This is a genomic window from Halonotius pteroides, assembly GCF_003605635.1.
Taxonomy (GTDB): Archaea; Halobacteriota; Halobacteria; order Halobacteriales; family Haloferacaceae; genus Halonotius; species Halonotius pteroides.
This window is the reverse complement of the sequence record NZ_QMDW01000003.1, coordinates 109,357-213,909: the sequence shown is the minus strand read 5'-3', so window position 1 is coordinate 213,909 and position 104,553 is coordinate 109,357. Positions and strand designations below refer to the sequence as shown.

Sequence of the window (104,553 nt, the reverse complement as noted above, 5' to 3'; positions counted from 1 at the left end):
CGAGTGCATATCTTCTCCAAGCAGACACTCAAACTAACCCGATGTGATCGACTGATACTCGATATCTGCCCGTTGCATCGCGGCCACGATGATCGCGTCGGTCAACGAAAGCGACTCGTGCTGTCTGAAAAGCGAGCGACCGGTATCGAAATCCGATTTCGTCGCCTGCGTGAGGGTAAACCCGCTGCTCTCGATCACTGCATCCAGCGTTTCGGTGGCAGCATTGTGGCCGCTCTTGGCGTGAAGGTAGTTGATTATCTCCTCAAGCACATCGCCAAGGACGTAGCCGGTCGGAAGCGTCCCCGAGTCGATTCCCTGCAGAATTGCCGCCCCACGGTCGTGGTTTTGATCTCGCTGCAGTCTGGCAGCGATGATGACGTTTGCATCGACGGCGATCTGTGGCATCAGGAGTCACCAGCAATGCGGTCGTGATCTGCTGCAGCGTCGGTCTCTTCACCGATATCGACGGGCTCTAGATCGTCGAACACACCGTACTGCTGTTTGACGAGTTCGACCGAGAGCGTGCCGTCTTCGTCAACCTGCCACCGGAGTTTGTCACCAGCTTCGATGCGTGCCGCCCGCCGCACTGCGGCTGGAACAGTCACCGAGTAGCTCTCGTTGACCGTTGTTTCGTTTTCGATCTCAGGAGGCATGTGAGTACGTTAGACTGCCTAAATAAAGTAATTTGCCCCCAAATTTGCTCAACAGCTGCTCCATGATGTAGATGCCTGAAAATATCGCTGGCGGTGTGTTTGCGTATAGGCCGTTAGCCGCCGCGTTTTAGCCGCCGCCCGTCCCACAGCCGGTATGAGCGACGACGAGCCTCGGCAGGCGACGTTTGGTAGCGACGGCGATCTCGACACCGAGCGCGACCCCGACGCCGACACTGAGAACGACTTCGGCGAACCCAAGCAGGCCGACGAAACCGACGGCGGCTACAGTCGCTATACCGTCTCCAGTCTGCTACAAAAGGCGGTCCGCCGCTCCGACGAGGAGGTCGCCGCGTGGGCCGCGTGGGAGCTCCAGCGGTCGGGGTACGGCTGGAACCTCTGGGATCGCCTCAATCTATACGTCGTCGAAGACCTCCGCGCCGGCGACGATGTCGCGCCCACGATCCAGCGATACGAGGAGTTGGCAACTGACCGCTGGGACAACGACGACTGGCGGCGACGCCTCTGTGCGATCCACGCCGCCTTGGCCGCCGCGCGAGCGACATCGACGCGAGAGGCCGCCAACGCCGACGAATACTTTCGCAAGGTCGCCGACGAACGCGCCGCAGCCCGCGAGGCTGGCGAGGAACCATCGGTCGACTTCCCGGCTGGCGACCTCAAACCCGAGGGAAAATACGACGCGATCTTCGACGGCCACACCGGCGAGGGAGCCAAACGCGACCGTGGGGCGCGCTTTTTCAAAACCCGCGGCGCGAGAGTCGGCCCCGAGGGCGAGGACGAACAGAGCGCGCGCTGGCAGCGGCTGAGTATGGTGCTCGACGAGATCGACTACACCGAAAGCGATATCAGCCACGCCATCGACCCCGTCGATCCCGACGAGAGGTGGGACGAACCTGAGGAGACCGAATAAGCCCCGGATCGCAACCGAATAGTGGGTCGCCCGCCGATGAAATGGTATGTTATTCACGCCGGGGCCAACCGCCGTTGCACCCGAAGTTCGGGAGGCGATGGCCAAACCGCAGCCGAACTCCGCGGTTCAGTCCGAATTCACCGATCTGTACGATCAACTCTGTGAGAATCTGCAAGCCGTCTACGGCACCGACCACGATGTGATCGTTCCCGGTGGCGAGGGGATTCTCGGATTAGAAGCCGCCATCGCCTCGCTGGTCGCCCCCGGCGACCGGGTGCTCTGTATCTCAAACGGGATCTACGGCGACGGGTTCGCCGATTTCGTCGTCGACTACGGCGGCGAAGCGAACCTCGTCTCGGCTCCCTACGACGCGGGTTACGATCTCGACGCTATCGAGGACACACTCGCTGCGGCCGCAGAAGCCGGCGAGCCGCTTGGGCTGGCGACGCTGGTTCACTGTGAGACGCCGACCGGGACGCTCAACGACCTCTCGCCGGTATTGGATCTGCTTGAGGAGTACGACGTGCTGAGCGTCGTCGACGCCGTCTCTTCTCTTGGCGGAACACCGATCCCAACTGACCGGATTGATATCTGTCTCGGTGCCTCCCAGAAGTGTTTCAGCGCGCCGCCTGGCCTCACAACGGCAGCCGTCAGCGACCGCGCGTGGGAAGCGATGGAACACCGAGAGCCAACGTCGCTGTATACGAATCTCCTGCCGTGGCGCGACACCACCGATGGCTTCCCGTACACACATCTCAACGCCAACGTCGCCGCGCTTGCGGAGGCTGTCTCTCAGGTTCGTACGGAGGGGGTTGAGAACGCCTACGACCGCCACGAGCGCGCCGCCGAACGGTGTCGCCAGCGCGGGCGAGAACTCGGGCTGTCGACCTATCCCGATGAAAAACGGGCGTCGCCGACGGTGACGGCATTCCACGTGCCCGGCGAGGCCGAACGAATCCAACAGCGCGTCGAGAGCGACCACGACATCATACTGGCAACGAGTCTCGGCGATCTCGCTGACGATATCCTCCGGGTCGGCCACATGGGGTACAACGCGGATACCGAGAAGGTCGACCGCGTGATGGACGCGGTTGGCGACGTGATCGCGTAGCTACTCGCTAATTGTCGCTTCGCTGATCCGGACGCCCTTGCCGGCCAGATGCCGCATCTGTTGTTGAGCGAAATCTTCCTCACGGCTACCGCGGGTCGCCAACACGTATAACACCGCGTTGCCGACGGGCCGCATCGTTCGACCGGCTCGCTGGGTGCCCTGCCGCCGGGAGCCACCGAGCCCGGAGGCGACAACCGCAAGTTCGGCGTTCGGCAGGTCGATCCCTTCGTCGGCGATTCGGGAGACGACGAGTGTCTGTTCGCTGCCCTCACGAAAGGCGGCAAACTGCCGTTGGCGCTCGTGGTGGGCCGTCTCGCCACTGATGAACGGGACGTCGAGAGCGTCGGCGATCTCGGTGCCTTGATCGAGGTAGTCGACGAAGATCAGCGTCTTCGCGTCGGGATGTTGCCCGCGGAGCGTGCGGATCTCGTCGATCTTTGCGGGGTTTTGGGCCGCAATCCGGTGTCGATCCTGCGTCTCGGCACTCGAGTAGGCGTTTTTCGCGTCGTCGTCGCGCCACGGGACGTAGCGGATCTGCACCTCGGGTTCGGCGACAAAGCCGGCCTCAAACAACGCGGCCCAGTCGGTGCCGATCGGCGGGCCAATGAGGGTGAAAATCTCCTTTTCCTTGTCGTCTTCCCGAACTGGCGTGGCCGAGAGTCCCAGCCGGTGTGCGGCCTGTAGCTGGGTACTCCGCCGGAAGATCGGACTTGGGATATGTTGAACCTCATCGTAGATGATCAGCCCCCAGCCACGAGAGTCGAACAGCTGGCGGTGGCGATCCATGCCGGCGGTCTGATAGGTGGCGATGGTGACCGGACGGATGTCCTTCGTCCCACCGTGATACTCGCCGATGTCGGCGTCGGTCAGCGTCGAATGTGTCGTTAGTTCCTCGCGCCACTGGGCGGCGAGTTCGCGGCTTGGCACGAGGATCAGCGTCTCGCCGCCGACGGCGACGAGGGTGGCGATGGCGGCGATGGTCTTGCCGCTGCCGGGCGGGCCGACGAAGACACCGGCCTGCTGATCGAGGAAGGTATCAACCCACGCCTGTTGGTACGCTCTGAGCGTCGCCGTCAACTCAGCGGTGAGGGCGTCGCCGGTGTCAAGCTCGCGGTCGTCGGCGACCGGATACCCGGCCTCGTAGAGCGTCCGCTTGACTGTCGCAACCTCGTCACTGTTGACCCACGCCTCGGTATCCGAGATCGGCGCGCGGAGGGCATCCTCGGGGAGTTTCTGCTGGGCGACATTGCCCAGCAGGTTCTCGTTGGCTGCTTCTAAGACAGTGTAACCATCGTCGTGGGTTCGCAGGATGAACTGGCTAGCGCGTTCCCACTGGGCGGTCACCCACTCTTCGAGATGCGGCGATTGACGCGGCAGCACCGACCGCATCGACGCGAGCAGTTCGTCGAGATCATCGAACGGCGCGGCCCAGATGTCCTCTTGGCGAACCCGGTAGAGATACCCCCGCGTTCCTGGTTCGGTGCCGGTCGAATCGACCAAGTGGGCGAACTGGGTGAGTTGTGCGCGGGTGTACTGGGTCGGCTCGTCGACAACGATCTCACGGCGGGTTGGAAAGAGAACGACCCGCTCGCGACCCGCCAGATCGCCCACGGTTGCGGGGTACCAGACAACAGGATCGTGTTCAACATCGGCACGATCGAGCTTGCCGGCGGTTTCGAGCGCGTCAAGTCCCGATTTCGCTTCCTCACGGCTACAGTTGAGGCGGCGAGCGATTTGGCTGGCTGTGAGCACCGGCCGCTCCTCGGCGTCGACGACCTCGTAGAAATCATCCAGTGAGAGCGATGCTGTCGGGAGGTCAGTTGTGTCGGCGTCAGCCGGGAGCTCACCGTTATCGGCAGCGTCGACGGTTGTGTCGACATCGACGGCGGCGGTCGCGGAGTCACCGTCGAGAGACGACTCGCTGTCGTCGATATCGCGGTCGGAGTCGGTCATTAAATAACCAAGACTACCAAGCCACAAACCCGTTGTGACCGACGGTGGATAGCCGAAGAATCGACGACAGCCTACCGGTGGCAGTGTCGGCGTTGAAGTTCGGCTTTCGACCGAAACCGGCCGCCACAGTCGACACACTCCACCGATCCCGCGCCGGCCTCGGTGACGATACGGTGGCCGCAGATCTCGAAGGCCCGATCGACATCGCGGGGGCGAATACGATCGGGGATCTGTTCGTTCCGGTGGCTGCTGAGAGCCGCGCGAAGCCGGATCGTTTGCAGATCAGTCTCGTTCCATCTGGCGTCCGCGTGGGCGGTTTCCCAGTCGTCGATCGCCGTCCAGCCGGTGACGATGACCGGCGACTGGGTTTCAGTATCACTAACGACGACTACATACCGGATACCGTGTCTCACGAGTGCGAACCGCCAGCCATCGGTTGTGTTCCACCGAAGTTGCCCATGGTTGATCGCCTCGGCGACGATCGGTACCGACACGTACCGGCCCTGCTGGTGTAGTCGCTGCCGGAAGTGGTCTGTGTGGGCATACATCGCAGGTGTTCGTGGTGGGGGATCCTCGGGCGAACGGTGCCGGCTCGGCGGAGCGGCACTCGGTTCGGCGCGGCCAACCGCGTTGGCGTACGCCGTCGGTTCGGGAAGCGATCTACCGCCGGGCGTCTCCTCGACACCCGGACTGGGCTGTCTGGATGCCACTACGACAACGTATCACAGGGAGGAATATAAGTGTTCATGCGATTCCACGCTGACCGTCATCAGTGCCGCTGAATCGATCAGCCGAGCAGGCCCAGTTCATCGATTCGATCAACAATCAGCCCGACAGCCGCACTCGCATCATCGACTGTTTTGCCGCCGGTGATGACGACCTTCCCGCTGCCGAACAACAGGATCACGACCTCTGGATCGTCCATCCGGTATACAAGCCCGGGAAACTGCTCGGGTTCGTACTCGACGTCCTCAAGGCCGAGGCCGATCGCAAGCGCGTTGAGATTGAGGCTGTGTCCCAGATCCGCACTGGAAACGATATTTTGGACGGTCACCGCAGGCGCATCCTCGATCGGGATCCCCAGATCCCGAAGCTTGTCGAAGATGATATCGAGGGCCTCATGCACGTCATTGATACTTTTCGCGCCGGTACAGACGATCTTGCCCGAGCGGAAGATTAACGCGGCGGCCTTCGGCTCCTGGGTGCGGTACACCAACCCGGGGAAGTTATCCGGGTTGAAATCCGCCCCCGGCAGGTCGGTGGCGAGTGCTTCGAGGTCGAGTTCCTGCCCGATCCCCGTCGATGCGACAACGTTCTGGATCTCGATGGAGTCAGCCGGCGCGCTCATTGCTCTGTATGGAGTGGCCCAAGGGATAAAAGGCCCACTTATAAATGGTTTCGCTGACGGCGGCAGCGCGAGATTCGGTATTGACACCAAACACACCCAGACCACCGGAGACAGCAGAAACAGGACGGCAGCCACCGCTGGGGCGTCAAGGGTCTGAGTCCGGAAGCCGCGTTTTTCAAGTACGCGCGCTAACTAGCGAAGGGTAACTGATGAGCGAGGACTTCTATGATGTGCTGGGCGTCTCACGTGACGCCGCAGAAGACGAGATCAAGCAGGCCTACCGCGAGAAAGCCTCGAAATACCATCCGGACGTAAGCGACGAGCCCGACGCCGAGGAGAAATTCAAGAAGATCAAGACGGCCAAAGAGGTCTTGACCGACGAGGAGAAACGCCAAGCCTACGACCAGATGGGCCACGAGCGATTCGAGGAAGCAGAAAAACGCGGCGGCTTCGACGACGGCCGCGGTGGGGCCGGCGGAATGGGTGGTTTCGGCGGTGGCGGCGGTGGCGGCGGGTTCGAGGACATCTTCGAGCAGTTCTTCGGCGGCGGCCGTGGCGGTGGTGGCGGCGGTGGCAACCGCCCCCGGCAGGGCCGAAATCTCCGCACGTCGATGGAGATCTCCCTAGAGGAAGCCTACGAGGGCGTCGACAAGGAGTTCACCGTCACCCGCCCTGAGGAGTGTGACACCTGCGGCGGGGAGGGCCACCCGCCGGACGCAGAGGTCAACACCTGTCCGGAGTGTAACGGGGCCGGCGAGGTGCGACAGGTTCAACAGACACCGTTTGGCCGTGTCCAGCAGCGGTCGACCTGCCGACGCTGTGGCGGCGAGGGCGAGGTCGCCGACCAGACCTGCGGCACCTGTGGCGGCGACGGGATCGTCGAAAGCGAGGTCACGCTCACCGTTGAGGTGCCAGCTGGCATCAAAACCGGCCAGACCCTCCGGATGGATGGCGAGGGCGCGCCCGGCGAAAACGGCGGCCCAGCCGGTGACCTGCTGATCGATGTCGAGGTACAAGCACACGAGGCATTCGAGCGCGACGGCGACGACCTCCACTACAATCAGCCGATCTCGTTCCCGCAGGCCGTCTTCGGCGACACCATCGAGGTGCCGACGCTGGACGGGCCGAAGAAACTCGATATCCCCGACGGTACCCAAAGCGGCGAGCGGTTCCGCCTGAAGGGTCTCGGGATGCCGCGGCTCCGGAGCCGGCGCAACGGCCACCTCTATGTGACCGTTCAGGTCGTCACCCCCGACTCACTCAACGACGATCAGAAGGAGGCGCTTGAATCCTTCGCCGAGGCCGGCGGCGAGGAGGTCGATGTCTCCGAGGGCTTCTTCGAGAAGATCAAAAACAGCTTCTGAGCTGTTGATCGGCGGTAGGGCCTTACTGCCACGCAACATCCGACAGCGTGCGCTGGACTGCTTCCTCGCCAACCGCCGCCGCCAGTGATTCGAATCCCGCGCGCTCGGCGCGGTCAGTCGCGTTGGCGACGAGCCGTGAGACGATGAACTCCGGGGTCGATTTGCCGACGGTGCCAAACCGCGGCTGGTAGTCGACCTGCAGGTCAAGCTCGGGATCGAGCCCCTCGGCGAAGATGCCGTCGATCCGCGCGGTCTCGGGTAGAGGGTTCAGGTCGTCGGCGAGATGGGTCACGTAGACGCCGAGAGCCGACTGGTCGACGGTCAACGATACCAGCCCGTTGAGCAGGTCGGCCGCCCGGCCCGGTTCGGTGATCGCCTCAAACTCATCGACCAACATGAGCGTCCGGCCATCGCCCGTCAGCGGCGGCACAATGGATTTCAGCGTCGATTCAAGAACACCGGCGTTGAACGAGGCATGTCGGCGGTGGAAAACGATCGTTTCAAACTGTCCGACCTCAGCCTCGTCGGCCGGGACTGGCAGCCCCATCGCGGCCAAAAGTGCGACCTGGCTCAGCGTCTCCAGCAGCGTTGTTTTTCCGCCGGAGTTCGCCCCGGTCAACACCGCCACCCGATCACCGGTCGGCGGTGATAGCGGCCGGGCGGTGTCGGTGAGGCCGTGGTTCCCAACCGCGTAGGTGATCGGCTGCACGTCGCCGTCAAGCAAGAGATTGCGCGCGTTTCGCACCGCCAGCCCATCGTCGACGAGTTCGGGTCGCCGAAGGTCGAAGGCGGCGGCAAACCGACCCAAGGAGATCTCAAGGGCGATGTCGCCGATAGCGGTGACAGCGGCGGTCACGTCGGCGTCGGCCGCGCCGATGCGATCCTGTAGCTCGGCGGCGACGGTTTCCTCCCGCTCGTCGACCGCGCTTTCGAGGTCGCCGACCAGCGCGCGCAGTGTCTGGCTGACGAAGTCAGCAGCGTCGACGGCGTCGTCGGCCCCGGCCGACCGCACCCGCGGCGGTTCGATCCCGGTCTCGCTCGCGATATACTCGATGACACCTGCCTGCAGGGCGTCCATATCGCGGACGCCGTCGCTCCGCACCGTTTCGATGATATCGAAGGCCGCGTTGTTGAGATCGGCCGCCGCGTCGCGCTCGGCCCGGAGCGCGTCGAGTTTGTCGTCGGCTCCCTCGGCGACGACCACCCCATCGTCGGTCTCCTGGACGGCTCCGAGCGCGCCTTTCGCCTCCTGGAGCGCGTCGCTGTCGATCCCGGCTACGGCGTCGAACGGCTCACCCGCGAGTCCGACAGCATCGAGTTCGAGGGCGGCCTCGACGGCCGCGCTGTCGGTGCCGCCGGCGTCATCGTAGGCATCGAAGGCGTCGATCACGCGGTCGCGGTCGTTATCGTTGAGGTCGATCCAAGCGGCTTTTGCGGCCAACACGCGATCGAGGCGGTCGGCCATCGCCTCCCGTGTCGGCAGCGGCGTCAGCACACGGATTCGGTCGGCGGCGTGGTTTGTGAGGGCGTACTCGCTGGCGACCGAGAGCAACTCGTCGTACACATCGCGGGTGTCGCCGGTGCCGAGCACCCCGATGCCGTCGGTGCCGCTGGCCCGCCGGAGGATCCTGACCGCCCGCCCGCGGGGGACGCCGGCGGCGGCGAGCGTCCGGATATCAGCGCTCTCGATGGCGGCGATGGCGTCGGCTTCGCCGATCGACTCACGGAGCAGCGCGGCCGTTTTTGGCCCGATGCCCCAAAACTCCTCTACGCGCATATCGGAGGGTTTGGAGCCGGCGGCTTAGCGTTTGTTATGTGGCGACCCGTGGTGCTCCAATGCGAGCAAATGATCAGAGGGGTCTACCGGCCAACCAACTGCTGGCCTGGCGGACTGAAAGGGCGAGACGCGCTCGGCGAACCCGGACGACGCAAGCACCGCAGGAGTGAGCAACGCGAAAGACGAGGAGCGCAGCGAGTCCCGGGAGTCGAGCGTGTCGAGGGCTTTCGACACTTCTCCACCTCATGCAACTGCTTGTCCGAACACGCCGCATCCATCGCACAAAACGAGACCACTACGTATCGGGGCCGTTACACACCAGTATGGAGTTGGAACTCACCGCCCTCGATGACCACCTTGTCGACCACGATGTCGACGGTTATCTCATCGACGCCGACAGCACCGACCCGAACCAGCGGTACCTCTCGGGGTTCGACGCCCCGGATCCGTTTTTGACCTGTTATACGCCCGACGGCCTCGCCGTTCTCGTCTCCGGGCTGGAGTACAGCCGCGCGGTCACCGAGAGCCGCGCCGACACGGTGAAACGCCCAACCGACTACGACCGTCGCCGGCTTCTCTCTGAGTACGGCCCAACCGAAGCCACCCACCGGATCAACAGCGCGTTTCTGGCCGACTGCGGCGTCGACAGCGTGTTCGTCCCCGATCGGTTCCCGCTGTCGACGGCCGACGGGCTCCGCGAGCAGGGCCACACCGTCAGCGTCGACACCGATGACGTGTTGATGGACATTCGAGCGGTCAAACACGCCGATGAGATCGACCACATCCGCGCGGCCCAACGCGCCAACGAGACGGCGATGGCGGCCGCCGAGTCGCTGCTCGCGGCCGCAAGCATCGATAACGACCGACGACTCAGCCACGAGGGCAAGCCCCTCACCAGCGAGCGCGTCAAACACGAGATCGAGGCGACGCTGCTGGAAGATGGCTACGGGCTCGATTCGACAATCGTCGCCGGCGGGGCGCAGGCCGCCGACCCACACGACCGCGGCAGCGGCCCGCTGCAAGCCGATGAGGCGATTATCATCGACATCTTCCCGCAGGATAAGACGACTGGGTACCACGCAGATATGACCCGAACCTTCTGTGTCGGCGAGCCCAGCGAAACGATCAGTGAGTGGTACGCGCTGACCGAGCGCGCTCTCGATGCCGCCCTCGGTGCGGTCGAAGCCGGTGCCAGCGGGGCAGATGTTCACGCGGCCGCCTGCGAGGTCTACGAGGACGCAGGGCTCCCAACCTTTCGCACCGATCCGTCGACGGAGACCGGCTTTATCCATACGACCGGCCACGGCGTCGGGTTGGCGATCCACGAACAGCCGCGGCTCGGCACCGAGGGCGGCGAGCTTGAAGCGGGCCAGATCATCACGGTCGAACCCGGGCTCTACGATCCCGATGTCGGCGGTGTTCGCATCGAGGATATCATCGTCGTCACCGAAGCGGGCTACGAGAATCTAACCGACTACCCACGAGACGTTGTCGTTGATTGAGTCGGGTGAACCGAAACGCACAGGCCGTCCGCGGGCAACTACCTCCTATGAGCACCGACCAAACGACGGCCGCTGTGAGCGTCGTCATCACCGACACGCCGGCCGGCGTTCGGAAGTATACCGCCCGGGTGGGTTGTGATGCAGCCGGGGACGCGACCATCGACGCTGTCGAGCCAGGCGTGTTAGAACGCTACTTTGAGGTCGTTGACGGCGGTGTCGGGTCAGCGTTTGTCCGCACCCGAGCCGTCGATATGACCGGTGAGGCGGGCTCACTCACGGAGCCGACCGCGCTGTTTACCATCAGATTCAGCGAGGCTGTGCCGCCGGAGTCGATCACCCTCACGTTTGAAACACTGCAGGATCACGACGAGGAGACGATCCCCGATGAATCGGTTCGGTTCGATGTGGTCGGGTAGCTGATCGCCATCTCACAGGGGTCGCCCACCGAGGACGTAGCCGCCGGTCGGATCGTAGCTAACGGTCGCGTCAGCCGCAAGCGCTGGTTCGATCACCTTGTGCCACCAGACACCTGCCTTGGAGTCGGTTGCTGATGGCGGCGTATAGCCAAGTGACTGTTCGGGCATCACACGCATGACGATCTCACCATCTGTCGCCGGCCCAGCGGCGATGAGAAATGCTACCACCGCGTCGTACGCTGTCTGGGCTGCCGTCGGATCGACAGCGTCCGGGAGTTCGATTCGGTCGATCGGATGTGAGGGGACGGCCGTCAACGCGGTATCGGTCGCCTGTCCGCTGTGGCCGGCTGCATCGGCCCATTTTGCTGGTGGTGGCGTCGGTTCGGTTGCTGACGCAGCCGGCGTTGTGGTTTCCAATACGGCCTGAACGGTTTCGACGACGACCGCGAGATTTTCCGCGTCGCCATCGTCGTAATCCCCGTCTTTTACGTCGTTGACGAACGCTTTGAGCGCCTCCTCATCGGCAGTCTCCAGCCCGGCAGCAATGTGGCCGCTGTCGTACGATTCGTCGCACCCGGAACGTAGTAGTTGATCAGTCATTTATGAACAGCTATCAGCAGTTTATGTCGTTTGTGCAATTATATTAACCAACGATTGCTAAAAGAATTCGGATCAATGTGACTAGATACCTAATATAGATAAGCTAGCCAGTGTCGACAGTGCGGTGGAACGCAGACACAGGGGGTGAGTCGAACAGCGACGAGCCGGCGATCGGATCGGCGTCGCCCCCATCGAACCCCTTTTGAGACATCACACGGAAAGGCGGGTATGAAGCTACTCATCGTCGGCGCAGGCGAGATGGGGCGGTGGCTGGCCGACACCGTCGACGCCGACGTTGCGTTCACCGACGCTGACCCCGCCGTCGCCGAGGCGGCAGCCGGCCCCCGAGCGGCGCGGGCGGTGGAAAACGACATCAGGGAGTCATTCGATGCCGTTGGGATTGCGGTGCCGATGTCGGTCGTCGACGAGGCGATCGCCACCTACGCGCCGCTGGCCGAGGCGGCCGTCTTTGATCTCTCCGGGGTGATGGATCGGCCGCTGGCGGCGATGGCCGACCACGCCCCTGACCGTGAGCAGGCGAGTTTTCACCCACTGTTTGCACCGCCGCGAGTTCCCGGGAACATCGCTGTCGTCACCGCAACCGCGGGCCCGACGCTGGCGACGATCCGCGAACACATGAGCGAGGCCGGCAACACCGTCTTTGAGACAACAGCCGCCGAACACGACAGCGCGATGGAGACGATTCAGGCCGGTGCCCACACGGCCGTGTTGGCCTACGCGCTCGTCGCCGGCGACAGCCGCGAGGAGTTTGCCACCCCGGTGTCCGAACGGCTCGAATCGCTGGCAACGACAGTGACAGAGGGGAGCCCCGAGGTGTACGGCGAGATCCAAGCAGCCTTCGACGGGGCCGGCGACATCGCGGCGGCCGCCCAGCGGATCGCCGACGCCGACAGCGAGACCTTCGCCGACCTCTATGCGGAAGCCAAGCACAACGTCGACGCCGACAGCCGGGTGACCGACGAGTGATCGACCGAGAGGCTGTCCGCTCGAACGCGAAGTATCTCCAGCAAGTGCGGCCGATCGATCCCGACGAGATCGCTGACTACATTCAAGAGCAGCCCCACCCCGCCGTCGTCGCCCAAACGCTGCGGGAGGAGGCATTCGATCTTGGCCTCGTCGAGCGTGCGGATGGCACCTTCGTCCCGCTTGAGGCGGAAGCAGTCCCCCACCAGGAGTGGTCGCCGTCGGCGTTGCCTGCGGCGTATAGCCGTGCTGTCGAGGACTTCCTGGTTAAGCAGTACGGAGCCAACTGGCACCGCGGGGAATCGGGGGCAACGCTTCGGTCGACGATCCGCACGCTGAAAGCCGACTATCTCGCCGGCGACGACATCGCATACGACGCGGCAACGGCTGCGGCGTATGCGATCTATCACCTGCCGGCCTACTATGCGACTATCGGCTACGTGGTGGCGACGCTCACCGAACGGGGGCTGTTGCCGGCGTCGCTGCGCGTTCTCGACGTGGGTGCCGGCGTCGGTGGGCCGGCACTCGGACTCCACGATCTTCTCTTCGGCGATGCGGACAACCGCGAGCCGACAGCCGGTCTTGTCGACTACCACGCTGTCGAGCCAAGCGCGGCGGCTGACGTGTTGGAGCGTGTGCTGGGTGAGACCAGCCGGAACTTCCGATCGACGATCCACCGGTCGACGATCGAAGCGTTCGACTATGATGCGGTCGACACAGACGACGACCCGTTTGATCTGCTCATCTTCGGCAACGTCTGTAACGAGCTCGACGACCCGGTCGCCGTCGTCACCGACGCGCTGTCACACCTGGCCGACGACGGGACGGTGCTGCTGTTGGAGCCTGCCGACCGCAACACCGCAATCGAGCTCCGGGAGATCGAGCGAGCGGTCGCCGGCGGCGACACCGACGCGGCCGTCTACGCGCCAACGCTGCGGCTCTGGGGCGGCGTGGAACCCGACGACCGCGGCTGGTCGTTCGACGTGCAGCCGGAGATAACCGTGCCGGCGTTTCAGGATCGCCTTGCCGAGGCGGCCGCCGAAGCTGGCGAAGACGATCCGGACGCATTCCGCAACGTCGATGTCCAGTTCGCCTACAGCCTCCTTCGTCGGGACAATGAGCGACGCTACCCGTTCCGAGCAAGTCGGGATCGACACGCGAAGATGGCCGCGATGGATGACCACGTCACCGAACGGATCGACCTGCTGGCGGTCAAACTGAGCCATGACCTCAGCGACGGCGACAACGCGGTGTTCAAGATCGGCGATGGCAGCCAGACAACTGACCACTACGCCGTGGTGACAAAACAGTCCGGGCTGAATCGGGCGTTGGCGGATGCCGACTACGGCGCGGTGTTGGCCTTCGAGAACACACTCGTCTTGTGGAATGACGACGAGGACGCCTACAATCTCGTTGTCGACGGCGAAACTGTGGTCGATCGGCTGTCGGGGTAACCCTGTATTGGCCCGGTTGGTGGCTGATGCAATCCCGAACGGTTGCGGGGCCGACTCATTTTTGCGGGTGGGGGCCTACAACGGTAGGTGTGAGCGACGACGAGGAGAGTTTGGAGGCCAAAGGCGAGTACTGGGATTTCGAGGTCGACGCCGGCCTCCCGGATTCGATCACCGAAGACGACGAGGAAGACGACAGCTACCAGATCCGCCTCGAAGAGGCCGCCGGCACGGTCAACTGGTCGTACAGCACCGGCGGCCTCGGCGGCTCCGCGCCGACGGTCGTCGGCGGCACCGTCGTCGCCGGCGGTGACGGCGACAGCATCTACGCTGTCAACGCGAAGACAGGCGACGAGCAGTGGGTCTTCGAAACCGACGATTTTGTCGAATCCGCGCCGACCGTCGTCGACGGACGGGTTGTCATCGGCAGCGACGACGGCCATGTGTACGCGATTGACGCCGACACCGGCAGCCAACAGTGGGCGTTTCAAACCGCACGGTTCATCGAGTCGTCGCCAACGGTCGCCGGCAACGCGGTGTTTGTCGGTGGGGGTGACGGCTGCGTCTACTCGCTGCACGCCGGCATGGGCAAAAAGCGGTGGGCGGTCGGCACCGGTGGCCCGATCTACGCCTCACCAACCGTGACCAACAGCACCGTCTATATCGGCAGCGACGACGGCCACGTGTACGCACTAAGTGCGGCCTCTGGCGAGCAACGCTGGGCCTTCGAGACCGGCGGCCCGGTGCGCTCCTCGCCGACGGTCGCCGGCGGCACCGTCTTCATCGGCAGCGGCGACGGCAAGCTGTACGCACTGGACGCCAAATGGGGCGACAAACAGTGGGAGTTTGCCACCGGCGACGCGATCAACTCCTCGCCGACAGTCGCCGAGGGGAGCGTCTTCGTTGGCAGCGACGACGGCGCGCTGTATGCGATCGACGCCGCCAGCGGCGACCGCCAGTGGTCGTTTGAGACGGACAGCCGGGTGTGGTCGTCGCCAACAGTCGCCAGCGGTACCGTCTATGTCGGCAGCAACGACGGCTACCTCTATGCGATCAGTACGACAACCGGGCGGCGCGACTGGATGTTCGATGCCGGCGACTGGGTCGACACCGCGCCGGTCGTCGTCAACGAGACGGTGTATGTCACCAGCGACGACGGCACGATCTACGCGCTCGGCGCTGGCGTCCGCGGCTCCAGCACCGACTCGCGGGCAAACCTCGGGACGCTCAGCCACCACGGCGGCTGGGCTGGTGGCGGCTAGCTGTCGGTGTGAGACGTACGAGCCGTGGCTTCTTGTTGCTCCCGACCCAACAGCCAGTATGGCAAGCGCGACAGCGACATTCGGCGGCGGCTGTTTCTGGTGTATCGAAGCCCCGTTCAAGGAGCTTGCAGGCGTTTCGTCGGCCGTTTCCGGCTACGCTGGCGGGGATGTGGCCGACCCGAGCTACAAGGAAGTCTGTTCCGGGACGACCGGCCACGCCGAGGTCGTGCAAGTCGAGTACGACCCAGACAAGATCAGCTACGGCGACCTACTAGAAGTCTTCGTTACCGTGCATGATCCGACCCAACTCAACCGACAGGGGCCGGATGTCGGCACGCAGTACCGCTCGGCAATCTTCACCCACGACGACGACCAACAGGACGCCGCCGAGGCGTTTATCGCCGAACTCGACGCCAGCGACGCCTACGACGACGAGATCGTCACCGAGGTCGAGCCACTAGAGACCTTTTACCGCGCCGAGGAACACCACCAAGACTACTACGAGAAGAACCCCTCACAGGCCTACTGTTCGATGCATATCCCGCCGAAACTCGACAAGGTGCGCGAGCAGTTTGCTGATCGGCTCCGCGAGCAGTCGGTTCACTGAGTGACAGGTCGTCTGGGAGTGTGGCGGCCTGTTCAAACGATTACCCGCTACTCTGTGTGAATGCCAGACGCTCATAGTGCATCTCCGCGTTAGCAGCGAAGACCCCTCGTTAAGATCATGCAACACGTAACAAGTGGGTGAAAATGGATGGTGGTCGGTTATGTCTGTACTCAATGTACACATCAGGCTGGCTGCAATGTGTGAGATATGGTTATACAACAGTCAATCTCAATAACACCATTGGCTGGAGGTTCCGCATCTGAGTTGGGATTTTGGCCGACGCTGTTTGGTGGGATTATGGCGGCTCTGGCAGCACGAACGGCGATACATATCGGAATTAAGGAGGTGAAACTTCTCTGGAAGATAGTACGCACCGAGACACTGGCAGTTGATCAGGCCACCGCAACCGATGAACTGGTTCAGATTCAAGGGTGTGTACAGCCAACACAGCCTGATGACACGTTCACATCGCCGATACTAGATAACGAGTGTGTAGTCTATGAGTATCGCGTGGATCGATACGGGTTTGACATCAGACAATCGTTGCAAAATAGCGGTAGTGAACCCGTTGAATCTGGTAGTGCGTACACGTCATTTGTCCTTTCTGACGGGAACGGCGATATTGTTATCGACCCCAACGCGGATAGTTTAGTTCTGCAGACGACGACTGAGACACTCTCGACAAAAGCAGAGCAAATTGCTGATGAACGGGTTGAATTTGAACCGACAGCGTACAGATTGGCGTCAGGCGAGTCCACACAGCCTGTCGATTTAACTGAAAGAACAATCAACGTCGGCGAAAGAGTCATTGTTATTGGGCGAACTACAACGGTAGCAGAGCAAACAACCACCGGTGGGGATGCGGTTATTACACCTGAGGAAAGTGGTTTGACGGTGATGGATGGTGACCCACGGAACGTCGCGAAAACGAAAGCCCGTCGCGGGGTATTTGCGTTGATATGTGCACCAGTTTTCAGCTTTTTTGCGGTATTTATGCTACAAGATGCCATTTTTACCATATTGTAGCGATCCAATATCATAAACAGGTCTGAGAAACACCGGTTCATCTTAGATACCCTCAGTTTACAATCAGACACCAGATATACAAGCAGAATAGAATATCTTCCTATTGTCACAGGCCACCACACAATGCGCACAACCAGCCCTAATCACGCCACCGCAGTAACAGTATCCTCCCGCGTCAGCCGCCGCACCGCCGGCAACGCCAGCAGTGCGATACCGATCTCTAGCCCGCCGACAACAAGAAACGCAGTTAGATAGCCTGTCGCGTCGGCAACAACGCCGCCAAGTAGAAACCCAGCAAGGAAGCCGAGGCTGCCGAAGATATTGAACCCGCCCATCGCCACACCGCGCTCGGCGGGCCCACAAAGATCCGATACGAGTGCCATCGTTGCGGGGGCGACAAACGCACCGGCAACGCCGACCAGCGTCATCAGTGCCATCGCCGCCGCAGCGGTCGACGCCACGCCAACAGCGATAATCGCCAGTCCGTACCCGATCGAGCCGACAACGACAGGAATGAATCGACCGATCCGATCCGAGAGGCTCCCCAGCGGGTACTGCAGCAGCGCGAACGGCAGAAAAAACAACGCGAGCGCGACGCCAACGCCCGCCGCAGCAAGCCCGAATCTATCACCGAAATAGAAGACGCCGACCAGCGAAAAGAAGCCCGCCGTCAGCCGGTCAATAAATCCAAACGCGTAGGGGACAACGAGTGACGGCCGCGAGCGAAGCGTGGCGAGAGCACCCCCGAGCGACGGGGGTGTGGGATCGGCGTCGTTGTCTGTCATATCGGATGTCGTTTCAGCGACGGTGTCTCCCACGGTTGCCGCCACACCAGCGGCGACAGCGAGGACAACCGCGCCGGCGTAGACGGGCGCAAACGGATCGAGGGCGGCGAGTTGGCCACCAACGACCGAGCCGAGGGCGGCCCCCAGCCCGATAGCGATGCCGGCTGCACCCATGTTCCGCCCGTTGCCGCCGCCGAGATCCATCAGCATCGTGATCGACAGCGAGAACGCACCGATGGTGAACGCGCCGCCCACGGCTCGCAACAGGAGGATGCCGGCAAACCCAACGCCGAAGACGGGCAGTTGCGGCAAGAGGAGATAGCAGGTCGCGCCACCGAGGGCACCGGCGACGACCAGTGGTGTTCGCCGGCCGAGACTGTCGCTGGCAGCACCCCACACGACGGCAAACACCACGAATGCGGCGACCTCAGCGACAAGAAACCACATGCCGGCGCGGATGCCGCCGGGCGCGCCAAGGGCAGCGATCAGGCCATCGAGGCCAGGGTACAGTAGCACCTGCGAGACGAGCACCGCCCAGACGACGACCGCGAGTCGAATCCGCGGTCGCGGGAAGCGCCATCGCATTGATTCAACTGTGGGCGGTGTGCGGAATGAACTTGTTGTCGTGTGGTCGGAGTCGGCGGCCGGCTACGATAGATCGACGGTCGGTGTCTCGAAGAAGGCGGTCTCGTAGCCCTCATGGCGGGCAACCTGCGGCGGCGTTGTCACATCAACCGTAGCTGTCTCCTCACCGGTCGCACCGGGGACAGCCGCGCCGTAGTGGAAGCCGAGTTGGGGATCCAGTGACGGTGCTAAGGATGTGTCCGCAACAACGGTCTCACCGTTCGGGTCGGTGAGCGTCCCGGCCAGCCCCATACTCGGGATCACCAGCTCATTGTACCGCGTCGCCGCGGTGACCGCGAGATACGGCGCGTCGCCGAATCGGTCATCGGTCAGGACGGCGGCTGCATACCGAATGTCATCGGCGCGTCCCGTTCCGAGGGCGGTGCCGCCAAGATCGCGGACGCTGCCGGTCGGCATCGACATCCCGTTCATCTCCATATCCATAGGCGACAGCGCGCCCGGGTCGCCCTGTCGATTCTCGTAGGTTTCGTAGGCGAGTTCGTTGCGAGCGGCCTCGCTGTAATCAAGGTCGATCGTGACCGTCTGGGGCTCGCCGAATCGACCCGCAAACTCGCCGAACCGGCGGGCCGTCGTTGCGCCGACGGTTACGTTGACCGTATAGGTGTCGTCGCCGTCGAGATGGTAGTTGTCGCCGTAATGAAAGCCCATGCGCTGGGAGAGCATCGGGTACACCGTCTCGCGTTCGTCGACGTTGTTGCCGCCGCGGGCCGCGATGTCGACGCTAGAGACCGGTAACACGACACCGGTCTCGGCGTCCCAGATAGTCGCCATGATATGAACCGCGTCGTCGCCGTCGACGCTGAACCGGTCGGCTTCGTAGCGCCCCTCACGTTTGAACACCCGCCAGAACCGATGAGGGAAGGTGTAGGACAGCGAGACCGCCACCCCATCGTCGGTTTGTGCCATCCCGCCCATAGCCATCTCCTCGGTGTGGGTTGGATAGTAGATCGCCGCCGGGCGGTCGGCGACAAGTTCGGGTTCCCGCCCATAGCTTACGCCATCGAGAGAGGTAAACGAATCAACACAGCCGGCAGCACCGGCTGTCAGTCCGGCCGCTGTGGTGGCAAGAAACTGTCGTCGTTCCATACGCGGTCTAGCTGGGCGACGATCAAACGAGTTCTGGTGTGGGCGACGAAACCCATGGGAACGACTACCAGAACCCATATTTGGCGCAGTCGACTACAACAGGTATGGCACTGCCTGATACGTCTGCGTCCCGCCGGGACGTACTGAAGGCGGCGTTGGCGACCGGTGGCGCGGCCGCGCTGTCGGCCTGTCTGGAGGCCGTCGGCGACGAGCCGATCCCGAAAGGCGTTGACGATCCCAAGACCCTCCCCGATCGCCAGTTTGCCTGGAACGACAGCCTCGATCGCGACGAGGCAGGCAACGTTGTCCTCCCGGAGCACCACCTATTTTTGTATCTCACCTACGACGGCGAGGGTGGCAGCGATGGAACCCCCACCGACGCCGACCGCGAACGGCTAACCGCCGCCCTGCGAACGATCGAACGCGCCTACGAGCGGAGCAACCGCGGCGTTGTTTTCGATCTCGGCTACTCGCCGGCGTACTTCGACCGGTTTGAGGCGTCGCTACCGGCGTCAGTCGATCTCCCGCCGCCACAGGGACTCACCCCAGTCGATACACCGACGCTGGACGAACAGGACGCCCTCCTGCAGCTGGCGTCGGATCGCAGCGACGCCCTGCTGGCGGTCGAGGAAGCGCTGTTTGCGGACGGCGGCGACGGCCCAGAAACGCTCAACGGTGTTGCGGTGAGAGGGCGGCTGGGCGATGTGTTCCGGATCGACGATCGCCGAACGGGGTTCATCGGGCCGGGGCTGCCAGCCGCCAACCAGGGTGTCGGCGGGATTCCCGAGGATGGCCCGGTTCCTGAGGCTGCACCGCTGTTTATGGGGTTCAAAGCTGGGTTTGCGGCCAACCAGGCCAGCGAGGCGTCAGTAGCCGTCGAGGATGGCCCTTTCGCCGGCGGCACCACGAAACACGTCGCCCGGATCCGCCAGCAACTCGACAAGTGGTACACCGAAAACAGTCACAAGGAAATGGTAAAAAAGCTGTTTAGCCCACAGCTCGCCGAGTCTGGGGCGGTTGAAGGCGTCGGCAAAAATCTTGGCGATGACAGTGGGATCACAGGCGATATCTACGAGGCGACCGACGAAACCGCCGATGAGTTCGGGGTGGTCGGCCACGCAGAAAAGGCTGCCCGCGGCAACCGCGACAGCGAGGGTAACGTCCGCACGCTGCGTCGCCACGTCGAATCGACCGACAACGACAACGCCAGCCTGCATTTCCCCTCCTACCAACAGGCGATCAGCGAGTTCGAGGCAGTACAGGAAGCGATGAACGGAACGGACATCGTTGCCGACAACCCGGAGATCGATCCGCGGGTGAAAAACGGGATCTTCCGCTACATCTTCGTCGAAAACCGCGGCAACTTCCTTATTCCGCCGCGATCACTGCGGGCGTTTCCGACGCCAACAGGGGCGGACACGGCGTAACCCTACAGGTGCGACTCGATCTCGCTGCGCACCGGCTCATACCAGCTACCGCTTTCGGGCGGCTCGATCAGTGGGTCGTTGACGAAGATACCGGGGGTTGATTCGACCCCCCGATCGACGCCGGTCTGTCGGTTTGCGCTTACCACCTGCTCGTAGGTAGCGTTGCTGGCATCGCTCAACACGCGACAGGGATCGGCACCGACCGCCTCAGCGAGATCGCCGACAAGCTGCCACGAGTAGTCAGAATAGTTCTCATACGCCGCAAGACTAAACTCGAAGAATGCCGCGTCGTCCTGTGTCTGTTGAACGCTCCGGGCGGCGTTGGCGACTCGGTTCGACCACTCGGAGACCGGGATCGGGAAATCGAAATGGCGGAAGCGAACGGTCTCGCCGTTAAGATAGTCGGCTTTGAGTTGGCTGAGTCCGCCGGTGGCGAAATCCGCACAGTGCGAACAGGCAAAATCCTCGAACACATCCACGGTGACCGTGGCGTCGCTCGAACCATCGACAGGTTGAGACAGCGCTGCAACGGGATCGCGCTCGGTGAGTTCACACGCATACGACGTATCGATCGCCGTTGTGTCGGACGCTCCGCCGTCACCAGTACACCCGGCGAGGCCGACAGCGGCGACCGTCCCGACAGTCGTGAGATACGCGCGTCGCGTTGGTGGCATACAACGGTGTTGTCGTGGCGATATTTAGCTTCGTTGAGACCGAAAGACAGCAACAGCCTGTCGGTAAGCCTTTGAGGAGCCACCCCGTTGAGATGAGTATGCCGACTGTTCACTTCCGCGGTGAGAAGATCGAATGCCGAGAGGGTGCGACGCTCAGAGATGTGCTGTTGGATGCAGATCTGACCCCGCATAACGGCAAGGCGACGGTGCTCAACTGCCGCGGGTTCGGTAACTGCGGCACCTGCGCGGTCAAGGTCGACGGCGAGGTCAGCGACAAGGGCATCCGCGAGAGAGGTCGCCTGTTGGTGCCGCCACATCACCCAAACTACGACCTCCGCTTGGCCTGCCAGACAAAGGTCATGGGTGACGTGACTGTCGAAAAATACCCCGGCATGTGGGGGACACAGGTGGCCAAGGAGCCACTGCCCCCGCTCGCGGACGACGACGCCGAGGCAGCCGACGAGCCAACCGCCGCCGACGCGGCGGATGATCAAACCCCTGCCGACGCCGACTAACCACACGACGTGTCCCGCTCATTCACCGACTTTACCACGTATCTCGACGCCAAGCGGTCGGTCGATGACCGCTCGCTCCACCGACCAACCTTCGACCGCCTCATCAACGAACTGGACGCGCGAGCGATGGCCCGCGAGGAGAGGCCAGTTCGAATTCTTGAGGTCGGCTTTGGGATCGGCACAATGCTGGAACGACTCCGCGAATGGGACGGACTTCCCTCACCGGTTGAGTATGTCGGCGTCGACATCGACGACGCGAACATCGCGGCGGCAAGCGACCGCCTGACGGACGGCGATTTCGAGCAGACCGGTCGCCGAGAGTTCACGCTCACAACCGACGATGCAGAACTCACAGTCGAGCTCCACGCCGGCGACGCCTTTGAGCTCGCAGCCGACCGTCATGATCCGACAGCAGCCGATCCGCAGTTCGATCTGCTAATCGGGATGGCCTTTCTCGATATCGTCCCGTTTGCGCAGGTCGCCGAAACGTTGTTTCCGTTGGTTTCAGGCGGCGGGCTCGGCTATTTCCCGATCACCTTCGACGGCGTCACCGACGTTCGCCCGGTCGACGACCCAGAGTTGACAACGACCCTGCTGGATGGCTTTCATGCCGCGATGGATGCCCCCGACCGGCCGGGGGGCAGCCAGACCGGCCGCCGGCTGTGTACCGAGCTGCCGGCCGCCGGTGTCGACCATCTCGCAGTCGGCGGCTCCGACTGGGTTGTGACACCGAGCGATGATGGCTATCCAGCGGATGAGGCGATGTTTCTCCGCCATATCGTTGACACGATGGAAAACGCGTTGCTAACGGAGACACCTGCGGCCGCAATCGACACCGTCAGCGACGACGCGATCCGCGCGTGGACGCGACAACGACACGCCCAGATCGACCGCAGGGAGCTAACCTATCTGGCGCACAATATCGATCACCTGATCCGGGTGCCGTAGGCCGTCGGTGTCGACAGTCGCTGGTGTGACACAGCCGAGACGGAGCACCGAGGTAAAAAACAGTCCTAAACGAGTCGCTACGCCTGACCCGCGCCGACATAGAGGACGACAACGAGGAAGATCCAGACGGCGTCGACAAAGTGCCAGTACATCGACGCCGTTGACACCGAAAGATGTCGTTCAGCGGAGTACTGGCCGTACATCGCACGCGCGAAGACGATCCCCAGGATGGCCGCGCCGAGCCCGACGTGGAGCCCGTGGAGGCCGGTCAGCCCGAAGAACGCCGAGGAGTAAACCCCTTGTGTCCACGTGAAGCCGTATTCGCCGATGAACTCGAAGTATTCGAGTGCTTGCCCGCCAAGGAAGACGACCGCAAACAGGATCGTCAGCCCCATCCCACGCAGGAAATTCGTTCGATCACCGTCGCGTAGGGCAACGTGGGCCCAGTGGAGCGTAAACGAGGAGGCGATCAGGATCGCCGTGTTAGCGAGGATCAGCGAGCTGATCAGATCCGGCGTTGTCGACGGCAGCGTCCACTCCGCGCCCGCACGAAAGTAAAAGTAGTAGCTGAAGATCGCCCCAAAGGTGGCCAACTCAGAGCCGAGGAACGCGATCATTCCCCATCGCAGCGACGCATGGCCGTTTTCGCTCGTATCCCGGCTCCAGAACTTCGTAATAAACGCGTGATACAGCCAGCCGTAGATGCCAAGCAGAAACAGTCCGACGCTGCCGGCGATTGCCGCCGGCCCAAGCAGCGGGCTGATCGCATCCCCGATAATCCAGAGTGCCACACCAATGTAGACACCAGCCGCCCCGAGTGCGGTCACAAACGGCCACCAACTCGCCTCGCCGAAGCCGCGCGGCCAGTCTTCGACCGCCGGGAGGTGGTGGTCGTCGTGTCCGTCCTCCGTTTCGGTACTCATACTACCTCGTTGCGAGTGTGTGATTAAAAATCCTCTTACCCGCATGTGTGACACGAGACCGGGGGCCGTCGCGTCGCCACCGACGCGTTGCTTCCGCTGTTCCGCAAGCTACTCCTGCCGGCTGGCTCTACCCACGACAATGACTGAACGCGGTGGTAGACGACCGACCACAGACGCTGAGGGTCGCTGGCAACGAATGGCCCTGCGGGTGGGATGTCTCGCTGCGATTGGGGCTCCACTGATCGCACTCCTCTCGGAGCCAGCGATCGCCCATGCGGCCGCCCTCCGCGGGTCGACGAGCTCTGTCGAGGTGCCAACCTGGCTCTTCTTGACGACCGGCGGCGGCACGGTCGGCGCATCGTTTCTGCTGGCGTCGTTTGTCACCGATCGGGCGTTCATGCGGTCGGTTCACGACTGGGGATTCACACTCCCCGCACCGGGCCGGCTGGTCAGCCTCGGTGGCCAACTTGTCGGGATCGCGGTGGTGGCGGCCACCGTTGGGATCGGCTATCTCGGCCCGGAGACGGGGTATCGGAATCTGGCGATCCTCACCGTCTGGGTCGGCTGGTGGGGTGGCTATGTCGCCTCAACGTATCTCATCGGCAACACGTGGCCGGTGCTGAACCCCTTCCGTACGGTGGCATCGCTGCTGCCATCGCTGGATCGACCGTATCCCGACCGACTCGGCGCGTGGCCCAGTGTCGCCGGCTTACTCGCGCTCATCTGGGTCGAGGTGGTCAGTCCGCTGGCCGATGATCCACGACTGTTGGCGACGACGATTGTAGCGTATACGGCTGTCACCGCTGCCGGCAGCGTGGTTTACGGCACCGACACGTGGTTCGGCCGCGTCGATCCGATCTCACGGGTGTTCGCGCTGTTTGGTCAGTTCGCACCGCTCAAACGGACTGACGGCGGGCTGTCACTTCGGCTGCCCGGGGGCGCGCTGACCGCTCCCGACGCTCTGTCGGGTCGTGCGGAGACTGTTTTCGTCGTCGCGGTGCTCTATGTGACGACCTTCGATGGCTTCGTTGGCACCGGGCTCTGGGCCCGTCTTATCACCGCGGTCGTCGAGGTCGGTGTGCCGCCGCTGGTCGGCTATCTAGGCGCGTATCTCGCCGGTTTCGGGCTGTTTGTCGCCGCGTTCTGGTGGGCGATCGGCCTCGCCCGGCGGTTTGGCCGTACCTACATCACCCAGGCGGCGTTGGCCGAGCGGTTCGCGCCGTCGCTGGTGGCGATCGCCGCCGGCTACCACATCGCCCACAATCTCGGCTTCATCCTCGGATTGGCTCCCTCACTCGCCGTTGTCGCCGCGAGCCCGCTGTCGCCACCCCAGCAGCCGCCAGTGTTGACGACGCTGCCCGGCTGGATCTCGGGGCTTGAACTCGCCTTCGTGTTGCTCGGCCACTTCATTGCGGTGTGGATCGCCCACGCCGCGGCCTACGAACTCCTGCCCGGCCGACTGGAGGCGATCAAAAGCCAGTATGGGATCACGCTGGTGATGATCGCTTATACGATTATCAGCCTCTGGATCGTGACGACGCCGACGGTCTCACCACCGTTCCTCGGCGGAGGTGGGGTCTGATGGCGACCGGAATGGCTGACGGCGACGGCGGAGATAGCAGCGATAGCAGTCACACACAGGCCACCACCGAGCCACAACCGGAGACACACGTCCCCGACAGCGAGACGCCGCGACGATGTCCACACTGCGGATTCGAACTGCCGGCCGGCGACCAGTATCAGCTTCATCTCGGGCTCAACCATTACGAGCGGTTGGATGACGTTGACCAACAGGCGTTTCGTGACGCCTACCAACAGGAGGAAGCAGCACTCACACGGTTTCGGATTATCGCCCTCGGCGGGCTCGTGTTGCTCTATTTTGGGTTCTTACTCGTGTACGCGGTGTTGGCTGTGTGACAGCAACGATGCCGGCGTAGCGGAAGTATAAAGATCGTAGCTCCCCGCTTTGGGCATGACCAAGGCACTCGATACTCATGTCTGCTAGCTCTACCGACGACGCGACGGTGCTTGTTGTCGACGACGAACGCGATGTCGCCGATCTCTATGCGTTCCGACTCGCGGAACAGTACACCGTCCACACCGCATACAGCGGACAGGAGGCACTTGATGCGTTCGACGGCGACATCGACGTGATCCTGTTAGATCGCCGGATGCCGGGGCTCACCGGTGACGAGGTACTCCAGCGTGTGCGCACGGCCGATGCGGACGCTCGCGTTGTGATGGTGACCGCGATCGACCCTGATGTCGACATTGTCGATATGGACTTCGACGACTATCTCTGTAAGCCGGTCGGCAAGGAGACGCTGCTGGAGGCGATTGAACACCAGCTGACCGCCCGCGAGTACGGCGAGACCGTCCAGAAGCTGTTCCAAGCGACCTCAAAGGTGAGCGTTCTCGAAGCCGAGAAATCCACCGAAGAGCTCACAGAGTCCACAGAGTATCAAGCGCTCACCCAGCGTATTGAGACACTCCGGGCCGACCAAAGTGAGCTCATCGAGGAGTTAGACGACTTTGAAGCCGCGTTCAACGCGATCGATCGCGCGCCAAAAGACTCGATTTGAGCTACCCACGACTGAAGTCGTGGGTTTTCGCCTCGCTATTCTATAATCGCGAGCAGGAAGCCGCACCGGTTTATATATCGACAGCCGCGACGACCGCGATGAGCTATGAGCTGCCAGACTCACTGTCGGGGTTTATCCACGAAATTGCCGGCAGACAGGCGAAGACGCTGGTTCTAGTAAACCGAACTGAGCCCCAGCCGCTTGGAAGCCTCCTCGATCGCACCTTTGATAATTAATCCACGTTCCAGCGGCTCTCCCGGCGTGACGACGAATACGGCAGGCGTGCGGTATACGACTCACCGAGACTACCCCGAACGTCCGGCGGAGTATGTGGATCTACGACCCCGACCGCGTCGAGCGGGTCAGAACCGGCGTCGAAACACGGTTTTGAATCACGCTCGCTTTCGACAGCAGGTATTTTCCACACAAACAAGCCTGAATCCAACGTCCGACGCTCTGGAAAGTATTTTATGCGTCTCGGGCGTCGGTACACCAAATGAATAGCGAGATAGTTACTGCAGTCACCGAATGGGACACGGTTCCGGTCGGCACAGGGTACGCAGGCCTCCACGACCTCGCCGACGCGGAGTTCTCCGGTGCGGTGACCGCCGGCGACGCTTGGGGATTCATGCTCAACGGCCGGCTGGTCGGGATCCGCGACGGCTCGCTTGGTTCCTTCGATGCGGCAGCCCAGACTGCCTACGAAGCCCCGACGCCTGCCCTCCCCCTGTTGTATACGATGCAGACACAGGACAACGAGAAGCAGGCGGAGTATTACACCAATGAGACGGCGATCGCCGAGGCCGATTCGACGCTCGCAGGTGGCAACTTCACCGGCTACATTGAGCTGTCGGAGAACGTCCTGTCGGGGGATTACTACATTGTCTACTACGGTGGTCGCTCGATGAGCGTCGCCTTCGTCGGCAACAGCCGCCAACTGCTGACCGACGAGGAGGCGTTTGATCGCGCCAACGACGAGGTCGGCATCTACGATGTGTACGCCGCCGACATCGACGTGATCGATCTCCCCGAGCGTGAGCCCACACCGGCAACCCCCGACGAGCAGGAAACCGATACCAGAGACACCGACGACGGCGCGTCGACAACGGCCGACACGTCACCACCGACGACCACCGATACCGACCCCGCGGCGGGTGGTCATCGTCGGGGCGCGATCGATATCCCACAGGCGGGGCCGGCTGACGACACCACGGCAGGCGACGAAACCGCAACAGATGATGCTGATGCGGAGCCGACAACCACAGCCGACGCCGACGAGGATGAAACAGAACCGACGACCGCGGCTGACACCGACGATGAGAAGTCGGCTAACGCGGAACCATCGGGGCTAACCGGCGGCATCGATCCAACCGGCGCGACAGCGGCCAGCAACGACAACGATGAGATGGATCAATCGACAGTCGACAGCAACGGATCGACGGTCGATGCTGGTGAGGCAGCTGATTCGGCGTCGACAGCCGACACCGGGTCGACAGCGACACCCACACCAGCTGACACCGGAGCAGCAGGTACCACCACGACAGATCCCGAACCCTTCGAGGAGGAGGCGGCCTGGCGGAACACAACAACGATCCCGTCGCTTGACCCCAGCGACGACACAGCCGACAACGGGAGCGGAACCCGCGCCGACAGTGCCGAGCACGGTGGTGGCGGTGGCCAACAGACAGTCACCCGGTCGGACGGTCGCGTCTCACGCAAGCAGCTCCAACAACGGCTCCGGAAGGCCGAGGAGGTAATGGAGAAGGCCGAGCAAAAACACAGGCAGTTGGCCGCCGAACGTGACGACGCCCGCGAAGAGCTTGCGGTCGCCGAGGAGCGAATCGATGAGCTCGAAGCTGATCTGGCGGCCGCCAAAGAGCGGATCGAAGAGCTCGAAGCTGAACTGGACGCCGCTGTGTCAGCTGGCGGAACTGACACGGTCGATAGCACATCGACGACGCCGAGCCGCACGATGGATCCCGCCAGCGCGCTTGCGGGAACCAACCTGTTTGTTCGCTATGATTCGAAGGGTGAAGCGACGCTTGCCGACGCCCACGACGGCGAGGCATCGAAGGAGGATGTGGCGGCGAATATTCGACTCGACACCCACACGACGTTCGAAACGGCGGGCCTGGAGGTCGATGGCACCCCCTTCGAGACGTTCCTTGCCGACCGGATCGAGGTTGCCTTCGCGGAGTGGCTGGTGACCGACTTGTTGTTCGAACTCCGGGCGACAGGCGGAACAACCGCGCTCAGCGCGGTCGCTGAGATGATTCCGGCGATCGATCGGGCCGAGCTGCGCGGGACGATCGAACTCGGCACCGACGAGGACGACGAGGCCGTCGAACACGAATTTGACTGTGTTGTTCGCGATAAACGCGGCAAGCCGCTGTGTGTCGCCAACTTTGATAGCGCAAAAGAGCCGGTCGGCGCGGAGTTGGTCGAGGGGCTGATCCGCGATGGCAACGCCCTCAGAGAGCGCAACGACAGCTTCGCCGCCAGCTTTGCGGTGACAAGCAGCTACTTTACCGAAGACGCCTACGAGATGGCCGACGACGCGACCGGCAGCGGCCTGTTTAGCCGCAGCGGCGGCAAAAGCTTCGTCAATATCTCCCGCAAACAGGGCTTCCACCTCTGTCTTGTCGACCGGATCAAAGGCGGGTTTGAGCTCCAGAAGCCCGAATTGTAATCGACGCGGTCGCGGGTTTTACCACGGGCGGCACAAAACAGCGTAGAACACCACAGCGCGCAAGCGACCAATCGAACGCGTCAGTTTTCGATCTCGGCGGTGTCGTCGATACGCATCGTCCGCAGCTTGTCGACGATGGAGTCGATCTTGTTATCGAGGTCGTCGACAAACTCCTCGGTGTGGTCGGTCTGAATCGCGCCCTGGCTGGACGGCTCGATGAGGTTTTCCTCTTCGAGGACGCGCAGGGAGTACCGAACCTTATGATGGGGGTAGCCGGTCTCGTTGGACATCTTAACGATGCCGATGGGCTCGTTTTCGATGACCATCCGGAGCACTTGGAGATGCCGTTCGAGCATGTCGACTTCTTTTTCGAGTCGGTCAATCATGACATGTGCTAACTTGTCTTGGCGTGATTTAAGTGTTGCTGTCGGACAGCGGACTGATCGATAGTTGGCGGTCGTCGTGAGAGGAATTAACACTTCGGGTTACAACAACGGCAACAGGCGGAATCGTCGTGTCATACGGACTTCCCACGGTGGGCACCCGCAATGAGATGGCCAACAGGGGGTCGACAACACAGCCGGCATGTGTTTAAACAACGGTGACCCATCTCCCGGCTGGGCGGGGCGATGTACCGTAATCTGTTTACCCGGTGGTTGGAAATCCACAGTCGTTATGACCGTAACTATCGTCGGCTCCCAGCTGGGCGACGAGGGCAAGGGCGCGCTCGTCGACATCTGGGGCGGGGACAGCGATGTCGTCGTCCGGTATCAGGGCGGCGACAACGCCGGCCACACTGTTGTCCAAGACGAGACGGAGTATAAGCTCTCATTGGTTCCAAGCGGGGCGATCCGCGGGAAGGTCGGCGTGTTGGGCAACGGCTGTGTGATCAATCCCGAAACACTGTTTGACGAGCTCGATACCCTCCGCGAGCAAGGGCTTGACCCGGATGTGCGACTTGCTCGCCGAGCCCATGTTATCCTGCCGTATCACCGCGTTCTTGACGGGATCGAGGAGGAGGCCAAAAGCGACGACGATCTCGCGGCCGGCACCACGGGTCGCGGCATCGGCCCAACCTACGAGGATAAGGCGGGTCGCCGCGGGATCCGCGTCGGCGACCTTCTTGATCCCGACGTGCTGCGCGACCGCCTCGAATACGCCGTTCCGCAGAAACGGGCCATCGCCGAGGAGATCTACGGGCTCGACATCGCAGACTCCGAGCACGCCGACGCCTTCGATATCGACCATCTCTTTGCAACCTACCGCGAATACGGCGAGCGGCTCAGATCGGAGTCGATGACCGTCAACGCCGGCGAGTTCCTCAGCGACAAACACACCGGCGACGACGAACTCCTCTTCGAGGGTGCCCAGGGTACCTCCATCGATATCGACCACGGAATCTACCCCTACGTCACCTCCTCAAATCCGACCGCCGGCGGCGCGGCCGTCGGCTCCGGTGTCGCGCCGACAGTCATCGGCCAAGGCGAGGTTGTCGGCATCGTGAAGGCCTACCTCTCCCGGGTCGGCACCGGCCCGCTGCCGACCGAACTCGACGGCACCGACAGCGAAGAGGAGCTGGCGGACTTCATCCGCGAGAAAGGCGGCGAGTTCGGCACCGTAACGGGCCGACCACGACGGATCGGCTGGCTCGATATGCCGATGTTGCGGCACGCATCCCGCGCAAACGGCTTTACCGGCATCGCCGTCAACCACATTGACGTGCTGGCCGGCCTCGATGCGATCAACGTCGGCCACGCCTACGAACTCGATGGTGAGGAACTGCTGACGATGCCGGCGACGACCGAACGGTGGGGCGACTGTGAGCCCGTGCTCAAATCCTTCGAGCCGTGGGCGGAAGTCGACTGGAGTGCGGTCGCCGATGAGGGGTACGATGCGATCCCGGCCAACGCTCAAGCCTATCTCGACTACATCAGCGAGGCGGTCGGCGCGCCGATCTATGCGGTTGGCGTCGGCCCCGGCCGCGACGAGACGGTCGTGCTCGACAACCCATTTGAGCAGTAGTTCGCGGCCGATGCTGCCTGTTGAGCGGACAAAGTAACACTTACACGCGGGCCGCTGTCTTTCTCGGGTATGAGTGAAACCGTGCTGTTAGTCGGCGGTGGCGGCCGCGAACACGCGATCGCCCGCGCGTTGGCTCCTGACTGTTCGTTGTACGCTGTTGCCGGCAACCGCAACCCCGGCATCACCGACCTCGCCGATGGGTTCGAGCAGATCGACGGCACCGATGCCGAGGCGATCCGCGAGTACGCCGAAGAGATCGACGCAACCCTCGCCATCGTCGGCCCGGAAGCCGGCTTGCAAGCAGGTGTCGCTGATGAACTCGACGCGGCGGGGATCTACACCTTCGGCCCACAGGCTGCGGAGGCCAGAATTGAAACCGATAAAGCGTTCCAGCGGCAGTTCATGCAGGACAACGACATCCCAGGGTGTCCGGTCTTCGAGACCTTCGATGACATGGACGCCGCCTGCGAGTTCATCGACGACTACGACGGCGACTTGGCGGTCAAACCGGTCGGCCTCACCGGCGGGAAGGGTGTGAAGGTCATCGGCGATCAGGTGACCAGCGAGGAGGCCAAGACCTATCTACAGGAGTCCGACTACGAGGGCGTCGTCCTCGAAGAGCGATTGATCGGCGAGGAGTTCACGATCCAGGCCTTCGTCGCTGACGGCGATCTGCGAACGGCACCAGCCGTGCAGGATCACAAACGCGCCTATGAGGGCGACGAAGGCCCCAATACGGGCGGGATGGGCAGTTACAGCGATACCGGCTCCCAACTGCCGTTCATGCAGGACGGCGACTACGAAGCCGCCGTCGACATCATGGAGCAGACGGTCGCGGCGGTGCCCGACTACAAGGGCGTCCTCTATGGGCAGTTCATGCTGACGACAGAGGGGCCGAAGGTCGTCGAGTTCAACGCCCGCTTTGGCGACCCTGAGGCGATGAACACGCTGCCGATCCTTGAGACACCGTTCCTCGATGTGCTGACCGCCGCCCGCAACGGCGACGACCTCCCGGAACTCGACTTCTCGGGTGAGGCGACGGTCTGTAAGTACGCGGTGCCTGACGGCTACCCGACCGACCCTGACGCCGGCGCAAAGATCGAGGTCAACGAGGAGACGGTCGGCGACGGGCTGCTGTTCTACGCCAGCGTCGACGCCCGCGAAGACGGGCTACACACGACGACATCCCGCTCGTTTGCAGTTGTTGGTCGCGCTGGCTCCATCAGTGCCGCCGAGGAGATCGCCAAGAGCGCGCTGGCGGCCGCCGGTGAGGGGTTCCACATCCGCCACGATATCGGCAAGCCAGATCTTGTTCAGTCGCGGATCGACCACATGGCCGAGCTTCGCGGCGAGTAATCGCAGGGCACACTCGATGTTTTTGTAGCCACCGCTCAAAAGACAAGCTGTGCCGTCAGCCGATCACGACGATAGCGACGACGTGCGCCGCCACGATCGCCTCCAGCGACAGTCGACCGTCGGCCCGCACAACTCGCTGTGGGGGTGGGCGTCGATTCGGTCGCCGTGGCGGGTCGTCCGCAACTATCTGGTTGTCTGGCTGATCCGTATCTCGCCGAGCCTGCGGCTGAAAAACTGGCTGCTTCGTCGGCTGGGCGCAAGCGTTGGCACCGGCGTTTCGTGGGGGCTTGAGGCGACACCGGATGTGTTCTGGCCGGAGCGCATCTCCGTTGGCGACCACGCGATCATCGGTTACGACGCGACGCTGCTCTGCCATGAGTTTCTTCAAGACGAATACCGGCTTGGCGATGTCGTTGTCGGTGAGGCGGCGATGATCGGCGCGGGCGCAACGGTGCTGCCGGGCGTCGAGATCGGCGATGGCGCGCAGGTCGCGGCCAACTCGCTGGTGACGCGTGACGTGCCGGCCGGCGCGACCGTCGCGGGTGTGCCGGCGGAACCGATCAATGGCGGCGAGGCGACCCACAGAAATGACGGTGCGGGTGACGCTGGTTCCTGAGCAGCGTGCGACGATGCCGCCGTGTCGTCGGCTTCGGTCGCTGACTCCGAACGGCGACCGATTTCGCTCGGGCTTCCAGCCTCTGCGATACGTCCGGACGGACAAGTGCATAGATCGTTTCGTCGACACCACCCAGCAGCGTTGCAAACTGGCGGTCGGCCTGCGGTTCGGCGGGCACCGTCGGCAGCCGACTCTCCTCAGTCGGCGACAGCAGCGGCACATCCCTGTCGTCGATAACGAGAATCACCGTATCGGCGGCGACACCGCGGCGTCTGCCAGTCGTCAGTAGTGGCTGTGACGGCCGCACTGTTCGGTCGGTGGTGACAATCCGGGGTGTATTAGTGGTCAGCCACCCGAAGCCACCTCGATGACGTGGACACGGGAGTGGGTGAGCGTCAGAGCGTCGATCCTGCTGACGTTCGCCGTCGCCATCCTGTCGATTATGATCGGCCTCGTCCATATCACGACCGGCGGCGTTGACAGCGAACTCGCCGCGGTCGTGCCGACAGCGGTGCGGCGAACGGTCGGCTTCACCGGGACGCTAACCGGGTTTACGATGCTTGGGGGTGCGTATGCACTGAAAAGCCGTTTTCGGATCGGCTGGTATGCGACGGTCGTGTTGCTCCCGATCACGGCGATCCAAGGGCTGCTGCAGGTGTCGACGTTCTCGCTGCCGTTGGTCGGACTATCACTCATCGCGGTGCCGGCATTACTCCTCAATCGGCCGCGGTTTGATCGCTCGTTTTCGCCGTCACCAACGCAGTTGGCCGCCGGTGTGGCTCTCGTCACAGCGATCTCTTATGGAACGGTTGGCTCCTACGCGCTTCGCGAGGAGTTCACTGGAGTGACGACGCTGACCGACGCCTTCTACTACACCATCGTCACCGCCAGCACCGTCGGCTACGGCGACGTAACCGCCACTTCGGAGTTCGGTAAGCTGTTTTCGGTGTCGGTGTTGGTGATCAACGTCGCCGCCTTTGCGGTCGCTCTCGGTGTCCTGCTGACGCCCGCGATCGAAGCCCAACTCTCGAAAGCACTCGGACGTATGACAGACAGCCAGTTCAACCTCCTCGACGATCATGTGATCCTCCTCGGCTATGGGGATCTGACCGAACCGATTATCGAACATCTCGGCGACGAGACCCAGTTTGCCGTTGTCACAACAAACGAGACTGCGGCCCGGCGGCTCGCAGAGCGCGATATCGCCGTGTTGACAGCCGAACCGAGCGATGAAGCCCCGCTGCAACAGGTCAGAATCACCGACGCCCGGGCGGCGATCGCCGCCACTGAAAACGACGCCCAAGACGCGTTGGCGATTCTCACCGCCAAACAGCTCACCGACGACCTGACCGTCCTCGCGGCTGCGATGCAGCGAGAAAACGTCGCCAAACTCCGCCACGCCGGGGCCGACCGCGTTATCAGCCCCGCTGAGATCGGTGGTCGACTGCTGGCGAACTCCGCGGTCGGGAACGGCGACGCCGAGGAAGCCTCCAAACAGCTGCTCGGCGAGGATAGCGGCTAGTCGCTGCGGTAGTGTGTAACACGAAATCCGTGGCTGACGACAGTAGCGACACCGCTGGTACAGCAATCGACGGATGTTATTGCACTCGAACGATGCCGTCCTGAAGCACGGTTCGATTCGGGACGATATGTTCCTCGCCGTCGGTCTCGATGCGGGTGACAAAGAGATCGATCTCTTGGACGATCCCCTGTTGACCGGCGACAGCGACCTCGTCGCCGATGCTGTATGGTTCCGTGAGGAGGAGATAGACGCCGACCGCACCGGAGGCCAGCAGTTCCTGGGTCGCAATCGCGGTGAAGACGATGAGGGCTAAGGCATAGGCACCCAACAGCACGATCAGCGCGTTCGTGGCGACGCCGATCTGACCGAGGGCGATCAAGGTGGCGACAAAGAGGACGCTGTAGCGGGCGGTTGCCGGAATAACGCCGATCTCAGGGAGTTTGATCCCCCGGAGGCGTTCGGAGACCAACACCTCGATCTTATCGCCGATGATGATCCCGACGACGAGGATGAGCAGCGCGGTCGCGAGCTGTGGGAGGAAGACCGCCGCCGCCCGCAAAAAGAGGTCAGCAAACTGAATATTGCTGAACGTGCCGGCGATAAACACCGAGAGGATGATCACGAAGTAGCCCGCCAGCTTGGTGATGAGGCCGACCGTCGAGGTGCCGTATTCGCCGGCCGCTCGCTCAACGGCTGTGCCCTCAACGGCGTCGTCGATGCCGAGACGGTACAGCAGGCGACGACCCATAAGCATCGTCAGATACCCAAGAACGATCCCTGACAAGACGATCACGGCGGCAGCCCACAGGCGTGTGGAGATGACCGCCAGCCAGTCGGGGAGCACAAGTTGGAGGACGGACACGTCGATCAGTGCTCCTCTGGATCAAGTTCGAGTATAAGCTCGCCGCTTTTGAACGCTCTGACCAGTCCATCGGATTCCGACAGCACGATCGCCGTTGCATTGGTGTCACGGGTGATCGCACCGCCGGCCATATGGCGAGCACCGAGACCTTTTGGGATGTCGATGCCCTCCGCGCTCGGTTCGAGGTAGCGGTAGGCGGAGACGATCTTCCCGGAATCGGAGATGACGAACGCGCCATCCAAGCGCGAAAACTCCTTGAGCATCACGTTGACGATGGGATCGCCGACATGGACGTGGGATTTCTCGAAGGGGTTGTAGCTCAGCGGACGAGACTTGTTCATCACCTTGCCCGCGTCGCCGACCACGAACAGCGCGCCGACTGGGCTGCCCTTCTGGCCTTTCCGGCCGAGTTCAAGGGCGACATCGAACACGTCGCGGATGACGTTCGGGTCGGCACGAGAGTTCGTAAAGAGGTCGTAGAGGCCCGACCGCATATCTTCGCTGACCCGTACCCGGACAGCCGAGTCGGCGTCACCGGCGAAAATCGAACCGAAGCAGGCGACGGTGTTGCCCTCCTCGACGAGGTTATTATCCATCGCCCCCTCGATGCCGAATCGGATGCGATCCCTGATACCGGTGAATTCGATCGGGAGTTCAACGAAGGTCTCAGCCTCGACGGTGTTCTCCCCGGCGACGACAACAACATCGTCGATGTCCGCAAACCGCTCGTAGAACGCCCCGTTGGGCGAAAAGAGGAACACGCTGTCGATATCTGCCATGATGTCAGCAAGAACGTCATCAAAGGAACCCATTATAAAATATATGTTGGCTGGATTGGTAAAGCTGTACTGGAAGTGTCAGACACACGGCGGACAGACGTGGGCGGTGAACGCGGTCGCATCGACCCCGTTGACGGTTCGACATCGCCGGTTCAATCCGACGCTGTGCAACGGATGACTCATCGCAATACCGAGTGAGGCGTCGCCAACCGTGACAGCAACCGTCGGGGCGAAGCCCGCGAGACGAATGAAAAGCGCATTGAACGACCGCCAGTAATACCGATGTGTCGTGACCACTCATGAGGTTGTCATCGACGGTGACCGATGAACGCCAACGACCGGGCGATCACCGGCTTTGCGATGGCCGGCCACGCGATGGTTCATACCTACGAGTTAGCGGTGCCGATCTTGCTGACCGTCTGGCTCGTGGAGTTTTCGGTTACATCGGCGACGCTGGGAACGGTCGTCGCCGTCGGCTACGGGCTGTTCGGCGTCGGCGCACTGCCCGGCGGCGTGTTGGTCGATCGGTTCGGCTCTCGGCGGCTCATCGTTGCCTGCCTGTTTGGGATGGGGTCGGCGTTCATTCTGCTGGGGCTGCTGCCCGGCGTCGCCGGCATTACCGTCGCGCTGGCGGTCTGGGGACTCGCTGCCAGCGTCTACCACCCCGCCGGGTTGACGCTGATTAGCAAGGGAGCCGACGAGCGCGGGGCGGCCTTCGCCTACCACGGGATGGCCGCCAACGTCGGCATCGCTGGGGGGCCGTTTCTTACCGCGTTGCTGTTGGTCATCGTCGAGTGGCGACTCGCGGTTGTGCTGTTGGCCATCCCGGCGTTCATCGCCGGGGCTGTCGGCCTGACGGTTACCTTCGACGAAACCGCCGCTATCGACGACGACGGAACCGCTGGCGAGGATGAGAGCGGCGAGCGCGCTGTCGACGCGGGCAAAGACGACGCGAGCGACACCGCCACCGCGTCGGATGTCGACTCACTGGCGTCGTTTGTGACCGCTTCTGGTGGGTTGTTTACCACGGGCTTTCTGACCGTCTTCGTGCTCGTGTTGTTCAACGGACTGTATTATCGGGGAATGGTAACGTTCCTGCCGGAGGTGTTGAGCGACGTGCTTGATCCGTTGCTCGCGGTCGATCCGGCAGCCGCCATCGGCCCGGTTGCCGACAGCCCGGCGGCCAGCGAGTTCGACCTCTCGAAATACCTGTATGCCGGCCTGCTGGCGGTCGGTGTTGCCGGCCAGTACGTCGGCGGCAAACTCACCGACGCTATCGAGCCCGAGCGGGGGCTGGCAGGAATGTTGACGCTGCTCGTCGTGATCGCGCTGTTGTTTGTCCCCGCTTCGGGGTCGCTGCCGACGTTGCTGGCGATCAGTGTCGCGTTGGGTTTTGCGCTGTTCGGCCTCCAACCGCTGAGTCAGGCGACGATTGCGAAGTACTCGCCGCCGGCCTACCGGGGGCTGTCGTTTGGGTTTACCTATCTCGCCATTTTCGGGATCGGCGCGCTGGGGGCGTCGCTGGCAGGGGCCGCGCTCACCTACGGCTCGCAGACGACGCTGTTCGTGCTGTTGGCCGGCTTTGAGGCGATTGCGTTGGGATTGACGGTGTGGTTGATCCGACGGGCGTAGCAACGCGCTGTGTGCGAGGAGTATAATACGCTACTCCCCTAATGTGCGGACAGTATGACGCCCGCACACGACTGCGATGTGTTGATCATCGGTGGTGGCCCCGCAGGCCTGTCAGCCGGGCTGTTCACCGCTCGCGCCGAACTGGATTCCCTGCTTCTCAACGACGGCGACCCGATCCTCCGACGGAACGCCCATCTGGAGAACTACCCCGGCTTTCCGGCCGGCGTCAACAGCCACCGCCTGCTGGAGTTGATGGGCGAACAGGCCGACCGCGCCGGTTGTGACCGACAGGAGGGCCGCGTCGTCGATCTCTGGGAGTCAGCCGGCGGCTTCGTCGCCGAAACCGAAGACGGCCGGACGCTCGCCGCGAGCAACGTCGTTGCGGCGACAAAGAACACAGTCGACTTTCTCGCTGGTATCGATGGCGTCGAGATTCTGGATCGGGGGAAAAAGTTTGTCGACACCGACGACCGTGGCCGGACGGGTGTGGCGGGTCTCTACGCCGCGGGGCGGCTGGCCGCACAGCCGCATCAGGCGATCATCGTCGCCGGTCACGGCGCGACCGTCGGCGTGACGCTGATCGAGGACTCCGATGTCGAGTTCTATCACGACTGGGTGACGCCGGAGGGCTACTTCACCGACCGGGGGCGTGACCTCCCACCGGGCTGTGAGGAGATCGACGACGCGGAACGGGAATCGCGTGAGGCAGAATCGGTGGCGGTCATGCAAGGGCGGTTCGCTGAGCCACATCCCGACGAGCCACAGCAGCATCCAAGCGTGGACGATGCCGGGTGAGGCGAGGCGAACGTGGTCATACGCCACAGTAGTACTACCAGAATTGGTCGTGAACCGCCGTCGGCACGGGCAGCCATCCCCTCTCAGTCCCGTGTGACGCTGATGTTCCGTACCGGTGCGCCACACTCACCGCACTGCTTTGGTTGTGTATCCGCCGTTACACGGCGTCCACACTGTGTACACTCATATCGATTCAGTTGATTCGGATTATTCGACGTGGCGAACATACTCGTGATCGAATCGGGAACCGTTGCCAACGTCGCCGCGAGGTCGGCGGTGGTGACAATGCCAACCGCTTCACCCCCGGTTTCGACAACAAGATGTTTGATCTGGTGTTCTTGCATCCGATTGACCGCCGTCTGCACATCAGCATCCGGCGACACCGTTACCACTGAGTCGGTCATCACCGTTGCGATTGGGTCGGTGGTGTGGTTGTCGCTGACGGCTGTGAGAAGGTCTGTCTTTGTGACAATCCCGTCGAGATCCGTCATAACGACCGATCCGATATCTGCCGTGAGCAACATCTCAGCGACGTCACTTACTGGTGTGTCCTTATCGGTTGTCCGAACGGGACTACTCATGATCTCGGTGACCTGTGTATCAAGACGATTCATTGATCTGTAGCGATCCGGTAACTTTGCTCCCGATTGCTGACCGAAGCCATGGCTTCGATACAGCTCGCAGGGAACTGCCGGCTGCGGTTGCGGATTGATACTGTCGTCGATAGCTGGTATCGACTGTGGCCGTTCACCGAATGTGGTATGTTCTCATTTGAGAAGTCGTCTATCATATGTTAGTATCCACGAACCGAATCATGATAAACATTCATTATAGTAACAGCAGATAGATACGAAAGGTGCCCTCCTAACACATCGTAGAATTGAATCTGTTGAGCGTTACATGTGTTTCGGCTAGAGACCCAGGACAGTATCACTCAGCCGTATCGATCCCACTGTTGACTACGAGCTATGGGAGAATGCTGCAATGGCGACAAACCGGATTCAAGCAAGAGTTGCTTGTTCATTTGCCCCACGTCAATACGCTTGCCGTTCCCCATTCAGTGTGCGTGCGAGGAGTCGAACTGGAGCGAGACGATTATGTTCACCCCGTTCGCGCGCTGCGACTCGCAGGGTTCGAATCCTCGTCGCGCAGACACGTCTCTCACGTTCGTTCGAGACGGTATGCGCGGGACCGGATTCGAACCGGCGGACTCCTACGAGACAGCGTCCTAAGCGCTGCGCCGTTGGCCTAGCTTGGCTACCCGCGCGCACTTCGATATAGCGTCAAAGACGGCTAAGAAACTGTCGTTCCAATCGCGTTACAGCGAGAGTCCTGCGGCCGGCATCGTTGTCGCCTCCGGCGGTGTCACATCATCGCCAACGATCGCCGCGTCGGCGTTGACAGCGCGATCGGACTCACCAACCACCACCAGTGTCGTCTCGGCGAGCAAGGCGGCGATCAGGCCAACGACCGTGGCCGGAGCCGCAAGCGGCGTTCGAATCGCCAGCCGGGAGTCGCTATCGAGACCGAGAGCGTCAACAACATCGTCACCTGCGGCGAGCAACTCGCGGTGGCTGTAGGGCTCGCCGCCGGCGCGTACCGCCGGCGATTCAGGATCAACGGGGGTCTCCGGGAAGCCGGGATTTTCGCTCCAGACCTCCTGCTCCCAGTGGGTCGTCGCCGGCGACTCCGGCGGGCCGCCGTAGACCGCGAGCTTTGCGCCCGGCGGCAGGTCGTAGGCGGTCTCCTCGGCGACCGGCACCAACGTCACCCGCGCCTCGCTGGTCGGCTCAAACGTCGTCACCGCGCCAAGTTGCGCCGCCCCAAGAAATGCCAAGAGTGGCTCAGGTGCCGGCGTGATCTCGACGGCGACCGTTGCCGCCTCCCGAACCCCGAGAAACCGCAGGACGTTACCGGATTTGTAGGCGTTGGTAAAAAAATCCTGATAGCTCATTTCGCGGTCGGTGGCCGGAACGACGATCGCGGGCTGCTCCCGGCGGCGATCTCGCGGCAGCAGGTCACCGATGACAGACGCCTCCATACCCGAGGTTGGCCCGGCGGCGACAAAGCCTCGTCGCTCACCAGCCGCCGGTGTCGGGGGCGGTGAAACGCCTCACCCGCCGGCTGATAATCGGCGGGTTGACCGCAGGCAACCGACGAAATAGCGGTTCCGGTACGTTTAAGACCGAAACACAACCCTGTTCGTATATGAGTGGACGACCCCTCGATGTGCTTGAAGCGTCACTGGAGGAGGCCGTGACCGTCAGGCTGAAGGACGGAACGGCATTCACCGGCACGCTGGCGGGCTACGACCAACATATGAACGTCGTGCTTGACCCATCGACCGGGGTCGACGACGAGCCGATCGACGAGGGCGGCGTCGACGAGATCGCCGTTGAGGAAGTCGAAGACACAACCATTATACGCGGCGACAACGTCGTTTCGATCAATCTATGACCGGTGCTGGAACCCCGACTCAAGGCAAGAAGAACACCACGACACACGTCAAATGTCGCCGCTGCGGCGAGAAGTCCTACCACACGAAAAAGAAGGAATGTTCCTCGTGTGGCTTCGGCAAATCGGCGAAGCGGCGCGACTACGAATGGCAGTCGAAGTCCGGCGACAACTAAGACGGATCGCAAGCTTCGCTGCGTGTTCTTTTGACGGCTTGCAAACGCGCTGCTCTGGTTGGAATAGCGGTGATTCACATAGTCGTCGCTACTGATAAACCGTATCCTCCCCCCCCCCTCATGACACCGCACCCTGCGCGTGGTATCAGCACTCGGTAGCACCGAAAAGCGTATAGAGGATTCAATCGGCGATCACAGCGATAAAACGAATCATTTTGCGTGCATACCACTTGTAGAAGATGCCATGTGGGAGCGGAGCTAACGGTACTCACCGCGTGGGCCGCTCCTATGCAACGAATGGATGCCGAAACAGTGATTCAGGGTAGCCCGGTGCGTACAGTTCGGCAGGTAATACCAGCCCCGTGCACACGGCAGACAGCGGTGTGACCGGATTCCGTTGTGAGGAGGAACTGACACGTGACAGCGCGAGCATAGTGATTTTTGCCAGACACGTCGGCTATCTTTGACCCTCTCAGACGAACGCACGCGGAGTATCAGAGCCGCTCATCCGTACGATTGACAACTGCAACGCAGAGATCCGCTCGGCACGGTTGTCACCGCGATCACGCTACCGATGCTACTACCTCACAAAGTTTTGTCCAGTCACGCCAACATAATTCACCGTACGTCACGGCGACTGCGAGATCGGGTGAGGCCAACATGCAAGTACCGTGAGTTCTTTTGTCATGGTATAGGAGCACACAAATGAAACTCGAACTGCCCGTTCCACGCGGCGTCTCGGTCAACACACCAGAGTCCGGGCACGATGCGGTACAGATTCACGACCAGTCGGTGACCATCGCCGACGTCGACGACACCGTTGCCACCGCGGCACGCGGTGGTCTCCTCTACGGCGTCTACGACCTGCTGGCAACAGAGGGCGTCCTTTCGGAGGCCGGAATCTCCAAGCTCAAAGCCACAGTCGGCGACAGCCTCTGTGCTCGACTGGGGTACGAGGATGCTGACGGACAGTGGACTGTGGTGACAGATCCATCATTCCGGCCGCGTGAGTCGGTCAGCGTGTCGAACTCACCGCTTGGAAAAGCTGATGTGGTGCCGCTGGACGGCGACGGTTTCGCCCGGTTTCTCGGTTGGCGGGGCGACGAGAGTACACCAACATTCACCGTCCGGCTGCCGGGCACGCCGGCCAGTCGAAACGCCCGGCTGCGTTTGAACGATGCTGATAGCCTGTTCGGCACCGACAACGAAGCGACGATGAGACAGGTACTGTTATAACGAATCGGCTAAGACTGTGCTGTAAACCCTGACGAAATCCTGCTGACTGCGGCTGTCGACACGGCAAATACCTTCTCATCCGAAGTCAGCACTGTATCTGTACGAACCGCGGAGACGGTTTCATGCTTACAGGGGGCTATCGACCGTACCCGTGTGACACAAACAAAGCACTGACAGCCGGTAGTTAGTGGTTTGAGCACGATCCCGACCGAGCAGTATCGTACCAACATGCTGGCGGGGGAGCCATCTCAGCCTCCCGTCGACCGGATATGCATGTTTGTGCATATATCCGAATCAATAACACGACGAGACAGCACAAACACGGGTCTTTTTGTCGGCTGAGCACGGTATGGGAGGTATGGAACACGGCCGGGAGTCGACCCACCATGCCACCGAGGGCCCAACCGAGAAATGCGGGGTCGTCGGGATCGCACTGGAAGATCGACCCGTCGCACGACCACTCTACTACTCGCTGTACGCGCTCCAACACCGCGGCCAGGAGTCCGCCGGCATCGTCACCCACGATGGCTTCCAGCAGTACAGCCATGTCGACATGGGCCTCGTTGGCGACGCCTTCGACGAGGGCGATCTCAACTCCCTGAACGGCGCGACCGGCATCGGCCACGTCCGCTACCCAACTGAGGGCTCGATCGGCACCTGCTGTGCCCAGCCGTTTTCGGTCTCGTTTAAATCCGGCTCGCTGGGCCTGTCGCACAACGGCAACCTCATCAACGCCGATGAGATCCGCGACGAGCTCGCCAATCTCGGCCATGCCTTCACCTCCGACGGCGACACCGAGGTTATCGCCCACGACATCGCCCGCAACCTCCTTGATGAGGATCTTATCCAGGCGGTCAAACACACGATGGAGCGACTACACGGCTCGTATTCGCTGACGATTATGCACGACGAATCCGTCATCGGCGTCCGCGATCCACAGGGCAACCGCCCACTGTGTATCGGCCGGCTTGATGACGGCTACGTGTTGGCCTCCGAATCGGCCGTTATCGACACCCTCGGTGGTGAGTTAGTCCGGGACGTCGAACCGGGCGAGCTCATCGTGCTTGATACCGACGGTACGGGCTATGACTCGTATCAACTCGTCGACCGCGACACCACGGCACACTGCTTTTTCGAACACGTCTATTTTGCCCGGCCCGACTCAGTCATCGACGACAACCTCGTGTATGAGGTACGACGCAATCTCGGTCGCAAACTGTGGGAGGAAAGCGGCATCGAAAGCGATGTCGTCCTGCCGGTGCCGGACTCCGGGCGGGCGTTTGCCTCCGGCTATGCCGACGCCGCAAGCGAGACAACCGCCGATGGCGAGCCCCGCGCCGAGGACGACGACGGCGTGCGGTTCGCTGAGGGCCTGATGAAGAATCGCTACGTTGGTCGGACGTTCATCATGCCAACCCAAGATGAACGCGAACGCGCTGTACGCCTGAAGCTCAACCCCATCAAGTCGACGATCGAGGGCAAAACCGTCACCATCATCGACGACTCGATCGTTCGCGGCACAACCTCAAACCAGCTGGTCGACCTGCTGAAAGATGCCGGCGCGGAGGAGGTACACATGCGCGTGGGCGCGCCGCCGATCATCGCACCCTGTTATATGGGGATCAATATGGCGACCCGCGAGGAACTGATCGCCGCCGACAAATCCGTCGCAGAGATCCGCGATGAGATCAACGCCGACAGCCTGGCCTATCTCTCGATCGATGCTATCGCCGAGAGCCTCGACAGCCAACAGATCGATCTCTGTTTGGGCTGTGTCACCGGCGAGTACCCCTACGATATCGACGGCGAAACAACCGACCGGGAGGTCAACCGCCCGGTCGTCGGTGGTCAAGAGGCGTTCGCGGCCGACGACTGAGCAAACCGGGGAACAGCCGATAGTTTTTGTGGCTGCCGTGGGATCAGTCCAGTGATGACCGCCCTCCAGACTCGTTCGACCGTCGTGAGCGAACTGCTTCACGGCGGTGCTGTCGGCGCGATGCTGCTCGTACTCGGTGAATCGACAACGATGGCCGCCGGGACGGCAGCCGGAGTTATGCTGTTCCGGGCGATCGGCTACGCGATCCAGCAGGCGATCGGCGATTACGCCGATCATGTGCTGCTTGGCGGCGGGATACTGATCGGCGTCGGGTATCTCGCCTACAGTGGTAGTGGTGCTCTGTGGGTTGCCGGCGGTGGGCTTCTCGGTGGCTGGTTTTTGATCGACGGGCTGCAGCATCTTCGGTACGGTCGAACACGAGAACGGCCAGCAGCCCCGCTTGTCGCCGATGGGAAGGGCCAGATTCGAGGGCTTTATACCGCACTGTTCGGCCGGCTACTCGTGCCGTTCACCCTGAGCGAAACGACCGATACCAACCGGTAAGCGGGCCTCAGTACACCACATACAGCATCGCATAGACGACGACCCCAAGGCTAAACGAGATCAGCCAGAGCACGGCCGCGATCTGGCCGACACTCCGGTGTCGACTGGTGTAGATATCCTCGATCGGGCGACTGACCGCCAACAACAGGGTGTAGATCACCAACGGCACACAGATGATCGCCAGCAGGATATGCACCGCGAGAATTGGCAGATAGACAAACTGCTCGATCACCTCTGGGCCGCCGAAGTCGGTTGTCCCGGCAAGCGTGATGCGGTAGAGATAGAACACGAGAAACGCGGCAAACAGCACCGTTGAGGCGATCATGTAGTTGCGATGGGTTGTCACCTCGTTGCGACGGATCGCCCGCCACCCGGAGACGATTGTGCCGATCGCGGCGAGGCTGATACCGACGTTGAGCTCCGGGATCACCGCGATCAGTCCCTCGATGCGAGGAATAAAACGGGTTGGGATCACGCCACCAACAGCGGCAAACACCGCACCCAAGGCGAGGACGGACAACACGACGGTCAGCAGCGGCACATTGTCGCGGGCCTGCAGTTGCATACGCCCGCGTTCGAGAGCGACGATCAAAACCGTTTGTTTGTCTGTCGCCGCCGCGGACAAATCGAGCGTCGGCACCGGGGTCGATCCGATAGCGGCGACCCCGAAAAGAAAGGGCTTTTATTCAACCCCGGTGAATAATCGAATGCGTGAAAGCGTACAAAATACCCGCGAGCGTGGGTAGCCAAGCTAGGCCAACGGCGCAGCGTTGAGGGCGCTGTCCTGTAGAGGTCCGAGAGTTCAAATCTCTTCCCACGCATCGCAGGCGGTTCAGCCGCCACGATGTGGTGTTGTCTCTACGACAGCACCCACGCACATTCTACCGACAACGGTGATCGATAACCACCGGCTCTACGCTGCTGGCTCGACAGCACACCGACCCGCAACCCTTGCGTGAAGAGTTAAACCAACCACGGCCCAACCGGAACACATGGCGAAATATTCGACCGGCGACAGCGGCGGCGGTGGTGACGGCAACAGCTGCGAGCTGTGTGGCACCGCCAGCAGTCGGCTCAGCAAAGCCAACGTCGAAGGCGCGGTGCTGTTGGTCTGTCCGGACTGTGCCCCCCACGACGACAACCGGAAGACGACGAGCGACGCCGACGGGAGTTCCGGTAGCAGTGCCAGCGGCTCCAGCGGTGAGGGCAGCGACGGCCCGGATGATCGCAAGAAACGCGCCGCCCAGCGACAGGCCGAGGTGTACGATGCCGCCCAAGGCGATTCGACCCACTGGGAAGAGGAGGGCACCAACTACGAGGGCGACCGGCTGCCGTATCTCGTCGCCGACTACGCCGAGCGCGTCACCGAGGCCAGGGAGGCCGCCGACCACAGCATCGCCGACCTCGCCGCCGAGCTCGATGTCGAGGAATCCGATCTCGAAGCTATCGAGGATGGGCGCGCCACCCGAGCCGGTGTCGGTGGCTCAGCTGTTCGCACGCTCGAAGACGAGTTCGACATCGATCTCGTCGATGAGTAGCCCTGCGTTGAGACCATCTGAGACCACCGCACGATGATCGGCAAACTCGATCCCGACACACTCGGTCACGTGCTTGACCGTACGGGCGCATCGAGCGTGGATCTGCTGACCGGCGCGGCCTACGGCGAGGACGCCGCCGCCATCGATCTCGGCGATGGTGAAACGCTGGTTGTGAGTAGCGATCCGATCTCGCTTGCGGCCGACCGCGCCGGCACGCTCGGCGTCTACGTTGCCTGTAACGATGTAGCCGCCTCGGGTGCTGATCCGGAGTTTCTGACGAACGTGATCTTCCTCCCCGAGGAAAACAACGAGACGCTGACAACGCTGACCGATCAGCTGGACGCCGCAGCCGACGCCCTCGGCGTCACCATCGTCGGCGGCCACACCGAGTACGTGTCCGCCTTAGACCGTCCCCTGTTGAGCCTGACGGCCTTCGGTCGCACCGATTACCACGTCCCGACCGGCGGTGCGCAGCCGGGCGACAGGCTGCTGCTCACGAAGGGCGCGGCCATCGAGGGCACCGGCATTCTGGCGACCGATTTCGTCGATGCGGCACGCGAGGCCGGTATCGAGCAGGCGACTCTCAACCGTGCGACCGACTTCTTCGAGGAGATTTCCGTTCATCCGGAGGCCGAACGCCTGCGCTCGGCAGCGACGGCGATGCACGATCCCACAGAGGGCGGCGTTGTCACCGGGTGTGTCGAGTTGGCAGCGGCTTCGGGTGTCGATCTCGTCGTCGAGCGCGAGTCGGTTCCAATTCGGCCAGAAACAGCCGCGATCTGTGCGGCGATAAGCATTGATCCACTGCGGATCTTCGGCTCCGGGGCGTTGCTGGCGACGGTGCCGCCCTCAGCGGTCGATCCCGCGCTTGATGCACTCGCTGAAGCCGACATCGACGCGGCAGTCATCGGCGAGGTGAGAGAATCGAGCGGCGACAACAACGACGGCGCGTTGGTGCTGGACGGCGAGCGCATCACGACGGCACCAACCGACCAGCTCTATCCGCTCTGGGAGGACAATTCGTGAGCGACACAGAGTACGCCGGCATCGTCTACGACCTCGACGGGACGCTGGTGACACTCGCTGTCAACTGGGGGGCCGTCGCCGACGACGTCACCCAAGTCTACGCCGACGCCGGGATCGACGCCACCGATGCGGGCCTGTGGTCGCTGCTGGAAGACGCCGACGACCACGGTCTCACCGATGCTGTTGAAGCGGCGATCAGCCGCCACGAACGCGAGGGGGCCCGCCGCTCTCGCCGCTGTGGACTCGCCGACGAACTCGCCGAACAGACCGTCCCGGTTGGGGTCTGCTCGCTCAACTGCGAGGCCGCCTGCCGAATCGCACTTGAGACCCACGGGCTCGCTGCCGACGTAGACGTGGTTGTCGGTCGTGACTCGGTGGCGACACACAAACCCGATCCCGAACCGCTGTTGGCGACACTGGGGGATCTCGGTGTCGCCCCCGACAACGCGCTGTTTGTCGGCGATTCGCGGCGAGATAAGGAGACTGCCGAACGGGTTGGCGTCGCCTTCGAGTACGTCTGAGATTACTCGTCGTCAGCCGGTGTCGATTCCGCGCTTTCGGGCCGGTCGTCATCATCTGTATCCTCGCGTTTGTATTTGGCGTAGAGGTAGGCCGCCACGTTCGTCGTCAGCCAGATCGGCGCGCCAACCCGGATCGCAAAGGTGGCGCGGACTCCCCATGTCGAAAGCTCGACGGTCGTCGACAGCACGGCGACCAGCGGCGCGCCGACGAGGATCGTCACGACGAAGGTGACCTGCATCACCCAGCCGAAATCGACGCCGTCGGGGTCGGTCGTTGCGACGGGATCTGCCACACTGGGGCGTTCGACTCGGCGCGCTAAGATGTGACGGTTCCACGCGGCGCGACCGTCGGACACAGCCGATTTAACAGCTGGCGATCCAAACACAGGTATGACCACGACGCGGGAGCTCCGCGACCGAACTGAGCCCATCACGATGCTGACGGCCTATGACGCTCATACTGCCAGCGTCATCGACGACTGCGGGATCGACATCCTGCTTGTCGGCGATAGCATGGGCACCGAGGCGTTGGGGTATGACTCGACGCTGCCGGTCACCGTCGACGACGTTGAACGCCACACCGCTGCCGTCGCCCGCGGGAGCGATGACGCGCTTGTTGTCGCCGACATGCCCTTTCTCTCGGTTGGTGTCGATGAGGCTGAAACCGTCCGCAACGCGGGCCGCATGCTGAAAGACGCCGGCGCGGACGCGGTCAAACTCGAAAGCGGCCCGCATACCGTCGAGTTGACCGAACGGCTCACCCAGCTCGGGATCCCCGTGATGGCACACCTCGGCTTGACACCCCAACACGTCAACCAACTCGGCGGCTACACCCGACAGGGAACCACCGAGGCCGCCGCCGAAGAGATTCTCTCGCTTGCCCACGCACACGAGGACGCCGGCGCGTTCGCGCTCGTTGTCGAACATGTTCCGGCCAACGTCGCCGCACAGGTGACCGAGGCCCTCGATATCCCCACAATCGGTATTGGTGCCGGCAGCGACTGCGACGGCCAGGTGCTGGTAATCAGCGACGTGTTAGGCCTCAGCAAGAACGCCCCGCCGTTTGCCGAGCAGTTCGGTGACGTGCGGGCGGCGATGACAGACGCCATCGAAGGGTACAAGACCGCTGTTGAGGCCGACTCGTTCCCGGCCGACGAACACAGCCACATCGAAGACGGCCTCGACGACCTCGGCTGAGCGGCCCGCTTTTGACCCACAGTTGCCGCCGGAATCCGAACCCAGCGAAGGTGTGAACCGCAACACCATCGCTATTCCGACGTATGCTGCCGTCTTGCGGTTTTGCAGCCAAAGATTTTTATAGAAGCGCATCTATTCATCTAGTAGAGTGATGAATAATACCCAGCTAGCAAACCGTGACGACCGGTTGCTCCGAGAGTACGACTACGAGGACGAGTGGGTACTCGCCGCCGACCTCGCTGTCGACGACGACAGCGTGCAGTACGACACCGTCGGCGACACCCTGCTCCTCGTGATCGACGCCGACGGGCAGGTCACCGAGACCGAACTCGACCTCCCTGGCGCCGATGCAGCAGTCACAGTGAAAAACGGTGTGCTCACCGTGCAGGTGGATCAATGAAACTCACAGTCAAACCGATCAAACAGAAGGACGCCGGCCGCCGACTGGCCGCGATCGATCGCGTTGCTGCCGACGAACTCGACCTCTCCGGTGGCGACTTCATCCGCCTCGATAGCGACGACGGTACCGCTATCGCCCGTGTCTGGCCCGGCTACCCGGAGGATGATGGCACCGGTGTCGTCCGTATCGACGGCCGCCTCCGCAGTGCGGCCGGCGTCGGCATCGATGACAACGTCGAGATCGAGAAGGCCGACCTCCAGCCCGCCGAAACGATCACCGTCGCCCTCCCCCAACGGCTCGGGATCCGCGGCAACATCGATTCGCTGATCCGCCGCGAGCTCGGCGGCCAGCCGGTCACCCAGGGTCAGAGCATCCGGCTCCCACTTGGCTTCGGCTTCATGGGCGGGCAATCGCAGGCCGTCCCGCTCAAGATCGCCTCAACGACGCCCTCCGGGACGGTCGTTATCACCGACTCGACGCAGGTACAGATCGCCGAACAGCCAGCCGAGCAGATCGCCGACGCGCCACCAGAGGCCGCGGAAGGATCGTCCGAAGCTCCGAATGTCGCCTACGAGGATATCGGCGGCCTCGACGAGGAGCTCGAACAGGTTCGAGAGATGATCGAGCTCCCGATGCGACACCCTGAGCTGTTCAAACGCCTCGGCATCGACCCGCCGAAAGGGGTGTTACTCCACGGGCCGCCGGGCACCGGCAAGACCCTGATCGCGAAGGCCGTCGCCAACGAGATCGACGCCTCCTTCCACACAGTCTCCGGCCCGGAGATCATGTCGAAATACTACGGCGAAAGCGAAGAGCAGCTCCGTGGCATCTTCGAGGAGGCCTCAGAGGAGGCCCCCGCGATCATCTTCATGGACGAACTCGACTCCATCGCCGCCAAACGCGAGGAGGCAGGCGGCGATGTCGAACGCCGTGTGGTCGCACAACTCCTCTCGCTGATGGATGGCCTCGAAGAGCGCGGCGAGGTCGTCGTCATCGGCGCGACAAACCGTGTCGACGCCATCGACCCCGCGCTCCGCCGCGGTGGCCGCTTCGACCGTGAAATCGAGATCGGCGTTCCGGATCGGGAAGGTCGCAAGGAAATCCTCCAGGTGCACACCCGGAATATGCCGCTTGGCGAGGAGATCAGCCTCGACACCTACGCTGAGAACACCCACGGCTTTGTCGGCGCGGATCTCGAATCGCTGGCCAAGGAGGCCGCGATGTCGGCCCTCCGGCGGATCCGCCCGCGACTCGATCTTGAAACCGACGAGATCGACGCCGAGGTGCTAGAATCCATCGAGGTGTTGGAATCCGACCTCAAGACCGCACTCAAGGGGATCGAACCGAGCGCGCTCCGGGAGGTCTTCGTCGAAGTCCCAGACGTGACGTGGGACGATGTTGGCGGCCTCGACGAGACCGAGGAACGACTCCGCGAGACGATCCAGTGGCCGCTTGAATACCCCGAGGTCTTCGAGGAGCTCGATATGGCCGCCGCAAAAGGCGTCATGCTCTACGGCCCGCCAGGAACCGGCAAGACACTGCTCGCCAAAGCCGTCGCCAACGAGGCCGAGTCGAACTTCATCTCGATCAAGGGGCCAGAACTGCTAAACAAGTATGTCGGTGAGAGCGAAAAGGGTGTTCGTGAGATATTCAGCAAGGCCCGCGAGAACGCTCCGACTGTCGTTTTCTTCGACGAGATCGACGCCATCGCGACCGAGCGCGGCAGCAACTCCGAGGGCTCCGGCGTCGGCGAGCGCGTCGTCTCCCAGCTCCTCACGGAGCTCGATGGGCTCGAATCACTGGAGGACGTGGTTGTGATCGCCACCTCGAACCGGCCCGACCTGATCGACTCTGCCCTCCTGCGGCCCGGCCGGCTAGACCGCCACGTCCACGTTCCGGTGCCCGACGAGGAGGCCCGCCGGAAGATCTTCGATGTTCACACCGACGCAAAGCCGCTGGCCGACGACGTTGCTCTCGACACACTCGCCCGCAAAACCGAGGGCTACGTCGGCGCGGATATCGAGGCCGTCTGCCGCGAGGCGTCGATGGCCGCCAGCCGGGAGCTCATCGGCAGCGTCGACCCCGAGGAGGTCGGCGAATCCGTCGGCAACGTCCGGGTGACGATGGCCCACTTTGAGGACGCACTTGATGAGGTTCAGGCCAGCGTGACCGAGGAAACCAAGCGTCAGTACGAGGAGATCGAACGCAAGTTCAACCAGAGCGATGTTGATGACGGCAGCGATGCCGTTGTCGGCGAAGCGTTCCAGTAAGCACCTCGCCGGAGGTGCGTTTTCCGGCGTAGCCGCTGTGTTGTGTCCTCACTCTGTGCTGTGAGTTCGACGCCGGTAAGCTCAAGACGTGCACCGCCGCCCGTGTCGTCGGCTGCCTAACCCTCCTGACCGTGGACGTTCAGAACCGTTCGGTTGACAGTTACGCCGGCAGCCGACCAGCACGTTCGAGCCCACCGAGCACCACAACCGTCGCGATAAGCACGAGTGCCGCGGCCGTAAAGACCGTCCCGTAGGCAACCCCGCGTTCGACCAACTCACCAACCACTGAGGAACCACCCGATTGTGATAGCATCCACGCGGAGCTGAAGACGGCATACGCGCTTCCACGAGCTGAATCCGGCAGCGCGGTCAGAATATAGGCGTCGGTCGCCGGAAACAGCGCGTGAATAACAAAGCCGATCAGCGCGGAGCTGATCGCCAAGGCGACCACGCCCTCAGACGCGACGACCAACAGCAGGCACCCCGCAAATGAGCCGACGATCCCAAGCAGCAGCGGCACCGACGGCAGGTCGTCGGCCAACTCGCCAGCGAGAAAGAAGGCGGGGACGCCCGCGGCAAACACGATCGTCAGCATCGTTGAGGCCTCATTCGGCGAGAGCCCGCGGGACTGCATGTATAGCTCATAGAAATTAAACACGCCCTGCCAGACGAAGACGGCAACACCGGCCAAAGCGAGGGCGGCAAGGATGATCCGCCACTCCGAGCGCGCGCCGGCCAGCAGCGAGCGGTCGTTTTCGCCCGCCGCGGGCATCTCAGTTTGGCGGGCGACGACCACGGTGGCGATGGTGACGATGGCGGTGCCAACAGCAATCGCCCACAGTGCGAACCGCCAATCGATCCACAACGAGACGGCGACCAGCGGCGCGGCCGCAACAGCGGCGATCTGGGTGGCCGCACCGTGAATCCCCATCACGCGGCCGACACGATCCGGGAATAACTCGCTCAAAAGCGGGTTCGCCGACACGAAGTAGACGCCGGAGGCGGTGCCCATGAAGAACGCGCCGATCATCAGTTGACGGACGGTCACCGCCGCGCCGGCAGCCGCCGCCGACAGCGCGAGGATCGTCCCTGAGATGATGACGAGATAGTGCCGTGGAACCTTCGTGAGCAGCCAGCCTGCCGGCAGCCGGAGCGACGCGCTGCCGACCCACGCCAGCGTGACGATCAACCCGGCAGTCGCCTCGCCGATGCCGAACTCGGCGATGAATACGTCCAACAACGGCGCAAAGACGATTCTAGCGAGGTTAAGAAAGAAGACGAGCCCACAAAGCGAGCCAAAGAGGCGTCGACGACTCACAGTCGTAACTTGTGTGTCGGCGGTTCAAGAGTTGCGAACTGCCGACGACCGTCTCTGTCAGCGTAGCTCACCATGCTGTCGATCCACACCCCTTTTGAGCAGTCACGCGAAACGCATAGCCAATGGATGATGAACTCCGCGAACGCGTGAAACAGGAAGCCGAGAAACACGCCCTGTTCAACGCGCTCAAACACCACAGCGACCCCGATGTGGGCGCGATTATGGGCCCACTCATGGGCGAGAACCCCGAGTTCCGGCCCCACGGCGACGAGATTCCGGGCGTCGTCGGCCAGGTCGTCGGCAAGATCGGCCGCCTCAACCGCGCGGCCCGCCGCGAGCGACTCACCGAACTCGATCCCGAACTGATCGCCGAACTCGACGCCGACGACGAGAGCGACGACCACACACTACCCGACCTCCCGAACGTTGACGACTACGAGACGATTCGCTTGCGCGCCGCGCCGAACCCAAACGGCCCATGGCATCTCGGCCACGCCCGCATGCCCGCGGTCATCGGCACCTACTGCGATCGCTACGACGGCGAGTTCGTCGTCAGATTCGACGACACCGATCCAGAGACGAAGCGACCGGATCTCTCGGCGTACGACGCGATCCTCGACGATATCGCCTATCTCGGATTTGAGCCTGACGAGGTGTTGCGGGCCTCCGACCGCGTCGAAACCTACTACGAGTACGCCCGCGAGTTGATCGAGATGGGTGAAGCCTACACCTGTGATCTGCCGGCCGAGGAGTTCTCCGAACTCAAACGCGAGGGGACGCCGTCGCCGAACCGCAACAAGGGTTCCGACACCGTCCGCGAGGAGTTCGAGGCGATGATCGACGGCGAGTACAGCTCCGGCGAGATGGTGCTCCGCGTGAAAACCGATATCAGACACAAGAACCCAGCCCTCCGCGATTGGGTCGCGTTCCGGATGATCGACACACCACATCCCCGCGAGGCGGCCGCCGACTACCGCTGCTGGCCGATGCTGGATTTCCAGTCCGGCATCGACGATCATCTGACCGGTATCACCCACATCATTCGCGGCATCGACCTGCAGGACTCCGCCAAGCGACAGCAGTTCGTCTACGACTACTTCGGCTGGGAGTATCCCGAAGTCCTCCACTGGGGGCACGTCCAGATCGACGCCTACGATATCGACATCTCGACCTCAACAGTCAAGCATCTCATCGACACCGGCGAGCTTGACGGCTGGGACGACCCGCGAGCTCCCACCCTTCAGTCGATCCGCCGCCGCGGGATTCGCGGCGAGGCGGTCGTCGAGTCGATGATCGGCCTCGGGATGTCGACATCGGATGTCGATCTCGCCATGTCGTCGATCTACGCCAACAACCGTGATCTCGTCGACGACAAGGCAGATCGCTACTTTCTCGTCCGCGACGGCGAGCGCGTCCCCGTCGTCGGCGAGGAGAAGCCCGCTGCCGGCAACCCGCCGCGACACCCGAACCACGAAGACCGCGGCCGCCGAGAGATCCCCGTCGACGACGCGGTGCTCGTCGAACCGGCCGATCTACCGAGCGACGGCGAGCGAATCTGGCTGAAAGGCTACGGCTGTGTGCGGCATGCCGACGGTGCGTTCGTCGCTACCGGCGACGACATCGACGCGGTGCGTGAGGATGGTGTCGATGTGATTCACTGGGTGCCGGCCGACGGCACCGTCTCGGTCAGAGTGCGAACACCTGACGGCGATGTGATTGGCGAGGCCGAGCCGGGCTTTGCTGAGACTGACGTTGATGAGATCATCCAGTTTGAGCGGATCGGCTTTGTTCGGGTCGACGACCATGCTGCCGACGACTCAGTTGTCTACTACGCCCACGACTGAGCCGTCAACTACAGCGTCAGCGTGTAGAGCTGTTTTCTGGCATCGCGGAAGGAGACGCGGGATTCGACGGCCCCAACATCTTCAAGCCGGCTGACGGCCTGCCGCACCGTTCGGGTCGACAACAGCGTTGCGTCGGCGAGTTGGGTTTGGGTGAGTTGCTCGTGGCGATCTAGCTCCTTGGCGACGAGCTTCGCGCTCGGCGGTAGCTCACGGACGGGTTCCCAGCGATCAGACGATTCCTGCGTGCTCGCAGCGACAGTAGCACTCATCGTAGTTGCCGATAACGGATTCTCTGTGATAATACTTTCTACTTTGAATATAACTCAAGGGCATTTATCAGCCACAATCCGTCGGAGCACGCAGAGCCGTAATGGATTTGCTCATGGCCTCGCAACTACCGGTATGGTACTCAAAGAGTCCGATTCGGAACTCGCCCGCGGCGACACCGCTCCCGAGTTCGAGCTCCGCGCCACCGACGGCACCCACTACAGCCCTGAGGACTTTGCCGGCAACGACGCCCTCCTCGTCGTCTTTACCTGCAATCACTGTCCGTACGCCCAAGCCAAGTTCGACCACCTCAACGGCCTCAGCGATGAGTTCGACGACGCTGCAATCGTCGGGATCAACCCCAACGCGAACGCGGAGTATCCCGACGACTCCTACGAGAACATGGTTGAACTCGTCGCCGACGGGACGGTCGACTACGACGCCTATCTCTACGACGAAACCCAGAATGTCGCCCGCGAGTACGGGGCGGTCTGTACGCCCGATCCGTTCCTCTTTGCCCGCGTTGACGACGACTGGCACCTCGCCTACCACGGCCGGCTTGACGACGCGCTCGATCCCGACTCGGAGCCCACGGAGTTCTACATCGAGGAGGCCATCGAATCGATCCTCACCGGCGAGGAAATCGAGCACCCGGATCGACCCTCCCGTGGCTGTTCGATCAAGTGGCGAGAGGAATAGGAATCGGTCGTCTATTCGGCGTTGTCCGCGCCGGCCAGCTCAATCGCTTCGCGGGCGTTGGCGACCGCTTTCTCGTGTTTGGCCGGATAGGCCTCGACTTTCGCCCGCAGCGTGATCCCCTCGCCCAACCGAACGAGGCCATTGAACGCAGCCTGTTTGCCGAGGCGGAGAAAAAACGAGCAGTTGTCGTCGACACGTTCGTCGAGTTCCGCAAGCACACGGTCGATAGAATCGAGGGCGGCCAGCTGATCGAGGACGACCCGCATCCCGTCAGCACTCTCGACGCGCGCCGAGAGGACGACGATCCGGTCGCCGTGGTGGCCCGTGTTGGTGACCCGGTTGAGTTCGAACTCCTCTGGCAAGAAGTGTCGCAGGGCCTCCTCGACCCGCTTTTCGTCCTCGGTCGCATAGCAGAAGGTGCGGAGATCGATATAGTGAAACGGGACTCGCGGCATGGGTATTCTTCGGGAGGAGCGGGAAAAAGGACTCTCATCCGGGTCGACAGCGGAAGCGACGACACAACCGAAAGGGGATGGATATACGCCCCCAGCCAAGAGAAAGCATATATGAGCGATCAGTCCACCGATGCGGGGTGGTTCGCCGGCCACACAGCCGACGACGACCTCCGGGCGGCGATCAGAACCGGCACAGCCGACGCACCCACCGACTGGCCGACCGCCGCCGTCAACGCCGGCTTCGCAGACGACACCGACGACTACTACGCCACACTGCAGGAGGCGACCATTGAGGCAGCCCACGACGCCGTTGCCGAACGCCAAGGAGCCGACGATCAGCAACTCCTCCACGCTGTTCGCGCGATGGATGACGCGACCCGGACGGCCAACGAACTCGCCGAGCGATGCCACAAGTGGGCGTCCACACAGTTTGACGACGTCGACAGCGGGATCGACGGAGCCCGAGATGTCGCCAGTCGCGAGCCAACCGATCCGGTTGAGGAACGCGTTGTCTCGCTGGCCGATCGGATTGACGATCTCGCAGCCGAGGCCGACGAGCTACGCGGCTTCATCAAGCGGCTCGCCCCGGAGGTCGCGCTCAACCTCGCCGAGATGGCTGGCCCCGTACTCGCGGCACGGCTGATCTCGCTGGCCGGCGGGCTCGACTCACTGGCGAAGAAACCGAGCGGCACCGTCCAAGTGCTCGGCGCGGAGGACGCGCTGTTCGCCCATCTGGCCGGCCGTGGCTCCTCGCCAAAACACGGGATCATCTACACCCACCCCGCGGTCAGCGGAACTCGCCCGGAGGATCGCGGCTCGGCGGCCCGCGCGCTCGCCGGGAAGCTGACGATTGCCGCCCGGATCGACCACTACAGCGGCGACTTCCGCCCCGAAATCCACGACGAACTCGACGACCGGATGGCGACGATCCGTGCGCGAGCGGACGATGGCGATGAGGAGAGTGAACAATGAGCGACCTCCCGGACGGTATCCAGCGACGCGAGTTCGACGGCCAAACTCGGCTGGCGACGCGCGGCGACCCAGTGTACGGCGAGCCGACCGACGGCGGGTGGCGGTGTTGGGACGCCGGCCGCTCAAAACTCGGCGCGATGCTCGAAGGCGGGATGGGGATCGATCTTTCGAGCGGTGAGGGCGTGCTCTATCTCGGCGCGGCCAGTGGGACGACCGTCAGCCACGTCGCCGACTTCGCAGGGCCGACCTACGCCGTCGAGTTCGCCCCGCGACCGATGGCAGATCTGCTTGACGTGGCCGAAGCCCGTAACAATCTCTTTCCGCTACTGAAAGACGCCCGGAAGCCCGACACCTACAGCCACGTCGTCGAGAGCGATCTCGATTTGCTCGTTCAGGATGTCGCCACCCGCGGGCAGGCGCGCGTCGCCGTCGACAACGCCCGATTTCTCGGCGATAACGGCCAACTCCTGTTGGCGATCAAGGCCCGCAGTGAGGATGTGACCGCCGACCCTGAGACCGTCTTCGATTCGGTCTGTGCGGAGTTGACCGAGGCCTACAAGATCACCGACCGCCAGCGACTCGACCCGTCTCACGACGACCACCTCGGCGTTGTCGCCCGCAAGCGATAAGCGTCGTCTTGATCGTGATCATACACCGATTCGAGAGTGTTATCCCTCGGTAATCAGTACGCCGGGTATGGACAGACGGACGTTCCTGCAGGCGGTTGGGAGCACAAGCGCGGTGGCGGTCGCCGGCTGTGCCGGCCAGAGCGAAAGTGAGCCCCCTGAGTCGGTCGGGGAGTGGGCCGATGATGGCAGTATCGAGTTCGGGCTACCACCGTTCCAAGACGCCGAACAGCTCAACGAACAGTACGCACCGGTCTTCGAGTGGCTCGCTGACGGGTTCGATGGCGTCGACACGGTCAGAGGCGTCCAGACGACAAGCTACAGCGCGACCGTCGAAAGTGTGGTTAACGGCCACACCGAGATGGCGAATCTCTCGCCGATTATCTCGGTGTTGGCCGCCGAGGACGGCGTCAATCCGCTGGTGATCAACTGGTCACATGGTGCGGATAGCTACTATTCCTACATCGCAACCCACGCTGAGTCGGATATCGACGCCCTTGGAGACATCGCGGGCTCAACAGTTGCGATGGTCGACCCGCTGTCGAGCAGCGGCGGGCTCTTCCCCCGATATATGCTCACACAGGCCGGTCTCGATGCCGGCACCGTGAACTCCCAGCCGGACGATTTCGACATCCAGTGGGCCGGCGGTCACGACGCCTCGCTGGCAGCACTCCAGAACGGCCACGTCGATGCGGCAGCCTACGGCGATTTCCAGCATCCCACAGACGACGACAGCATCGTCAAAGTCGCCGAGAGCGACCCTATTCCGTTCGATCCGCTCGTCGCCAAACCCAACACCCCGGATGCGATCCAACAGGCACTGATCGAACGACTGCTCAACACGCCGGAGTCGGCGCTCGAAGCCCACCGGATCGACCGCTTCGGCGAGATCTCAGAGGGCACCTACGACCCCGTTCGCGGCGTCGCCGAGGAGATGGGCGTCGAGATCGAGACGCTCGACCCCGAGAATGAGTCTGACGACGACAGCACAACGAACAGCACCAGCGAAACCAACGAGTCGACCACAAACGCGTCGACCAACACCAACGAGAGCGACACGTAACCGCGCTCTACAGGGTCGTCGACCAACTATCAAACCATGCTTGATATCGAGAGCCTTACCCGACAGTATGGATCTGAAGCCGCAGTCGATGGGCTCTCGGCACAGCTGGCCCGCGGCGAGCTAACCGTCCTGATCGGCCGTTCTGGCGCAGGTAAGACGACCCTGCTGCGGTGTCTCGATGGGTTGGAGCAACCCGACGAGGGTAGAATCACCGTTGACGACGCGCCGCTTGCGGCGACCGACGCCGCCCTGGTTTTTCAGTCGGGCGCACTCGTCGACGGCAAATCGGCGGTCGGAAACGTCCTTGACGGCGCGCTCGGCCGTAAACCCGCGTGGCGTGAGCTGATCGGCTGGCACTCGCCGGACGAAAAGCGAGTTGCCATCGAACGCCTCCACGATGTGGGACTGGCAGGCTACGCCGACCGACCGGTTGAAGCACTCTCCGGTGGCCAACAGCAACGGGTCGGCATCGCTCGCGCGCTCCAACAGCAGCCGGACGTGCTGTTGGCAGATGAGCCAGTCGCGTCGCTCGATCCCGAAACCGGGCGGTCGGTGCTGGCGGTACTGGCCCATGCTGTCAGCGAACACGACCTATTCGGCTTGGTGAGCCTCCACCAGCCAGGATTAGCGAGTGATGTTGCCGACCACTATCTCGGGATGGCCGGCGGACAACTAGTGCTTGATCGGCCGGCTGCCCAGATCGACAGCGACGACATCGAGGGGGTGTACGCCCATGAGTGAGCGAGCAGAAAGCGATGGCGGCGGACACCCAGCAGCCAGCGACGACTCACTGAGCGTCGATGCCGAGTTTCAGCAGCACCAACAGCGATGGCGACGCCGGTTCGGCGGCCAGGTCGCCATCGCCGTCGGCTTCGTGGTGAGCGTCGCCGTCGCCGCGTGGTGGCTGGGCTTCGATCTCGGCTATCTCTACGCCCACCGAGGAAATCTGTGGTCGGTACTGATCGAGGAGATGCTCGCACCGCAGGCACTGTGGGCGCAACTGCAGGGCGATGCGGGGCTGTTGGTGCTGGCCGCGGCCGAGACGCTTGCCATCGCCGCCGTCGGTACCGCACTCGGCCTTCCGGTCGCGCTCGTTTTCGGAACGCTTGCGGCCAACACTGTAACGCCGCGGCGGATCCACACGCCGGTTCGCTTGCTGCTCGGGGGGATTCGCGCCGTTCCGAGTATGGTGTACGCGCTGTTGTTCGTCATTCTCGCCGGGCTCGGCCCGGTTGCCGGCGCGTTGGCGATCGCCGTCGGCACCGTTGGCGATCTCGGGCGGCTGTTCGCCGACGAGATGGAGGAGATCGACGAACGGCCCGTCGAGGCCGTCCAGTCGACCGGCGCGGGTGCCGTGGCGACGACGGCCGCTGCCCGACTCCCGCAGGTAACGACCGCCTACATCGCCTGGACGCTCTTCTATCTGGAGATCAACGCCCGCAAAAGCTCGGTGCTTGGCATCGTCGGCGCAGGCGGGCTTGGCTTCCCGCTGATCATGGCGTTCCGTGCGCGCAACTACACCCGTGTGATGGCGGTCATCGTTGCTATTCTCGTGTTGATCGTGGGTGTCGAAACCGCGGCCAATCGGCTGCGCGGGCAACTCGGCTCCCAGCGACGGGTCGACCAGTAAGAAGACCGACAATCGGCGGCCGGTCGCCGGCTTCAAGAGGTATTTAGGAGTCGGTTGCATACGGCAGGCTGATGGAGACAGGCTCGGCGGATGTGTTTAGCCAGTCAGGGACGATCGGCATCGAGGAGGAGTTTTTTATTGTCAACGAGGCCGGTCATCCGGTGTCAGGCATCCAAGAACTGATCTACGACGCCGAGCCGCCAGCAGCGCTTCAGAACCGACTTGACCACGAGCTGTTTCAGTTCACGATCGAGACCCAAACGCCGATTATCGAGTCACCGGGTGAGGCGGACGCGGCGTTGACAACGATCCGTGAGGCGCTGACGGATCACGCCGAAGCCCACGGCTTTCGGATCGCCGCCGCCGGGTTGCATCCGGCCGCCAAATGGCGCGAGCAGGAACACGCGACCAAACCCAGATACCAGGCTCAACTGGAACGGATTCAGTACCCCCAACACCGCAATACAACAGCCGGGCTCCACATTCATATCGGCGTTGACGACGCCGACACGGCTGTGTGGATCGCAAACGAGCTACGCTGGTATCTTCCGCCGCTGCTGGCACTGTCGGCGAACTCGCCGTACTGGGACGGGTTTGATACCGGGCTGGCGTCAGCGCGAGCGAAGATATTCGAGAACCTCCCAAACACCGGGATCCCGGGCCGTTTCGAGGATTTCGAAGCCTACGAGCGGTATGAGCGGCGGATGGTCGAGCAGGGGTCGATCGATGACCGCGGGGAGCTCTGGTTCGATGTCCGCCCCCACACCGGCCACGGCACCGTCGAGATCCGGGCTCCCGACGGCCAGTCAGAGCCGGCTGTCGTCCTCGCGTTCGTCGAATACATCCACGCGCTCGTCGAGGATCTCACCGCACGCTACGAGGACAATGAGACACCCCCGACGTTGCGCCGAGAACTCCTCGATGAAAACAAATGGCGGGCGATCCGGCACGGCCACGAGGCGAGTTTTATCACCCGCGACGGGGAGGGAACCATCGCTCTCGCCGAGTTTGTCGACCGCGAGTGCGACCGGCTCGGCGTCAACGGGCTTCGAGCCGTTTTTGAGCGCGAAAGCGGCAGCCAGCGACAGCGACGACTGATCGAGGAGAAAGGAATGGACGCGCTGTGTGCCGATCTTCGTCTCTGATATTTCGTCGTTTTGACGACGACACGAACCCTTTTGTTGGATTAGGCACAATACAACAGTCGCTATGAGCGACGAGACTGCGACCGGCGACGACACGGAGACAGCCGAAACCGCCGGCGACGAGATGGGGGAGCCAGCAGCCGGTGACGAGGGGCCGCGGGCCGAACTCCGGAAGACGAAAGAACGCCTCGAAGCCGAGGCCGACCGGGCGGTCTCGGAGTTCGATGAGGGGATCGTTGATCTGTTGGCGTGGCTGTTAGACACCGAGACCCGGGCGCGAATCTACGTGTATCTCCGCCAACGCCCCCACAGCACGAGCGACGAGATCGCCGACGGGACGGGACTGTACCCGAGTACCGTCCGAGAAGCACTGGCTGATCTCCACGACGAGGACGCGCTTAACCGCCGCAAACGCGACAGCGACGGTGCGGGCAACAACCCCTACGAGTACGAGGCGATCGCTCCAAGCAGTCTCGTTCGTGGCGTCGTCAGCGAGGTACAAGCGGAGCTCAACACCGTCTTTACCCTGGAGTCCGGTTACGCGGACACTGAAACCGACGACGGCCCGGTGACAATCACGATCGATAGCACAGGCGACGCTGCCACCGGTGATGCTGGCACCGATAGCAACGACGCCGACACCGACAGCAGCGACGGCGATGCCGGTGACGACCAGAGAGGAGACGTTTAAGTCTACACGTCTGTAGGCGGTGGTATGAACGTGGCATTGGGCGGGACGTTTGATCCCGTCCACGACGGCCATCACGCGTTGTTCGAGCGGGCGTTCTCGCTGGGCGATGTGACCGTCGGGCTGACATCGGATTCGCTTGCACCGAAAACCAGAGCCGTCGATCGGCCGATCCGTGACTACGACACGCGAAAGGCCGCTCTCGCCGACGAACTCGAACCGCTGGCGACTGCCCACGATCGCAGCTTCGAGATTCGCACCCTCCGTGAACCGACTGGGATCGCCACCGAACCAGGGTTCGATGTCCTTGTTGTCTCACCGGAAACCGTCGACGGGGCCAAGCGCATCAACGAGCGACGTGCCGACGATGGGCTTGACCCGCTCCAGATTGAAGTTGTCGACCATGTGATGGCTGAGGACGGCGACCGGATCTCCGCAACACGGATCTTGGACGGCGAGATCGATCGCCACGGCAATCTGACACCGACAGCGAGCGGTCGACAGTCCAAGTAGCAGGCTGACTACCACGTCGGCGGCTGAAATCCGGCTGATTCCAGCAGCGATTTCCATCGTGAGTGAACGCTAAGCCGAGAGACATCCATCGCGTCGGCGACAGCCTGTTGAGAGCGTTCCTCGCCGGCGATGAGCGCGCCAGCGTACAGGCTGGCAGCGGCGACCGCCGGCTTCGATCGGTCGTCGTCAGGAACGTGGGATAAAAAGAGGTCACCGGCGGTGGTTCGGCCCGCTTGCCCGATACCGAGCTCGTCGGCCGCCGACTCGATACGGTCGAGCCAGGGCTGATTTTCGACCTGCTCACGCGCGCTGTACATACTCATCGATTGGGGGCTACACAACAAAGCTTTGCCGCCTGGTGGGCAACCGCCGGTATGGCGACCCAGCCACATCTCTTGGTTGAACCGGGCGACTGCCACGACATCGCACTCATCCCCGGTGATCCGGGCCGCGTCGATCGCATCGCCAAGCAGTGTACCAACGTCGAACCACTCGCGGAAAACCGCGAGTACAAGCTCGTCAACGCCGAGTATGAGGACACGCCGCTGACGATCTGCTCGACGGGGATCGGCTGTCCCTCCGCCGCCATCGCCATCGAGGAGCTCAACGCGGTCGGCGTCGAAACCGTTATCCGCTGTGGGACGACCGGCGCGCTCCAATCTGACATCGAGATCGGCGATATGGTCGTCGCCACCGCGGCGGCCAAGGAGGAGGGGACAACGAAGCGCTACGAGTCAGCTGTCTACCCGGCCGCGCCAGACTATAATGTCCTGAGCGCGCTCGTTGACGCCGCAGAAGCAAACGATGAGGCCATCCATGTTGGGCCGATCGTCTCCGACGACGCCTTCTACGCCGAAAGCGAGGAGTATGTCGACGACTGGGCGGCGGCGAATCTCCTTGCAATCGAGATGGAAGCCGCCGCTGTCTTCTCGCTGGCCCGCCGAAAAGGGATGGGAGCCGGCGCGATCTGTACGGTCGACGGCAACCTCGTCGAGGGCACCCAGAAGGGAGCCGACGGCGACGAGGAGCTGCCACCGAAGGCGCGAAACAATGTTGAACGCGCGATCACGATCACCCTAGAGGCCGCGACAACGCTCTAACAGCCTCCGGTGATCCGTGCGTTGCGGATCGCGGGGTTAATCCCGGTCTCCCGTTACGTGCTCGTCCGCTTGAGATAGTAGTTGTCGTTGTCTGCAGCGGTGGCACTGGCGTGGACGACAACTCCGTCCAACAGTGTCTGGTCTTTGTTGAGGTTTACAGACGAACTCTCGCCGAGCTCGTCGTTCAGATTTGCATCCGACGTATCGATGTACACCCCTACTTCCAACGACTGTCCAACATCAAGTAGTATGCCGATATCATTATACCGTGAAGCAGCGGGCGAACCGGGGTAGGAAAGATCAACTATCTCCGTATCCGCGATGCCGTCACTTGACGGCTGCTCACCGCCGCCAACGCTGGTGACATCATTGCTCCCATCGCTAAACCCCTGATCAAGCCTCGCGCCAAGGTCAACAGCGGCGGTCTTCTCGCCACCCTGTTCTTCAAGACAGACAACCACAGGCTGAGTGCCATTATTGGTCACACCAAATACATCGTCGATATGGGTGACGGCAGTGAGATTTACCGTGGGAACAGTGATCGCGAGTGTCCCACCGTCGATAGCAGCGTACTCGTCCCCGTTTGGGGTGGACAACGGTTCCATGCCGAGCGCTGCGTCGGCATCGCCTGCTGTCGTAACGGTGACTGATCGCTCTGCTTCAACCGACGTGAACGCGCCCGTACCGACGATGGCCCCACCTCCGGCGGTTACCCCGGTAAGGCCGAGTACCGCATTCCGTCTTGTCAGTCGCATAGTAGTCGTGAACAGCGGGTATCACTTTGTATTGGGGTGGCTGAACGACGCCCAATCCTGATTGAAAACGTCTCACCGAGCGATAGCAATGGCGCGTACGCGCCAGCGACACCCACTGCTGGCACGCGCTTTCGTGTTATAATGCTCATATCTGCTGCTATGGACACAGTATTGATCATTCTTGTCCTACAACACAAGATCAAAACCACCCGACAGCAGCGTCTTCAGGCGGTGCCTGAATCGATATACCGCCGACTTGTGCTGCTTCAGGCATTGCCAGTCGGTCGGTCAGGTACCGCAATACAAAGATGGTAGGGGTCATACGGTAGAATGTACTATGAGACTCACACGACGCAACGCACTCATCGGACTCGGCACGGTTGCGGCAGGCGCGGGCGTAGTCGGCGGCTCGGGCGCGTTCACATCAGTTGAAGCGGAGCGAAATGTAAACGTTTCAACAGCAGGCGACGCATCTGCGGCACTAAGCCTTGCGCCTGCCAGCGGCGAGAACGCCTCTGATTACGTTACCACCCCTGGCGATCAGATTCAAATTAATCTTAACGGAACAGATGGTGATAGCGCAAGCTCATCAGGTCTTAATCAAGATGCGAAAACAACGATCAATAACCTGATAACGGTAACAAACAATGGTTCGCAAGATATATCATCGCTTAATCTTAATTTAACGACTTCGTCTGGAGATGTTGATACAAGCGTCGCATTTGAATTTACCACCGGGAGCGGAAGCAACACATACGATAATAATAACGATGATAATAACGATATCACAGGCGGCAGTGGTCTCTCAGTGGGAAATAGCATCACCTTTGGGGTAATCGTCAATCTCCTTGATGATGATAGTACCACCTTCGACCCTAACAGATTACCTTCAGGCGCAAGCTATACGCTTACTATTACGGCCAACACATCGTAAACTGAATTCCAGTTGTTGTCGCTGTCCCGTCTTGATCGTGCTTGGGACAAAGAGCCCGACAATTACATTATAATGCCACAATCTAACCGCAGGCGAACCGCCATTGGAATCGCTACGCTGGCATTTGGAGCCAGCGGTTTTGTCGCTAGCGATTGTATTAATGTCGGTTCAGAGGAGAGTCTTGGTGATGACTGGATACAGATCGCTGGAACTGAGCAGTCAGTTACGTTCAGTTCGCTTGGGCAAACCGGCGGTGGAGGTAACAGCAGTGGCGAGGCGACCGAGAGCGAAGGTATGACAGGTGGCGACGACAGGGCGACAGATGTAGTTGATGACACAGACGCCGGTACGGGCAGCAGCACACTCGTCTCAACGTCGGTTGAAGTACCCGTCGACCCGGCTGCGGCAAACAGTCTCAATAGCACCGAGTCGGCGATATATGATGGTTCGCTGTTCGAAACGGCTACTATACTGCGACGCTTAACAGATGCCTGTGTGGAATCCGTGATGGTGAACTGAGTAAAAATGCCCAAACGCAACCGCAGACGAACGGTCATCGCAATCGCTACACTGACATTCGGAGCCGCTGGCTTCGTCAGCAGCGGCGCACTTACTGTCGGATCGCAGGGAAGTCTTGGTGACAACTGGATACAGGTTGCTGGAGTTGAGCAGTCGGTTACGTTCAGTTCGCTTGGGCAAGCTGGCGAAGAGGATAGCAGCAGTGGCGAGGCGACCGGGAGCGAGGGCACGGCAGACGGCGACGCGGGTGATGATGACGGAGCGATCGATGACGACGGGGCGATAGACGATGAGACCGATGGAACTGGCGACACAGACGCTGGAGCAGGCGACGATACATCCGTCTCAACATCGGTCGAAGTGCTTGTCGACCCGGCTGCGGCAAACGGTCTCAATAGCGGCGGGCCGGCGACATGGAACGGCTCGCTGTTCGAGACGGGCTACATTACCGGGACACCTGACGGATTCCTGCGCGGCATCCGCGATGATGAACTGAATAAGAATGCCACAACGAGAATCGGGACGCTCAGAGGCAGTCCACCGGGTACTGAGGTGGCCTTTCTTGTTGCCAATGTTGGCCCTGAGGACGCGACGACAACAGTGCCGTCGGTCACTGTCACCATGGAGTTGCTTGATGGAGCCGACACAATGAGCACAGATCAGATTCGGTTCCCATACCGGGTGCTCGATACAGATGCAAATGCCGTTGCATCCGGTGACAATCTGGCAGCCGCAAATGGTATTGACTTAGCCACCGGAGAGATAATTGAGGTCGTAGTAGTACTGGATACGACCGATGGAATAGGCGACCTACAGCGTCTTTCGGACATCCAGTTCGCTGCAACGGAGTGAGCACGTATGTCACCAACATCCAGAGGCGGTGGTGGGAAACTCAGCCGACGAGCAGCGATCGCGCTGATCGCCGGCGGGGGAACACTTGCTATCAGCGGTACCGGTGCGTTTACACAGGCTGAGACCCCGCGCAGATTTAGCGTCACAACGGCGGCTGATGAAAACGCTCTGTTAGGAATCAAAACGTCCGCTGTTAAATTTGAAAATAAAAATAAAAGAGAAAAAATACTTGAGTTGATCAATCAAACTAACTCAGATCTAGACATATCTATTAGCTCCTCGGGCAATCTTCTTGATATCTCGCCGATAGGCGAGCTGGACAAAAACAAGTCGGGCGATGTCATGGCAAGGGCAACCAAAGAACGATCAGGCACAAGTCCAATCGAAGTGACTATTACCGCAGAATCAGAATCAGTTTCAGTCACGGCTACACGGGAAATAGCTGTCGCGACTGACTTTGGTGTAAGTATTCCAAGTTGCCCAGTTGCGACCACTGTTGACGTATCTGTTAGCGACAGCGCAAAAACCTATGATGGAGCTGAGCAAATCGCCAAAGATGCAGAAATTGATGGCGATGTAAACAGTAATCGTGACCTTACTATTGGTGAACGTGCTAAGATCAGTGGCGATGTGGTCTCTAACGGATCGATTGAGATTAAGCAGGGTGCAGAGGTTGGCGGTAATGTAAGAATTCAAAAGGGTAAAAATGGAAACAGCATCAGTGTTGGAGTAGGTGCTAAAATCGGTGGGAACGTAACCAACAACGGGTCAATTAGCATCGGGAAGAATGCCAAGGTCGGTAGTAATGTCAATATAAGAAAAGGTAAAAATGGGTATGACATCACTGTCGGAGAAGGTGCTAAAATCAATGGGAACATAACCAACAACGGGTCAATTGAAGTCAAGCCAGACGCCGATGTTGGCGGTAGCGTCAAGATTCGAAAAGGTAAAAACGGAAATAGTATCACTGTTGGAGAAGGTGGAACGGTTTGCGGCCCGATCATTAACAACGGATCGATTACAATTGGGAAAGACGCGGAAATTGGCGGTATTGTCAAGGTTCGAAGAGGTAAAAATGGGTATAGCATCACTGCTGGAGAGAGAGCTAAGATCGGTGGTGACATCATCAACAACGGATCAATTACAATCAAGGAGAATGCCGAAGTTGGCGGTAATGTTCTAATTCGAGAAGGTAAAAACGGATATAGCATTAGTGTCGATGAAGGTGCTAAAATCAGTGGTGATGTCACCAATAACGGGTCAATTACCATCGGGGAAGACGCCGAAGTTGCCGGCAATATCAATATTCGAAAGGGTAAGAATGGATATAGCATCACTGTCGGAGAGAGAGCTAAGATCGGTGGCGACGTGACGAATAAAGGATCAATCGAAATCAAGGAGCGTGCTGAGGTTGGTGGCGATGTTAAGACTCGCAAAGGTAGTCAGGCTGAAATTGAAATAAAGAAATTCGCGACAATCAGCGGAGATGTTGTCCCTAACGGTGGTTATAGTATCTCAGATAGCGTGACGATAAGTGGGGACGACCCGAGGCCATCAAGTGTTTAAGCGGAGCAAATAAAACCATACATTGGCCGTAGTTAACGCATCTACGAAGCACAATATGATAATTATGAATCAATTTTAATTTACTCGGCTTTCCGTATAGTGGTAGGCAGATAACATCGGAAAATAAATGTGATGTTGTCAGATTACCTTCGAACCAGTGTTTTAATTTACTCATCAAAGTCTGATACTTTGATGGACAAATCGAGTGTCACCACCACTCCTATCAGCCGGACTCACATTACCACATAACACGAACACCACATGCAATCGATACACGCAGAGGCACCACAGCCGGTCGCGAGATTGTTGTAGATGGCACCGTCACCTGAGCCAGAGCCCGACACAGAAACATCGCATACTGATACCGACGAGCGCCCACTCACCATCGGCCTCTGGGAGCCCAGTACAACCCCAATCGAATCCGAGCTCAAAAGCGGACTGCCTGATGCCGAACGCAGTGTCGTTGGTCGCGATGTCAACCCCTTAGAGGTACACGCAGTCGACTGTTTGATCGCCGACTGCTCAGCCCCGGAAGTCACGTCGGCGGCCGTCTACGAACAGATACGCGAACTGTATCCAGAAAAACCGCTGGTCGTGATCACGGCCGGCAGCGATGCGGCGTTTCTCGAGCGGTTGGAGACTGCCGACGCCGCCGCCCATGTTCCCCGAACGGAGACGGGGATCCCGACCGCGTTGGTGTCGGCGCGGTGTAAGCGGCTGGCGGCTCGCCCACTTTCGGCCGCTGATACCGACGCCGCCGAGGAGACAGCCGACGACACGAGACCGATGACACAGCGTCTCGGCCTCTGGGTGCTGTGGGTGATCGCGGTGGCAACCTACGGGGTTGGTGACTCCGTTTCGACGATCATCGCGGTGTATCTCGTCGACGGACTCGGCGAGGGGAACCCGCTGGTCGCCGTCCTTTTAGCCGAATTTGGGATTCGGGGATTGTTTGGGCTCAAAATACTCGTGTTCCTGATCGCAATCACGATCAATCTCTACGGTCGACAGCGGGAAGATTGGGTCGGCTACTACGGCCCGCCGGCGTTTGTCGCGCTCCTCGGCGCGGTGTTGACAGCCTCAAACCTCATCGCCATCGTCACAGCCTGACCGATCTATGACTCCGTGTCGTCGGCGGGTTCAGCGCGGAGCGTCCATGTCGTGTTGGTGTCGACGGCAAGGTAGCCGATACCACCGACAGCCCGCACCTGTGGGTCGGTTTGGCCGACAATGCTCTGAATCAAGAGTTCGACTTGCTCACCGTTGCTGTCGATAAGCGAGAGGTTGTAATCATCATCCGTGTCGACAGAGAGGCTGAACTCGATCGGTTGTTGTGCACCGAAGTCGATCGGGCCGAGTACCGCATCAAGCCCATCGTTGAACGCAACCGGCGGCTCCAGTTCAAGCTCGACCTCACTGTCGATATCGTAGGCCGGCACATCGTAGACGGTCGCTGTCCAGTCAGCACTCGCCTGTTTGACAGCCAGTCGGTACTCACCGGGGGGCGGATTGATCAGATTTCGCCCGGTGAACGGGCCGAGCACCTCGATCACCCGGTATTCGGTGCCATCAGTTGCTGAAACCAGTGTAACCAGAAACCGCTCACCGGCGTCCGCATCGCCAGCATCGGTATCGATGATCGTGGGGCCCTCACGTGTCAACGCAAAGCTGTCCGTTGTCGCCTGTCCCGAGCCCGAAAGCGAGAGTGACTCGATAGCACCGTCGCCGTCGACGGTCGGATAGGGTGGATACGGTGCGGTGGGCACGCCGGACGGGCCGAACCCCACATCATCACTCAAGATAACGTAGCCACCGACCCCACCGACACCGATGGCACCGCCGGCCGCCGCGGCCGCGAGATACTGTCTGCGTTCCATACAGGCCGCAGACACCCCGATGACCTAAGTTCAGTGCTTTGATTCTCAGATCTGAAAGCCGCATACGACGACTGATTGTCGGCATCGGCGTGCGAAACAGCAAACTACGTTCACCGGTGGGCAAGGTGTCGTAACGCCTAAGAGTCAAACGGTCGTGTCTCTGTACAATGAATCAGTTACGACGTTGCGATCGGAGGTGGCTCCATGGGTGTTGAGATCAAGGAGTCAGCGGTCAGCGACGACGCCCGCGCGGAGATGGAGCAGTTTGTCTACGATTATCTGGCTGCCAGCGTCGAAACGGAAGACGACGGCGGACGCATGCGGTGGTATCCATGGCACAGCGCGGAGTACCGATTTAATCACATCCTCAACGTCGCCGATCTCGCCGAAACGATCGCCGAAACGGAGGGTGCCGATGTCGATATCGTCGTTGTCGCCGCGCTGTTTCACGACGTTGCAAAACTCGACGCCCCACAGGATCGACACGCCGAGGAGGGTGCTCACGTTGCCCGCGAGTTCCTCGAAAGCCGCGGGGAGTACCCGCCGTCGTTTATCGACACCGTCTGTCAGTCCGTCGCCGACCACTCATTTCAGGGGCCACTCTCAGAGGTGTCACTGGAGTCTCGCTGTCTGATGGAAGCCGACGTGCTCGATAAGGTTGGCGCCAACGGCACCGCGCTCATGCTGTTGCGGATGGGGTATGAGTCACGCACCCACATGGATGCCGCCCGGATGGTCGACCGCGTGCTCGAACGCGGGAAAGACCATCTCAATCGTGTCGAGTCCGATACCGCCGAAAGCATCGGTCACAAGCGGCTCAAGCGCGTGAAATGGTTCCGCGAATGGCTGGAAAGTGAGGTCGCCGAGATGGACGCCGACCGCCCAGAGGACAAACCACCCGGTGTGAACGACGACTGAGCGATCACTTGCGCTACCGATCAAAGACACGGCGGCAGGGACAGTCACAGCGCGTCACCGTTTAGCCGATCGACCGCGTTGAGACCGACAATGCAACTGTCAGTGATTTCCCTCGGGAGGGTCGTCCTGTTGGTCGCAACGCGGGCGATCTTTGACCGCTTGTCGGTATCGTCGCAGCGACCGGCCGCTCGGTCGTGTTGTAATGTGTGGGCTTTGTTATCGGCCCCGTGGTCGCCGTCTAACTGGCATCGATCCCGTCTGGCCATGTTTCAACGGCTGGCGTCACGGAGCGATTCGGGTTCAACAACCAAGCGCCGGCGCTGTTCGTCCGGGAGACACCGGTACGACTCAGCACCACAGTTGCCGGCGATCGGGGGTGACTAATGGCCGAGCCCGGCAGCTACGTGTTGGTCGTCGCTGTTGAGTCTCCGATCACGATCACGATCGGCGCACTCGGAGAGCGTGAGTTTACAGCAGGTGGCTACGCCTACGTCGGCAGCGCGTTCGGCCCAGGCGGGCTCTCACGTGTCGACCGCCACCGCCGAGTTGCCAGCGGCGACCACGACATCCGCCACTGGCATATCGATTATCTGCTCGGGGCAGCCCAAAGCGGGCTTGCGAGCGTCGAAACATACCCCAACAAAGACATCGAGTGCGTGCTGGCAACGGCGTTCGCTGACGCCGGCTGTACGCCGGTCGCCGCGTTCGGAGCCTCAGACTGTGACTGTGGCAGTCATCTGTGGAAGCTTGGCGGACTATCGCTCCCGGCAGCTGTCAAAGCAGTATCCGAAAAGCGGAATTAGTCGTCGCTTGAGACAGCCCCGGTATCAGGCCCGGCAGCGGCCGCGGTGGCCGGCGTCTCCGGCAGCTCCTCGCGGACATCGTCGCCACCCTTGGTCTCGATTGCGTTGCGGTAGGCCTCGGGGAAGACGCGGACGAAGTTGCTGAGTTCAGCGGCCCAATCATCGAGTAGCTCAGCGGCGCGCTCGCTGTCGGTGTACTCGGCGTGGTTTTCGACCAGCCGGGTCAACATGCGCTCGTCTTTCTGTGTCAGCTCCTCGGAGAGCGTCACCATCTCCGGATTGAGCTTGGATTCGAACTCGCCGTCGGGGTCGTAGACGTAGGCGACGCCGCCGGACATCCCGGCGGCGAAGTTACGACCCGTCTCGCCCAATACGGCGACGACACCGCCGGTCATATACTCACAGCCGTGGTCGCCGACGCCCTCAACGACGGCTTTCACACCGGAGTTGCGCACGCCGAATCGCTCGCCAGCGACGCCGTTGATGTAGGCCTCACCCTGGGTCGCCCCATAGAGGGCGACATTGCCGATAAGGATGTTTTCGTCGGCGTCGTAGGCTGCTGTCGGTGGGGTCTCGACGGCGAGTTTCCCGCCAGAGAGCCCCTTGCCGAGGTAGTCGTTGGCCGCACCGGTGAGCTGCATCGTCACGCCGTCGGCGAGGAAGGCACCGAAGCTCTGGCCGGCGATCCCATCGAAGTCGATGGTGATCGTATCGTCGGCCAGTCCTGCACCGCCGTACTCCGTCGAAATCGCATGGGAGAGCGTCGCGCCGACCGCGCGGTCAACGTTGGAGATCTCCTTGTCGAGGGTGATCGGCTGACCGGATTCGAGGGCCGGCTCGGCTTCCTCAATGAGCTCCCAGTCGAGTTGCTCCTCGATGTCGGTGTGTTGCTGTTCGCGGGTCTTGCGTCGCTGATCACCAGCTGTCGGCGCGATGACCGTCGAGAGATCGAGATGTTTGGCCTTCTCGTGGTCAGTGTCGCGTTGGCTGAGGAGTTCCGGTCGACCGACCATCTCGTCGAGCGACGTGAAGCCGAGTTCGGCCATGATCTCTCGAAGCTCCTGAGCCATGAACGTCATGTAGTTGATGACGTGTTGTGGCTCGCCGGGGAACCGTTCTCTAAGATCCTCATCTTGGGTTGCGACACCGACCGGGCAGGTGTTGGCGTGACACTGTCGGGCCATCACACAGCCGGAGGTGACAAGCGAGGCGGTGCCGAAAACGTACTCCTCTGCACCGAGCAACGCGGCGATCGCCACATCGCGGCCGGTTTTCATCCCGCCGTCAGTTGAGATCTTGATCCGGTCGCGAAGCCCGGTTGCACACAGCATCTGATTGGCTTCTGCAACCCCAAGCTCCCACGGCAGCCCGGCGTTTTTGATCGATGTTTTCGGTGACGCACCGGTACCGCCGGAGTCGCCGGAGATGTGAACCGTGTCTCCGTTGGCCTTGGCAACGCCGGCCGCGATCGTCCCGATACCGGCCTCGGAGACAAGTTTGACGTTGATATCCGCATCCGGGTTCGCGGCCTTGAGATCGTGGATCAGCTGTTTGAGATCCTCGATCGAGTAGATGTCGTGTAGCGGCGGCGGCGAGATGAGGCCGACACCCGGCGTCGAGAACCGAACGTGGGCGATCATCTCGTTGACCTTCTTTCCGGGCAGGTGACCCCCTTCGCCGGGTTTCGATCCCTGTGCCATCTTGATCTGGATCTCCTCGGCCGACGAGAGGTAATGTGAGGTGACGCCGAACCGGCCGGAGGCAACCTGCTTGATGTCGCACTCCTTCTCCGTGTCGAACCGCTCGGGTGGTTCACCACCCTCCCCTGTTCCGGCACTGCCGCCGATACGGTTCATCGCAATCGCGTTGTTTTCGTGGGCTTCGGGTGACAGTGATCCAAGGCTCATCGAGGCCGTCGCAAACCGTTCGACGATCTCGTGAACCGGCTGTACCGCGTCGATGTCGACAGGGTCACGATCGGAGTCAAACTCCAAGAGCCCGCGAAGCGTTTGGAGGTTCTCGTTTTGATTGTTGATCAGCTCGGCAAATTCGCCGTAGCGATCGTAGTCGCCGCTGCGGACAGCCTGTTGGAGCGTACCGACCGTCTCCGGGTTCCACTGGTGGTAGATCCCCGAAGAGCGGTGTTCGTACTCGCCCTGCGTTTCCAGCTCGGGATCGGAGCCAAAGCCAACAGCGTGTCGCGTCCGAACGTCGTCTTCGATCACGTCGAGACCGATCCCTTCCGTCCGGATCTCGGTGCCCTCGAAGTATTCAGCGATGAGATCGGAGCTGAGGCCGACGGCCTCGAAGATCTGGGCCCCCTGATAGGATTCGACCGTTGAGATCCCCATCTTCGCCATGATCTTCAGCAGACCGTGTTCAAGGGCGTGAATGTATCCTTCGATAGCTTCTGCTTCGTCGGCACCGTCGGGGCCGGCGCACAGATCGGAGATCGTCTGGTAGGCAAGATATGGGTTGACTGCTCCTGCCCCATAGCCGACCAGTGTTGCGAGGTGGTGTACCTCGCGTGGGTCGCCGGACTCAACCACAAGCCCGACATCGGTTCGGAGCCCGTGGCGAACGAGATCGTGGTGGACGCCACCGGTCGCAAGCAGACTTGGGATTGGGATCCGCTCCTCGTTGGTGCCGCGATCCGAGAGCACGATGATGTCCGCGCCGTTGTCGATGGCAGCGCGGGCGTCACCCCGGAGCCGCTCGATTGCGGCTTCGAGATCAGTCTCGGGGTCGTAGGTCATGTCCAGCGTCGCCGACTCGAAGCCCTCCGCGCCGCGGTCAAGGTTCTTGATCGTCGCCATCTTCTCGTCGGAGAGAACAGGTGAATCAACAACGAGCTGGTGGGCGTGTTCCGGCGACTCGGTCATCAGGTTTCGCTGTTTGCCGAGCCGCGACTGGAGGCTCGTCACCAACTCCTCGCGGATGTAGTCGATCGGCGGGTTCGACACCTGGGCGAACAGCTGTTTGAAGTAGGTAAACAGCGGCCGATTGAACTCGCCAAGGACTGACAGGGGTGTGTCGTCACCCATCGAGCCAACGGGATCTTTCCCTTGGTCGGCCATCGGCTCTAAGAGGTGTGTCAGTTGATCCTCCGTATAGCCGAAAGCGGCCTGCTGGGCGCGAAGGGAGTCGACATCGCCGTGGGGTTCGAGGGTGTCACCGGCAATGTCTGAAAGATCTTGTTGGTGTTCATCGACCCACTCGCCGTATTTGTCGTCGGTAAGCTCGTCGAAAACCTCGGCGTCGGGGATGACCTCGCCTTCCTCGGGGTCGGCAACAAAGATCTGGCCCGGCTGGAGACGGCCGCGCTCGCGGATCTCACTTGGGTCGGTCTCGATCGCGCCGACCTCGCTGGCGGCGATGAGCTGGTTGTCCTCGGTGATGTCGTACCGGCAGGGCCGCAGTCCGTTGCGGTCGAGCACGGCGGCGATCTTGTCGCCGTCGGTCGCCGCGACGAGCGCGGGGCCATCCCACGGCTCGACGAGGCTGGCGTGATAATCGTAGAAATCCTGTCGATCAGGATCCATCGAAGCATCGTTCTCGTGGGCCTCCGGGATCAGCATGCGGAGGATGTGCGGCAGGTCACGATCGGAATGCATCAACAGCTCGATGGCGTTGTCGACACTGGCGGTGTCGGACTGGCCGGCCTCGGTGACGGGTTTGAGCGTCTCCATGTCGTCGCCGAAATCCTCGTGTTCGAGTTGGGATTCACGGGCCCGCATCCAGTTGATGTTGCCGCGGATCGTGTTGATCTCGCCGTTGTGGATGATCCGCCGGTAGGGGTGGGCGAGATGCCACGCGCCGAGGGTGTTCGTCGAGAACCGCGCATGGACGAGCGTCAGCGTTGTCTGCAGGCGTTCGTCCTCCAGATCGGGGTAGTAGCCGGCGAGCTGTTCGCCTTTCAGCAGTCCCTTGTAGACCAGCGTTTTGCGGTGGAGCGAACAGACGTAGAACCGACCCGCGCCGTCGATCTCCTCAGCGGCCGCTTCGAGGTCGCGGCGAGCAAGGAATAGCCCACGGTCGAAGGCGTCGTCGGCCATCGACTCGGAGGGGGTCACAAAGACCTGCCATACATCAGGTTCGGAGTCGAGTGCGGTCTGGCCGAGGTCGCTGTTGTCCGTTGGGACATCCCGCCAGTGGAACGCCTCGAGATCGTAGTCGGCGAGGGTCGATTCGAAGCGCTCGATAAGCCGGTCTCGAACCGTCTCGTCCTGTGGCATGAACACTGAGCCGACGGCGTATGTGTCCGGGAGGTCGCCGACGACCGCCGCAAAAAATGCGTCGGGGCGTTGAATCATGATGCCGGCCCCGTCGCCGGTTCCCTCTTCGGCACCGGTCGTGCCGCGGTGTTCGAGATTGCAGAGTAGTTCGATGCCGTCGGCGACGACATCGTGTGAGGCACCGCCGTCAAGATCGACGACCGCGCCAACGCCGCAATTTGATTTGGTATCGGTCGGATCGGCGAGCCCGACGGGTTCACCATGCGCATCGTCTGTTTGCGCATGCGACTCACTGTGATGATTAGCCATACATGAGTTGAGCAATCGCTTAACTAAATGCCTGCTGATGCGAAAATAAGGGTTCCTAATTCCCATATTAGGAGATATTAAGAATTGATAGTTAGCAGCCTGAAACGATCAGGCGTAATCAGGCTTAACGATCATGTACGATCTGGGCCAAGAACGCATCCAGAGTTGGAACAAAAGCGAAGCAATCGTCAACTCCGAAACAGCGGTCAGCGAGAACCTATCGGTCGACGCTCGCGCCGTTCGGTCAGTAGTTCTTCGCGAAGTAGGCGGTTTGGGTGGCGTCGTCGCCACAGATCGCACACGTCTCGTCGTCACCGACCGTCTCCTCGTCGTCGAAGGGACACATGACGATCTCGGCGGCCAGCGGTTCCTTGATCGGCTCCTCACACTCCTCGTCGCCACACCACGGGGCTTTCACATAACCACCGTGTCGACCAAGCGTCCCGAGAATCTCCTCGCGGGAGTCGGCTTCGCGGACACTGTCGTCGAGGTTTTCTTCAGCAGCCGCATAGAGCTTCGCGTACACCCCATCGAAGTGGTCCTGAATCGTCGCATCGATATTGTCGCGGTCAGCGGTGATCGACTCGCCGTCGGGGCGGTGGATGATCGTCACCTCGCCGTCCTCGACCTCGTGGGGGCCGATCTCAATCCGGATAGGAACGCCCTTCAGCTCCCACTCGTTGAATTTGAAGCCGGGATTCCGCTCGTCGCGATCGTCGAGTTCGACACGGACGCCGCTGTCGGCGAGGTCGTTGGCGACCTCATCGGCGTAGTCGAGCACATCGCCTTTTGTGTCCTCCTGCCAGATCGGGACGATGACGACCTGTTCGGGCGCGATCGTCGGCGGGAGGACGAGCCCTTGATCGTCGGAATGGGTCATGATGAGCGCGCCGAGTGCGCGCCACGAGAGCCCCCACGAGGTCGTGTGGGCGGGCTGGGTTTCCTCGTCTTTATTGGAAAAGGTGATGTCAAACGCCTCGGCGAAGGAGGTGCCGAGGTGGTGACTCGTGCCTGCCTGTACCGATTTGCCGTCCGGCATCAGGGCTTCGACGGTCGTCGTCTTATGCGCCCCGGGGAACTTGTCGTGATCCGGCTTTTGTCCTTTCAGCACAGGGATCGCCAGCAGATCCTCGTAGAGGTCAGCATACTGATCGAGGCGGGTCATCGTTTCGTCCCACGCCTTGTCGTGGGTTTCGTGGGCCGTATGGCCCTCCTGCCAGAGGAATTCTTTCGTTCTGAAAAACGGTTTTGTCTCCGTTGCTTCCCAGCGAACAACCGAACCCCACTGGTTGACCCGCAGCGGGAGGTCGCGGTGGCTCCGCACCCACTGGGCCAGATAGGGCGCGATGATCGATTCGCTGGTCGGGCGGACGGCGAGTCGCTCCTCAAGTTCGTCGTGGCCGCCGTGGGTAACCCACGCCACTTCGGGGTCGAAGCCCTCCACGATGTCTTTCTCCCGTTCGAGATAGCTCTCGGGGATGAACATCGGGAAGTAGGCGTTCTGGACGCCGGTGGCCTTGAACTTGCTATCAAGTTCCGATTGGATCGCCTCCCAGAGGGCGTAGCCGCGCGGGCGTGTGACAATGAAGCCGCTCATCCCGTCGGGGCCGTAGTTAACGAGGCCGGCCTTTTTAACGACCTCAGCGTACCACTCGCCCGTGTTGTGCTGTTTGCTCTCGGTGATCCCGAGATCTTGCTCGCTACTCATTGCTGGCACTCCGCAACCGGGACAAATAAACGCAGTGTGTTGTCCGCGGCCGCGACAGGCGTAAGAACCGCAGAATACGTCGAAGCCGAGTCATGGTAGCCGCCGCGGCGGTCGTGGTACCACGACCCTCGCAAGGGTTATAGCCCGGTGACCTATACGTTTGATTGCAATGGCACACGGAAAAGTTGATTTCTTCAACGACACTGGCGGCTACGGATTTATCGAGACGGACGATGCTGACGACGACGTGTTCTTCCACATGGAGGATGTCGGCGGCGAGGATCTCACAGAAGGCGAGGAGATCGACTTCGATATCGAACAGTCCCCGAAAGGCCCGCGCGCGACGAACGTCGTTCGCAACTAACTACAGTCCTCGCCTCACGGCGATACTGCAATTTTCGTTCTTTTCAACCGCTGAGTCGACTCGCTTGACAGCCGCGATCATACGAGACACTCAACAACCAGATGTATACGACAAGCCCCGCAGCCACAGCCCTGGCGGACTGAAAGGGCGAGACGCTATCGACGAACCCCGGCGACGCAAGCACTGCAGGAACGAGCGAAGCGAGTGACGAAGCGCGCAGCGAGCCGCGGGAGTTCTGCGAGCGAAGCGAGCAGAACCTCGAAAGACGAGCGGAGCGAGTCTTTCGGCGGTCGATAGCGTCGAGGGCTTTCTATCTGTTATGGCAGTCGCCAACGACACTTCCCAAATCGGCTAGTCCTGAATCGTATCAGCAACCGACTGCAACGACTCGTACTCCGAATCCGAATAGGCGATCACACGCACATCAGTCAGCGTCGACGACTCGTAGTCAGCAATCACCGAACAGATCAGTTCCGCGCCGCGCTCGAAATCGAAGCCGGCGACGCCAGTACCGAGAACTGGAAACACAACCGACTCACACCCTAATTCGTCTGCTTTCTCCAAGGTATTCCGCGTCGCATTCCGAATACTCTCCGTCGTCGCCTGCCTGTCGCCGTCGTGCGGCATCGCCGCCGCGTAGATCACGTATTCGGCATCAATATCGTAGGCGTCGGTAGCGACGACCTCGCCGGGATCGACCGGCCCGTTCGCCATCACTTCGGCGTTGCTGTCGCCGCCCGCACCGCGGCGGAGCACGCTGGCGACGCCGCTGCCCATTTTGTGGCTCGTTCCCGCCGCGTTGACAAGCGCGTCAGCCTGCTGGGCGGCATCACCTTGGATAATGGTGACGTTCATAGGAAGCAGTTCGGGGGAACCACGGCGCGTCGGGTTCGAGCGCGGCCGTCTCGTCGCTTCGGGCCTCAACGGTCAGTTCAGTCACCTCATCAAGATTTTCGAGGGGCTCCTGCCGAGTTGGCCCTTGGCTCGCCACTCTCGCCTCCTCATCGATAGCAGACCACCACTCGTCGTCTTCCTCGATCAGCCGAATTTCTCGGCCAGCACGCATCCCGGCAATCAGGCCGGAATGTTGGATAAACACTCGAACAGCGCTCAATCCGGTAACCCCCGTGTCAGCGCGAAGTCAAGTACCCCCAGCACTTACACATGATAATGGCAGACGCACCATCGACACCCGGCATTCACCACGTGACCTGCATCGCGGGCGACCCCCAACAGAACATCGATTTCTGGGTCGAAACGCTGGGCCTCCGCCTCGTCAAGCGGTCAGTTAATCAGGACGACCCCAGCACCTATCATTTCTTTTTCGCCGACGCCGAGGGCACCCCCGGCACCAGTATGACCTTCTTCCCGTGGGAGAATCTCCGCCAGGGCAAGGTCGGCTCCGGTCAGGTCTCCCGCACCGCCTTCCGCGTGCCCGAGGGTAGTCTTGAGTTCTGGGAAGACCGGTTCGACGACTACGGTGTCGACTACGAGGATCGCATCGAGCGGTTCGGCGAGACCGTCCTGCCGTTTTACGATCCAGACGGGCTCCCGGTCGAACTCGTCGCCGTCGAGATCCCAGCGGACGACCCCACAGTCCCGTGGACCGAATTTGTTCCCGAGACGGCCGCGATCCGCGGGTTCCACTCGGTGACGCTGTGGCTGGCCGATCCGCATCAAACAGAAGAGGTGCTGCGGACGATGGGCCTCAAAGCAACCGGCACCGAAGAATCACCGGGCGATACGCCGGGCGATGAGCGCACGCGCTTCGAGGCAGCCGGTACCGTCGGCCAGTACGTCGACGTATTACCAACGGTTGAGGGCGCACGGCAGGGCCACGGCACCGTCCACCATGTCGCCTTCCAGACGCCAAGCGACGCGGATCAAACGGCGATGCGACAGGCTGTCTCCGCCCACAGCGTTCGTCCGACCCAGCAGATCGACCGCCACTGGTTCCGATCGGTGTATTTCCGTGAGCCAAATGGGGTGTTGTTCGAGCTCGCCACCAGCGGGCCGGGGTACACCAGCGACGAACCACTTGATGCGTTGGGCGAGGAACTGATTCTGCCTGGAACCTTCGCCGACCAACGCGAGCAGATCGAAGCCGACCTCAGCGACGTGACGATCCCGCGCGCCGACGCGGTTGATGCCGACGCTGACTGATTATGGATCGACGCTGAACTGACTCTCACCCACCCGCCAGTCCCACCCCGGCAGTCGCGTCTGAAACCCTGCGGCCAACGCGGCGTCGAGGTCGTCTGCGCCAGCCACCTCATCGGTGTCGCCGTGGGTGTGGACATCCGCGATGTGGAACGTTGCCTGTGCGAGCACCGACAGCGGTTGCCCGCCGGCGATCGTCGCCGCAAGCTGGCGACCCAACACCTCGTCGACAACGAAACCCGGATAGTCGCCGTCGACATCGAGCTCCCGGAGCAGCGCGATGTAGCCGGCGAGATTAACCGCGACCTCGCCGTCGGCGAACACACGATCGACCGCCTGTTGGTAGGTAGCTTCGCTTATAGTATCGACCTCGGTCTCAAAGAGATCACCGAGGTGACCCCGAGTCTCGTTGAGAATCGGCACGACAACGTCGGCGTGCCGACGAACCCAGTCATGCTCGGCGGCCACCCGATCCGGCGTAATGTGCATACACGGGCGGAAGCAACGAATCGGCTTGGGTGTGTGGGTGACACCACACGAAACGAGCAGGCGCCAAACAGGCCGTTGCGAAGAGGTTTTATAACGAGGGTTGTGTAGGTGAAGCTAAGCGGGTTTTCGCTGCCTGTTCCCGCATGCGGAGTTGTCAGATCGTATTCAGTATGTTCCAGTTCGACCGGCAGTATCCCACGGCGTCCCGACTACTCAGGGGTGCAGTCTGGCGAGCGAACAACCGACGAGGCGGCGATCAGCGCAGGTTTTGTTGACGTATGAGCTCAGTAGATAAGCAACTCGACGACCTGAAAGCGGAGATCGACGAAGAGGTTCCACCCGATATTACCGTCTCGGATGTGAAATACGAGGGCCCGGAGCTGGTGATCTATACACCACACCCAAAGGAGTTCGCGGAAGATGGCGATCTTGTCCGTAACCTCGCCAGCAAGCTTCGAAAGCGGATCACCGTCCGTCCCGACCCGGAAGCACTCTCGGATCCAGCCAGTGCCGACGCGAAGATTCGGTCTGTCATCCCCGACGACGCCGGTGTCACCGATCTCGATTTCCACGAGGACACCGGCGAAGTCGTCATCGAAGCCGAAAAACCCGGCATGGTGATCGGCCGCCACGGCTCAACGCTCCGGGAGATCACCCGAGAAGTCGGGTGGACACCCGAAGTCGTCCGCACGCCGCCGATCGAATCCTCGACCGTCTCGAACGTCCGGAACTTTCTCAAACAGGAACGCGACGAGCGACGCGACGTGCTCGAACGCGTGGGGCGACAGATCCACCGCGAGGAGATCGGCCGCGACCAGTGGGTGCGGATCTCAACGCTGGGCTGTTGTCGGGAGGTCGGCCGGGCAGCGTTTCTCCTCCAGACCGCTGAGACACGGGTCTTGATCGACTGTGGCGACAAACCAGGGGCAGAAGGCGAAGTCCCATACCTTCAGGTGCCGGAAGCCCTCGGCTCCGGGCCGAATTCGATCGATGCCGTCGTGCTCACCCACGCCCACCTCGATCACTCCGCGCTCATTCCGCTGCTTTTCAAATACGGCTACGATGGCCCGATCTACTGTACAGAGCCGACACGGGATCTGATGGGGCTGCTCCAGCTCGATTATCTCGATGTCGCCTCGAAGGAGGGCCGCACGCCGCCGTATGACTCTGAACAGGTCAGAGAGGCGATCAAACACGCGATCCCGCTTGAATACGGTGACGTGACCGACATCGCCCCCGACATCAAGGTCACCTTCCACAACGCAGGCCACATTCTCGGCTCGGCGGTCACCCACTTCCATATCGGCGATGGGCTCTACAACGTCGCCTTCTCCGGCGATATCCACTACACCGACACGCGGCTGTTCAACGGTGCGGTCAACGACTTCCCGCGGGTCGAAACGCTCGTGCTCGAATCAACCTACGGCGGTCGCAACGACTACCAAACCGATCAGGAAGACTCCGAGGAAAAGCTGTTAGAGGTCATCAACGAGACCTACGACGACGGCGGAACGGTGTTGATCCCGGCCTTCGCCGTCGGCCGCTCCCAGGAGATCATGCTCGTCTTAGAGGAGGCGATGCGCACCGGAAAGATCCCGGAGATGCCGATCCACCTCGATGGGATGATCTGGGAGGCGACAGCGATCCACACGACCTATCCTGAATACCTGCGAGACGATCTGCAGGATCGGATCTTCCATGATAATAAAAACCCGTTCCTCGCCGATCAGTTTAATCACATCGACGCCGGCGAGGACGAACGCCAGGCGGTCGCCGACGACGAGCAGTCGATCATCCTCTCAACCTCGGGGATGATCACCGGTGGACCAATTATGTCGTGGCTCCGACATCTCGGCAGCGATTCGGACTCCCGACTTGTCTTCGTTGGCTATCAGGCACAAGGAACGCTCGGCAATCGGATTCAAAACGGCTGGGATGAGATTCCAGTCAACAACGACTACAACGGTGGCCGTGGCGACACCCTCACCCTGAACATGGGCGTCGAAACCGTTGATGGGTTCTCCGGACACGCTGACCGCAAGGGGCTGATGGATTTCGTCCGTACGATGAACCCACGACCAGAAAAGATCCTCTGTGTTCACGGCGACGAACGCTCCGTCCAAGACCTCTCGTCGGCGCTCTACCACGAGTTCGACATCCGGACGTTCGCGCCGAAAAACCTCGAAACGTTCCGGTTCCGGTAACCGATCAGGGGAGTTCCTTCCACTGTTTCCCGCAGTTGGGACAGGTTCGAATATCGAATACCTCGTCAGGATCGTTCTCTCGTTGAAGCGTCTCTTCGCACTCACCACAGGCGATCCGCTCGTAGTTGTCCTTATACAGGTCGTCGTTGCGGAGCCCTTTCCGTGTTGATTTCATATCCTCTCTTTTGTGCTGTGGCCTAAAAGCATCCCGTGTGACGAGCGTACGACAGTCCGCTCTGCTCCCGAGGGGCGTCGCTGTTGACGATGTGCATTTCGGTGAAAACGAGTGGCCGCCCGGATGTGAGAGGCGGGTGGAGTATGGTGGTCGTCAGTACGTTGGGCATCGTGGTCGCACATCCAGCACCCGATGGGGGAGCGGCCATCACATCGACAGCCACCGGCAGTGTGAGGGGGCCCAACCACGATACGCCGGGTGGAGCACACTGCGGCCCACAACCCGGCGTCCCGCCTCAACCGCCGTTGGCTGTCACCTCCGATATTAACATTACCTTAACCAACAAGCTTGATTGTATATATACTGCACGGTTTGCGGTAATTCCATTATATTCGCTGAGTAAAAACTGTTTTTCGCTGATATTGTTTGATATTATTGGCCTATTTGCCACTGCAGTTGGCAATTGTATAGCTCTATGACACAGAAGGGAGAGTCAAAGCGTCTGCTCGGTCGGGACTATGTTACTGCAACAAGGCGAGGAGCGCGGCGGATGATCCGATCGAGGACGCCCCCGATCCTCGGAGTGGATCGTGCCGCGTGGCGGCCGACGGGCGTGGCGGCGAGGTGTGTGTGCCGACAGTGACGAGAAAAGCGTCAATACGTCGGCAGCAAAAGGTATGTCAGTGCGGCGTATAAATCCACCGTCCATGTCGTCTCGGCGCAAGACCAGACACCGTGTGGCGAAGTAATCAGCCACCGGCAGCCGCAAACCAATCAGCTACCGGCGGTCAGCAAGCGCGGGGAAGGAGGATCGAACACGGTCGACGACCGCGGGTTCGACGGTCGCGGTGAGCGTCGTCGGCTCGTCGCCAGCGGCGGCCCGGGCCGTTCCCCACGGATCGTAAACCGTCGAGCGGCCACAGAGCGTTGCATCCGCCGCGGAGAACGAGCCCGAGCCGTTGACCGCGATCACGTAGCTGAGGTTCTCGATCGCTCGGGCCCGACCCAGCGTCTCCCAATGTTCGATCCGGGGATACGGCCACGCACTTGGGACGACAAGACAGTCGACACCGCGGTCGAGCAGCCGGCGGTACAGCGACGGAAACCGGAGATCATAGCAGGTCGTCGTCCCGATCGTCAGGCCCTCGAATTCGACGACCGACAGCGAATCGCCGGGCACCAACAGCTCGGATTCCGCGGATTCGTAGCCGAAGAGATGGTGTTTTCGGTAGATACTCCGCCTGGTTCCGTCGCGGTCAAAGAAAACGGATGTGTTGGCGTATCCCTCCGTCGCCGGCACATCGTAACCAGCGGCCGCGCTGTCAGCAAGCGATTCGACGACGCTACCAGCCACAAGCGCGATGCCGTTGTCGGCAGCCAGCTCAGCAAGACGGTCGAATAATCCGTCGTCAAGCCCGACAGCATGGGTCGGATAGGCGTCGAAGGCAAAGAAACCAACACAGAACTGTTCGGGAAGAACAGCGAGATCGGCACCCGCTGTCGCGGCATCAATGATCGCCTCGTGGGCGCGATCAAGATTTGTTTCGACGGCTTCAGGCTCGATATCAAGTTGGATCGCAGCGACCTGCATCGTCAGTCGATATCCGCCCGGAGAGCAGCCTCAAGATTGTCGAGTTCGGTATCAAGATTGCGCTTAAAGAACCCCTCAACGCCGGGGAGTTGGCCGTCGACAACGAACTCATTGTGGAGTTGACAACCGCTGTCGGTTTCAGTGATCGTGTGTTCGCCGGTCACCCGGAGTGCCCGTGAGCGACCCGCAAATTTCACTCTGGTTGGCGGCTCGCGGATTAGCTCCTCGGTTTCGACGGTGACCGTCGAGTTGAGCAGGGGGATCGGCAGCTGTACCTGCCACGTCGCGCGGCTGTCGTCGTGGATCGTGAAGGTATCGACGACGCTGATCGCGCCGGCGCGTTGCTCGGGATCGGCAATAAACGCCCAGATCTGCTCGCCGGGAACATCGAACTCGAAGGTCCGTGAGACACGGACAGTCATTATAGAGTGGTGGGGTGGCGGGGTAAAAAAGGACGCGGAAACAGCGATTGATTGTTACTCAGGGGTGACACGCCACGTCGTCGATCGGGCCCGACTCCATTTTTCGATGTCGACATCGTCGGATTTCTCGGCGAGCTGCGGCAGGCGGACACCAACCTGCTTCGAGGAGAGACCGATCGCCTCGGCGATGGTCTTCGCCCGGAAATATCGCTCACCGCGGGCAACGCTGTCACGGAGATAGGCGACGATCCGTTGTTCCTCCTCGGTATACTGTGTCATCTATAATAGCTAGAGGACTGAACGGCTTAATGATTACGTCGGCTCACTCCAGTCAAGCAGGGGCTCAGGCGTCGTACAGTTGGAGTGCAGCCACCGAGAGCCCAGCGGCGATGACAGCCGCCGCAAAGCCCCAAGCCTTCGTGCGTTGGGTGCCGCCGGCAAACATGAGTCCAGCCCCAAGCACCGCAACCGTCCCGCAGGCGATCGCAACACCGAGTCCCTTGTCGGTCACCGTTTCGTGGGTAGCCATGGATATACGTTCCCTGTCGGGTGGCTTAGTTCATTCGAACGCCGGGATACGCCGACAGCGGCATCGGTGACCGCCTCAGGTGATATCGACGTGTTCGGACTCCTCGTTGAGCGCGAGGTTCGCGGCGATCTCGGCGTTTCGCATCGCATACTCGGCGGTGTGCTGAAGACTGACGAGCACCTCCCGGATCTGGAGCAGATCCTCGTTTGGCAGCTCTTCGAGGTCATTGAGGATCTCCTGTTCGCGGTCAGAGATCTCACCGAAGAGGTGTCGACACCGGATCGTCAGATCGTAGTCACGTTCGACAACCGAGCGGACGGCCATCGCGGTCAACTCGTCGATCTGGTCGGTGAACTCCCGAATCCGGCGGATGGTCGAGCTCTCGACATCCGGCATCTCGTCGGCTGAGGCAACGATCTCGGCGATATCCTCGGCGTTGTCGGCGGTGAGTTCGAGATTTTTCGCCACCGATCGGTAGCCGATCAGCGGGAAGCTCGAATCAAGACCAACCGCCCGACAGAGGTTCGGGTTCTGGTAGGCGGTGAAGATGAGTCTGAGCAGCAGGACGAAGATCTTGTTGGCCTGTCGCTCGCGGTTGAGCGCGCGTTCGGCGAGATCACGGTTGCCGTGGGCCAACGCCTTGACAGCCTCCCCGCGCATGGTGCTACCGGTGTTTTCGAGTCGCTCTAAGAGATTATCCAGCGTGAAGTCCTCAGGGTCAGCCGAACACCGAATCGCAATACGTTCGGGTGTCTCCTCGATGACGCCCAGCCCCATCAGCTGCGTTTCGGCCTGATAGACCGCGTTGATGTGTTCAGACTCAAGGGCATCAGCTTCCATCTGCACGTGGATCACTCGCCGGCCCAACACATACTGGGCGACAATCGCCCGCTCGACAGAGCCGGCATCGAGATTGTCGGCGTGGATCACCGCTTCGCTTTCGCCGGTGCTTGCGGACTCCGGGAGCACGGTGAGCGTTCCCTTTCCACCCATCCGGATCGAGACCTCATCGCCTTTTTCGACGTAGTGTTCCTTCGTCCACTCCGCCGGCAGCGTCATCGCCAGTGTTGAGGGCCCTAACCGCTGTACCTTCCGTGTTTCCATACCCTTTCTCAGGGTGGCGACATCTTAATTGTATGCATACAACGCTTATTGAACAACAGATGTTGAACTAATGTGCTGACTACAGCAGATGTTAATATGTGGTTGTGTGGCATGCTATACGATTCGAAGCATGCGGGTTTCAACGCGACCGACGCGAACCGTCCGCCAGCCGCGGAGTTCAGCGTCAAGTTCCGGGTCGTCGGTGTCGACACGCAACACCCGCAGGTCATCGAGTTTCGATTGTGAGGCGACGATCGCAACGCTCGCCTGTCGGATGACCGCGGGTGAGAGTTGAGGGTTCCCGCGGCCGAAGATGAACCCCTGTCCGCCGATCGGTGAGACGATGATGGTGTTGGTCTCGCCAAGTGAGTCCAGGATCTCGGCTTCGCTCGCGTCGGCTGCAAGCACCTGTCCGTCTCGCCAAACATCAACCCCAAGCGGTGAGCCCTCAAAGCCGAGAGCCGTTTTGATCGCCCCGAGCGTCGACCCGGGGGCAAGCACGTAGGTCGTCTCGGGGTCAACGCTGTTGGCGATCCCTTCGGCAAGGGCCGAAACCGTCCCGCCACCGCGCTGTTTGGCCGACTGGAGGTCGTCGGCAACCGGCACTGCTGCGATGGCTCGGAGTTCGGGACTGACCTCGCCGGCTCTATAGGCATCCTCGTCGATATCCATGACCTCCCGCTGTTCGGTTCTATCGAATTCGACAGCGACATCCGCGGCGGCCTCGGGGGAGACCGCAAACGCCGAGGAGTAGACCTTGACACCGGCGGGCACACCGAGCATCGGAACCCCGGTGTCGGCCAGCCCCTCAGCGACATCAACGGCCGTTCCATCGCCGCCGACAAAGACCACGAGATCAACCCCGTGATCAACGAAGGCAGCGACGGCACTGGCGGTGTCGCTGGCGGTTGTGGTGGATACACCGTCGGTGACTGCCGCAGCATCGCCGATGGTCGGCTCAAAAGCAATCGTTGGCTCAAATCCAGCGGCCCGCGCTTCGGCCGCCCCCATCGGCTCGCCAGCGGTAACGAGATCGATGTCAGCACCGTGGTCGGCCAACTGCGTTAAGGCCCGGCTGGCACGCGCCGGCGAGCGGGGCGCAGCACCACGGGCGACAGCATCGGCGACCTTCCCATCGGTTCCTTTCAGGCCGACACGCCCGCCCATTCCGGCGATCGGATTAACGAGGAACCCAAGGCGCATACCAACCAGATGGCGGCGGCAGTGAAAAGTGGCCTGCACCGACGCGGAGACTCAAGGAATTAAGCCGGTCGGCACGCTACCGGCGGGTAATGACTCCACTGGAGACCGCGCCGTTGCCGATCTTCGAGACGGCCGCCGTCGTGTTGGTTGCGAGTATCGCCTTGACCCTCGGCTGGCTGGCCCATCTGTTTCGGTCGTAGCCGTCCGCGCTATGAGTCGTCGTTGTCATCGATGTTGCCAACGGTTACCTGCTGGCGAAACCAGTCGGTCGCCGCCGCGACAGCCTCGGGGTCGCCGCCGCGGAACTTGACGCGAACGTACTCGCCCGGATAGCTGCCGACATCGACAGCGAACCGCTGTTGTGCCGTCTCAAGACGGTCGATCAGCGCGCTTTCGGGTTCGTCGGCGACGACCACCTCGGTGTGGATCGGCTCACCGCTGAACTCCGCAGCAACATGCCCAAACATGGTTTTCATCTCTGTGGGCACCCCTGGGAGTACGTAGATTGACTCGATGACAGCACCGGGAGCGACACCGGCTTCGTTCGGTACCATTCGCGCGCCAGCCGGCAGGTCAGTGGTGCCCGCGTCGAGTTCGGCGGCACTGTATCCGCCCTCGGTGGTGAGCCAGGCTTCCGCCTCGGGATGGTGTTCGAGATCACGGCCAACCGCCGCAGCAACCGCTTCCATCGTGCGATCGTCGTGGGTAGGCCCTAGCCCACCGGTAACGATGACCGCGTCGTCGTCAGCCCGATACTCGTTGACAACGGCGGCGATCACCTCGATCTGATCGGGAACGGTCGTGATGCGGGTGACAGTACAGCCGCGATCGGTCAACTCCGAGGCCAACCACGTGCTGTTCGTATCGACGGTCTCGCCGGCTAGCAGTTCATCCCCGACCGTGACGATGGCGACGTTCATTGCTCGTCCTCGTCGTCAAGGCCCATCTCGACGCGTGTCTCGTGTAGCCGGTCGATCTGCCGGCGGTAGTAGTAGAGCCCGCCGACGGCGATCGCCGAGAGAATCCCGATGATGGCACCGAAGATGGTGAGATCGTTGTTCTGGTAGTACTGGACGAGGATCGAACTCGACTCAACGTTCTCCCAGGTGACGTGAACGCGGTTGTCAACCCGTTCGGTTGTCGCCCCCGCGGGGACAGTGTTGCTAAAAAGGAAGAAGTCCATCCGGCTGCCCTCCGGGAGGATAACCTCATACGAGCCCTCGACATAGACTGGGAGGGTCAGTCGACGGGGTGTTGCCCCCGCGGTAAACGCGAGGCGGCCGTCGGCGGGGAGTGTGACATACACCTCATCCGGCGTCTGATCGATCTCGCCGCGAGCCCGGAGTTCGGTGCCGGAGATGACGGTGCCGTTCGCATAGCGGAACCGGACGGCCGAGATATCGAGCGGCCCCTCTTGGCCGATACTGGTCGGTTGATACAGTCTGAGCCGCTGGTCGGCCGACACGTTGTAGACGGCCTGGAGTTCTGAGCCGGTATCCAGCGTCAGACTGGCGTTGCGGTCGGTCTCCCAGTCGTAGGCCGCCGCCGGCTCGGCGTCAAGCACGTCGTCGCTGATCTCGCCGCCGTCGGTGACATAATCGAGACAGCCGGCTGTGAGCGTCAGGGAGAGTACCACGAGAATGGCAAGGCCAAGGCGTCGATTCATATTAGTCGTCGCCGATCACAGCCCGGAGTTCAGCCGGGAGGTAGTCACCGATCGCCGCCAGCAGGCCGGGCGCGTCGGTTCCCTCACCACAGATGATTGACTGTTCTAGTAGACCAAGCCGCTCGACGGTGACGATATCCTGTGCGTGGCCGGCGCGATTGACCGTTGCCCGCACCTCGCCGCGGGTCGCGCTGTTGACGGTGACGCGACCGGGGCCGCGCGGCCACTCGTAGAGCCGGTCGCGTTCATCGTCGGCGAGCCGCGAGGGATCACCGTAGACAAACTCCATCGGGAGGTGTTGAACGAGGCCAAACCGCTCGCGGATCTGGGGTGGGGTTCCCTGCCCGAGGCCGAGTTCGCCCGCCGGAATCCGGACCTGCTCGCCGGCGTCAAGGGTGATCCCATCGTCGTCCCACGATTCAAGCGTGCCAGTGTAGCGCTCACCGGTCTCGAAGTGGTCGGTGACCTCACCCCACTCTGCCCGCAACGCGTTGCGGGCGGCGGTCGCGTCGTCGCCGGTGACGGTCACGGTGACGAACTCGTCGCTGCGGACGCCGATCTCGTCGTCGACATGCAGGTCACCGAGGGTGTTGTCGATCAGTGAGCCGAGGCTTTTCAGGGCACGGTCGCGGGCGTCGCCCGCAACGTAGCATTTGGTGGCTAAGACGACCATTTAGTCGGCGTCCGCGTGGATCTCGACGTTTAGTTCCTCACGGAGGGCCTCGCCGCGTTCGGCCATCGCGTTGACAAGGGCATCGTTGTCCATCGATTCAAGCGGGGACGCACACTCCGGACACTGGAACCCCTGATCCATCGCCTCGCCGAACTCAAAGCGAATCGAACAGACCTCACAGAGATAGAACTCGTGGGTACGCTCGTACTCCTCGCGTTCTTCGATGGCCGCAAGCAGGCGTTCCATCTCGGATTCAAGATTTTCGGGGATGTTGTCGTAGTGAAACGTCCACAGATAGGTGAGCCAGCCGGAGTCCTCGTCGCGGACGCGGCGGTAGGAGGCGAGATCGTTCTCGTAGAGAATAAACAGCGCGCGGCGCACGTCGTTGAGTTCGAGATCGAGTTCCTCGGCGAGCTCCTCGTCGGTCACCTCACCCTCCGGCGGCGCGGCGGCGACCGGCATCCCTTCCGGGCCAACCAGCTCGTGGAGGTATTTTTGGATGACTGGATCGTTCAGTAACTCCTCAAAAGCCATTGAGGAGATATCGGCGGTGAACTTTGTTAAAAGCTCCGACTACCGAAGCCCGCCGGGATCGTGGCTACGAGTCGCCGTCGGTGTCGGCCACGTCAGAGGCTGTGTCGTCGCCCGAAACGACTTTTTTGCCCGTCGCTTTCGGGATCACCGTGCGCTCGGCATCGACCCACTCGGTATCTAACTCCCGCCCCTCGAAGAACCGATCCAAAAACACCGCCAGCCCGGCGACCTCCGAGTGAGGCTGATTGGTCACGCCAACGTTCCAGTCGGCGTGGTCATACAGGTCGAAAGGCACCTTTTCGCCGCCGACAACAACGAGCAGCGGATCGGCCTCGACAGCCGCTTGGATCTCACCCTCAACGTCGTCGATCGGGAGGCCATACATCGTGAGATGGACAACCGGGCCCGCCCAGTTGCGAACGACCGCCGCCTGGCTGTCGGTTTGCTCGATCTCGAAGGGGCCGCCGAAGCGATCGGTGATATCGGCGACGGTGTCGGCTCCCTGGGTGGCGTTGTCAGGGAAGATCACGCGATCCGCACCAAGCGCACGGGCAGTTAACCCGACATGTGTCGTCATCCGGTCGTCGCGGCCGGGGCGGTGGCCGTACCGAAGCACGACGACCTCCTGTGAACCCTGCATATCCCACCGCAATCGGTGATCGGAGGTGTGGGTTTCGGTTTCTGCTTGGAGTTACTCACCGTCGTTGTGATCAGTCGCATCGTCGTCGGCGTCGAGTGCAGCATCGTCGTCGGTATCGGCCGAACCATCGTCGTCCGCGGCGTCGGATTCGGCGTCAGGAATAGGCTCGGTGTCGGTTGGTGTCGTGGTCGGTTCTTCCGCCGGCGACATCGCCGATGGCGGTCGTCGGTCGGGGATACCTGACTCATCATCGGCATCGTCGTCAACCGCGGTCGTCTCTACGGACTCGATCGGCGGTTCCGTCTCGTCGGCGTCGTCCCTATCAGTGTCAGCGTTGGTCGCGATCGATGCATCTTCGATGGCTGTGGTCACAGCCTCACGAGCGGCCGGGCGGTCAACCGATCCCGAGGCGGTTCGGGGGAGTTCGTCGGCGAAGACGATCGTTTTCGGGCATTTGAATCCCGCAAGGTGCTCTCGGCAGTGGCCGTCGACCGCTTCAGCGGATAGATCGTCGTCAGTGGACACGACAAGTGCGGTCACACGTTCACCCCACTGCTCATCGGGAACCCCGACGACCGCCGCCGCCTCGATCGCCGCGTGGTCGGTGAGCACAGCGACGATCGCACCGGGATCGATCGTCTCGCCGCCGCTGGTGATGCGGTCGTCGATCCGGTTGACGACAAACAGTGAGCCGTCCTCGGTCTGGTAGCCGATATCGCCGGTGCGGAGCCCATACGAGCAGAATGCCTCACCACTCTCGCCGTCGTAGCCAGGGGTCACTGTCGGCCCGCTAACAACGAGTTCACCCGACTCGCCGGGCGCAACCGGCTCATCATCAGCACCGAGCACCGTCACATCGGTCCACAGCAGCGGGCGGCCAACAGTCCCCGGTCGATCGAAGGCGTCGGTTGGCCGGGCGGTCGCCACCTGGGAGGCGGTTTCGGTCATCCCATAGGTCGGATGTACCGGCACCGAGTAGTTCTCACAGCGCTGTATCAACGCGTCATCGGCCGGCGCGCCGCCGAGCAAGACGACCCGCAGGGAATCCGAGAGCGTCCCGCGGCGATCCAACATCGATTTGAGCATCGTCGGCACCAGCGACACGACCGTCACGTCGTAGCGGTCGAGGTCGTCAGCCGCCTGCCCGGGATCGAAGTCGGAGCGAACGACGATGGCCGTCCCGTACAGCGTCGACCGGAAGATCGGCGCGATCCCGCCGACGTGATACAGCGACAGCGTCAACAGCCAGCGATCGGCTGGGTCGACGCCGAGCCGGAATGCCGAGGCGATGGCGCTGGCCAACAGATTCCCCATCGTCAACACAACCGGCTTCGGGGCTCCCGTCGAGCCGGATGTAAAGACGATCAGCTGTGGCTCCTCGCGTTGCCACCCAAAAGGGTCGATCGCCGCGGGCGCAACGTCTTTGAACGATTTGACGGCCGCCCACTGTGGCTCGTCAATCGAGGCGATCGGCACCTCCTCGACGGCCTCGACGGCAGTTGGTTCGGTGTCAATGTCGCAGACAACAAGCGTGAGTTCCAGTTGGTCGATCTGTACACCAAGCTCCTCAGCTGTCAACCGGTGATTCAGCGGGACAAGCGTGACGCCGAGCCGCTGGGCTGCATGGAGGAGACAGACGCCAAGGAAAGTGCGCGGCAGCAGGGTAGCGATCTGGTCGCCGGCGTCGACACCAAGGTTGGCAAGGCGGCCGGCGGTTTCATCGACAGCGGCGTCAAGGCCGCTGTACGACCACCGGGTGTCGGTGTCGGCGTCGATCACCGCGAGATCATCGGGGGTTGCCGCCGCGCGGTGGGAAAGCCAGTCACGCATCGCCGATCACCGGCCGGCCGGCAAGAGGTGCCCGCATCCTCAAGACTCCGTGGCTCGCACGGTCAACACCGGCGCGGGCGCGGCGCGGACAACACGTTCGGTGACACTCCCAAGCAGGAAGCGATCGAGGCCGGTACGACCGTGTGTCCCCATAACGATAAGATCCACATCGACAGCCTCGGCGTAGTCGGTGATCTGTTCATGTGGCGTGCCGATCGAAACGGTGGTGACGGCCTCGATGCCGGCCTCAGCCGCGGTTTCGGCGATCTCCCCGGTTGCCGCTTCGGCACGGGCCTCAAGTTCATCGAGCGCCTGCTCGGAGCTTACATCAAGCGAGGCGTACGCTGAACTATCGACGACAGACAGCACGTGCAACGTCGCGTCGCAGCTGGCCGCAAGGTCGATCCCGTGGTCGACGGCTTCACCGGCTGGCTCACTGTCATCAGTTGGAACAAGAATCGTGTCGTACATAGCTACGGGTTTGCTGTACCGGAATATAATAACTTGGACGCGATCCCACTGGGTGATACACCACCGACCACAGCCTAAACAACAACGTTTCAAACGGCGTCACCGCCTACAGTGAGATATGCACACCGGAGGCAACGATGAGTGAGTCGACCGGAAACAACCGACGCGTCCGGGTTCGCGGGATCTATGCGACCGCACTAACGAAGTTAGCCCTCGATGCCAGCTGGACGGTTGTCGACGCCTCAGCACCGATCGAACGCCGGTTCGACGCTGACTTCGATAGCGCTGCTCACGATGTCGCTATCGAAACAACGGGCGACCGACAGGGGGTTGGGGTCGCCGGCGCGCCAACCGCGGTTGAGTCCCTAACGAACCGCCTCGCTGACATCGGTATCGACACCTGTTGGTGGCGCGATCCAGCCCCAGTCGGCACGGTCATCGACGGACGGATCACCGACACGACGGGCCGTGGAGCGATCGTCGACCTCGGTTCGGTCGAGGGCTATCTCCCCTTTGGGGCGGTCGAACGCCACATTGACACCGGCGAGACGGTTCGGGTGCAGGTGCGAGAGTCGACACCGCCGTGGAGCGACAGTCGCCACCAACTGGGCGGCGAGATTCGGGTCTCGACTGACCTCGTGACCCTGCGTCCGGAGGACGGGTCACCGACAGTCGATAGCCATGACGACGCTGCCGCCCGCGAGCTTCTCGGGATGGCGGAGTTACTGGAGATCGACGCGCCCGACGGATGGCGAATCAGGTGGCAGCACGCCGCGACCGACGCATCGATGGCTGAGCTCCGCGGGGCGTTGGAGACGGCAACCGCACAGGCCGAGACCGTCATCGCGGAGCTAGCTGGCGATGGTGTTGAGGATGCTGACGGGAATGAGACCCCACGAGAGGTGTTCAGCCAGCAAGCCGGCACGTGGTGTTGGTTCGGCCGCGAGTCGCGGTTTGCACTTGATAGGCGTCGCCGCGAGGTGACCGAGACGATGGCCGGCCACCATCGGATTAAAGCCGGCAGTGAAAACGCGAGTTCGGCGGTCGATTTCGTCGAATCGCTCTGCTCGGGCGGCGAGATCAGCGACGACGACGCCGGGTTTCCGTTTGCGGTTGTCGCCGACAACTTCGGGCCAACTGTCGGCGACGAGATCGCCATCAACCACGGCAAACCCGATGGGCGGCTGTTCAGCCTTGGGTCGGGCACCGTGACCGAGCGGGATGCCGACTCAATCACGCTCGTTCGAAAGCTCTCCGGCGGCGGCCGCTACGATGGGCTTGATCTGCCGCGATCCGACGGCGACACCGCAACGACAAGCTTCCAGGAGGGTCGGTGGTGGTATCCAACCGTCTACCGCGACCGCGACGGGGAGCTCATCGGCACCTATGTCAACGTCTGTACGCCGCTGGAATGTTTTCCTGACGGCGTTCGCTACATCGACCTTCATGTTGACGTGCTGAAATATCCTGATGGTACTATCGAGCGTGTCGACGACGACGAACTCGACGGGGCTGTCGACGCGGGGGAAATTAGCGAAGAACTGGCGGAGAAAGCAAGAGCCGTTGCGACCGCGTTGGAAACGTCGCTGTCGTAGCTGTCTGGGGGTGTTGCTGTCGGCCCGTAGGCGGCTCAGAAGTGGCCGGCTGACTCGTTGGAGTACTGCACGTCGCCGCCGCGGCCACCTTCGACCGTATCCGCGCCGGTATCACCGGTTGAGGGGACTTTGACCTGGACATCCTCGATCTCCTCAAACTCCATGTACATATCGCGCTTGATGTTCTGAGCGGTGACATTCGAGATCCCACAGCCGGAGCAGGTGCCGCCAAGTTCGACGACAACCTGGCCGGTCTCTGGGTTGGCCTCTCGAACCATGCTCGTCCCCCCGTGCATCTGGATGATCGGCATCTGCTTGACCATCCACGTTTCAACGCGAGATTTGAGGCTCTCGTCGGACATGGATCGGTCTATGGGCTCAACGTATGGGTAAGTTGTGGTTCCAGCAGTTTCAACACCGGTGAACAATCATGACTAACGCCCGCTTAGAGCTTCGAGCGGTCGCCCGTCCCGCCGGTGAGCGCGCTGGCGACCGCGCCTTTGACCACCACGTCGTCACCGAGATCGGTGAGGTTGACCTCGGGGATGTTCGTCATCACCATCTCATCAAGCCGGTCGCGAATCGGGGTAAGCACCAACTCGGGGTTGTTGAGCGCGACCGCGCCGCCGACGTTGACGACCAGTGGCGCGTAGGCGTGGATGATGTTGGCGAGACCCATTGCGTTCCAGTGGCCGAGTTGGTCGATGACGTGATCAGCAAACTCATCCTCGCCGGCGTGGTCGAAGAGATCCGCCGCCGAGAAATCAGGATCATCCAGTGGGAGTGCTGTCTCGATCGGATCCTCAGCATGGAGGCGTTCGGCATAGCGGGGGATGTTGTTGCCCGAGCAGTAGGCCTCCCAGTGGCCGTCGTGGCCACAGCCACAGGTCATGAACCCCTGGGGGTCGAGTGTCATGTGGCCGACCTCGCCGGCGTTGCCGTCCCAGCCGGCGATGACGGTGCCGTCGACACAGACGCCCGCGCCGATCCCCGAGGAGATGGTGAGATACACCATATCGTCGGGGTTGCGTTCACTGTGAAATCGCTCGCCGATGACACCCGCGATGGTGTCATTGTGAAGGTACACGTCGTCGGTCGCCAACAGCTTCGAAATCGGGCCGGTGAGCGGAATCCGATCGATCCGATCCGGGAGATTTGCTGGGTTTTCGACAACGCCTGCGGCGAGATCCAGCGGCCCGATCGAACCGATCCCACAGGCGGTCGCTGTGCCGGGGGTGATACCGGCCTGTCCACAGGCTTCCCGGATCAACGCCAGAATCGCTTCGGTGACCGCGATACCTGTTGGCCCGCGCGGTGTTTCGGCCATGGCACTCCCAAGGATTGTCGCCGAGCCGTCGGCGACAACGGCCCGGATATTCGTCGCCCCGAGGTCGACACCCACGTAGACGGCCATCACCCGACTTCGGGGAGCGATCACACTTAATTAGGGTGTTTTTACTCTGCGAGAGTCGGTTACCGGTGGGTAAAAAACGGTGTGCGTGATCAGTAGTCCGGGGCGTCGTCTTCGACCGCTCGCTTCAGCGACTCCCGGCGGGATTTGGCGTCACGGCCGGTCGCCTCAAGCAGGAACTCGTTTTTCAGCGAGACAGCCTCCTCGGCGGCGTCGGCCTCGCCGGCAGCGATAACCTCCTCAGCCGGTCGCTCCTCGAAGTGAACCGCGATCCTGTCTTTCTTGCCGCTGTATTCGGCCGCCCCGGCGAGAATACGCTTAAACACAGCGTTGTCAGGGTCTGCAACAACGTACAGATCGTGGCCGTTGTGTTCTTCGGTGCCGGTGACGGTGCCGAAGTACGATTCGATCGTTGTCTTGAGGTCGGGGATGCGATCGTCCAGATGCTCCCCGCGACGCATCTTGTACTCCTTCATTGCCCGCCGATTAGCAAGGGGATGGTTTACCGCTTTCGTCGTCGCTATCTACCAGCGTGGTGGGATGTTCGGTGCTCAAGCGGTCGTGCGCTGGGCACCAACAGCAGGGGTTACTCCCCAAGCGGCTCGGGGGCCGGCGGCATGGAACGCTTGTGTTTGCTGTCCGCAACGAGCGATTCGACACGCTGGATCTGATCGTGGTCGACGCCGTCGAGTATCCGAAGTGTCGCCGCCGTCGACAGCGGGCCATCGATGTGGAGGGCGAGAATCGCGTCGACGGTGTCGTAATCCAAGCCAAGTTCCTCCTCGTCAGTCTGGCCGTCCCACATGCCGGCAGTTGGCGTCTGTGCAACGAGATCAGCAGGGACGCCCACCGCGTCGGCGAGCTGTCGCACCTGCTGTTTGTAGAGCCCGCCGATCGGGTTACAGTCGACGGCTTGGTCGCCGTACTTCGTGTAGTAGCCGGTCATCGCCTCCGCACGGTTGCCGGTGCCGAGGACAACCCGATTTTCAGCATTGGCGACGAAATAGTTGAGCACGGCCCGCGTGCGAACGTAGACGTTGCCCATCGCCATTTGATCCTCTGTCGCGCTCGGAACAGCCTCGAAAACCTGCTCGGCGATGGGTTGGATCTCGATGACGTCGTACTCGATGCCCAACTCCTCGGCGACGCGCTCGGCGTCGCTCATGTTGTCTGGGTCGTTGACCTCGCTGGGCATGACGAGCCCGTGGAGGCCATCGGTTCCAAGTGCTTCGACCGCGAGGTAGGCGGTCGTCGTCGAGTCGATCCCACCGGAAAGCCCGAGTGTTGCGCCTTCGGCACCGGCATCGTCGACGGTGTCTTCGATAAACGAAACGAGCGTTTCACGAACTGTCTCTATCTCGGATGTCGAAAACCGGATGTCAAGCGGCGCTCGCTCTGACAAAACGGGAGCGGTAGTCGTAGACATACCACATCTAATGGGCGGCATCGACAAATAGGCTTGTATTACCACCAGAGCGTGGACGCATATACGCAAAATGGTCGAATATGAGTCAGTATGTACCTGTCTAAGAAGCTATGTTCCGAATAGCAAATCAATTACACGGGCTCGAAAAAACAATCGCAACGACGTTGAAAGAGGAGATTTATGCGTCGTCGTACAGTAACGACAAAGCGAGCGCGCCGTTGGTCCAGTGGTAGGACAGAGCCTTCCCAAGGCTCTAGCCCGGGTTCAATTCTCGGACGGCGCATTTTTGAGAACGAAGTGAGGTGACAATCGCCACGGAATTGAAGCAGGGAGCGAAGGGAGCGACCGAGGTTCAGTTCCCGGACGGCGCATAGTTTTGAGCGAGTTGAGATCAACCAGTGCCCAGTGTCGACCGAGACGACATGACCAAGCGTTAAGATGCACGGTTCGGATAGGTGGGGTATAGACGTCGAGGGGGGATCCACCTCATCCGGCGTGTAACCCCGCATGGCTATCGAATCGTTGCTCCCCAAGTCAATCCGCTCGCGGTACGCGCTGAAGCTGCTCGGTGGCGCGCTGCTTATCGGCCTGCTGATCACCGCGATCACCGCGACAACCGTGGTCGACGTAACCAACAGCGTCAGAGACGAGCAGCTGCGCTCGATGGAGACGAACGCGGAACTAGAGGCCAACGCCCTCGCCCAGTGGATCGAGGGCAACCAACAGACGGTTCGGGCCCTCTCAAGTCACCGGGGACTCGACCCGTCGGCACCCGGGGAGACGGCAGCCGTGCTGGCGCGTGAACGCGAGGCGTTATCAGCGGAGGTGGCAACGCTGTCGGTGGTCGAACGCAGTCCAGCGACGTTTTCTGAGGGCACCGACGAACAGATCCTTGCCAGCACAGAGCCGTCCTACGTTGGCCGGTCGCTGTCGGTGACCGATGTCAACTGGAAGCCAACGGTCGGCTTCAATTTCAACAGCACTGATGAGGTGATCCTTTCGTGGGTGTACACCGATGAAACGGAGGCTCTCGTCGCTGTTGCATCGCCAACCCCGGATGGTGACCACGTACTTGTCGGCGAGTACCGGACAGACGTACAGGCCGAGTCGTTTACTAGCGTCATCGATGGAACCAAAACGCAGGTCCTGGGTGGGTTTACCGCCTTTGTCCTGTTTGACGAAAACGAGACGAACGTTATCACCCCCTACGAGGGCGACCGCGCGAATACGACGATCGGGAACCGTATCCTCGATACCGATCCTGGTGCTGAGTTGAACGGCTCTGTACTAACCGAACACAGCGTCAAAGGCTACCACAGCGTTCCCGGCGAGGCTGTCGATTGGGTCGTTGTCAAGGAGGCCCCACGGCAGAACGCGCTTGCGGTCAGCGAGTCGATCCGCGGCGATCTGACGACGCTCGTTGGCATCACACTCCTTGGGTTCCTGCTGATCGGCGTGGTGATCCAGCGCGGGCCGATCCGCTCGATCCAGCGGCTGGCACGGCAGGCCGACGACATCGCCGACGGTGAGTTGACCGTTGAGATCGAGGATGAGGGCCGCGAGGATGAGATCGGCGACCTCCAGACGGCATTCCGGAACACCAAAGCCTACATCGAAACGATCGCCAGCCAGGCCGACGCCCTCTCCCGGCAGGCGTTTGACGACGACGCCTTTGCGGCGGCGATCCCTGGTCGGATCGGGACGGCGATGGCCGACATGCGCGGCGATCTGCGGCGGTTTATCGACGAACTGGAAACCGAACGCCAGCGGTACTCAACACTGGTCGAACAGAGCAAAGACGGGATCGCGGTCGTCCAAGGTGAATCGTTCGTCTTCGTCAACGAGCGATTAGCCGACATCACCGGCTACAGCCGCGAAGAGTTGGTTGGCATGTCGTATGCCGCGGTTGTTGTTGAGGAGGATCTTGCTGGCGCCCGCGAGCAGGCCCAGCGCGTGCTCACCGACCGGAACCCCGCCGATCAGTACGTCCACGACATCGAGACGAAAGCCGGGCAGCGACGCCGCATCGAGGCGACCGGCTCAAAGATCAGCCACGATGGCGAACCAGCAGTATTAATCAACGCCCGCGACATCACCGAGCGGCAGCGTCGTGAGCAACGGCTGACAGTGTTCAACCGACTGCTCCGACACAACTTCCGGAACCGCCTTGATGTGATCAAAGGCCACGCCGAGCGGCTGGCCGACCGCACCGAGGGCGACCACGCCGAGACGGTGTTGACCGCGGCCGATCGGCTGGCGACCCTCGGCACCCGCGCCCGACGGATCGATCAACTGGTGGCACGCGATCCAAATCCGACCACTGTTGATGTGGTCGCCGTCGTCGACGGGTTAGTTGAGAGTGTCGCGGCGGCGGAGAGTGAGACTACCATCGAGACTGCACTGCCAGCCACCGCGGAGCTCCGAACAGACGTCGAGACGCTCCGAACGGCGCTGGTGAGTCCGCTGGAAAACGCGGTCAAGTACGCCGATTCAACGGTTCAGGTGTCGGTCACGTCAACGCCGGCGGGGTGTCGTGTCGTCATCAGCGATGACGGGCCGGGCATCCCGGCGGCAGAACTCGACTCGCTTGCCGCCGGCACCGAAACCGACCTCCAGCACGGCCGGGGACTCGGCCTCTGGCAACTCAAATGGGGTGTCGACGCGCTCAACGGCGACCTTGCCTTCGAGACTGACAACGGAACGACCGTCCGGATCGAGCTGCCGGCACTCGGCGACAACAGCGGCGAGCGCAACGCGGACGCTGACAGCGATGCTGGAACCGACGACAGCGGCCCAGCTACTACGATCAACGACAACAGTACGGACGGCAGCAACGACAGCAAGAACGACACTGACAACGAAGCGTAGTCGTCTCGCGAACCCACCGGTGACCGCTATCGGAACTCAAAGGCGACGCCGTCGTCGTTGATCGAGAACACTTCGCCCGCATCGTCGGCTTCCAACCGTGAGAACGCCTGTCGAACGACGTGACGGTCGTAGCCCGTTTCCTCGGTGGCAGCAGTAAGCAGCAGCGTTTCTCGACCAAGCCCCTCCAGATACCGGCTCCGGAGGGTGTCAACGCAGTTGGCGACGGCGTCCGCCTGTACCGCGCGCTCAAAGAGGTCGGCGTTTTCGGCGACGACAGAATCGGTCGTATCGTAGATGAGGTCGCCGCGCTGGAGGTCGATCAGACAGACGCTCACGTGTGGGCCATAATGTGTCCGGCTAAGCTCGTCGTCTTGGACGTAGCCGACGACGCGATCCGTCCAGCCGGTTGGGGAGGCGATCCCGAGCAGCGAGGGGGCTGTGCGATCAGCCGCTTCGTCGACCGCCTCACCCACGATGGCAACGAGGTCATCGACACCAGCCGGGGTCGCATCGACGCCCTCGCTGGCGTGCTGGGTGAGGTGAGAGTAGACCGTCGCCTCGATGACCATCCGCGTCTCGCTGGTGAGGCCGAAATACTTCGAGTCGGTGAGCGCATAGCGCGCGGTCGGGTTGACCGGATGGGCCGCCACGTCGTCGCCGTTCGTTTCGAGAAGGGCAGCCATACGATCGCGTTCGTTTCGGCGGCTACAACGACCCTCCCAGTAGCCGTCAGGAACGGAAAACGCCTCATCGGGCAGGTGGATCTCGTCTATCTCCTGCATCGAGGTCTCGAAGCGGCCAAGATAATCCAACTCGAACAGGCGGGCGGTCGCGGCGGTGACGGCGTCACTGTCGGCGGTTGTAGTCGTGGGGCGGGTGGCAGTCGGCGATCGCCCGGCGTCGTCGGCTGATCGATCACTGGCGTCGGCAGCGGCGGCAGCTGACCCTGCCCCGTCGGCAGCACCGGTCGGGCGACCGCCGTCAACACCGGCGGGGTTCTCTATGTCGTCGAATGCGAGATCACCGCCAAGGGTTTCGAGGCCGTGGGTCTCAGCATAGAGAAAGATCGCCTGACGAACGCGCGCGCGGCGGTCTTCATACCGGTCGAGCAGGCGGTCGATCACGTCCTGTTGGACATCGGGGTTTTCCAGCAGGGTGTCGATGTTGGCGACCGTCGAGTCGGCGTACGTCTCCAGTAACTCGGTCACCTCACCGTCTAATCGCTGGATACGCGCTTCAAGTTGGGATTCATCCAGCGTATCGAACCGTTTGAAGCGATCGAAGTCGACGACAGCTTGGAGTTCAGGCTGAATGAAATCGTCGGCGATCGACTCCGGCACCTCGCCCTCAGCGTAGAAGCTCGCCGCCAACAGCAGCCGCGCAAGGCGGAGTTCGCCGCGCAGTCGATCCTCCTCGCTGCTGGTCAGAAACCCGTTGCACTCCTTGGTAAACTCCCAGCGGAGGGCCTCCTCGTCGCGTGTGATCGATTCATACCGGTCGAGTCTGGCAAGCTCCGACATTCGCTGGAGGGCAGCGAGATCCTCATTGAGGATGCGATCGGCGGCGTGAGTGAGCTCGGAGAGCCAGTCTTGACAGTCGGTCATACAAGATCGATGAGAGCGGCCGGCCAGACGACCGGCAGCGGCGAATGGAGGGTAGCTTGTGGCGTCCCCACCAGTGGTGTCGACGACCGCGCGCGCGCCGCTGTCGATGGCGGCGACAACGGCTGTCCCTGAGCTAACAGGAGAGTCGATGGGGAGGTCATGAGACGCCTGATAGTCTGTTGAGGGTATTGTTTCCTCACTAATAGCTGTTGGCCGCGCCCACGAGTTGGCGGTGTGAATGCTGTCGATCGTTGGGAAGCGTCGTCCATCTCATCACTGGCACGACTGCTCCCCCAACACGGTAGCACGCGCTACGCGCTGGCCCTACCCATGGCAAAAGGCATTATACCTCGAATCCATACAGGTTGATAATGGACATTCGATCGTGGGTGAGAGACCGGTTCGGCACCGCCGACACGGCGACGCTGCTCGATGAGAGTGCCTACAGCCGAACCGAGCTCCGGAAGGATAAGACGAAACTCGAACAGCACCTCAGACAGATCGAATCCGAGATGGATAACCACGCCGAACGATACCAGAAGCTGCTTCAGAAGGGCGCGGAGGCCGATGAGTTCCGCCGCCAGCAGTACGCCCAGAAGGCCAAATTCGAGAAGAAAAAATACGAGGTCAAAAAGAAAAAACACAAGACCAACAGCATCAAGCTTGGCACCGTCATCTCCATCGAGGGAATGCGTGAGGTGTTGGCGATGCACAACGGCGACGGTGAGTCCTACGAACTCGATCACCTGTTTGACGACGA

Annotated in this window: 108 protein-coding genes and 3 tRNA genes (1 of these 111 only partly in view); 60 read left to right on the top strand and 51 right to left on the bottom strand. The window is 61.7% G+C overall.

Features of this window, described 5'->3' with window-relative positions; genetic code table 11:
* Positions 1 to 33: 33 nt before the first annotated feature.
* Positions 34 to 405, bottom strand: a complete 372-nt coding sequence (locus tag DP106_RS03780) for a type II toxin-antitoxin system VapC family toxin (RefSeq protein WP_120083501.1) — start codon at positions 403 to 405, stop codon at positions 34 to 36.
* Positions 405 to 653, bottom strand: coding sequence for an AbrB/MazE/SpoVT family DNA-binding domain-containing protein (locus DP106_RS03775; protein WP_120083500.1), 249 nt, complete (start codon positions 651 to 653; stop codon positions 405 to 407). Before DP106_RS03775 ends, DP106_RS03780 begins: the two co-directional genes overlap by 1 nt.
* A 154-nt stretch (positions 654 to 807) precedes the next feature.
* Between DP106_RS03775 and DP106_RS03770 the strand changes: the two genes are divergently transcribed.
* Complete coding sequence (locus DP106_RS03770; protein ID WP_120083498.1) at positions 808 to 1,581, top strand: hypothetical protein; 774 nt, start codon at positions 808 to 810, stop codon at positions 1,579 to 1,581.
* Positions 1,582 to 1,627: 46 nt separating this feature from the next.
* Positions 1,628 to 2,692: a pyridoxal-phosphate-dependent aminotransferase family protein gene (locus DP106_RS03765; protein WP_120083497.1), complete on the top strand. Its 1,065-nt coding sequence runs from the start codon at positions 1,628 to 1,630 to the stop codon at positions 2,690 to 2,692.
* On the opposite strand, the gene DP106_RS03760 is transcribed toward DP106_RS03765, so the two are convergent.
* The 3 genes from DP106_RS03760 to DP106_RS03750 form a co-directional block, all read right to left on the bottom strand.
* On the bottom strand, positions 2,693 to 4,645 hold the full coding sequence (locus DP106_RS03760; RefSeq protein WP_120083496.1) for a DEAD/DEAH box helicase: 1,953 nt from the start codon (positions 4,643 to 4,645) through the stop codon (positions 2,693 to 2,695). It lies immediately after the preceding gene.
* A 71-nt stretch (positions 4,646 to 4,716) separates the two neighbouring features.
* Positions 4,717 to 5,355 carry a hypothetical protein gene (locus tag DP106_RS03755; protein ID WP_205738873.1) on the bottom strand — a complete coding sequence of 213 codons (639 nt, stop codon included), beginning with the start codon at positions 5,353 to 5,355 and terminating at the stop codon, positions 4,717 to 4,719.
* A gap of 77 nt (positions 5,356 to 5,432) precedes the next feature.
* Positions 5,433 to 5,993, bottom strand: a complete 561-nt coding sequence (locus DP106_RS03750; protein ID WP_120083493.1) for a TATA-box-binding protein — start codon at positions 5,991 to 5,993, stop codon at positions 5,433 to 5,435.
* Between the two features lie 209 nt (positions 5,994 to 6,202).
* Between DP106_RS03750 and dnaJ the strand changes: the two genes are divergently transcribed.
* Complete coding sequence (dnaJ, locus tag DP106_RS03745; RefSeq protein ID WP_120083492.1) at positions 6,203 to 7,357, top strand: molecular chaperone DnaJ; 1,155 nt, start codon at positions 6,203 to 6,205, stop codon at positions 7,355 to 7,357.
* A 22-nt stretch (positions 7,358 to 7,379) separates the two neighbouring features.
* On the opposite strand, the gene DP106_RS03740 is transcribed toward dnaJ, so the two are convergent.
* Positions 7,380 to 9,134, bottom strand: a complete 1,755-nt coding sequence (locus DP106_RS03740) for a DNA mismatch repair protein (protein WP_120083491.1) — start codon at positions 9,132 to 9,134, stop codon at positions 7,380 to 7,382.
* 323 nt (positions 9,135 to 9,457) lie between these two features.
* Here DP106_RS03740 and DP106_RS03735 point away from each other — a divergent pair, with 323 nt between their 5' ends.
* Together DP106_RS03735 and DP106_RS03730 are read left to right on the top strand one after the other, a co-directional pair.
* Positions 9,458 to 10,636 (top strand): M24 family metallopeptidase, encoded by a 1,179-nt coding sequence (locus DP106_RS03735; protein ID WP_394343445.1) that lies wholly within the window; start codon positions 9,458 to 9,460, stop codon positions 10,634 to 10,636.
* Positions 10,637 to 10,683: 47 nt separating this feature from the next.
* On the top strand, positions 10,684 to 11,052 hold the full coding sequence (locus DP106_RS03730) for a hypothetical protein (RefSeq protein WP_120083490.1): 369 nt from the start codon (positions 10,684 to 10,686) through the stop codon (positions 11,050 to 11,052).
* Between the two features lie 12 nt (positions 11,053 to 11,064).
* Here the strand turns inward: DP106_RS03730 and DP106_RS03725 are convergent, their stop codons facing one another.
* Positions 11,065 to 11,652, bottom strand: a complete 588-nt coding sequence (locus DP106_RS03725) for a hypothetical protein (protein ID WP_120083488.1) — start codon at positions 11,650 to 11,652, stop codon at positions 11,065 to 11,067.
* A 228-nt stretch (positions 11,653 to 11,880) separates the two neighbouring features.
* Between DP106_RS03725 and DP106_RS03720 the strand changes: the two genes are divergently transcribed.
* The 5 genes from DP106_RS03720 to DP106_RS03700 all read left to right on the top strand — a co-directional run bounded on the left by DP106_RS03720 (position 11,881) and on the right by DP106_RS03700 (position 16,982).
* Positions 11,881 to 12,639 (top strand): prephenate dehydrogenase/arogenate dehydrogenase family protein, encoded by a 759-nt coding sequence (locus DP106_RS03720; RefSeq protein WP_120083487.1) that lies wholly within the window; start codon positions 11,881 to 11,883, stop codon positions 12,637 to 12,639.
* Positions 12,636 to 14,090, top strand: coding sequence for a methyltransferase domain-containing protein (locus DP106_RS03715; RefSeq protein ID WP_120083485.1), 1,455 nt, complete (start codon positions 12,636 to 12,638; stop codon positions 14,088 to 14,090). Before DP106_RS03720 ends, DP106_RS03715 begins: the two co-directional genes overlap by 4 nt.
* 89 nt (positions 14,091 to 14,179) lie before the next feature.
* A complete protein-coding gene (locus tag DP106_RS03710; protein ID WP_165857814.1) occupies positions 14,180 to 15,349 on the top strand; it encodes a beta-alanine-activating enzyme beta-propeller domain-containing protein in 1,170 nt (389 codons plus the stop codon).
* A 58-nt stretch (positions 15,350 to 15,407) separates the two neighbouring features.
* Positions 15,408 to 15,956: a peptide-methionine (S)-S-oxide reductase MsrA gene (msrA, locus tag DP106_RS03705; RefSeq protein ID WP_120083483.1), complete on the top strand. Its 549-nt coding sequence runs from the start codon at positions 15,408 to 15,410 to the stop codon at positions 15,954 to 15,956.
* A 240-nt stretch (positions 15,957 to 16,196) separates the two neighbouring features.
* Positions 16,197 to 16,982, top strand: coding sequence for a hypothetical protein (locus DP106_RS03700; protein ID WP_165857813.1), 786 nt, complete (start codon positions 16,197 to 16,199; stop codon positions 16,980 to 16,982).
* A 143-nt stretch (positions 16,983 to 17,125) separates the two neighbouring features.
* On the opposite strand, the gene DP106_RS03695 is transcribed toward DP106_RS03700, so the two are convergent.
* Together DP106_RS03695 and DP106_RS03690 are read right to left on the bottom strand one after the other, a co-directional pair.
* Positions 17,126 to 18,352 carry an MFS transporter gene (locus tag DP106_RS03695; RefSeq protein ID WP_120083480.1) on the bottom strand — a complete coding sequence of 409 codons (1,227 nt, stop codon included), beginning with the start codon at positions 18,350 to 18,352 and terminating at the stop codon, positions 17,126 to 17,128.
* A 63-nt stretch (positions 18,353 to 18,415) separates the two neighbouring features.
* Positions 18,416 to 19,498 carry an iron transporter gene (locus DP106_RS03690; RefSeq protein ID WP_120083479.1) on the bottom strand — a complete coding sequence of 361 codons (1,083 nt, stop codon included), beginning with the start codon at positions 19,496 to 19,498 and terminating at the stop codon, positions 18,416 to 18,418.
* A 110-nt stretch (positions 19,499 to 19,608) separates the two neighbouring features.
* On the opposite strand from DP106_RS03690, the gene DP106_RS03685 reads away from it, so the two are divergent.
* Complete coding sequence (locus DP106_RS03685; RefSeq protein ID WP_120083516.1) at positions 19,609 to 20,925, top strand: DUF7405 family protein; 1,317 nt, start codon at positions 19,609 to 19,611, stop codon at positions 20,923 to 20,925.
* A gap of 2 nt (positions 20,926 to 20,927) precedes the next feature.
* On the opposite strand, the gene DP106_RS03680 is transcribed toward DP106_RS03685, so the two are convergent.
* Positions 20,928 to 21,599 (bottom strand): DsbA family protein, encoded by a 672-nt coding sequence (locus tag DP106_RS03680; protein WP_120083477.1) that lies wholly within the window; start codon positions 21,597 to 21,599, stop codon positions 20,928 to 20,930.
* Between the two features lie 98 nt (positions 21,600 to 21,697).
* Between DP106_RS03680 and DP106_RS03675 the strand changes: the two genes are divergently transcribed.
* Positions 21,698 to 22,114: a 2Fe-2S iron-sulfur cluster-binding protein gene (locus DP106_RS03675; RefSeq protein ID WP_120083475.1), complete on the top strand. Its 417-nt coding sequence runs from the start codon at positions 21,698 to 21,700 to the stop codon at positions 22,112 to 22,114.
* A 9-nt stretch (positions 22,115 to 22,123) separates the two neighbouring features.
* Positions 22,124 to 23,062 carry a methyltransferase domain-containing protein gene (locus DP106_RS03670; RefSeq protein ID WP_120083474.1) on the top strand — a complete coding sequence of 313 codons (939 nt, stop codon included), beginning with the start codon at positions 22,124 to 22,126 and terminating at the stop codon, positions 23,060 to 23,062.
* Between the two features lie 77 nt (positions 23,063 to 23,139).
* On the opposite strand, the gene DP106_RS03665 is transcribed toward DP106_RS03670, so the two are convergent.
* Positions 23,140 to 23,985, bottom strand: a complete 846-nt coding sequence (locus DP106_RS03665) for a cytochrome c oxidase subunit 3 (RefSeq protein ID WP_120083472.1) — start codon at positions 23,983 to 23,985, stop codon at positions 23,140 to 23,142.
* Between the two features lie 196 nt (positions 23,986 to 24,181).
* Between DP106_RS03665 and DP106_RS03660 the strand changes: the two genes are divergently transcribed.
* From DP106_RS03660 to DP106_RS03645, 4 genes are all read left to right on the top strand, one after another.
* Positions 24,182 to 25,567 (top strand): hypothetical protein, encoded by a 1,386-nt coding sequence (locus tag DP106_RS03660; protein WP_120083470.1) that lies wholly within the window; start codon positions 24,182 to 24,184, stop codon positions 25,565 to 25,567.
* Positions 25,567 to 25,902 carry a hypothetical protein gene (locus DP106_RS03655; RefSeq protein ID WP_120083468.1) on the top strand — a complete coding sequence of 112 codons (336 nt, stop codon included), beginning with the start codon at positions 25,567 to 25,569 and terminating at the stop codon, positions 25,900 to 25,902. The genes DP106_RS03660 and DP106_RS03655 overlap by 1 nt, the downstream gene beginning before the upstream one ends.
* Positions 25,903 to 25,979: 77 nt before the next feature.
* Complete coding sequence (locus DP106_RS03650) at positions 25,980 to 26,567, top strand: HalX domain-containing protein (protein WP_120083467.1); 588 nt, start codon at positions 25,980 to 25,982, stop codon at positions 26,565 to 26,567.
* Positions 26,568 to 27,063: 496 nt separating this feature from the next.
* Positions 27,064 to 29,256, top strand: a complete 2,193-nt coding sequence (locus DP106_RS03645) for a DUF7527 domain-containing protein (protein ID WP_120083466.1) — start codon at positions 27,064 to 27,066, stop codon at positions 29,254 to 29,256.
* Between the two features lie 80 nt (positions 29,257 to 29,336).
* Here DP106_RS03645 and DP106_RS03640 read toward each other — a convergent pair whose 3' ends face one another.
* Entirely contained in the window at positions 29,337 to 29,642 is a 306-nt protein-coding gene (locus tag DP106_RS03640) for a hypothetical protein (protein ID WP_120083464.1), read from the bottom strand.
* A gap of 289 nt (positions 29,643 to 29,931) precedes the next feature.
* Here DP106_RS03640 and DP106_RS03635 point away from each other — a divergent pair, with 289 nt between their 5' ends.
* The 3 genes from DP106_RS03635 (at position 29,932) to DP106_RS03625 (ending at position 33,250) form a co-directional block, all read left to right on the top strand.
* Complete coding sequence (locus tag DP106_RS03635; protein WP_120083462.1) at positions 29,932 to 31,278, top strand: adenylosuccinate synthase; 1,347 nt, start codon at positions 29,932 to 29,934, stop codon at positions 31,276 to 31,278.
* Between the two features lie 69 nt (positions 31,279 to 31,347).
* Positions 31,348 to 32,634, top strand: coding sequence for a phosphoribosylamine--glycine ligase (gene purD / locus DP106_RS03630; RefSeq protein WP_120083460.1), 1,287 nt, complete (start codon positions 31,348 to 31,350; stop codon positions 32,632 to 32,634).
* A 49-nt stretch (positions 32,635 to 32,683) separates the two neighbouring features.
* Positions 32,684 to 33,250 (top strand): acyltransferase, encoded by a 567-nt coding sequence (locus DP106_RS03625; RefSeq protein WP_120083459.1) that lies wholly within the window; start codon positions 32,684 to 32,686, stop codon positions 33,248 to 33,250.
* Here DP106_RS03625 and DP106_RS15490 read toward each other — a convergent pair.
* Positions 33,195 to 33,557 (bottom strand): hypothetical protein, encoded by a 363-nt coding sequence (locus DP106_RS15490; protein ID WP_133305093.1) that lies wholly within the window; start codon positions 33,555 to 33,557, stop codon positions 33,195 to 33,197. The two genes, DP106_RS03625 and DP106_RS15490, sit on opposite strands and share 56 nt — an antisense overlap.
* Positions 33,558 to 33,617: 60 nt before the next feature.
* Between DP106_RS15490 and DP106_RS03615 the strand changes: the two genes are divergently transcribed.
* On the top strand, positions 33,618 to 34,772 hold the full coding sequence (locus DP106_RS03615; RefSeq protein WP_120083456.1) for an NAD-binding protein: 1,155 nt from the start codon (positions 33,618 to 33,620) through the stop codon (positions 34,770 to 34,772).
* A 76-nt stretch (positions 34,773 to 34,848) separates the two neighbouring features.
* On the opposite strand, the gene DP106_RS03610 is transcribed toward DP106_RS03615, so the two are convergent.
* The 3 genes from DP106_RS03610 to DP106_RS03600 are packed head-to-tail and all read right to left on the bottom strand — an operon-like array spanning position 34,849 to position 36,710.
* The gene (locus tag DP106_RS03610; RefSeq protein ID WP_120083454.1) at positions 34,849 to 35,634 is read right to left on the bottom strand and encodes a mechanosensitive ion channel domain-containing protein; all 786 of its coding nucleotides are present in this window, start codon (positions 35,632 to 35,634) and stop codon (positions 34,849 to 34,851) included.
* A gap of 5 nt (positions 35,635 to 35,639) precedes the next feature.
* The gene (dacZ, locus tag DP106_RS03605; RefSeq protein ID WP_120083453.1) at positions 35,640 to 36,446 is read right to left on the bottom strand and encodes a diadenylate cyclase DacZ; all 807 of its coding nucleotides are present in this window, start codon (positions 36,444 to 36,446) and stop codon (positions 35,640 to 35,642) included.
* A 45-nt stretch (positions 36,447 to 36,491) separates the two neighbouring features.
* Positions 36,492 to 36,710 (bottom strand): hypothetical protein, encoded by a 219-nt coding sequence (locus DP106_RS03600; RefSeq protein ID WP_120083452.1) that lies wholly within the window; start codon positions 36,708 to 36,710, stop codon positions 36,492 to 36,494.
* A 27-nt stretch (positions 36,711 to 36,737) separates the two neighbouring features.
* On the opposite strand from DP106_RS03600, the gene DP106_RS03595 reads away from it, so the two are divergent.
* Both DP106_RS03595 and DP106_RS03590 read left to right on the top strand, forming a co-directional pair.
* Positions 36,738 to 38,045, top strand: a complete 1,308-nt coding sequence (locus DP106_RS03595) for an MFS transporter (protein WP_120083451.1) — start codon at positions 36,738 to 36,740, stop codon at positions 38,043 to 38,045.
* Between the two features lie 54 nt (positions 38,046 to 38,099).
* Positions 38,100 to 38,840 (top strand): NAD(P)/FAD-dependent oxidoreductase, encoded by a 741-nt coding sequence (locus DP106_RS03590; protein WP_120083449.1) that lies wholly within the window; start codon positions 38,100 to 38,102, stop codon positions 38,838 to 38,840.
* A gap of 83 nt (positions 38,841 to 38,923) precedes the next feature.
* Here DP106_RS03590 and DP106_RS03585 read toward each other — a convergent pair whose 3' ends face one another.
* The 3 genes from DP106_RS03585 to DP106_RS03575 all read right to left on the bottom strand — a co-directional run bounded on the left by DP106_RS03585 (position 38,924) and on the right by DP106_RS03575 (position 40,881).
* Positions 38,924 to 39,454: a rubrerythrin-like domain-containing protein gene (locus tag DP106_RS03585; protein WP_120083448.1), complete on the bottom strand. Its 531-nt coding sequence runs from the start codon at positions 39,452 to 39,454 to the stop codon at positions 38,924 to 38,926.
* A 568-nt stretch (positions 39,455 to 40,022) separates the two neighbouring features.
* Positions 40,023 to 40,107, bottom strand: a tRNA-Leu gene (locus DP106_RS03580).
* Between the two features lie 51 nt (positions 40,108 to 40,158).
* Positions 40,159 to 40,881: an acyl-CoA synthetase family protein gene (locus DP106_RS03575; RefSeq protein ID WP_120083447.1), complete on the bottom strand. Its 723-nt coding sequence runs from the start codon at positions 40,879 to 40,881 to the stop codon at positions 40,159 to 40,161.
* 167 nt (positions 40,882 to 41,048) lie between these two features.
* Between DP106_RS03575 and DP106_RS03570 the strand changes: the two genes are divergently transcribed.
* From DP106_RS03570 to DP106_RS03550, 5 genes are all read left to right on the top strand, one after another.
* The gene (locus DP106_RS03570) at positions 41,049 to 41,297 is read left to right on the top strand and encodes an LSM domain-containing protein (RefSeq protein WP_120083446.1); all 249 of its coding nucleotides are present in this window, start codon (positions 41,049 to 41,051) and stop codon (positions 41,295 to 41,297) included.
* Positions 41,294 to 41,470: a 50S ribosomal protein L37e gene (locus DP106_RS03565; RefSeq protein ID WP_120083444.1), complete on the top strand. Its 177-nt coding sequence runs from the start codon at positions 41,294 to 41,296 to the stop codon at positions 41,468 to 41,470. The genes DP106_RS03570 and DP106_RS03565 overlap by 4 nt, the downstream gene beginning before the upstream one ends.
* A 705-nt stretch (positions 41,471 to 42,175) precedes the next feature.
* Positions 42,176 to 42,706: a hypothetical protein gene (locus DP106_RS03560; RefSeq protein WP_120083443.1), complete on the top strand. Its 531-nt coding sequence runs from the start codon at positions 42,176 to 42,178 to the stop codon at positions 42,704 to 42,706.
* A gap of 358 nt (positions 42,707 to 43,064) precedes the next feature.
* Positions 43,065 to 44,582: an amidophosphoribosyltransferase gene (gene purF, locus DP106_RS03555; RefSeq protein ID WP_120083442.1), complete on the top strand. Its 1,518-nt coding sequence runs from the start codon at positions 43,065 to 43,067 to the stop codon at positions 44,580 to 44,582.
* A 54-nt stretch (positions 44,583 to 44,636) separates the two neighbouring features.
* A complete protein-coding gene (locus tag DP106_RS03550) occupies positions 44,637 to 45,086 on the top strand; it encodes a hypothetical protein (RefSeq protein WP_120083441.1) in 450 nt (149 codons plus the stop codon).
* 7 nt (positions 45,087 to 45,093) lie between these two features.
* On the opposite strand, the gene DP106_RS03545 is transcribed toward DP106_RS03550, so the two are convergent.
* The gene (locus tag DP106_RS03545) at positions 45,094 to 45,651 is read right to left on the bottom strand and encodes a DUF420 domain-containing protein (RefSeq protein WP_120083515.1); all 558 of its coding nucleotides are present in this window, start codon (positions 45,649 to 45,651) and stop codon (positions 45,094 to 45,096) included.
* A gap of 171 nt (positions 45,652 to 45,822) precedes the next feature.
* Here DP106_RS03545 and DP106_RS03540 point away from each other — a divergent pair.
* The 4 genes from DP106_RS03540 (at position 45,823) to DP106_RS03525 (ending at position 48,171) form a co-directional block, all read left to right on the top strand.
* A tRNA-Leu gene (locus DP106_RS03540) sits at positions 45,823 to 45,907 on the top strand.
* Between the two features lie 171 nt (positions 45,908 to 46,078).
* Positions 46,079 to 46,624 (top strand): helix-turn-helix domain-containing protein, encoded by a 546-nt coding sequence (locus DP106_RS03535; RefSeq protein ID WP_120083440.1) that lies wholly within the window; start codon positions 46,079 to 46,081, stop codon positions 46,622 to 46,624.
* A gap of 33 nt (positions 46,625 to 46,657) precedes the next feature.
* A complete protein-coding gene (locus tag DP106_RS03530) occupies positions 46,658 to 47,650 on the top strand; it encodes an AIR synthase family protein (RefSeq protein ID WP_120083438.1) in 993 nt (330 codons plus the stop codon).
* A complete protein-coding gene (locus tag DP106_RS03525; protein WP_120083436.1) occupies positions 47,647 to 48,171 on the top strand; it encodes an HAD family hydrolase in 525 nt (174 codons plus the stop codon). The genes DP106_RS03530 and DP106_RS03525 overlap by 4 nt, the downstream gene beginning before the upstream one ends.
* Before the next feature lie 2 nt (positions 48,172 to 48,173).
* On the opposite strand, the gene DP106_RS03520 is transcribed toward DP106_RS03525, so the two are convergent.
* Complete coding sequence (locus tag DP106_RS03520; RefSeq protein ID WP_120083435.1) at positions 48,174 to 48,464, bottom strand: DUF5822 domain-containing protein; 291 nt, start codon at positions 48,462 to 48,464, stop codon at positions 48,174 to 48,176.
* 97 nt (positions 48,465 to 48,561) lie between these two features.
* Here DP106_RS03520 and panB point away from each other — a divergent pair, with 97 nt between their 5' ends.
* The 3 genes from panB to DP106_RS03505 all read left to right on the top strand — a co-directional run bounded on the left by panB (position 48,562) and on the right by DP106_RS03505 (position 52,038).
* Entirely contained in the window at positions 48,562 to 49,368 is an 807-nt protein-coding gene (gene panB / locus DP106_RS03515; RefSeq protein WP_120083434.1) for a 3-methyl-2-oxobutanoate hydroxymethyltransferase, read from the top strand.
* Positions 49,369 to 49,519: 151 nt separating this feature from the next.
* A complete protein-coding gene (locus DP106_RS03510; protein ID WP_120083433.1) occupies positions 49,520 to 49,768 on the top strand; it encodes a DUF7127 family protein in 249 nt (82 codons plus the stop codon).
* Positions 49,765 to 52,038 (top strand): CDC48 family AAA ATPase, encoded by a 2,274-nt coding sequence (locus DP106_RS03505; RefSeq protein ID WP_120083431.1) that lies wholly within the window; start codon positions 49,765 to 49,767, stop codon positions 52,036 to 52,038. The genes DP106_RS03510 and DP106_RS03505 overlap by 4 nt, the downstream gene beginning before the upstream one ends.
* A 160-nt stretch (positions 52,039 to 52,198) precedes the next feature.
* On the opposite strand, the gene DP106_RS03500 is transcribed toward DP106_RS03505, so the two are convergent.
* The gene (locus tag DP106_RS03500) at positions 52,199 to 53,356 is read right to left on the bottom strand and encodes an MFS transporter (RefSeq protein ID WP_120083430.1); all 1,158 of its coding nucleotides are present in this window, start codon (positions 53,354 to 53,356) and stop codon (positions 52,199 to 52,201) included.
* Between the two features lie 122 nt (positions 53,357 to 53,478).
* Here DP106_RS03500 and DP106_RS03495 point away from each other — a divergent pair, with 122 nt between their 5' ends.
* Positions 53,479 to 55,200 carry a glutamate--tRNA ligase gene (locus tag DP106_RS03495; RefSeq protein WP_120083429.1) on the top strand — a complete coding sequence of 574 codons (1,722 nt, stop codon included), beginning with the start codon at positions 53,479 to 53,481 and terminating at the stop codon, positions 55,198 to 55,200.
* Between the two features lie 8 nt (positions 55,201 to 55,208).
* Here the strand turns inward: DP106_RS03495 and DP106_RS03490 are convergent, their stop codons facing one another.
* Positions 55,209 to 55,469 (bottom strand): MarR family transcriptional regulator, encoded by a 261-nt coding sequence (locus DP106_RS03490; RefSeq protein ID WP_120083428.1) that lies wholly within the window; start codon positions 55,467 to 55,469, stop codon positions 55,209 to 55,211.
* 133 nt (positions 55,470 to 55,602) lie between these two features.
* Between DP106_RS03490 and DP106_RS03485 the strand changes: the two genes are divergently transcribed.
* Positions 55,603 to 56,166, top strand: a complete 564-nt coding sequence (locus tag DP106_RS03485) for a thioredoxin family protein (protein WP_120083427.1) — start codon at positions 55,603 to 55,605, stop codon at positions 56,164 to 56,166.
* Positions 56,167 to 56,177: 11 nt separating this feature from the next.
* Here the strand turns inward: DP106_RS03485 and DP106_RS03480 are convergent, their stop codons facing one another.
* A complete protein-coding gene (locus DP106_RS03480) occupies positions 56,178 to 56,621 on the bottom strand; it encodes an RNA-binding protein (RefSeq protein ID WP_120083426.1) in 444 nt (147 codons plus the stop codon).
* 111 nt (positions 56,622 to 56,732) lie between these two features.
* Between DP106_RS03480 and DP106_RS03475 the strand changes: the two genes are divergently transcribed.
* The 8 genes from DP106_RS03475 (at position 56,733) to DP106_RS03440 (ending at position 63,258) form a co-directional block, all read left to right on the top strand.
* On the top strand, positions 56,733 to 57,593 hold the full coding sequence (locus DP106_RS03475; protein ID WP_120083424.1) for an NOP5/NOP56 family protein: 861 nt from the start codon (positions 56,733 to 56,735) through the stop codon (positions 57,591 to 57,593).
* Positions 57,590 to 58,222 carry a fibrillarin-like rRNA/tRNA 2'-O-methyltransferase gene (locus DP106_RS03470; protein WP_120083423.1) on the top strand — a complete coding sequence of 211 codons (633 nt, stop codon included), beginning with the start codon at positions 57,590 to 57,592 and terminating at the stop codon, positions 58,220 to 58,222. The genes DP106_RS03475 and DP106_RS03470 overlap by 4 nt, the downstream gene beginning before the upstream one ends.
* A 67-nt stretch (positions 58,223 to 58,289) precedes the next feature.
* Positions 58,290 to 59,282: a phosphate/phosphite/phosphonate ABC transporter substrate-binding protein gene (locus tag DP106_RS03465; RefSeq protein ID WP_120083422.1), complete on the top strand. Its 993-nt coding sequence runs from the start codon at positions 58,290 to 58,292 to the stop codon at positions 59,280 to 59,282.
* A 36-nt stretch (positions 59,283 to 59,318) separates the two neighbouring features.
* Entirely contained in the window at positions 59,319 to 60,023 is a 705-nt protein-coding gene (locus DP106_RS03460) for a phosphonate ABC transporter ATP-binding protein (protein WP_120083421.1), read from the top strand.
* Positions 60,016 to 60,912: a phosphonate ABC transporter, permease protein PhnE gene (gene phnE, locus DP106_RS03455; RefSeq protein ID WP_120083419.1), complete on the top strand. Its 897-nt coding sequence runs from the start codon at positions 60,016 to 60,018 to the stop codon at positions 60,910 to 60,912. Before DP106_RS03460 ends, phnE begins: the two co-directional genes overlap by 8 nt.
* Positions 60,913 to 60,983: 71 nt before the next feature.
* Positions 60,984 to 62,057: a glutamate--cysteine ligase gene (locus tag DP106_RS03450; RefSeq protein WP_120083418.1), complete on the top strand. Its 1,074-nt coding sequence runs from the start codon at positions 60,984 to 60,986 to the stop codon at positions 62,055 to 62,057.
* A gap of 64 nt (positions 62,058 to 62,121) precedes the next feature.
* Entirely contained in the window at positions 62,122 to 62,748 is a 627-nt protein-coding gene (locus tag DP106_RS03445) for an ArsR family transcriptional regulator (RefSeq protein ID WP_394343444.1), read from the top strand.
* 24 nt (positions 62,749 to 62,772) lie between these two features.
* Positions 62,773 to 63,258 (top strand): phosphopantetheine adenylyltransferase, encoded by a 486-nt coding sequence (locus DP106_RS03440; protein ID WP_120083416.1) that lies wholly within the window; start codon positions 62,773 to 62,775, stop codon positions 63,256 to 63,258.
* 8 nt (positions 63,259 to 63,266) lie between these two features.
* Here DP106_RS03440 and DP106_RS03435 read toward each other — a convergent pair whose 3' ends face one another.
* Positions 63,267 to 63,575: a transcription initiation factor IIB family protein gene (locus DP106_RS03435; protein ID WP_120083415.1), complete on the bottom strand. Its 309-nt coding sequence runs from the start codon at positions 63,573 to 63,575 to the stop codon at positions 63,267 to 63,269.
* Positions 63,576 to 63,632: 57 nt separating this feature from the next.
* Between DP106_RS03435 and DP106_RS03430 the strand changes: the two genes are divergently transcribed.
* On the top strand, positions 63,633 to 64,358 hold the full coding sequence (locus DP106_RS03430; protein WP_120083413.1) for a nucleoside phosphorylase: 726 nt from the start codon (positions 63,633 to 63,635) through the stop codon (positions 64,356 to 64,358).
* Positions 64,359 to 64,411: 53 nt separating this feature from the next.
* On the opposite strand, the gene DP106_RS03425 is transcribed toward DP106_RS03430, so the two are convergent.
* Complete coding sequence (locus tag DP106_RS03425) at positions 64,412 to 65,113, bottom strand: hypothetical protein (protein ID WP_120083411.1); 702 nt, start codon at positions 65,111 to 65,113, stop codon at positions 64,412 to 64,414.
* Positions 65,114 to 65,450: 337 nt separating this feature from the next.
* Between DP106_RS03425 and DP106_RS15485 the strand changes: the two genes are divergently transcribed.
* The 4 genes from DP106_RS15485 to DP106_RS03405 all read left to right on the top strand — a co-directional run bounded on the left by DP106_RS15485 (position 65,451) and on the right by DP106_RS03405 (position 70,094).
* On the top strand, positions 65,451 to 66,047 hold the full coding sequence (locus DP106_RS15485; RefSeq protein WP_133305092.1) for a hypothetical protein: 597 nt from the start codon (positions 65,451 to 65,453) through the stop codon (positions 66,045 to 66,047).
* Positions 66,048 to 66,572: 525 nt separating this feature from the next.
* Complete coding sequence (locus tag DP106_RS03415; protein WP_120083407.1) at positions 66,573 to 67,418, top strand: hypothetical protein; 846 nt, start codon at positions 66,573 to 66,575, stop codon at positions 67,416 to 67,418.
* A 6-nt stretch (positions 67,419 to 67,424) separates the two neighbouring features.
* Positions 67,425 to 68,984 carry a hypothetical protein gene (locus DP106_RS03410; protein ID WP_120083406.1) on the top strand — a complete coding sequence of 520 codons (1,560 nt, stop codon included), beginning with the start codon at positions 67,425 to 67,427 and terminating at the stop codon, positions 68,982 to 68,984.
* 312 nt (positions 68,985 to 69,296) lie between these two features.
* Entirely contained in the window at positions 69,297 to 70,094 is a 798-nt protein-coding gene (locus tag DP106_RS03405; RefSeq protein WP_120083404.1) for a hypothetical protein, read from the top strand.
* Positions 70,095 to 70,099: 5 nt separating this feature from the next.
* Here DP106_RS03405 and DP106_RS03400 read toward each other — a convergent pair whose 3' ends face one another.
* A complete protein-coding gene (locus DP106_RS03400; RefSeq protein WP_120083403.1) occupies positions 70,100 to 70,861 on the bottom strand; it encodes a hypothetical protein in 762 nt (253 codons plus the stop codon).
* A 204-nt stretch (positions 70,862 to 71,065) separates the two neighbouring features.
* Between DP106_RS03400 and DP106_RS03395 the strand changes: the two genes are divergently transcribed.
* Both DP106_RS03395 and DP106_RS03385 read left to right on the top strand, forming a co-directional pair.
* Complete coding sequence (locus DP106_RS03395; protein WP_120083402.1) at positions 71,066 to 71,779, top strand: HD domain-containing protein; 714 nt, start codon at positions 71,066 to 71,068, stop codon at positions 71,777 to 71,779.
* 383 nt (positions 71,780 to 72,162) lie between these two features.
* Entirely contained in the window at positions 72,163 to 72,582 is a 420-nt protein-coding gene (locus tag DP106_RS03385) for a GIY-YIG nuclease family protein (protein WP_120083399.1), read from the top strand.
* On the opposite strand, the gene gltB is transcribed toward DP106_RS03385, so the two are convergent.
* Together gltB and proS are read right to left on the bottom strand one after the other, a co-directional pair.
* Complete coding sequence (gene gltB / locus DP106_RS03380; protein ID WP_120083397.1) at positions 72,579 to 77,126, bottom strand: glutamate synthase large subunit; 4,548 nt, start codon at positions 77,124 to 77,126, stop codon at positions 72,579 to 72,581. The genes DP106_RS03385 and gltB overlap by 4 nt on opposite strands.
* A gap of 244 nt (positions 77,127 to 77,370) precedes the next feature.
* On the bottom strand, positions 77,371 to 78,834 hold the full coding sequence (gene proS / locus DP106_RS03375; protein ID WP_120083396.1) for a proline--tRNA ligase: 1,464 nt from the start codon (positions 78,832 to 78,834) through the stop codon (positions 77,371 to 77,373).
* A 169-nt stretch (positions 78,835 to 79,003) separates the two neighbouring features.
* Between proS and DP106_RS03370 the strand changes: the two genes are divergently transcribed.
* A complete protein-coding gene (locus DP106_RS03370; protein WP_120083394.1) occupies positions 79,004 to 79,198 on the top strand; it encodes a cold-shock protein in 195 nt (64 codons plus the stop codon).
* A 351-nt stretch (positions 79,199 to 79,549) separates the two neighbouring features.
* Here DP106_RS03370 and DP106_RS03365 read toward each other — a convergent pair whose 3' ends face one another.
* Together DP106_RS03365 and DP106_RS03360 are read right to left on the bottom strand one after the other, a co-directional pair.
* Positions 79,550 to 80,053, bottom strand: a complete 504-nt coding sequence (locus DP106_RS03365) for a macro domain-containing protein (RefSeq protein WP_120083392.1) — start codon at positions 80,051 to 80,053, stop codon at positions 79,550 to 79,552.
* Positions 80,028 to 80,264 carry a type II toxin-antitoxin system HicB family antitoxin gene (locus DP106_RS03360; protein ID WP_120083512.1) on the bottom strand — a complete coding sequence of 79 codons (237 nt, stop codon included), beginning with the start codon at positions 80,262 to 80,264 and terminating at the stop codon, positions 80,028 to 80,030. Before DP106_RS03360 ends, DP106_RS03365 begins: the two co-directional genes overlap by 26 nt.
* A gap of 104 nt (positions 80,265 to 80,368) precedes the next feature.
* Between DP106_RS03360 and DP106_RS03355 the strand changes: the two genes are divergently transcribed.
* Positions 80,369 to 81,361, top strand: coding sequence for a ring-cleaving dioxygenase (locus tag DP106_RS03355; protein WP_120083390.1), 993 nt, complete (start codon positions 80,369 to 80,371; stop codon positions 81,359 to 81,361).
* Here DP106_RS03355 and DP106_RS03350 read toward each other — a convergent pair whose 3' ends face one another.
* The gene (locus tag DP106_RS03350) at positions 81,362 to 81,847 is read right to left on the bottom strand and encodes a hypothetical protein (protein WP_120083388.1); all 486 of its coding nucleotides are present in this window, start codon (positions 81,845 to 81,847) and stop codon (positions 81,362 to 81,364) included.
* A 278-nt stretch (positions 81,848 to 82,125) separates the two neighbouring features.
* Here DP106_RS03350 and DP106_RS03345 point away from each other — a divergent pair, with 278 nt between their 5' ends.
* The gene (locus DP106_RS03345) at positions 82,126 to 84,051 is read left to right on the top strand and encodes a beta-CASP ribonuclease aCPSF1 (RefSeq protein WP_120083386.1); all 1,926 of its coding nucleotides are present in this window, start codon (positions 82,126 to 82,128) and stop codon (positions 84,049 to 84,051) included.
* 4 nt (positions 84,052 to 84,055) lie between these two features.
* Here DP106_RS03345 and DP106_RS15760 read toward each other — a convergent pair whose 3' ends face one another.
* From DP106_RS15760 to DP106_RS03280, 14 genes are all read right to left on the bottom strand, one after another.
* Positions 84,056 to 84,226: an HVO_0758 family zinc finger protein gene (locus DP106_RS15760; RefSeq protein ID WP_165857812.1), complete on the bottom strand. Its 171-nt coding sequence runs from the start codon at positions 84,224 to 84,226 to the stop codon at positions 84,056 to 84,058.
* Between the two features lie 778 nt (positions 84,227 to 85,004).
* Positions 85,005 to 85,817, bottom strand: coding sequence for a carbon-nitrogen family hydrolase (locus tag DP106_RS03340; RefSeq protein WP_120083385.1), 813 nt, complete (start codon positions 85,815 to 85,817; stop codon positions 85,005 to 85,007).
* Positions 85,818 to 85,819: 2 nt separating this feature from the next.
* Complete coding sequence (locus DP106_RS03335) at positions 85,820 to 86,239, bottom strand: SRPBCC family protein (RefSeq protein ID WP_120083384.1); 420 nt, start codon at positions 86,237 to 86,239, stop codon at positions 85,820 to 85,822.
* A 54-nt stretch (positions 86,240 to 86,293) separates the two neighbouring features.
* The gene (locus tag DP106_RS03330) at positions 86,294 to 86,518 is read right to left on the bottom strand and encodes a DUF7123 family protein (protein ID WP_120083382.1); all 225 of its coding nucleotides are present in this window, start codon (positions 86,516 to 86,518) and stop codon (positions 86,294 to 86,296) included.
* 64 nt (positions 86,519 to 86,582) lie between these two features.
* The gene (locus DP106_RS03325) at positions 86,583 to 86,768 is read right to left on the bottom strand and encodes a DUF7525 family protein (protein WP_120083381.1); all 186 of its coding nucleotides are present in this window, start codon (positions 86,766 to 86,768) and stop codon (positions 86,583 to 86,585) included.
* A 75-nt stretch (positions 86,769 to 86,843) separates the two neighbouring features.
* Positions 86,844 to 87,872 carry a PhoU domain-containing protein gene (locus DP106_RS03320; protein WP_120083380.1) on the bottom strand — a complete coding sequence of 343 codons (1,029 nt, stop codon included), beginning with the start codon at positions 87,870 to 87,872 and terminating at the stop codon, positions 86,844 to 86,846.
* 114 nt (positions 87,873 to 87,986) lie between these two features.
* A complete protein-coding gene (locus DP106_RS03315) occupies positions 87,987 to 89,075 on the bottom strand; it encodes an ATP-NAD kinase family protein (protein WP_120083379.1) in 1,089 nt (362 codons plus the stop codon).
* Positions 89,076 to 89,284: 209 nt separating this feature from the next.
* Positions 89,285 to 89,995 (bottom strand): competence/damage-inducible protein A, encoded by a 711-nt coding sequence (locus DP106_RS03310; RefSeq protein ID WP_120083377.1) that lies wholly within the window; start codon positions 89,993 to 89,995, stop codon positions 89,285 to 89,287.
* Entirely contained in the window at positions 89,992 to 90,741 is a 750-nt protein-coding gene (locus DP106_RS03305) for a DUF5803 family protein (RefSeq protein WP_120083376.1), read from the bottom strand. The genes DP106_RS03310 and DP106_RS03305 overlap by 4 nt, the downstream gene beginning before the upstream one ends.
* 1 nt (position 90,742) lies before the next feature.
* A complete protein-coding gene (locus tag DP106_RS03300) occupies positions 90,743 to 91,414 on the bottom strand; it encodes a DUF2110 family protein (RefSeq protein ID WP_120083375.1) in 672 nt (223 codons plus the stop codon).
* A complete protein-coding gene (locus DP106_RS03295; protein WP_120083374.1) occupies positions 91,415 to 91,948 on the bottom strand; it encodes a transcription factor in 534 nt (177 codons plus the stop codon).
* 64 nt (positions 91,949 to 92,012) lie between these two features.
* Positions 92,013 to 92,588, bottom strand: a complete 576-nt coding sequence (locus DP106_RS03290; protein WP_120083373.1) for a tRNA (cytidine(56)-2'-O)-methyltransferase — start codon at positions 92,586 to 92,588, stop codon at positions 92,013 to 92,015.
* A 51-nt stretch (positions 92,589 to 92,639) separates the two neighbouring features.
* Positions 92,640 to 94,418 (bottom strand): o-succinylbenzoate--CoA ligase, encoded by a 1,779-nt coding sequence (gene menE / locus DP106_RS03285; protein WP_120083371.1) that lies wholly within the window; start codon positions 94,416 to 94,418, stop codon positions 92,640 to 92,642.
* 39 nt (positions 94,419 to 94,457) lie between these two features.
* Positions 94,458 to 94,889 (bottom strand): universal stress protein, encoded by a 432-nt coding sequence (locus DP106_RS03280; protein WP_120083370.1) that lies wholly within the window; start codon positions 94,887 to 94,889, stop codon positions 94,458 to 94,460.
* 137 nt (positions 94,890 to 95,026) lie between these two features.
* Between DP106_RS03280 and DP106_RS03275 the strand changes: the two genes are divergently transcribed.
* Entirely contained in the window at positions 95,027 to 96,484 is a 1,458-nt protein-coding gene (locus DP106_RS03275) for a DUF402 domain-containing protein (RefSeq protein WP_120083369.1), read from the top strand.
* A 35-nt stretch (positions 96,485 to 96,519) separates the two neighbouring features.
* On the opposite strand, the gene DP106_RS03270 is transcribed toward DP106_RS03275, so the two are convergent.
* The 4 genes from DP106_RS03270 to DP106_RS03255 form a co-directional block, all read right to left on the bottom strand.
* Positions 96,520 to 96,846: a NifU family protein gene (locus DP106_RS03270; protein ID WP_120083368.1), complete on the bottom strand. Its 327-nt coding sequence runs from the start codon at positions 96,844 to 96,846 to the stop codon at positions 96,520 to 96,522.
* Between the two features lie 83 nt (positions 96,847 to 96,929).
* Positions 96,930 to 97,898, bottom strand: a complete 969-nt coding sequence (locus DP106_RS03265) for an ROK family protein (RefSeq protein WP_120083367.1) — start codon at positions 97,896 to 97,898, stop codon at positions 96,930 to 96,932.
* An 89-nt stretch (positions 97,899 to 97,987) separates the two neighbouring features.
* Entirely contained in the window at positions 97,988 to 98,371 is a 384-nt protein-coding gene (locus DP106_RS03260; RefSeq protein WP_120083366.1) for a DUF5611 family protein, read from the bottom strand.
* Positions 98,372 to 98,481: 110 nt separating this feature from the next.
* Entirely contained in the window at positions 98,482 to 99,321 is an 840-nt protein-coding gene (locus DP106_RS03255) for an NAD+ synthase (RefSeq protein ID WP_120083364.1), read from the bottom strand.
* A gap of 212 nt (positions 99,322 to 99,533) precedes the next feature.
* On the opposite strand from DP106_RS03255, the gene DP106_RS03250 reads away from it, so the two are divergent.
* Together DP106_RS03250 and DP106_RS03245 are read left to right on the top strand one after the other, a co-directional pair.
* Positions 99,534 to 99,604: transfer RNA gene (locus DP106_RS03250), tRNA-Gly, on the top strand.
* A gap of 224 nt (positions 99,605 to 99,828) precedes the next feature.
* Complete coding sequence (locus tag DP106_RS03245) at positions 99,829 to 102,189, top strand: PAS domain S-box protein (RefSeq protein ID WP_120083363.1); 2,361 nt, start codon at positions 99,829 to 99,831, stop codon at positions 102,187 to 102,189.
* Between the two features lie 26 nt (positions 102,190 to 102,215).
* On the opposite strand, the gene DP106_RS03240 is transcribed toward DP106_RS03245, so the two are convergent.
* Complete coding sequence (locus tag DP106_RS03240) at positions 102,216 to 103,793, bottom strand: hypothetical protein (protein ID WP_120083362.1); 1,578 nt, start codon at positions 103,791 to 103,793, stop codon at positions 102,216 to 102,218.
* 9 nt (positions 103,794 to 103,802) lie between these two features.
* On the opposite strand from DP106_RS03240, the gene DP106_RS16355 reads away from it, so the two are divergent.
* The gene (locus DP106_RS16355; RefSeq protein WP_276310052.1) at positions 103,803 to 103,925 is read left to right on the top strand and encodes a hypothetical protein; all 123 of its coding nucleotides are present in this window, start codon (positions 103,803 to 103,805) and stop codon (positions 103,923 to 103,925) included.
* Between the two features lie 239 nt (positions 103,926 to 104,164).
* Positions 104,165 to 104,553: the 5' portion of a hypothetical protein gene (locus DP106_RS16035; protein ID WP_205738871.1), read on the top strand. Its footprint extends 268 nt past the window's final position; 389 of the gene's 657 nt are visible here — the first part of the coding sequence; it begins with the start codon at positions 104,165 to 104,167; its stop codon lies off the right edge, out of view.

Excerpts from the sequence above, each read along its gene's own strand:
- DP106_RS03780 (WP_120083501.1), bottom strand. The coding sequence starts at position 405 with ATGCCACAGATCGCCGTCGATGCAAACGTCATCATCGCTGCCAGACTG.
- DP106_RS03775 (WP_120083500.1), bottom strand. The coding sequence starts at position 653 with ATGCCTCCTGAGATCGAAAACGAAACAACGGTCAACGAGAGCTACTCG.
- DP106_RS03770 (WP_120083498.1), top strand. The coding sequence starts at position 808 with ATGAGCGACGACGAGCCTCGGCAGGCGACGTTTGGTAGCGACGGCGAT.
- DP106_RS03765 (WP_120083497.1), top strand. The coding sequence starts at position 1,628 with ATGTTATTCACGCCGGGGCCAACCGCCGTTGCACCCGAAGTTCGGGAG.
- DP106_RS03760 (WP_120083496.1), bottom strand. The coding sequence starts at position 4,645 with ATGACCGACTCCGACCGCGATATCGACGACAGCGAGTCGTCTCTCGAC.
- DP106_RS03750 (WP_120083493.1), bottom strand. The coding sequence starts at position 5,993 with ATGAGCGCGCCGGCTGACTCCATCGAGATCCAGAACGTTGTCGCATCG.
- dnaJ (WP_120083492.1), top strand. The coding sequence starts at position 6,203 with ATGAGCGAGGACTTCTATGATGTGCTGGGCGTCTCACGTGACGCCGCA.
- DP106_RS03740 (WP_120083491.1), bottom strand. The coding sequence starts at position 9,134 with ATGCGCGTAGAGGAGTTTTGGGGCATCGGGCCAAAAACGGCCGCGCTG.
- DP106_RS03735 (WP_394343445.1), top strand. The coding sequence starts at position 9,458 with ATGGAGTTGGAACTCACCGCCCTCGATGACCACCTTGTCGACCACGAT.
- DP106_RS03730 (WP_120083490.1), top strand. The coding sequence starts at position 10,684 with ATGAGCACCGACCAAACGACGGCCGCTGTGAGCGTCGTCATCACCGAC.
- DP106_RS03725 (WP_120083488.1), bottom strand. The coding sequence starts at position 11,652 with ATGACTGATCAACTACTACGTTCCGGGTGCGACGAATCGTACGACAGC.
- DP106_RS03720 (WP_120083487.1), top strand. The coding sequence starts at position 11,881 with ATGAAGCTACTCATCGTCGGCGCAGGCGAGATGGGGCGGTGGCTGGCC.
- msrA (WP_120083483.1), top strand. The coding sequence starts at position 15,408 with ATGGCAAGCGCGACAGCGACATTCGGCGGCGGCTGTTTCTGGTGTATC.
- DP106_RS03695 (WP_120083480.1), bottom strand. The coding sequence starts at position 18,352 with ATGCGATGGCGCTTCCCGCGACCGCGGATTCGACTCGCGGTCGTCGTC.
- DP106_RS03690 (WP_120083479.1), bottom strand. The coding sequence starts at position 19,498 with ATGGAACGACGACAGTTTCTTGCCACCACAGCGGCCGGACTGACAGCC.
- DP106_RS03680 (WP_120083477.1), bottom strand. The coding sequence starts at position 21,599 with ATGCCACCAACGCGACGCGCGTATCTCACGACTGTCGGGACGGTCGCC.
- DP106_RS03675 (WP_120083475.1), top strand. The coding sequence starts at position 21,698 with ATGCCGACTGTTCACTTCCGCGGTGAGAAGATCGAATGCCGAGAGGGT.
- DP106_RS03665 (WP_120083472.1), bottom strand. The coding sequence starts at position 23,985 with ATGAGTACCGAAACGGAGGACGGACACGACGACCACCACCTCCCGGCG.
- DP106_RS03660 (WP_120083470.1), top strand. The coding sequence starts at position 24,182 with ATGGCCCTGCGGGTGGGATGTCTCGCTGCGATTGGGGCTCCACTGATC.
- DP106_RS03655 (WP_120083468.1), top strand. The coding sequence starts at position 25,567 with ATGGCGACCGGAATGGCTGACGGCGACGGCGGAGATAGCAGCGATAGC.
- DP106_RS03650 (WP_120083467.1), top strand. The coding sequence starts at position 25,980 with ATGTCTGCTAGCTCTACCGACGACGCGACGGTGCTTGTTGTCGACGAC.
- DP106_RS03645 (WP_120083466.1), top strand. The coding sequence starts at position 27,064 with ATGAATAGCGAGATAGTTACTGCAGTCACCGAATGGGACACGGTTCCG.
- DP106_RS03640 (WP_120083464.1), bottom strand. The coding sequence starts at position 29,642 with ATGATTGACCGACTCGAAAAAGAAGTCGACATGCTCGAACGGCATCTC.
- DP106_RS03635 (WP_120083462.1), top strand. The coding sequence starts at position 29,932 with ATGACCGTAACTATCGTCGGCTCCCAGCTGGGCGACGAGGGCAAGGGC.
- purD (WP_120083460.1), top strand. The coding sequence starts at position 31,348 with ATGAGTGAAACCGTGCTGTTAGTCGGCGGTGGCGGCCGCGAACACGCG.
- DP106_RS03615 (WP_120083456.1), top strand. The coding sequence starts at position 33,618 with ATGACGTGGACACGGGAGTGGGTGAGCGTCAGAGCGTCGATCCTGCTG.
- dacZ (WP_120083453.1), bottom strand. The coding sequence starts at position 36,446 with ATGGGTTCCTTTGATGACGTTCTTGCTGACATCATGGCAGATATCGAC.
- DP106_RS03595 (WP_120083451.1), top strand. The coding sequence starts at position 36,738 with ATGAACGCCAACGACCGGGCGATCACCGGCTTTGCGATGGCCGGCCAC.
- DP106_RS03590 (WP_120083449.1), top strand. The coding sequence starts at position 38,100 with ATGACGCCCGCACACGACTGCGATGTGTTGATCATCGGTGGTGGCCCC.
- DP106_RS03585 (WP_120083448.1), bottom strand. The coding sequence starts at position 39,454 with ATGAATCGTCTTGATACACAGGTCACCGAGATCATGAGTAGTCCCGTT.
- DP106_RS03575 (WP_120083447.1), bottom strand. The coding sequence starts at position 40,881 with ATGGAGGCGTCTGTCATCGGTGACCTGCTGCCGCGAGATCGCCGCCGG.
- DP106_RS03570 (WP_120083446.1), top strand. The coding sequence starts at position 41,049 with ATGAGTGGACGACCCCTCGATGTGCTTGAAGCGTCACTGGAGGAGGCC.
- DP106_RS03565 (WP_120083444.1), top strand. The coding sequence starts at position 41,294 with ATGACCGGTGCTGGAACCCCGACTCAAGGCAAGAAGAACACCACGACA.
- DP106_RS03560 (WP_120083443.1), top strand. The coding sequence starts at position 42,176 with ATGAAACTCGAACTGCCCGTTCCACGCGGCGTCTCGGTCAACACACCA.
- purF (WP_120083442.1), top strand. The coding sequence starts at position 43,065 with ATGGAACACGGCCGGGAGTCGACCCACCATGCCACCGAGGGCCCAACC.
- DP106_RS03550 (WP_120083441.1), top strand. The coding sequence starts at position 44,637 with ATGACCGCCCTCCAGACTCGTTCGACCGTCGTGAGCGAACTGCTTCAC.
- DP106_RS03545 (WP_120083515.1), bottom strand. The coding sequence starts at position 45,651 with ATGCAACTGCAGGCCCGCGACAATGTGCCGCTGCTGACCGTCGTGTTG.
- DP106_RS03535 (WP_120083440.1), top strand. The coding sequence starts at position 46,079 with ATGGCGAAATATTCGACCGGCGACAGCGGCGGCGGTGGTGACGGCAAC.
- DP106_RS03530 (WP_120083438.1), top strand. The coding sequence starts at position 46,658 with ATGATCGGCAAACTCGATCCCGACACACTCGGTCACGTGCTTGACCGT.
- panB (WP_120083434.1), top strand. The coding sequence starts at position 48,562 with ATGACCACGACGCGGGAGCTCCGCGACCGAACTGAGCCCATCACGATG.
- DP106_RS03510 (WP_120083433.1), top strand. The coding sequence starts at position 49,520 with ATGAATAATACCCAGCTAGCAAACCGTGACGACCGGTTGCTCCGAGAG.
- DP106_RS03505 (WP_120083431.1), top strand. The coding sequence starts at position 49,765 with ATGAAACTCACAGTCAAACCGATCAAACAGAAGGACGCCGGCCGCCGA.
- DP106_RS03495 (WP_120083429.1), top strand. The coding sequence starts at position 53,479 with ATGGATGATGAACTCCGCGAACGCGTGAAACAGGAAGCCGAGAAACAC.
- DP106_RS03490 (WP_120083428.1), bottom strand. The coding sequence starts at position 55,469 with ATGAGTGCTACTGTCGCTGCGAGCACGCAGGAATCGTCTGATCGCTGG.
- DP106_RS03485 (WP_120083427.1), top strand. The coding sequence starts at position 55,603 with ATGGTACTCAAAGAGTCCGATTCGGAACTCGCCCGCGGCGACACCGCT.
- DP106_RS03480 (WP_120083426.1), bottom strand. The coding sequence starts at position 56,621 with ATGCCGCGAGTCCCGTTTCACTATATCGATCTCCGCACCTTCTGCTAT.
- DP106_RS03475 (WP_120083424.1), top strand. The coding sequence starts at position 56,733 with ATGAGCGATCAGTCCACCGATGCGGGGTGGTTCGCCGGCCACACAGCC.
- DP106_RS03470 (WP_120083423.1), top strand. The coding sequence starts at position 57,590 with ATGAGCGACCTCCCGGACGGTATCCAGCGACGCGAGTTCGACGGCCAA.
- DP106_RS03465 (WP_120083422.1), top strand. The coding sequence starts at position 58,290 with ATGGACAGACGGACGTTCCTGCAGGCGGTTGGGAGCACAAGCGCGGTG.
- DP106_RS03460 (WP_120083421.1), top strand. The coding sequence starts at position 59,319 with ATGCTTGATATCGAGAGCCTTACCCGACAGTATGGATCTGAAGCCGCA.
- phnE (WP_120083419.1), top strand. The coding sequence starts at position 60,016 with ATGAGTGAGCGAGCAGAAAGCGATGGCGGCGGACACCCAGCAGCCAGC.
- DP106_RS03450 (WP_120083418.1), top strand. The coding sequence starts at position 60,984 with ATGGAGACAGGCTCGGCGGATGTGTTTAGCCAGTCAGGGACGATCGGC.
- DP106_RS03445 (WP_394343444.1), top strand. The coding sequence starts at position 62,122 with ATGAGCGACGAGACTGCGACCGGCGACGACACGGAGACAGCCGAAACC.
- DP106_RS03440 (WP_120083416.1), top strand. The coding sequence starts at position 62,773 with ATGAACGTGGCATTGGGCGGGACGTTTGATCCCGTCCACGACGGCCAT.
- DP106_RS03435 (WP_120083415.1), bottom strand. The coding sequence starts at position 63,575 with ATGTACAGCGCGCGTGAGCAGGTCGAAAATCAGCCCTGGCTCGACCGT.
- DP106_RS03430 (WP_120083413.1), top strand. The coding sequence starts at position 63,633 with ATGGCGACCCAGCCACATCTCTTGGTTGAACCGGGCGACTGCCACGAC.
- DP106_RS03425 (WP_120083411.1), bottom strand. The coding sequence starts at position 65,113 with ATGCGACTGACAAGACGGAATGCGGTACTCGGCCTTACCGGGGTAACC.
- DP106_RS15485 (WP_133305092.1), top strand. The coding sequence starts at position 65,451 with ATGAGACTCACACGACGCAACGCACTCATCGGACTCGGCACGGTTGCG.
- DP106_RS03415 (WP_120083407.1), top strand. The coding sequence starts at position 66,573 with ATGCCCAAACGCAACCGCAGACGAACGGTCATCGCAATCGCTACACTG.
- DP106_RS03410 (WP_120083406.1), top strand. The coding sequence starts at position 67,425 with ATGTCACCAACATCCAGAGGCGGTGGTGGGAAACTCAGCCGACGAGCA.
- DP106_RS03405 (WP_120083404.1), top strand. The coding sequence starts at position 69,297 with ATGGCACCGTCACCTGAGCCAGAGCCCGACACAGAAACATCGCATACT.
- DP106_RS03400 (WP_120083403.1), bottom strand. The coding sequence starts at position 70,861 with ATGGAACGCAGACAGTATCTCGCGGCCGCGGCGGCCGGCGGTGCCATC.
- DP106_RS03395 (WP_120083402.1), top strand. The coding sequence starts at position 71,066 with ATGGGTGTTGAGATCAAGGAGTCAGCGGTCAGCGACGACGCCCGCGCG.
- DP106_RS03385 (WP_120083399.1), top strand. The coding sequence starts at position 72,163 with ATGGCCGAGCCCGGCAGCTACGTGTTGGTCGTCGCTGTTGAGTCTCCG.
- gltB (WP_120083397.1), bottom strand. The coding sequence starts at position 77,126 with ATGGCTAATCATCACAGTGAGTCGCATGCGCAAACAGACGATGCGCAT.
- proS (WP_120083396.1), bottom strand. The coding sequence starts at position 78,834 with ATGAGTAGCGAGCAAGATCTCGGGATCACCGAGAGCAAACAGCACAAC.
- DP106_RS03370 (WP_120083394.1), top strand. The coding sequence starts at position 79,004 with ATGGCACACGGAAAAGTTGATTTCTTCAACGACACTGGCGGCTACGGA.
- DP106_RS03365 (WP_120083392.1), bottom strand. The coding sequence starts at position 80,053 with ATGAACGTCACCATTATCCAAGGTGATGCCGCCCAGCAGGCTGACGCG.
- DP106_RS03360 (WP_120083512.1), bottom strand. The coding sequence starts at position 80,264 with ATGCGTGCTGGCCGAGAAATTCGGCTGATCGAGGAAGACGACGAGTGG.
- DP106_RS03355 (WP_120083390.1), top strand. The coding sequence starts at position 80,369 with ATGGCAGACGCACCATCGACACCCGGCATTCACCACGTGACCTGCATC.
- DP106_RS03350 (WP_120083388.1), bottom strand. The coding sequence starts at position 81,847 with ATGCACATTACGCCGGATCGGGTGGCCGCCGAGCATGACTGGGTTCGT.
- DP106_RS03345 (WP_120083386.1), top strand. The coding sequence starts at position 82,126 with ATGAGCTCAGTAGATAAGCAACTCGACGACCTGAAAGCGGAGATCGAC.
- DP106_RS15760 (WP_165857812.1), bottom strand. The coding sequence starts at position 84,226 with ATGAAATCAACACGGAAAGGGCTCCGCAACGACGACCTGTATAAGGAC.
- DP106_RS03340 (WP_120083385.1), bottom strand. The coding sequence starts at position 85,817 with ATGCAGGTCGCTGCGATCCAACTTGATATCGAGCCTGAAGCCGTCGAA.
- DP106_RS03335 (WP_120083384.1), bottom strand. The coding sequence starts at position 86,239 with ATGACTGTCCGTGTCTCACGGACCTTCGAGTTCGATGTTCCCGGCGAG.
- DP106_RS03330 (WP_120083382.1), bottom strand. The coding sequence starts at position 86,518 with ATGACACAGTATACCGAGGAGGAACAACGGATCGTCGCCTATCTCCGT.
- DP106_RS03325 (WP_120083381.1), bottom strand. The coding sequence starts at position 86,768 with ATGGCTACCCACGAAACGGTGACCGACAAGGGACTCGGTGTTGCGATC.
- DP106_RS03320 (WP_120083380.1), bottom strand. The coding sequence starts at position 87,872 with ATGGAAACACGGAAGGTACAGCGGTTAGGGCCCTCAACACTGGCGATG.
- DP106_RS03315 (WP_120083379.1), bottom strand. The coding sequence starts at position 89,075 with ATGCGCCTTGGGTTCCTCGTTAATCCGATCGCCGGAATGGGCGGGCGT.
- DP106_RS03310 (WP_120083377.1), bottom strand. The coding sequence starts at position 89,995 with ATGAACGTCGCCATCGTCACGGTCGGGGATGAACTGCTAGCCGGCGAG.
- DP106_RS03305 (WP_120083376.1), bottom strand. The coding sequence starts at position 90,741 with ATGAATCGACGCCTTGGCCTTGCCATTCTCGTGGTACTCTCCCTGACG.
- DP106_RS03300 (WP_120083375.1), bottom strand. The coding sequence starts at position 91,414 with ATGGTCGTCTTAGCCACCAAATGCTACGTTGCGGGCGACGCCCGCGAC.
- DP106_RS03295 (WP_120083374.1), bottom strand. The coding sequence starts at position 91,948 with ATGGCTTTTGAGGAGTTACTGAACGATCCAGTCATCCAAAAATACCTC.
- DP106_RS03290 (WP_120083373.1), bottom strand. The coding sequence starts at position 92,588 with ATGCAGGGTTCACAGGAGGTCGTCGTGCTTCGGTACGGCCACCGCCCC.
- menE (WP_120083371.1), bottom strand. The coding sequence starts at position 94,418 with ATGCGTGACTGGCTTTCCCACCGCGCGGCGGCAACCCCCGATGATCTC.
- DP106_RS03280 (WP_120083370.1), bottom strand. The coding sequence starts at position 94,889 with ATGTACGACACGATTCTTGTTCCAACTGATGACAGTGAGCCAGCCGGT.
- DP106_RS03275 (WP_120083369.1), top strand. The coding sequence starts at position 95,027 with ATGAGTGAGTCGACCGGAAACAACCGACGCGTCCGGGTTCGCGGGATC.
- DP106_RS03270 (WP_120083368.1), bottom strand. The coding sequence starts at position 96,846 with ATGTCCGACGAGAGCCTCAAATCTCGCGTTGAAACGTGGATGGTCAAG.
- DP106_RS03265 (WP_120083367.1), bottom strand. The coding sequence starts at position 97,898 with ATGGCCGTCTACGTGGGTGTCGACCTCGGGGCGACGAATATCCGGGCC.
- DP106_RS03260 (WP_120083366.1), bottom strand. The coding sequence starts at position 98,371 with ATGAAGGAGTACAAGATGCGTCGCGGGGAGCATCTGGACGATCGCATC.
- DP106_RS03255 (WP_120083364.1), bottom strand. The coding sequence starts at position 99,321 with ATGTCTACGACTACCGCTCCCGTTTTGTCAGAGCGAGCGCCGCTTGAC.
- DP106_RS03245 (WP_120083363.1), top strand. The coding sequence starts at position 99,829 with ATGGCTATCGAATCGTTGCTCCCCAAGTCAATCCGCTCGCGGTACGCG.
- DP106_RS03240 (WP_120083362.1), bottom strand. The coding sequence starts at position 103,793 with ATGACCGACTGTCAAGACTGGCTCTCCGAGCTCACTCACGCCGCCGAT.
- DP106_RS16355 (WP_276310052.1), top strand. The coding sequence starts at position 103,803 with ATGAGAGCGGCCGGCCAGACGACCGGCAGCGGCGAATGGAGGGTAGCT.